General features: G+C 67.8%; 113 protein-coding genes, 2 tRNA genes, 2 pseudogenes and 1 riboswitch (1 of these 118 cut by a window edge). Of the genes and pseudogenes, 58 read left to right on the top strand and 59 right to left on the bottom strand.

Going from position 1 to position 112,498, the window contains the following annotated elements; genetic code table 11:
- The first annotated feature begins 157 nt into the window (after positions 1-157).
- The 11 genes from NYP18_RS06950 to xerD all read left to right on the top strand — a co-directional run bounded on the left by NYP18_RS06950 (position 158) and on the right by xerD (position 11,243).
- Positions 158-1,075, top strand: a complete 918-nt coding sequence (locus NYP18_RS06950; RefSeq protein ID WP_259427457.1) for a hypothetical protein — start codon at positions 158-160, stop codon at positions 1,073-1,075.
- 30 nt (positions 1,076-1,105) lie between these two features.
- Positions 1,106-2,089 carry an HAD-IIA family hydrolase gene (locus tag NYP18_RS06955; protein ID WP_259427459.1) on the top strand — a complete coding sequence of 328 codons (984 nt, stop codon included), beginning with the start codon at positions 1,106-1,108 and terminating at the stop codon, positions 2,087-2,089.
- Positions 2,083-2,217 carry a hypothetical protein gene (locus NYP18_RS06960; protein WP_259427460.1) on the top strand — a complete coding sequence of 45 codons (135 nt, stop codon included), beginning with the start codon at positions 2,083-2,085 and terminating at the stop codon, positions 2,215-2,217. Before NYP18_RS06955 ends, NYP18_RS06960 begins: the two co-directional genes overlap by 7 nt.
- A 13-nt stretch (positions 2,218-2,230) precedes the next feature.
- Positions 2,231-3,055 carry a TlyA family RNA methyltransferase gene (locus NYP18_RS06965; RefSeq protein ID WP_259427461.1) on the top strand — a complete coding sequence of 275 codons (825 nt, stop codon included), beginning with the start codon at positions 2,231-2,233 and terminating at the stop codon, positions 3,053-3,055.
- Positions 3,056-3,078: 23 nt separating this feature from the next.
- Positions 3,079-4,005 (top strand): NAD kinase, encoded by a 927-nt coding sequence (locus tag NYP18_RS06970; protein WP_439648070.1) that lies wholly within the window; start codon positions 3,079-3,081, stop codon positions 4,003-4,005.
- Positions 4,006-4,051: 46 nt separating this feature from the next.
- Positions 4,052-5,779 carry a DNA repair protein RecN gene (recN, locus tag NYP18_RS06975; protein WP_259427462.1) on the top strand — a complete coding sequence of 576 codons (1,728 nt, stop codon included), beginning with the start codon at positions 4,052-4,054 and terminating at the stop codon, positions 5,777-5,779.
- Positions 5,780-5,821: 42 nt separating this feature from the next.
- Positions 5,822-7,015, top strand: a complete 1,194-nt coding sequence (gene steA, locus NYP18_RS06980) for a putative cytokinetic ring protein SteA (protein ID WP_259427648.1) — start codon at positions 5,822-5,824, stop codon at positions 7,013-7,015.
- Between the two features lie 17 nt (positions 7,016-7,032).
- Positions 7,033-7,971, top strand: a complete 939-nt coding sequence (locus tag NYP18_RS06985; protein WP_259427463.1) for a copper transporter — start codon at positions 7,033-7,035, stop codon at positions 7,969-7,971.
- Between the two features lie 82 nt (positions 7,972-8,053).
- Positions 8,054-9,673 (top strand): CTP synthase, encoded by a 1,620-nt coding sequence (gene pyrG / locus NYP18_RS06990; RefSeq protein ID WP_259427464.1) that lies wholly within the window; start codon positions 8,054-8,056, stop codon positions 9,671-9,673.
- 5 nt (positions 9,674-9,678) lie between these two features.
- Positions 9,679-10,341, top strand: a complete 663-nt coding sequence (locus NYP18_RS06995) for an NUDIX domain-containing protein (RefSeq protein WP_259427465.1) — start codon at positions 9,679-9,681, stop codon at positions 10,339-10,341.
- Complete coding sequence (gene xerD, locus NYP18_RS07000) at positions 10,341-11,243, top strand: site-specific tyrosine recombinase XerD (RefSeq protein WP_259427466.1); 903 nt, start codon at positions 10,341-10,343, stop codon at positions 11,241-11,243. The genes NYP18_RS06995 and xerD overlap by 1 nt, the downstream gene beginning before the upstream one ends.
- On the opposite strand, the pseudogene NYP18_RS07005 reads toward xerD, so the two are convergent.
- Positions 11,191-12,661 (bottom strand): annotated as a pseudogene (locus tag NYP18_RS07005) (ATP-binding cassette domain-containing protein). The gene xerD and the pseudogene NYP18_RS07005 overlap by 53 nt on opposite strands.
- A gap of 223 nt (positions 12,662-12,884) precedes the next feature.
- Between NYP18_RS07005 and NYP18_RS07010 the strand changes: the two are divergent.
- From NYP18_RS07010 to bioD, 4 genes are all read left to right on the top strand, one after another.
- The gene (locus NYP18_RS07010) at positions 12,885-13,799 is read left to right on the top strand and encodes a hypothetical protein (RefSeq protein WP_259427662.1); all 915 of its coding nucleotides are present in this window, start codon (positions 12,885-12,887) and stop codon (positions 13,797-13,799) included.
- A gap of 152 nt (positions 13,800-13,951) precedes the next feature.
- Complete coding sequence (locus NYP18_RS07015) at positions 13,952-14,833, top strand: ParA family protein (RefSeq protein ID WP_304503690.1); 882 nt, start codon at positions 13,952-13,954, stop codon at positions 14,831-14,833.
- Positions 14,830-15,642 (top strand): segregation and condensation protein A, encoded by an 813-nt coding sequence (locus tag NYP18_RS07020; protein ID WP_259427467.1) that lies wholly within the window; start codon positions 14,830-14,832, stop codon positions 15,640-15,642. Before NYP18_RS07015 ends, NYP18_RS07020 begins: the two co-directional genes overlap by 4 nt.
- A 228-nt stretch (positions 15,643-15,870) precedes the next feature.
- A complete protein-coding gene (gene bioD, locus NYP18_RS07025; RefSeq protein ID WP_259427468.1) occupies positions 15,871-16,557 on the top strand; it encodes a dethiobiotin synthase in 687 nt (228 codons plus the stop codon).
- Positions 16,558-16,564: 7 nt separating this feature from the next.
- Here bioD and NYP18_RS07030 read toward each other — a convergent pair whose 3' ends face one another.
- A complete protein-coding gene (locus NYP18_RS07030) occupies positions 16,565-17,128 on the bottom strand; it encodes a GNAT family N-acetyltransferase (RefSeq protein WP_259427469.1) in 564 nt (187 codons plus the stop codon).
- A 224-nt stretch (positions 17,129-17,352) separates the two neighbouring features.
- Between NYP18_RS07030 and scpB the strand changes: the two genes are divergently transcribed.
- The 5 genes from scpB (at position 17,353) to NYP18_RS07055 (ending at position 21,716) form a co-directional block, all read left to right on the top strand.
- On the top strand, positions 17,353-17,907 hold the full coding sequence (scpB, locus tag NYP18_RS07035; protein ID WP_259427470.1) for an SMC-Scp complex subunit ScpB: 555 nt from the start codon (positions 17,353-17,355) through the stop codon (positions 17,905-17,907).
- Between the two features lie 63 nt (positions 17,908-17,970).
- Positions 17,971-18,909: a pseudouridine synthase gene (locus tag NYP18_RS07040; protein ID WP_259427471.1), complete on the top strand. Its 939-nt coding sequence runs from the start codon at positions 17,971-17,973 to the stop codon at positions 18,907-18,909.
- Between the two features lie 11 nt (positions 18,910-18,920).
- A complete protein-coding gene (gene cmk, locus NYP18_RS07045; protein ID WP_259427650.1) occupies positions 18,921-19,601 on the top strand; it encodes a (d)CMP kinase in 681 nt (226 codons plus the stop codon).
- A complete protein-coding gene (der, locus tag NYP18_RS07050) occupies positions 19,598-21,154 on the top strand; it encodes a ribosome biogenesis GTPase Der (RefSeq protein WP_259427472.1) in 1,557 nt (518 codons plus the stop codon). The genes cmk and der overlap by 4 nt, the downstream gene beginning before the upstream one ends.
- A 7-nt stretch (positions 21,155-21,161) precedes the next feature.
- The gene (locus NYP18_RS07055; protein WP_259427473.1) at positions 21,162-21,716 is read left to right on the top strand and encodes a hypothetical protein; all 555 of its coding nucleotides are present in this window, start codon (positions 21,162-21,164) and stop codon (positions 21,714-21,716) included.
- A gap of 19 nt (positions 21,717-21,735) precedes the next feature.
- Here NYP18_RS07055 and NYP18_RS07060 read toward each other — a convergent pair whose 3' ends face one another.
- Positions 21,736-22,518 (bottom strand): class I SAM-dependent methyltransferase, encoded by a 783-nt coding sequence (locus tag NYP18_RS07060; RefSeq protein WP_259427474.1) that lies wholly within the window; start codon positions 22,516-22,518, stop codon positions 21,736-21,738.
- A gap of 42 nt (positions 22,519-22,560) precedes the next feature.
- On the opposite strand from NYP18_RS07060, the gene NYP18_RS07065 reads away from it, so the two are divergent.
- The 7 genes from NYP18_RS07065 (at position 22,561) to NYP18_RS07095 (ending at position 30,426) form a co-directional block, all read left to right on the top strand.
- Complete coding sequence (locus NYP18_RS07065; RefSeq protein WP_259427475.1) at positions 22,561-24,021, top strand: ABC transporter transmembrane domain-containing protein; 1,461 nt, start codon at positions 22,561-22,563, stop codon at positions 24,019-24,021.
- A gap of 5 nt (positions 24,022-24,026) precedes the next feature.
- Positions 24,027-25,763 carry an ABC transporter ATP-binding protein gene (locus NYP18_RS07070; RefSeq protein WP_259427651.1) on the top strand — a complete coding sequence of 579 codons (1,737 nt, stop codon included), beginning with the start codon at positions 24,027-24,029 and terminating at the stop codon, positions 25,761-25,763.
- Positions 25,760-26,605 carry a CE1 family esterase gene (locus NYP18_RS07075; RefSeq protein ID WP_259427476.1) on the top strand — a complete coding sequence of 282 codons (846 nt, stop codon included), beginning with the start codon at positions 25,760-25,762 and terminating at the stop codon, positions 26,603-26,605. Before NYP18_RS07070 ends, NYP18_RS07075 begins: the two co-directional genes overlap by 4 nt.
- Before the next feature lie 27 nt (positions 26,606-26,632).
- Positions 26,633-27,613, top strand: a complete 981-nt coding sequence (locus NYP18_RS07080) for a diacylglycerol/lipid kinase family protein (RefSeq protein ID WP_259427477.1) — start codon at positions 26,633-26,635, stop codon at positions 27,611-27,613.
- Positions 27,614-27,696: 83 nt separating this feature from the next.
- A complete protein-coding gene (locus NYP18_RS07085; RefSeq protein WP_259427479.1) occupies positions 27,697-28,677 on the top strand; it encodes an ABC transporter substrate-binding protein in 981 nt (326 codons plus the stop codon).
- Positions 28,674-29,630 carry an ABC transporter permease gene (locus NYP18_RS07090; protein WP_259427480.1) on the top strand — a complete coding sequence of 319 codons (957 nt, stop codon included), beginning with the start codon at positions 28,674-28,676 and terminating at the stop codon, positions 29,628-29,630. The genes NYP18_RS07085 and NYP18_RS07090 overlap by 4 nt, the downstream gene beginning before the upstream one ends.
- Positions 29,631-29,634: 4 nt before the next feature.
- Positions 29,635-30,426, top strand: a complete 792-nt coding sequence (locus NYP18_RS07095) for an ABC transporter ATP-binding protein (RefSeq protein WP_259427481.1) — start codon at positions 29,635-29,637, stop codon at positions 30,424-30,426.
- A 6-nt stretch (positions 30,427-30,432) separates the two neighbouring features.
- Here NYP18_RS07095 and NYP18_RS07100 read toward each other — a convergent pair whose 3' ends face one another.
- The 5 genes from NYP18_RS07100 to NYP18_RS07120 all read right to left on the bottom strand — a co-directional run bounded on the left by NYP18_RS07100 (position 30,433) and on the right by NYP18_RS07120 (position 33,367).
- A complete protein-coding gene (locus tag NYP18_RS07100; RefSeq protein ID WP_259427482.1) occupies positions 30,433-31,017 on the bottom strand; it encodes a protoglobin domain-containing protein in 585 nt (194 codons plus the stop codon).
- A gap of 99 nt (positions 31,018-31,116) precedes the next feature.
- A complete protein-coding gene (locus NYP18_RS07105) occupies positions 31,117-31,488 on the bottom strand; it encodes a thioredoxin family protein (RefSeq protein WP_259427483.1) in 372 nt (123 codons plus the stop codon).
- Between the two features lie 188 nt (positions 31,489-31,676).
- A tRNA-Pro gene (locus tag NYP18_RS07110) sits at positions 31,677-31,750 on the bottom strand.
- A 67-nt stretch (positions 31,751-31,817) separates the two neighbouring features.
- Entirely contained in the window at positions 31,818-32,210 is a 393-nt protein-coding gene (locus tag NYP18_RS07115) for a YchJ family protein (RefSeq protein WP_259427484.1), read from the bottom strand.
- Positions 32,207-33,367, bottom strand: a complete 1,161-nt coding sequence (locus NYP18_RS07120; RefSeq protein WP_259427485.1) for a bifunctional alpha/beta hydrolase/OsmC family protein — start codon at positions 33,365-33,367, stop codon at positions 32,207-32,209. The genes NYP18_RS07115 and NYP18_RS07120 overlap by 4 nt, the downstream gene beginning before the upstream one ends.
- Positions 33,368-33,438: 71 nt before the next feature.
- Here NYP18_RS07120 and secA2 point away from each other — a divergent pair, with 71 nt between their 5' ends.
- The 6 genes from secA2 (at position 33,439) to NYP18_RS07150 (ending at position 39,556) form a co-directional block, all read left to right on the top strand.
- Positions 33,439-35,727 carry an accessory Sec system translocase SecA2 gene (gene secA2 / locus NYP18_RS07125; RefSeq protein WP_259427486.1) on the top strand — a complete coding sequence of 763 codons (2,289 nt, stop codon included), beginning with the start codon at positions 33,439-33,441 and terminating at the stop codon, positions 35,725-35,727.
- Between the two features lie 120 nt (positions 35,728-35,847).
- Positions 35,848-36,282 (top strand): oxoglutarate dehydrogenase inhibitor Odhl, encoded by a 435-nt coding sequence (gene odhI / locus NYP18_RS07130; protein WP_259427487.1) that lies wholly within the window; start codon positions 35,848-35,850, stop codon positions 36,280-36,282.
- Positions 36,283-36,302: 20 nt separating this feature from the next.
- Positions 36,303-37,061: a transcriptional regulator FtsR gene (gene ftsR / locus NYP18_RS07135; protein WP_439648064.1), complete on the top strand. Its 759-nt coding sequence runs from the start codon at positions 36,303-36,305 to the stop codon at positions 37,059-37,061.
- Positions 37,058-37,684 (top strand): bifunctional nuclease family protein, encoded by a 627-nt coding sequence (locus NYP18_RS07140; protein WP_259427488.1) that lies wholly within the window; start codon positions 37,058-37,060, stop codon positions 37,682-37,684. Before ftsR ends, NYP18_RS07140 begins: the two co-directional genes overlap by 4 nt.
- 122 nt (positions 37,685-37,806) lie before the next feature.
- Entirely contained in the window at positions 37,807-38,352 is a 546-nt protein-coding gene (locus NYP18_RS07145) for a MerR family transcriptional regulator (RefSeq protein ID WP_126120633.1), read from the top strand.
- 271 nt (positions 38,353-38,623) lie between these two features.
- Positions 38,624-39,556 carry an LLM class flavin-dependent oxidoreductase gene (locus NYP18_RS07150; RefSeq protein WP_259427489.1) on the top strand — a complete coding sequence of 311 codons (933 nt, stop codon included), beginning with the start codon at positions 38,624-38,626 and terminating at the stop codon, positions 39,554-39,556.
- Positions 39,557-39,678: 122 nt separating this feature from the next.
- Here NYP18_RS07150 and NYP18_RS07155 read toward each other — a convergent pair whose 3' ends face one another.
- From NYP18_RS07155 to gnd, 8 genes are all read right to left on the bottom strand, one after another.
- Positions 39,679-41,073, bottom strand: a complete 1,395-nt coding sequence (locus NYP18_RS07155) for a hypothetical protein (protein WP_259427490.1) — start codon at positions 41,071-41,073, stop codon at positions 39,679-39,681.
- A 27-nt stretch (positions 41,074-41,100) separates the two neighbouring features.
- A complete protein-coding gene (locus NYP18_RS07160) occupies positions 41,101-41,973 on the bottom strand; it encodes a 3-methyladenine DNA glycosylase (protein WP_259427491.1) in 873 nt (290 codons plus the stop codon).
- Complete coding sequence (locus tag NYP18_RS07165; protein ID WP_304503700.1) at positions 41,960-42,988, bottom strand: hemolysin family protein; 1,029 nt, start codon at positions 42,986-42,988, stop codon at positions 41,960-41,962. Before NYP18_RS07165 ends, NYP18_RS07160 begins: the two co-directional genes overlap by 14 nt.
- A 20-nt stretch (positions 42,989-43,008) precedes the next feature.
- Positions 43,009-44,391, bottom strand: coding sequence for a hemolysin family protein (locus tag NYP18_RS07170; protein WP_259427493.1), 1,383 nt, complete (start codon positions 44,389-44,391; stop codon positions 43,009-43,011).
- Positions 44,392-44,601: 210 nt separating this feature from the next.
- On the bottom strand, positions 44,602-45,954 hold the full coding sequence (locus tag NYP18_RS07175; protein WP_259427494.1) for a DEAD/DEAH box helicase: 1,353 nt from the start codon (positions 45,952-45,954) through the stop codon (positions 44,602-44,604).
- Positions 45,955-46,012: 58 nt separating this feature from the next.
- Entirely contained in the window at positions 46,013-46,405 is a 393-nt protein-coding gene (locus NYP18_RS07180) for a DUF2335 domain-containing protein (protein ID WP_259427495.1), read from the bottom strand.
- A gap of 53 nt (positions 46,406-46,458) precedes the next feature.
- Positions 46,459-46,641, bottom strand: coding sequence for a hypothetical protein (locus NYP18_RS07185; protein ID WP_259427496.1), 183 nt, complete (start codon positions 46,639-46,641; stop codon positions 46,459-46,461).
- A gap of 151 nt (positions 46,642-46,792) precedes the next feature.
- Positions 46,793-48,247, bottom strand: a complete 1,455-nt coding sequence (gene gnd, locus NYP18_RS07190; protein ID WP_259427497.1) for an NADP-dependent phosphogluconate dehydrogenase — start codon at positions 48,245-48,247, stop codon at positions 46,793-46,795.
- Between the two features lie 101 nt (positions 48,248-48,348).
- Here gnd and NYP18_RS07195 point away from each other — a divergent pair, with 101 nt between their 5' ends.
- On the top strand, positions 48,349-48,801 hold the full coding sequence (locus NYP18_RS07195) for a PaaI family thioesterase (RefSeq protein ID WP_259427498.1): 453 nt from the start codon (positions 48,349-48,351) through the stop codon (positions 48,799-48,801).
- Between the two features lie 211 nt (positions 48,802-49,012).
- On the opposite strand, the gene NYP18_RS07200 is transcribed toward NYP18_RS07195, so the two are convergent.
- Positions 49,013-49,534, bottom strand: coding sequence for a hypothetical protein (locus NYP18_RS07200; protein ID WP_259427499.1), 522 nt, complete (start codon positions 49,532-49,534; stop codon positions 49,013-49,015).
- Between the two features lie 82 nt (positions 49,535-49,616).
- On the opposite strand from NYP18_RS07200, the gene NYP18_RS07205 reads away from it, so the two are divergent.
- Positions 49,617-49,991, top strand: coding sequence for a helix-turn-helix domain-containing protein (locus NYP18_RS07205; RefSeq protein WP_259427500.1), 375 nt, complete (start codon positions 49,617-49,619; stop codon positions 49,989-49,991).
- 136 nt (positions 49,992-50,127) lie between these two features.
- Here NYP18_RS07205 and NYP18_RS07210 read toward each other — a convergent pair whose 3' ends face one another.
- Together NYP18_RS07210 and NYP18_RS07215 are read right to left on the bottom strand one after the other, a co-directional pair.
- Positions 50,128-50,262 carry a putative transporter small subunit gene (locus tag NYP18_RS07210; protein WP_241228335.1) on the bottom strand — a complete coding sequence of 45 codons (135 nt, stop codon included), beginning with the start codon at positions 50,260-50,262 and terminating at the stop codon, positions 50,128-50,130.
- Positions 50,259-51,998, bottom strand: coding sequence for a sodium:solute symporter family transporter (locus NYP18_RS07215; RefSeq protein WP_259427501.1), 1,740 nt, complete (start codon positions 51,996-51,998; stop codon positions 50,259-50,261). Before NYP18_RS07215 ends, NYP18_RS07210 begins: the two co-directional genes overlap by 4 nt.
- Before the next feature lie 422 nt (positions 51,999-52,420).
- On the opposite strand from NYP18_RS07215, the gene NYP18_RS07220 reads away from it, so the two are divergent.
- The 3 genes from NYP18_RS07220 to NYP18_RS07230 are packed head-to-tail and all read left to right on the top strand — an operon-like array spanning position 52,421 to position 56,141.
- The gene (locus NYP18_RS07220; RefSeq protein ID WP_259427502.1) at positions 52,421-52,954 is read left to right on the top strand and encodes a PadR family transcriptional regulator; all 534 of its coding nucleotides are present in this window, start codon (positions 52,421-52,423) and stop codon (positions 52,952-52,954) included.
- Positions 52,951-53,688 (top strand): ABC transporter ATP-binding protein, encoded by a 738-nt coding sequence (locus NYP18_RS07225; RefSeq protein WP_259427503.1) that lies wholly within the window; start codon positions 52,951-52,953, stop codon positions 53,686-53,688. Before NYP18_RS07220 ends, NYP18_RS07225 begins: the two co-directional genes overlap by 4 nt.
- Entirely contained in the window at positions 53,685-56,141 is a 2,457-nt protein-coding gene (locus tag NYP18_RS07230) for an FtsX-like permease family protein (RefSeq protein WP_259427504.1), read from the top strand. Before NYP18_RS07225 ends, NYP18_RS07230 begins: the two co-directional genes overlap by 4 nt.
- Here the strand turns inward: NYP18_RS07230 and corA are convergent.
- Positions 56,066-57,154 carry a magnesium/cobalt transporter CorA gene (corA, locus tag NYP18_RS07235; RefSeq protein WP_439648065.1) on the bottom strand — a complete coding sequence of 363 codons (1,089 nt, stop codon included), beginning with the start codon at positions 57,152-57,154 and terminating at the stop codon, positions 56,066-56,068. The two genes, NYP18_RS07230 and corA, sit on opposite strands and share 76 nt — an antisense overlap.
- Before the next feature lie 39 nt (positions 57,155-57,193).
- Between corA and NYP18_RS07240 the strand changes: the two genes are divergently transcribed.
- Positions 57,194-57,787, top strand: a complete 594-nt coding sequence (locus tag NYP18_RS07240) for a class I SAM-dependent methyltransferase (protein ID WP_259427505.1) — start codon at positions 57,194-57,196, stop codon at positions 57,785-57,787.
- A 4-nt stretch (positions 57,788-57,791) separates the two neighbouring features.
- Positions 57,792-58,691 carry a TIGR01777 family oxidoreductase gene (locus NYP18_RS07245; protein WP_259427506.1) on the top strand — a complete coding sequence of 300 codons (900 nt, stop codon included), beginning with the start codon at positions 57,792-57,794 and terminating at the stop codon, positions 58,689-58,691.
- Between the two features lie 13 nt (positions 58,692-58,704).
- On the opposite strand, the pseudogene NYP18_RS07250 reads toward NYP18_RS07245, so the two are convergent.
- Positions 58,705-60,231: pseudogene (locus tag NYP18_RS07250) on the bottom strand (bifunctional hydroxymethylpyrimidine kinase/phosphomethylpyrimidine kinase); the annotation flags it as partial.
- A riboswitch (TPP riboswitch) is annotated at positions 60,220-60,320 on the bottom strand. It overlaps the preceding pseudogene by 12 nt.
- A 124-nt stretch (positions 60,321-60,444) precedes the next feature.
- The gene (locus NYP18_RS07255) at positions 60,445-61,866 is read right to left on the bottom strand and encodes an NAD(P)/FAD-dependent oxidoreductase (protein ID WP_259427507.1); all 1,422 of its coding nucleotides are present in this window, start codon (positions 61,864-61,866) and stop codon (positions 60,445-60,447) included.
- A 171-nt stretch (positions 61,867-62,037) separates the two neighbouring features.
- Between NYP18_RS07255 and NYP18_RS07260 the strand changes: the two genes are divergently transcribed.
- Both NYP18_RS07260 and NYP18_RS07265 read left to right on the top strand, forming a co-directional pair.
- Positions 62,038-63,342 (top strand): SAM-dependent methyltransferase, encoded by a 1,305-nt coding sequence (locus tag NYP18_RS07260; protein WP_259427508.1) that lies wholly within the window; start codon positions 62,038-62,040, stop codon positions 63,340-63,342.
- On the top strand, positions 63,339-63,815 hold the full coding sequence (locus NYP18_RS07265) for an SRPBCC domain-containing protein (protein WP_259427509.1): 477 nt from the start codon (positions 63,339-63,341) through the stop codon (positions 63,813-63,815). The genes NYP18_RS07260 and NYP18_RS07265 overlap by 4 nt, the downstream gene beginning before the upstream one ends.
- Positions 63,816-63,818: 3 nt before the next feature.
- On the opposite strand, the gene NYP18_RS07270 is transcribed toward NYP18_RS07265, so the two are convergent.
- Positions 63,819-64,250, bottom strand: coding sequence for a VOC family protein (locus NYP18_RS07270; protein WP_259427510.1), 432 nt, complete (start codon positions 64,248-64,250; stop codon positions 63,819-63,821).
- A gap of 107 nt (positions 64,251-64,357) precedes the next feature.
- Here NYP18_RS07270 and NYP18_RS07275 point away from each other — a divergent pair, with 107 nt between their 5' ends.
- The gene (locus NYP18_RS07275; RefSeq protein ID WP_259427511.1) at positions 64,358-65,593 is read left to right on the top strand and encodes an NAD(P)/FAD-dependent oxidoreductase; all 1,236 of its coding nucleotides are present in this window, start codon (positions 64,358-64,360) and stop codon (positions 65,591-65,593) included.
- Positions 65,594-65,605: 12 nt separating this feature from the next.
- Complete coding sequence (locus tag NYP18_RS07280; RefSeq protein ID WP_259427512.1) at positions 65,606-66,196, top strand: hypothetical protein; 591 nt, start codon at positions 65,606-65,608, stop codon at positions 66,194-66,196.
- A gap of 247 nt (positions 66,197-66,443) precedes the next feature.
- Here the strand turns inward: NYP18_RS07280 and NYP18_RS07285 are convergent, their stop codons facing one another.
- Complete coding sequence (locus NYP18_RS07285) at positions 66,444-67,859, bottom strand: SPFH domain-containing protein (RefSeq protein ID WP_259427513.1); 1,416 nt, start codon at positions 67,857-67,859, stop codon at positions 66,444-66,446.
- Between the two features lie 255 nt (positions 67,860-68,114).
- Between NYP18_RS07285 and NYP18_RS07290 the strand changes: the two genes are divergently transcribed.
- The gene (locus tag NYP18_RS07290; RefSeq protein ID WP_259427515.1) at positions 68,115-68,489 is read left to right on the top strand and encodes a Cif family virulence factor; all 375 of its coding nucleotides are present in this window, start codon (positions 68,115-68,117) and stop codon (positions 68,487-68,489) included.
- Positions 68,490-68,932: 443 nt separating this feature from the next.
- Here NYP18_RS07290 and NYP18_RS07295 read toward each other — a convergent pair whose 3' ends face one another.
- The 3 genes from NYP18_RS07295 to NYP18_RS07305 are packed head-to-tail and all read right to left on the bottom strand — an operon-like array spanning position 68,933 to position 70,162.
- Positions 68,933-69,106 (bottom strand): hypothetical protein, encoded by a 174-nt coding sequence (locus NYP18_RS07295; RefSeq protein ID WP_259427516.1) that lies wholly within the window; start codon positions 69,104-69,106, stop codon positions 68,933-68,935.
- On the bottom strand, positions 69,106-69,807 hold the full coding sequence (locus NYP18_RS07300; protein ID WP_259427517.1) for a YceI family protein: 702 nt from the start codon (positions 69,805-69,807) through the stop codon (positions 69,106-69,108). Before NYP18_RS07300 ends, NYP18_RS07295 begins: the two co-directional genes overlap by 1 nt.
- Before the next feature lie 7 nt (positions 69,808-69,814).
- A complete protein-coding gene (locus NYP18_RS07305) occupies positions 69,815-70,162 on the bottom strand; it encodes a hypothetical protein (protein ID WP_259427518.1) in 348 nt (115 codons plus the stop codon).
- A gap of 131 nt (positions 70,163-70,293) precedes the next feature.
- On the opposite strand from NYP18_RS07305, the gene NYP18_RS07310 reads away from it, so the two are divergent.
- Positions 70,294-70,671: an RNA polymerase-binding protein RbpA gene (locus NYP18_RS07310; protein WP_126120659.1), complete on the top strand. Its 378-nt coding sequence runs from the start codon at positions 70,294-70,296 to the stop codon at positions 70,669-70,671.
- Positions 70,672-70,778: 107 nt separating this feature from the next.
- Here the strand turns inward: NYP18_RS07310 and NYP18_RS07315 are convergent, their stop codons facing one another.
- The 3 genes from NYP18_RS07315 to NYP18_RS07325 all read right to left on the bottom strand — a co-directional run bounded on the left by NYP18_RS07315 (position 70,779) and on the right by NYP18_RS07325 (position 73,755).
- A complete protein-coding gene (locus tag NYP18_RS07315) occupies positions 70,779-71,582 on the bottom strand; it encodes a polyprenol monophosphomannose synthase (RefSeq protein WP_259427519.1) in 804 nt (267 codons plus the stop codon).
- On the bottom strand, positions 71,579-73,108 hold the full coding sequence (gene lnt, locus NYP18_RS07320) for an apolipoprotein N-acyltransferase (RefSeq protein WP_259427654.1): 1,530 nt from the start codon (positions 73,106-73,108) through the stop codon (positions 71,579-71,581). The genes NYP18_RS07315 and lnt overlap by 4 nt, the downstream gene beginning before the upstream one ends.
- Before the next feature lie 71 nt (positions 73,109-73,179).
- Positions 73,180-73,755: an FxsA family protein gene (locus NYP18_RS07325; RefSeq protein WP_259427520.1), complete on the bottom strand. Its 576-nt coding sequence runs from the start codon at positions 73,753-73,755 to the stop codon at positions 73,180-73,182.
- A 60-nt stretch (positions 73,756-73,815) separates the two neighbouring features.
- Between NYP18_RS07325 and NYP18_RS07330 the strand changes: the two genes are divergently transcribed.
- Entirely contained in the window at positions 73,816-74,484 is a 669-nt protein-coding gene (locus tag NYP18_RS07330; protein ID WP_259427521.1) for a hypothetical protein, read from the top strand.
- Between the two features lie 730 nt (positions 74,485-75,214).
- A complete protein-coding gene (locus NYP18_RS07335) occupies positions 75,215-75,649 on the top strand; it encodes a hypothetical protein (protein WP_259427522.1) in 435 nt (144 codons plus the stop codon).
- A 143-nt stretch (positions 75,650-75,792) separates the two neighbouring features.
- Here NYP18_RS07335 and NYP18_RS07340 read toward each other — a convergent pair whose 3' ends face one another.
- From NYP18_RS07340 to NYP18_RS07350, 3 genes are read right to left on the bottom strand one after another with little or no spacing between them, the layout of a single operon-like run.
- Entirely contained in the window at positions 75,793-76,524 is a 732-nt protein-coding gene (locus tag NYP18_RS07340; RefSeq protein WP_259427523.1) for an SDR family oxidoreductase, read from the bottom strand.
- Positions 76,525-76,529: 5 nt separating this feature from the next.
- The gene (gene ygiD / locus NYP18_RS07345; protein WP_259427524.1) at positions 76,530-77,315 is read right to left on the bottom strand and encodes a 4,5-DOPA-extradiol-dioxygenase; all 786 of its coding nucleotides are present in this window, start codon (positions 77,313-77,315) and stop codon (positions 76,530-76,532) included.
- Between the two features lie 9 nt (positions 77,316-77,324).
- Positions 77,325-78,440 (bottom strand): M24 family metallopeptidase, encoded by a 1,116-nt coding sequence (locus tag NYP18_RS07350; protein ID WP_259427525.1) that lies wholly within the window; start codon positions 78,438-78,440, stop codon positions 77,325-77,327.
- Between the two features lie 35 nt (positions 78,441-78,475).
- Between NYP18_RS07350 and NYP18_RS07355 the strand changes: the two genes are divergently transcribed.
- Positions 78,476-79,075, top strand: coding sequence for a S1 family peptidase (locus NYP18_RS07355; protein ID WP_259427526.1), 600 nt, complete (start codon positions 78,476-78,478; stop codon positions 79,073-79,075).
- On the opposite strand, the gene NYP18_RS07360 is transcribed toward NYP18_RS07355, so the two are convergent.
- The 13 genes from NYP18_RS07360 to NYP18_RS07420 all read right to left on the bottom strand — a co-directional run bounded on the left by NYP18_RS07360 (position 79,069) and on the right by NYP18_RS07420 (position 93,850).
- On the bottom strand, positions 79,069-79,587 hold the full coding sequence (locus NYP18_RS07360) for a DnaB-like helicase N-terminal domain-containing protein (RefSeq protein WP_259427527.1): 519 nt from the start codon (positions 79,585-79,587) through the stop codon (positions 79,069-79,071). The genes NYP18_RS07355 and NYP18_RS07360 overlap by 7 nt on opposite strands.
- A gap of 10 nt (positions 79,588-79,597) precedes the next feature.
- Positions 79,598-82,390, bottom strand: coding sequence for a DEAD/DEAH box helicase (locus NYP18_RS07365; RefSeq protein ID WP_259427528.1), 2,793 nt, complete (start codon positions 82,388-82,390; stop codon positions 79,598-79,600).
- Between the two features lie 194 nt (positions 82,391-82,584).
- Complete coding sequence (locus tag NYP18_RS07370) at positions 82,585-83,322, bottom strand: slipin family protein (RefSeq protein ID WP_259427529.1); 738 nt, start codon at positions 83,320-83,322, stop codon at positions 82,585-82,587.
- Positions 83,323-83,631: 309 nt separating this feature from the next.
- Positions 83,632-84,621: a twin-arginine translocase subunit TatC gene (gene tatC, locus NYP18_RS07375; protein WP_439648066.1), complete on the bottom strand. Its 990-nt coding sequence runs from the start codon at positions 84,619-84,621 to the stop codon at positions 83,632-83,634.
- Positions 84,622-84,639: 18 nt separating this feature from the next.
- A complete protein-coding gene (tatA, locus tag NYP18_RS07380) occupies positions 84,640-84,939 on the bottom strand; it encodes a Sec-independent protein translocase subunit TatA (protein WP_259427530.1) in 300 nt (99 codons plus the stop codon).
- A 67-nt stretch (positions 84,940-85,006) separates the two neighbouring features.
- On the bottom strand, positions 85,007-85,969 hold the full coding sequence (locus tag NYP18_RS07385; RefSeq protein ID WP_259427531.1) for a helix-turn-helix transcriptional regulator: 963 nt from the start codon (positions 85,967-85,969) through the stop codon (positions 85,007-85,009).
- Between the two features lies 1 nt (position 85,970).
- A complete protein-coding gene (locus NYP18_RS07390; protein WP_259427532.1) occupies positions 85,971-86,924 on the bottom strand; it encodes a helix-turn-helix transcriptional regulator in 954 nt (317 codons plus the stop codon).
- Positions 86,925-88,361, bottom strand: coding sequence for a Pup--protein ligase (gene pafA, locus NYP18_RS07395; protein WP_259427533.1), 1,437 nt, complete (start codon positions 88,359-88,361; stop codon positions 86,925-86,927). It abuts the gene before it with no gap.
- A gap of 6 nt (positions 88,362-88,367) precedes the next feature.
- Entirely contained in the window at positions 88,368-88,556 is a 189-nt protein-coding gene (locus NYP18_RS07400; protein WP_259427534.1) for a ubiquitin-like protein Pup, read from the bottom strand.
- Positions 88,557-88,569: 13 nt separating this feature from the next.
- Positions 88,570-90,132, bottom strand: coding sequence for a depupylase/deamidase Dop (gene dop, locus NYP18_RS07405; protein ID WP_259427535.1), 1,563 nt, complete (start codon positions 90,130-90,132; stop codon positions 88,570-88,572).
- Between the two features lie 11 nt (positions 90,133-90,143).
- A complete protein-coding gene (arc, locus tag NYP18_RS07410) occupies positions 90,144-91,652 on the bottom strand; it encodes a proteasome ATPase (RefSeq protein ID WP_259427536.1) in 1,509 nt (502 codons plus the stop codon).
- 75 nt (positions 91,653-91,727) lie between these two features.
- A complete protein-coding gene (locus NYP18_RS07415; RefSeq protein WP_259427537.1) occupies positions 91,728-92,564 on the bottom strand; it encodes a tRNA (adenine-N1)-methyltransferase in 837 nt (278 codons plus the stop codon).
- Positions 92,565-92,587: 23 nt separating this feature from the next.
- Complete coding sequence (locus NYP18_RS07420; protein ID WP_259427538.1) at positions 92,588-93,850, bottom strand: M18 family aminopeptidase; 1,263 nt, start codon at positions 93,848-93,850, stop codon at positions 92,588-92,590.
- Between the two features lie 36 nt (positions 93,851-93,886).
- Between NYP18_RS07420 and NYP18_RS07425 the strand changes: the two genes are divergently transcribed.
- Positions 93,887-94,708 (top strand): RecB family exonuclease, encoded by an 822-nt coding sequence (locus NYP18_RS07425; protein WP_259427539.1) that lies wholly within the window; start codon positions 93,887-93,889, stop codon positions 94,706-94,708.
- A gap of 129 nt (positions 94,709-94,837) precedes the next feature.
- Here NYP18_RS07425 and NYP18_RS07430 read toward each other — a convergent pair whose 3' ends face one another.
- The 8 genes from NYP18_RS07430 to NYP18_RS07465 all read right to left on the bottom strand — a co-directional run bounded on the left by NYP18_RS07430 (position 94,838) and on the right by NYP18_RS07465 (position 102,542).
- Entirely contained in the window at positions 94,838-96,502 is a 1,665-nt protein-coding gene (locus NYP18_RS07430; RefSeq protein ID WP_259427540.1) for a formate--tetrahydrofolate ligase, read from the bottom strand.
- 90 nt (positions 96,503-96,592) lie between these two features.
- Positions 96,593-98,092, bottom strand: coding sequence for an aspartate ammonia-lyase (gene aspA, locus NYP18_RS07435; RefSeq protein ID WP_259427541.1), 1,500 nt, complete (start codon positions 98,090-98,092; stop codon positions 96,593-96,595).
- Positions 98,093-98,181: 89 nt separating this feature from the next.
- Positions 98,182-99,027: an ATP phosphoribosyltransferase gene (gene hisG / locus NYP18_RS07440; RefSeq protein ID WP_259427542.1), complete on the bottom strand. Its 846-nt coding sequence runs from the start codon at positions 99,025-99,027 to the stop codon at positions 98,182-98,184.
- 9 nt (positions 99,028-99,036) lie between these two features.
- A complete protein-coding gene (locus NYP18_RS07445) occupies positions 99,037-99,300 on the bottom strand; it encodes a phosphoribosyl-ATP diphosphatase (protein ID WP_259427543.1) in 264 nt (87 codons plus the stop codon).
- Between the two features lie 28 nt (positions 99,301-99,328).
- Positions 99,329-99,988, bottom strand: coding sequence for an HAD family hydrolase (locus tag NYP18_RS07450; RefSeq protein WP_439648067.1), 660 nt, complete (start codon positions 99,986-99,988; stop codon positions 99,329-99,331).
- Between the two features lie 40 nt (positions 99,989-100,028).
- Complete coding sequence (locus tag NYP18_RS07455) at positions 100,029-100,409, bottom strand: hypothetical protein (protein ID WP_259427545.1); 381 nt, start codon at positions 100,407-100,409, stop codon at positions 100,029-100,031.
- Between the two features lie 21 nt (positions 100,410-100,430).
- Entirely contained in the window at positions 100,431-101,669 is a 1,239-nt protein-coding gene (mshC, locus tag NYP18_RS07460; RefSeq protein ID WP_259427546.1) for a cysteine--1-D-myo-inosityl 2-amino-2-deoxy-alpha-D-glucopyranoside ligase, read from the bottom strand.
- A 45-nt stretch (positions 101,670-101,714) separates the two neighbouring features.
- Positions 101,715-102,542: an undecaprenyl-diphosphate phosphatase gene (locus NYP18_RS07465; RefSeq protein WP_126120786.1), complete on the bottom strand. Its 828-nt coding sequence runs from the start codon at positions 102,540-102,542 to the stop codon at positions 101,715-101,717.
- Between the two features lie 102 nt (positions 102,543-102,644).
- Here NYP18_RS07465 and NYP18_RS07470 point away from each other — a divergent pair, with 102 nt between their 5' ends.
- Genes NYP18_RS07470 through NYP18_RS07480 form a run of 3 tightly spaced genes read left to right on the top strand, consistent with a single transcriptional unit; the run spans position 102,645 to position 105,723 of the window.
- Positions 102,645-103,550 carry an aldo/keto reductase gene (locus NYP18_RS07470; RefSeq protein ID WP_259427656.1) on the top strand — a complete coding sequence of 302 codons (906 nt, stop codon included), beginning with the start codon at positions 102,645-102,647 and terminating at the stop codon, positions 103,548-103,550.
- A 14-nt stretch (positions 103,551-103,564) separates the two neighbouring features.
- The gene (locus tag NYP18_RS07475; protein ID WP_259427547.1) at positions 103,565-104,605 is read left to right on the top strand and encodes an NHL repeat-containing protein; all 1,041 of its coding nucleotides are present in this window, start codon (positions 103,565-103,567) and stop codon (positions 104,603-104,605) included.
- A gap of 11 nt (positions 104,606-104,616) precedes the next feature.
- On the top strand, positions 104,617-105,723 hold the full coding sequence (locus NYP18_RS07480) for a quinone-dependent dihydroorotate dehydrogenase (protein WP_259427548.1): 1,107 nt from the start codon (positions 104,617-104,619) through the stop codon (positions 105,721-105,723).
- An 86-nt stretch (positions 105,724-105,809) separates the two neighbouring features.
- Here NYP18_RS07480 and NYP18_RS07485 read toward each other — a convergent pair whose 3' ends face one another.
- Together NYP18_RS07485 and NYP18_RS07490 are read right to left on the bottom strand one after the other, a co-directional pair.
- On the bottom strand, positions 105,810-106,205 hold the full coding sequence (locus NYP18_RS07485) for a hypothetical protein (RefSeq protein WP_259427549.1): 396 nt from the start codon (positions 106,203-106,205) through the stop codon (positions 105,810-105,812).
- Between the two features lie 12 nt (positions 106,206-106,217).
- The gene (locus tag NYP18_RS07490) at positions 106,218-106,757 is read right to left on the bottom strand and encodes a YbhB/YbcL family Raf kinase inhibitor-like protein (RefSeq protein ID WP_259427550.1); all 540 of its coding nucleotides are present in this window, start codon (positions 106,755-106,757) and stop codon (positions 106,218-106,220) included.
- Between the two features lie 185 nt (positions 106,758-106,942).
- Here NYP18_RS07490 and NYP18_RS07495 point away from each other — a divergent pair.
- The 4 genes from NYP18_RS07495 (at position 106,943) to NYP18_RS07510 (ending at position 109,310) form a co-directional block, all read left to right on the top strand.
- Positions 106,943-107,028 (top strand) — tRNA-Leu (locus NYP18_RS07495).
- A gap of 287 nt (positions 107,029-107,315) precedes the next feature.
- Positions 107,316-107,981, top strand: a complete 666-nt coding sequence (locus tag NYP18_RS07500; RefSeq protein ID WP_259427551.1) for a response regulator transcription factor — start codon at positions 107,316-107,318, stop codon at positions 107,979-107,981.
- 56 nt (positions 107,982-108,037) lie between these two features.
- Positions 108,038-108,694: a TVP38/TMEM64 family protein gene (locus NYP18_RS07505; protein ID WP_259427657.1), complete on the top strand. Its 657-nt coding sequence runs from the start codon at positions 108,038-108,040 to the stop codon at positions 108,692-108,694.
- A gap of 37 nt (positions 108,695-108,731) precedes the next feature.
- Entirely contained in the window at positions 108,732-109,310 is a 579-nt protein-coding gene (locus NYP18_RS07510) for a MarR family transcriptional regulator (protein ID WP_259427552.1), read from the top strand.
- Here the strand turns inward: NYP18_RS07510 and NYP18_RS07515 are convergent.
- Genes NYP18_RS07515 through NYP18_RS07525 form a run of 3 tightly spaced genes read right to left on the bottom strand, consistent with a single transcriptional unit; the run spans position 109,307 to position 111,819 of the window.
- Positions 109,307-110,515 (bottom strand): SPFH domain-containing protein, encoded by a 1,209-nt coding sequence (locus tag NYP18_RS07515; protein WP_259427553.1) that lies wholly within the window; start codon positions 110,513-110,515, stop codon positions 109,307-109,309. The genes NYP18_RS07510 and NYP18_RS07515 overlap by 4 nt on opposite strands.
- 3 nt (positions 110,516-110,518) lie before the next feature.
- On the bottom strand, positions 110,519-110,947 hold the full coding sequence (locus tag NYP18_RS07520; protein ID WP_259427554.1) for an NfeD family protein: 429 nt from the start codon (positions 110,945-110,947) through the stop codon (positions 110,519-110,521).
- Between the two features lie 23 nt (positions 110,948-110,970).
- The gene (locus NYP18_RS07525; RefSeq protein WP_259427555.1) at positions 110,971-111,819 is read right to left on the bottom strand and encodes a DUF3097 domain-containing protein; all 849 of its coding nucleotides are present in this window, start codon (positions 111,817-111,819) and stop codon (positions 110,971-110,973) included.
- A 33-nt stretch (positions 111,820-111,852) separates the two neighbouring features.
- Between NYP18_RS07525 and NYP18_RS07530 the strand changes: the two genes are divergently transcribed.
- A protein-coding gene (locus NYP18_RS07530) for an Rv1486c family protein (RefSeq protein WP_259427556.1) crosses the window boundary here: on the top strand, positions 111,853-112,498 show its 5' portion. The gene runs 92 nt beyond the window's last position; 646 of the gene's 738 nt are visible here — the first part of the coding sequence; its start codon is at positions 111,853-111,855; the stop codon falls past the right edge of the window.

The following is a 112,498-nucleotide window of genomic DNA, read 5'->3' on the forward strand; positions in this document are numbered from 1 at the left end:
GCACCCGGGAGGGTGTGGGAGAGTAGGTTACCGCCGACGCTAAAATTTAACAGAGGAATGAAAGGCGCGGCCTGTCGAGTTGAGAGTCTTCTCCTCGACAGGCCGCGCTTTTCGCGTATCTGCCGTCAATGCAGAGAATATGGGAGAAAATAGTCACATGTCCGATCGCCCGTACCGTGACCGTCAGAATGATTCCCGCGGAGGACGTCCGCAGCGCCCTGGTGGCCCCCGCCGCGATGATGCGCGCGGTGACTACCGCGACCGTCGTGAAGGTAGCGGCGACCGGGACAACCGTGACCGCCGTCCGGGTGGGGAGCGTCGTCACGCACAGCGGGCCGGTTCGGACCGCTCCCAGCAGGTGCGCTCGGGCCCGCAGCGTTCCGGCTTCCGTGAGGAGCGCCTGAACAAGCGGCTGACGGAGCCGGATCTGCCGGATGACATCGAGATCACCGACCTGGATCCGATGGTGCTGCAGGACCTGAAGGTCCTGTCCAAGGACAATGCGGATGCCGTCGCCCGCCACATGATCATGGCAGCCACCCTCATGCAGGATGACCCGAAGCTGGCCCTGCGCCACGCCCGTGCGGCCAAGGACCGAGCCGGACGTGTGGCCGTCGCCCGTGAGACCAACGGCATTGCCGCCTACCACGCCGGGGAGTGGAAGGAAGCCCTCTCCGAGCTGCGTGCGGCCCGCCGCATGTCCGGCGGCCCGGGCCTCATGGCCGTCATGGCCGACTGCGAACGCGGTCTGGGCCGCCCGGAAAAGGCCGTTGAACTGGGCCGTTCCGAGGAAGCCCGTCTGCTCGACAGGGAAGGTGCCGTGGAGCTCGGCATCGTCATCGCCGGGGCACGTCTGGACATGAGCCAGCCGGAGGCCGCGGTGGTCACCCTGCAGCGGCTCAACCCGGACCAGAACGCCACCGGTGCGGTCAACGCCCGGTTGTTTTATGCCTACGCGGACGCCCTGGCCGCCGCCGGCCGCACCGCAGAGGCCGTGGAGTGGTTCCAGCATGCGGACAAGATCGACGAAGAGGAAATGCTCGATGCGGCCGATCGCATCGCCGAACTGTCCTGACCCGTCGCCGCCTGACTAAGCTGGGAAACCATGAGCCTTCTCGCCACCCACGATGCCCTGTTGCTTGATCTGGACGGAACCGTCTGGGAGGGGGGTCGAGCGATCCCGGGAGCGGTGGAGGCCATCAACGCCTCCCCGGTCCCGGGTATCTACATCACCAATAACGCGATGCGTTCCCCGGCGGATGTCGCGGAGAAACTGCGGGCCATCGGCCTGCAGGCGGCGGAGCAGGACGTGGTGACCTCAGCGCAGGCCGCCATTGACCTGGCCGCCGAGCACCTGTCACCGGGGGATGCGGTCTTCGTCATCGGCACCGCCTCCTTCAGGGAACTGGCCGGCCGGGCCGGCTATGTCGTCGTCGATTCGGCGGACGACAAGCCCCGGGCGGTGCTGCAGGGCCTGGATCCGGAGGTGACCTGGGCGCAGCTCTCGGAGGCGGCGCTGGCCATCCGGGGTGGGGCCCTGTTCTTCGCCTCCAACCTGGACACCACCCTGCCCACGGAGCGGGGCCTGATGGTGGGCAACGGCTCCATGGTCGCGGCGCTGGTCTCCGCCACGGGGGTGACCCCGACCTCAGCGGGCAAGCCCCTGCCCGCGATGATGCTCAACGCCGCACGCCGCATGGGTGCGCAGAATCCGCTGGTGGTGGGCGACCGCCTGGACACCGACATCGAGGGCGGCAACGCCGCCGGCATGCCCACCTTCCAGGTGCTCACCGGGGTCTCCGGGCACATTGCCCTGCTGGAGGCGGTCAAGGAGCAGCGCCCTACCTACATCGCGGAATCCCTCAGCGAACTGACCTCCCCGGCAACAGATCTGTGCCCCGGCCCGCAGGGTGGTTTCACCGCCCGGGTCGACGGCAACGACATCCTGCTCGAGCGCGGTACCGCTGACTCCACCTCGATCCAGGCGCTGCGCACGGTACTCCAGGTGGCGTGGGCGCTGCCGAAACCGGCGGATCTGATCCGCCCGATGAGCGATGACGCCTACCGTGCGGTGGCGGACTGGTGGTGAACCCGGGGGACGTCGAGAAGCAGGTGGCGGAGATCCTCGCGGAGACACCCGCTGGCCTGGCGGAGGAGACGGAACAACTCACCCGGGCGCACGCGGTGCTGCACCGCGCACTGCAGGACAACGGATAGATAGGGGACAGGCATGGCTGTCGCACGCAGGCGGCTGGACGCCGAACTGGTCCGCCGGAAGATCGCACGCTCCCGCGAGCAGGCGGTGGAGATGATCAAGGCGGGCCGGGTCTACGTCGGTGGTTTCCAGGCGCTGAAGCCGGCCACCGTCGTTGAACCCGAGGTGTCCATCCGGGTGGAGGAGGCCGGGGATGATGACTGGGCGTCGAGAGGTGCCCATAAACTCCTCGGCGCGCTCGAGGTCTTCGAGCCGCAGGGGCTGAGGGTCGCCGGCCGGAAGGTCCTCGATGCGGGCGCCTCGACGGGTGGTTTCACGGATGTGCTGCTGCGTCGCGACGCCGCCGAGGTTGTCGCCGTCGACGTGGGCTACGGCCAGCTGATCTGGCGGCTGCAGAATGACCCGCGCGTGCGCGTGCTCGACCGCACCAACATCCGGCACCTGACGCCGGAGATGTGCGGCGGGCCCTGCGACATGATGGTCGGCGACCTGTCCTTCATCTCCCTGCGCCTGACCCTGCCGGCGATCGCCGCCGCCCTGAGCGAGGGTGCGGACCTGCTGCCCATGGTCAAGCCCCAGTTCGAGGTGGGCAAGGACCGGCTCGGCTCCGGCGGCGTGGTGCGCAGCCCGCAGCTGCGTGCGGAGGTCACCCGCGAGGTCGCGGAATTCGCCCTCACCCTGGGGCTGAGCTGCCGTGGGGTGGTGGCCTCGCCGCTGCCGGGACCCAGTGGGAACGTAGAATATTTTCTGTGGCTGATCAAGGACGGCGGCGCATCCGCGCCCGCGCCGGAGCAGCTGGACACAATGATTGACCAGGCCGTGCAGGAGGGACCCCGTTGAGTGAGCACCTGACCGAAGAATCCGTGGCTGCGGAGCAGCGCCACATCCTGCTCGTGCCGCACACCGGCCGCAGCAAGAACATTGACGCGGCGGAGCGTACCGCCGAACTCCTCGATTCGGCGGGCATCACCGTCCGTGTCCTCGTCCACCAGGACGGCCGCCCCCTGGAAGGCAGCCCGGTGCTCTCCCGGCTGTCGCGGGTCACGCACACCGCGGACGCCGCCGAGGGTTGCGAGCTCGTGCTCGTCCTCGGTGGTGACGGCACCTTCTTGCGCGCCGCCGACCTGGCGCATTCCGTTGACGTGCCGGTGCTCGGTATCAACCTCGGGCACGTCGGCTTCCTCGCCGAATGGGAGGTCGAGTCCCTCGATGTGGCCATCCAACGGGTCATCGACCGCAGCTACCGTGTCGAGGACCGCATGACCGTCGACGTCACCGTCCTGGACAATGACCTCGAGGTCATCGGACGTGGCTGGGCGCTCAACGAGGTCAGCGTGGAGAACCTCAACCGCCGCGGCGTGCTCGACGCGATCCTGGAGGTTGATGGCCGGCCGGTGTCCTCCTTCGGTTGCGACGGCGTGCTCATCTCCACGCCGACGGGTTCCACGGCCTACGCCTTCTCCGCGGGTGGGCCGGTGCTGTGGCCGGAGCTCGATGCCATCCTGGTGGTGCCGAATAACGCACACGCGCTGTTCACCAAGCCGCTGGTGGTCTCCCCGCATTCCACGGTGGCGGTGGAATCCAACCCGGAGTCCTCACCGGCGATGGCGGTCATGGACGGTTTCCGGCCGATCCCCATGCCTCCGGGTTCGCGCGTGGAGGTCGTGCGCGGCGCGCGTCCGGTACGGTGGGTACGTCTGGATGATTCGACCTTCACCGACCGTCTGGTGACGAAGCTGCGGCTGCCGATCTCCGGTTGGCGCGGTCCCCGGACGCAGAAAAATCCCTGAGTCCCAATACCGGGAGTAGTACACGTGTTCGCGTAGGGTGGGCCGCATGCTTGCTGACATCGCCATCGAGAACCTCGGTGTCATCCCCGCCGCCTCCGCTGAGCTGGCCGCGGGGCTGACGGTGCTCACCGGTGAGACCGGCGCCGGAAAAACCATGGTGGTCACCGGTCTCCGGCTGCTGGCCGGCGGCCGCGCCGACGCCTCGCGGGTGCGCAACGGTGCTGGCCAGGCAGTGGTCGAGGGCCGTTTCCTCACCTCCTCAATGGCTGCGGACGCCGCCGCTCAGGTCGCCGAGCTTGTCGACGCCGCCGGGGGCACCCCCGACGAGAACGGCGAGTTCATCGCCTCCCGCACCGTCAACGCCAACGGCCGTTCCCGCGCGCACCTGGGCGGGCGTTCCGTCCCGGCGGCCACCCTCGCCGAGTTCGCCGCCCCGCTGCTGACCATCCACGGCCAGAACGACCAGCTGCGCCTCCTGGCCCCGGACCAGCAGCTGGCAGCACTCGACCGCTTCGACCCGGCGATCGGCCCGCTGCTGGAGAATTACCGGAAGGTGTGGCGGAAGTGGCGCGACCTGGAGAAGGACCTGCGCCAGCGCACCGAGTCCCGCCGGGAGCTGGCCCAGGAGATCGACCGGCTCCAGTTCGCCCTCGACGAGATCGATGCCGTCGAGCCGGAGCCGGGGGAGGACGTCGAACTGCTCACCCGCATCCGGCGTCTCCAGGACGTGGACACCCTCCGGGAGGAGGCTTCGACGGCGCTGGGCTCCATTGACGGGCCGGAGGCCTTCGGCGGCTGGTCCGAGGAGGACCCCGCCTCCACGCTGCTGGGCCGGGCCGAGGCCGCACTCAGCGGCTCCGAGGACACGCAGCTGAAGGAACTGGGGGGCCGGCTCACGGAGATCACCGCCCAGCTCGGCGAGATCGCCGCGGAGCTCGGTGGTTTCCTGGCGGACCTGCCGGCGGATCCCGAGCAGCTGGAGGAGCTCCTCCAACGCCAGCAGCAGCTGAAGCTGCTCACCCGCAAATACGCCCCCGACATCGACGGCGTGCTCACCTGGCGGGACAAGGCGCGCACGAGGCTGGGGAGGATCGACATCTCCTCCGAGGCGCTCGATGAGCTGAAGAAGCAGGTCGCGTCCGCGAAGAAGACGATGACGGCCGCGGCGAAGAAGCTGAGCGCCGCCCGGCAGCAGGCCGCCGGGCACCTGGCCGACCAGGTCACCGCGGAACTGCAGGGCCTGGCCATGGCCAAGGCCCGCCTCGTTGTGGAGGTCCGTCCCGTGACCCCGGGCCGCGAGGGTGCCGACGAGGTCGAGCTCATGCTCGCACCCAACGCATCGACCCCGGCACGTCCGCTGGCCTCCTCGGCCTCCGGTGGTGAGCTCTCGCGCGTCATGCTCGCGCTCGAGGTGATCCTCTCCGCCGGCACGCAGGGAGCGACGCTGGTCTTCGACGAGGTGGACGCCGGTGTCGGTGGGCGTGCGGCCGTGGAGATCGGTCGGCGCCTGGCCCGCCTGGCCACCCGCAACCAGGTCATCGTGGTCACCCACCTCCCGCAGGTCGCCGCCTACGCGGACACCCACCTGCACGTGGCCAAGGACGTCGGCGATGAGGCCGTGACCTCCGGGGTGCTCACCCTCGATGCGGAACAGCGGGTGGAGGAACTCGCGCGCATGCTTGCGGGCCTGGATGACACCGACACCGGCCGGGCGCACGCCGCCGAACTGCTGGAACGGGCGGGTACCGAGCGTGGGGAGTTTCGGCGCGGCTGAGCCCCGCGCGCCTTCACCATTCCGGTGGCCGTGGCCGCCACAATGGGCGCCATGAGTCTGTTCTCCCGCACCGCCGACCTGCCCGGGCTGCAGGGCACCCTGCGCGACTGCACGACCGCGGGCAGGGGTTACTCCCGCCTGCGCGCCGGCGACATCGCCGTCATCAACACGCCGGACATCTCCCGCCAGGATGCGCAGCGCCTCCTCGAATCCAAACCTGCCGCCGTGCTCAACCTCTCGCAGTTCTCCACGGGTGCGGTCCCCAACTTCGGCCCCCACATGCTGCTGGACGCCGGTGTCCTGCTCGTGGAGAGTATCGGTGCGGAGGCAGGCACCGCCCTGAAGAACGGCAAGAAGGCCCGGATCACCGAGGAGGGGGAGATCCACGTCGGGGAGAAGCTGGCCGGCACCGGCCGGGTGCTCACCCCGCAGGCTGTGGAGGCCACCTTCACGGATGCCCAGCAGTCGCTGGTCGACCGCATGGAGGCCTTCTTCGGCAACACCATTCAGTTCATCCACTCCGAGGGCCCCCTGCTCATCGACGGCCTGGGTATCCCGGATACCGGCACCGAGATCCGTGACCGGAAGGTGCTCGTGGTCAGCCCGGGTGCGGAACACCGCAATGAGGTGAAGCTGCTGCGCAACTTCATCCGGGAGTACTCACCCGTGATCGTGGGCGTGGATTCCGCCGCGGACACCCTGCTGGAGCTGGGCTACAAGCCTGACCTGATCGTGGGCAACCCGGCCGGCATCGGCGCGGACACGCTGCGCAGCGGGGCGCGCGTGGTCCTGCCGGCGGACCCGGACGGCCACGCCGCCGGGCTCGAGCGGATCCAGGACCTCGGGGTCGGGGCGATGACCTTCCCGGCCGCCACCGATTCCGCCACGGATCTCGCGCTCCTGCTCGCCGACTACCACGGTGCGGAGCTGGTCGTGCTGGCCGGCAGCCCCTTCGACCTCAACGACGTCTTCGCCGATGAAGCGGGTGCGACCCCGGCGGCCCTGCTCACCCGTTCCAAGCTCGGCCCCCGTCTGGTCGACGCCAACGCCATCGCCGGGCTCTACCACGTCAGCGGCGGCCGGAGCATGGCCTGGCTGTGGGCGCTGCTGGGCGTCCTCGTCGGGCTGGCCGCGATTGTGCTGGTGGTGGGTCTGACCGGCCCGTCCTCCTTCACCGACAACCTCGTCGACACCTGGAACAGCATCGCGCTGACCTTCCAGGGCTGGTTCCGCTGAGAAGGGGGTTTCAGGACATGGCACGACGTGGACAGGGCAGGGCCGGCTGGCTGGTCGGTGGACTTGGTTTCGGGGTGGCGGCGGGTGTGCTGCTGGGCACGCTGGTGCTCGCCCCCAACATGCCGGAGGGCTCAAACCTGGGCAGCGGTGCGGCCCAGCAGGAGCTGGCGGCCGCGGAGACCCGCGCCGACATCGCCGAGGCCCAGGCCGCCTCGGCGGACAGCGTCGTCGGTGAGCTGGCGGGCCCGGCGGTGGCGGGCACGCTCGCGGACCGGCCGGTCCTGCTCATCCGCACCGCGGATGCGCAGGAGGAGGATGTCACAGGTGTCCGGCTCCTGCTTGCCGAGGCCGCCGCCGTCAGCGCCGGCACCATCACCCTGGGTGAGCAGTTCCTCGCCGCGGAGGGTGCGGACCAGCTGAAGTCCATCGTGGCGAACACACTGCCCGCGGGGGCGCAGCTCTCGGAGGAGCGGCTGGACCCGGGGCTGCACGCCGGTGAGGCGCTCGGTTCCGCACTGCTGCTTGATCCGGGGACGGGCGAGGAGCAGGCCACCTCGGAGGAGCGCGGTCTGCTGCTGCGTTCCCTGCGGGAGGCCGGCTTCCTCGATTACGAGGACGGCACCATCCTGCCGGCGCAGGTCATCGTGGTGGTCACCGGTGATTCAGCCGGGGGCGGTGAGGCAGCTCTGGCGGCCCGGAACCTGGCGGACTTCGTCGCCGCCCTCGACTCGCGCGGTAACGGTACCGTCCTGGCGGGACGGATCCACACCGCGGCGGAGACCGGTGCCGTGGGCCTGCTGCGGACGAACCCGGACAACGGGGTCTCCACGGTTGATTCCGTCGGCCGCGCGGTGGGCCGTATGGCCACCGTGCTGGCCGTGCGGGAGCAGCTGGCGGGGGAGACCGGATCCTACGGTTCGGCCGGTTCCGCGGAGGCGGTGAGCCCGGCCCCCTGATATCAAGGGGTTCCTATCTGTCGGTGGACAGGTTATTCTGAGGTCCCGTAGTGCTCCACACCACGGACCCCGGGAGACCCGCATGCCCCACACCACCCGCCACATCATCGTCACAGGAGGGGTCGTCTCCTCCCTGGGCAAGGGCCTGACGGCCGCCAGCCTGGGACAACTGCTCAGCGCCCGCGGCCTGCGGGTGACCATGCAGAAACTCGACCCCTACCTCAACGTCGACCCCGGCACGATGAACCCCTTCGAGCACGGCGAGGTCTTCGTCACCGAGGACGGCGCGGAAACCGACCTCGATCTCGGCCACTATGAGCGCTTCCTTGACCGTGACCTCGACCGCACGGCCAACATCACCATGGGGGCGGTGTACTCGGAGGTCATCGCCAAGGAACGCCGCGGCGACTACCTGGGCAGGACGGTCCAGGTCATTCCGCACGTCACCGACGAGATCCGCGACCGCCTGCGCGCCCCGGCGGACGTCGACGTCATCATCACCGAGATCGGCGGCACCGTCGGCGACATTGAATCCCTGCCCTTCCTGGAGGCGGTCCGGCAGCTGCGCCGCACGGTCGGCCGGGAGAACATCGCCTTCATCCACGTCTCCCTGGTGCCCTGGCTGGCACCCTCCGGGGAGCTGAAGACCAAACCCACCCAGCATTCGGTGGCGCAGCTGCGTTCCCTGGGCATCCAGCCCGATGCCGTGGTCCTGCGCTGCGACCGGGAGGTCCCGGCCAATCTGCGCCGCAAGATCGCGATGATGTGCGATGTCGAGGACGCAGGTGTCATCTCCTGTGAGGATGCCGCCTCCATCTACGACATCCCCGGCATCCTCCACACCCGGGGCCTGGACACCTTCCTGCTCGGGCGTCTGCAGCTGCCCGCCGGGGAACCGGACTGGCGGAGCTGGGATGACCTGCTCGAACGGGTCCATCACCCGCGGGGGAAGGTGACCGTGGGCATCGTGGGCAAATACACCCGGCTGCCCGACGCCTACCTCTCCGTCGTCGAGGCCGTCCGCGCCGCCGGTTTCCACCACCGGGTGGAAGCCGAGGTGGTGTGGATCAGCGCCGAGGACTGCACCCGCCCGGCAGCTGCCGCGGAGGCGCTCGCCGAAGTGGACGCCGTGATCATCCCCGGCGGCTTCGGCCCCCGCGGCATCGAGGGCATGATCGGGGCCGTGCGCCACTGCCGCATCAACCGCGTGCCGCTGCTGGGCATCTGCCTGGGCCTGCAGACCGTGGTCATCGAGGCCGCCCGCACCGCCGGGATGAGCCGTGCGACCTCCACGGAGTCCGATCCCGAAACTGACACCCCGGTCATCGCCACCATGGCCGAGCAGCAGGCGGCCGTCGCCGGGGAAGCGGACCTGGGGGGCACGATGCGCCTGGGCGCCTGGCCGGCCACCCTCCAGGAGGACTCGCTCATCGCACAGCTCTACGGTGAGGTCTCCGTCTCTGAGCGCCACCGCCACCGCTACGAGGTCAACAACGCCTACCGCGAGCAGATCACCGCCGGCTCCGGTCTGCAGTTTTCCGGCACCTCCCCGGACGGGGGCCTGGTCGAGTTCGTCGAATACCCCCGGCAGCAGCACCCCTATCTGGTGGCCACGCAGGCCCACCCCGAGTACCGCTCCCGCCCGACGCGGGCACACCCGCTGTTCACCGGACTGCTGGCCGCCGCGCTGCCGGTAGATTGATCGGCATGACCCCACCCGGCACCCACGATTTCCGTGTCCTGGACACCGAGCTGCTGCTCGAGTCCCCGATCCTCGCCGTACGCCGAGACACCCTCGCCATGCCCGGCGAAGGCACCGGCCGCCGCGAGATCGTCGAGCACTTCGGGGCCGTCGCCGTTGTCGCGGTCCGCGACAGCGGGGAGATCGCCCTGGTCCGCCAGTACCGCCACAGTGTCCGAGCCCGGCTCTGGGAACTGCCCGCCGGGCTTCTCGACGTCGACGGCGAGGACGAACTCACCACCGCCCGGCGCGAGCTCGCCGAGGAGGCAGGCCTGGCCGCTGACCGCTGGGACGTCCTGTGCGACCTGGTGACCTCACCCGGTTTCTGCGACGAGACCGTCCGTGTCTTCCTCGCCCGCGACCTGCATGACTGCGAACGCGGGGAGGTGGAGCACGAGGAGGCCGACATGATCCTCGAGTGGACACCGCTGGACACCGCCCGCGGAATGATCATGGCCGGGGAGATCATCAACGCCATCGCCATCTCCGGGATCATGACCGCCGCCGAGGTGCTCGCCGGGCGCGCCACCCCACGGCCGGTCGACGCACCCAACCCGTGGCGGCCCACGGCGCTGCCACGGCGGCGTCGTGAAGCAGGGGTGGGGCCGGACCTGAAGAGGCTGCCCTAGTGGCGGGCACACGCGAGATCGCCGCGACCTGGCTCGACCACCTCGCCGTGGAACGCGGACTGTCCGCGAACACGCTGAGTAACTACCGCCGCGACCTCGACCGCTACCTCGACTGGCTGGAGGCCGCCGGCCGCACCGACCTGGCCGAGGTCGCCACCACCGACGTCGAGGCCTACGTCGCGGACCTGCGCCGCTCCGGACTCGCAGCCAGCTCCGCCGGCCGGGCCCTCGTCGTCGCCCGCGGCCTGCACAAATTCGCCGTGCGCGAAGGAGCCGTCGGTGTCGACGTCGCCGCCGAGGTCTCCCCGCCAGCCACCGGACGCCACCTGCCGGACACCCTCAGCATCGCCGAGGTGGCCACGCTTCTCGACGCCGTGCCCACCGATGACCTGGCCACCCCCGTCGACCTGCGCGACAAGGCGTTGCTGGAACTGCTCTACGGCACCGGTGCCCGCATCTCCGAGGTCACCGGCCTGCTCGTCGACGATGTCACCGACAGCGACGGCATCCTGCGCATCACCGGCAAGGGCGGCAAACAACGCCTCGTCCCCGTCGGCTCCAAGGCACTCGAGGCGGTCGAGGCCTACCTGGTCCGCGCCCGCCCCGCCTTCGCCCGCGGCCGCAGCCACGCACTGCTGCTCAACACCCGCGGCGGGGCGCTGTCCCGGCAGAGCGCCTGGGCGGCCCTGAAGACGGCGACGCAGCGCGCCGGGCTGGACAAGGAGATCTCCCCGCACACCCTGCGCCACTCCTACGCCACCCACCTGCTGGAGGGTGGGGCGGATGTCCGCGTCGTCCAGGAGCTGCTCGGCCATTCCTCGGTGACCACCACCCAGATCTACACGCACGTCACCGCGGAGAATCTCCGGCAGGTGTGGCGGGAGGCGCATCCGCGGGCCTGAGTTCCAGGCGCGGCCAGTGGGCCGTGTCGGCGAGCAGCTGCCGGTCGTGGGTGACCAGGATGACCGCCGCCTCCGTCTCCGCCAGGGCCCTGGTCAACTGGTCGACGGCGTTGATGGACAGGTGGTTGGTGGGTTCATCCAGCAGCAGGACCGCGGGTCCGGTACCGAGCATGCGGGCGAGGTCGCGGCGCCGGCGCTGGCCCATTGACAGCGTGCCGGCATCCTCCCCGGATTCCTGGTGGAGACGCCCGATCCGGGCGGGATCGGACACGGACACACTGCCGGTGGTGGGGGAGAGCGCCCCGGTGAGCACGTCGAGGAGGGTGGATTTCCCGGCGCCGTTGGGGCCGGTGACCACGAGACGGTCACCACCGCGCACCGCCAGGTTGACGGGCCCGGTCAGCCGCCCGGCCACGGTGATGCCCTCCGCCCGCAGGTAGGTGCGGGTGGGGCGGGCGTGCAGGCGGGGGAAGGTGAAAGCCGGCGGGGGTGGCGGGACTGTCACCGCGGCGGCGTCGAGGGCCTGCTGCCGGCGTTTCACCGCCTGCACTACAGCGGGTGTGTGGGACTGGCGGGTGTGTTTTCCCGTGCCCTTGGGCGGGCGCCAGCCGGTGGACAGGCGGGTCTGCGCCTGCTGCAGATCGGAACGCAGCTGCGCGTGGCGGGTGGTGTGGGCGGCGTAGTCATCGGCCCAGGCCTGTTCCAGGGCGGCGCGTCCGGCACGGTAGCCCTCGTAGCCGTTGCCCCAGGTCCGCGGCAGTCCGTCCGGGGTGGGATCGAGATCGAGGACGGTGGTGGCCAGATCGGCCAGCAGTGCCCGGTCGTGGGAGACGGTGAGCACCGAGCCCCGCCGCTGGCGCAGCTGCGCGGTCAGGTAGGTCAGGCCCGCGTGGTCGAGGTGGTTGGTGGGTTCGTCGAGGAGCAGATGGTCGTGGTGGGTGCCCAGGAGGCAGGCCAGCCGCACCCGGTAGCGCTGGCCGACGGAGAGATCCGCGAGGGGGACATCGGCGCCGAAGTCGGCGTCGAGGGCGGCCAGTGCGGCGGTGACCCGGCGGCGGGCGTCCCAGGCGTCGAGGAGTTCAGCCGCGGCCAGCGCCGCCTCGTACTCCCCGGGGTCGGTTTCGATGGTGTCCAGGGCAGCGTCGAGACGCTCGAGCGCCTGCTCGGCGGGCCGGATTACCTCGCGGACGGCATCGCCCACGGTACGGCCGTCGCCGGCCGGAATCCGGGAGGAGACGGCCGGTGAGGGTGTGGAGCAGGGTGGTTTTGCCGCGGCCGTTCTCGCCGACAATGAAGAGCCGGTCGCCGGGGGAGAGCGCGAGCGAGAGATGGGTGAAGATGGGGCGGGTGCCGAGGGTCACGGAGATGTTCTCCGCGACGAGCTGGGCACGACGGTGTGCCGGAAGAGGGGAGTTCATGGAGGAGCTTTCTGTACCGGAAGGTCTGCAGGAACACGAAGGCGCGCCAGCAACACGGCAGCCGCCTGAGAAAGGGCGGGGCCGGTGGGCGCGCGGGGGTGGTTCCTACAGGAAGTACAGATGCATGAAAATGAGTGTATCTCTTCCGGTCCGGCGGGTGAATCCCCGGCCGGGCGCGTAAGGTGAGCGGTCGATTCCTCACATCGCCGACGAAAGGACATCCGTGCGCCGCGCCATAGCTCTTGCTGCACTGACCGCCATGCTGGGTCTGGCACCCGCCACCGCCGCCGCACAGCCGGCACTCCCACCGGGGGTGAGCGTCCAGGACATCATCAGCGGACCGATCGCGGTTCCCGCCGGGCAGACCACCACCGTGGACCTCGGCGTCCCCGTGAGCGTCAGCCACCACGCCGGCGGCTGGTCGGTAGTCTCCGCCGGTACGAGCGTCTCGGTGACCGCCCCTGCCGAGGGCGGGGCCAGCACCGTCGTGCCCGTCTCCGCTGCCGGTTACAGCGCCAGCCTCACCCTCGTGGCGGAGGGAGCCCCGGCCCCGGCCCCCGCACCGGCAGCTGATCCGGCCCCGGCCCCCGCCGCGGAGCCGGCCGATGTCCCGGCCACGGATCCGACGGCTGACCCTGAGGAAGCAGCCTCCCCGGTGGCACAGGTTGACCGGGGGGCTGCCGAGCACATCCAGCTTGAGTCCGCCGTCGAAGGCAACCGCATCACCGCCACCCTCGGGATGGTCCAGGCGTTGAAACTCTTCAACCAGTTCAAGGACGTCTCCCGCGAGGGCCTGGGACTGCGCTACCTCGACGCCGCGGGACGTCCCGTCGAGGGTGTCACCCGCGAGATCGACGAGGTCTCCCGGACCCTCACCCTGACCTACCCGGAGGGGCAGACCCCGGACAACCCCTTCATCATGGAGGTCGTCCGCGATGGCACAGCCGTCGCCGTGGTCACCTTCACCGACCCGGCGGCACCGGTGGCACCGGGTGCCGAGGCTGTTGACATGGCGGCGGTGACGGCCACGGATGCCGGTGCGCGCACCGGCACGATCGTCGTGGCCGGGGTGGTCGGTCTCGTCCTGCTGGTGGGCGGCGGGCTGCTGCTCGGCCGACGCCGCCGGGCCGACGCCTGAGGTTCTTCCCCCGGAAAGCATCTCTGAATCAAGTCTGAAATCTTGACTGAAATCAGTTCCGCCGTGTCACCCGGGTGCGGCGGGAACACAAGGTACCCTGTGGAAAGGCAAGGGCGCACGACGCCATAATTGATTCAGTCAAGGAAGAGGGTATGACTGTGAGCCGAGAGGGGATGTACGAGGACCCCGCTGGCGAGCTCGGTCTGACCGGACGGCCGCTGCGGGTACTCCCGCAGCCCGGCCCGCTGGACGAACACGGGCCCGCAACGATCATCGCCATGTGCAACCAGAAGGGCGGCGTCGGCAAGACCACGTCCACCATCAACCTGGGTGCCTGTCTCGCGGAACTCGGCCGCAAGGTCCTGCTCGTCGACCTCGACCCCCAGGGCGCACTGTCCGCGGGGCTGGGCATGCGCCACGACGAGCTCGACGTCACCGTCTACGATCTCCTCCTGGACAACCACACCTCCATCCACTCGGCCGTCCACCACACGGACCTGCCGAACCTGGACCTGGTGCCCGCCAACATCGACCTTTCGGCCGCTGAGATCCAGCTGGTCAATGAGGTCGGCCGGGAGCAGACGCTGGCGCGGGCACTGCGCCCGGTGCTCAAGGACTACGACTTCATCATCCTCGACTGCCAGCCCTCCCTCGGCCTGCTCACGGTCAACGCCCTGGCGTGTGCCCACGGCGTGATCATCCCCATGGAGTGCGAGTACTTCTCCCTCCGCGGGCTGGCGCTGCTCACCGACACCGTGGAGAAGGTTGCCGACCGGCTCAACTTCGATCTGGAGATCATGGGCATCCTGGTCACCATGTTCGACCGGCGCACCGGCCATGCCCGTGAGGTGATGTCCCGGGTGGTCGAGGTTTTCGGGGACCGGGTCTTCGACTCGGTGATCACCCGGACCGTCCGCTTCCCGGAGACCTCCGTCGCCGGCGAGCCGATCATCACCTGGGCGCCCAACTCCCAGGGCGCGGAGCAGTACCGCCACCTGGCCCTCGAGGTGCTGGAACGGACCGCACGCCGGTGACGGCCAGCCCGGCTGCGGAGGACAGGCAACCGGGTTTCCGCGTCGCCCTGGACAACTTCGAGGGTCCTTTCGACCTGCTGCTCCAACTGATCGGCTCCCGCAAACTCGACGTCACTGAGGTGGCCCTGGCCGAGGTCACCGATGACTTCATCGCCTACACCCGGACACTGGGGGCGACCTCCGACCTGGATGAGACCACTGAATTCCTCGTGGTGGCCGCCACCCTGCTCGACCTCAAGGCTGCCCGCCTGCTGCCCCGCGGCGATGTCGACGATGTCGAGGACCTCGCCCTGCTGGAGACCCGCGACCTGCTTTTCGCCCGCCTGCTGCAGTACCGCGCCTACAAGAAGGTCGCGGACATGTTCGCCCGTTGGCAGCAAAACGCCCGCCGCCGCTACCCCCGTGCCGTGGGGCCGGAGGAGCGGTTCGCCGATCTGCTCCCGTCTGTCGATCTCGGGCACACCCCCGCCAGTTTCGCGGAACTGGCGGCCGGGGTCTTCCGGCCCCGGCCCCCGGAGTCGGTCGGCGTGTCCCACCTGCATCAGGTCGCCGTCTCGGTGCCGGAACAGGCCGGGCGGATCCTGGATACCCTCCGGTTCATCGGCGCAGGTCAGTGGCTGAACTTCCGGACTCTCACCCGTGACTGCACCGCCTCCATGGAGGTGGTGGGCCGCTTCCTCGCGCTGCTCGAACTCTACAAGGCGCAGGCCGTGGACACCCTGCAGGAGGAGGCCCTGGGGGAGCTGTCGGTGGCCTGGACCGGCCTGGAGGTGGACCCGGCGGTGGTGGCTGCCGTGAACTGGGACTAGGGGACCCCGGCCACACCCCTCTGAATGTTGTTCAGCACCAGATGCTGCACGCGTCAACTGATCGTGCTTGAATAACGTTCAGCTAATGCTGTCGTCACTTCAGAGGAGTTTTGTGTCCCAGGTCAAGATTGTCCGTACCGGTCAGCCCCCTCACGGCTCCGGACGTGCGCCGGCGCCGGTCCTGCTTCTCTCCCGTCCCTTCCCCGGCTCAGTAGGGGAGGTGGTTGCATGAGCATCATCGTCGTGACAGGTACCGGCCCGGGCGTGGGAAAGACGATCACCACCGCGGCCATCGTCTCGGTCCTCAGTGAGCGGGGCATGAAGGTCATCCCGGTCAAGCCGGTCCAGACCGGGGTGTCCGCACACGGCACCGGCGATGCGGCGAACATCCGGCGGCTCACCGGGGTCGGGGCGCTGGAATTCGTCCGTTACCCGGAGCCCCTGGTCCCCGTCCTCGCGGCCCGGCGTGCCGGGTTGCCCTCGGTGGACCGGGCGAAGATGGTCTCCCGGATCCGGGCACTTGACGGCCCGGACCGGGTCGTGGTCGTGGAGGGGGACGGTGGTCTCCTGGTTCGCCTGGCCGGCAGCCTCACCATCGCGGACCTCGCCTCGGATCTTGGGGCGCCACTGATCGTGGTCACCCCGCTGGGGGTGGGCAGCCTCAACGCAGCTGAGCTGACGGTGACCGCCGCCCATGCCCGGGGGCTGCACGTCCGGGGGTTGGTCGGCGGCAGCCTGCCGGCGGATCCCGACCTGGCCACCAGGGAGAACCTGGCTGAACTTCCCTGGGTGACCGGTGTGCCGATGCTGGGCTGCCTGCCTGAGGGGGCCGGCAGCCTCGACCCCGTGGAGTTCCGCAGCATGGCCCGGCAGTCCCTCGACCTGGATCTGGGTGAGGCACTCCAGCTGGCCTGACGTGCGCTCAGGGGCGGGCCTTGAGGAACTCCAGGAGCTCCGGTGACAGTTCCCGGTCCGCGTAGATGCGCACATCCGGTTCCTCCGGGAGTTCGTCAGTGCCGGCGCGACGTCCCTCCCAGACGGAATGGAGACCGATCTTCTCCAGGATGCGCGCCGAGGCCGGGTGGTTGGTGGTCACGCGTGCGGTGACGGGGGTGTCCGGGTCCATCCGGCGCACGGCCTTGAGGGCGGCCTCGGAGACCTCGGTGGCGTAACCGTTGCCCCATTTGTCGGGGCGGAACCGGTACTTGAGGTCCCAGACGCGGCCGTCGACCAGCTCGAGACCGCCCACGCCGATGAATTCGGAGGGCTGGTCACGCAGGTAGATGCCCCAGGGGCCGAGGTCCTTCGCGGCCCAGGAGGCCTGCGTGCGGCCGATGAGCTGGTGGGTTTCCCGGACGTCGTCGTGACGGGCGTGCGGGCGGTGGGTCCAGATGCGCTTGTCGCTGTAGACCTTGTAGGCCTCCTCGTCATGCCTGGTGCTGAGCGGCATGAGGATGAGGCGATCGGTGCGTGTGATGGTAGCCATACGGAAATGTTACACACATCACACCTGTGCGCAAGAGAAGTTGGCAGGAAAATCTTCGCGGGGGTGCACGCGGCCTAGACTGACGGGCATGAATCCGCTGATCCCCGCCACCGCCCGGGCGGAACTTCCCATGACGGCAATGGTTGGCAGGCCACCTTCTCCCGCAAAAAACAAGGGTGCAGGCTTGACCTTTGCCTGTTTCCCTGGTGTGAGAGGCATGAGCTGTGACTGAGCTGCCCCTGATCGGTCAGCTGCGCTCCCGTCTGGAATCGGTGCTGCTGGTCCTCGATGCCCCGGCGACCGCGACCGCCCTGGCCCGGGTCCTCGGGGTGGAGGAGGACACCGTCACCAGCCTGCTACGGGCCACGGCGACCGAATTCAACCACCGGGGCTCCGGTTTCGACCTGCGGGAGACAGGGGAGGGGTGGCGGCTGTACACCCGTCCCGCCAATGCGCCGGTGGTGGAGCAGTTCCTGCTCGACGGCTCCCAGGCCCGACTCTCCCGTGCGGCGCTGGAGACCCTGGCTGTGGTGGCCTACCGCCAGCCGGCCACCCGCTCCCAGGTCGCCGCGGTCCGCGGCGTCAACGTCGACGGCGTCATGCGCACCCTGCAGCTGCGCGGGCTGATCCGGGAGGTCGACACCGGAGAATCCTCCGGGGCCCACCGCTACGCCACCACGGAGCTGTTCCTGGAGCTGCTGGGAATTGATTCGCTCGATCGGCTACCCGATCTGGCGCCGCTGCTGCCCGAGGTCGATTCCATCGACGAGGAGTTTTGAGGGTCCATCCGGTAGGGTTGAGCGGAAGTAAATCCATAACCGAATGAGAAGGACACGATCTCCGTGACTCCACCCGCTCGCCGTGACGGCACACCGGAAAACCAGGGCAGAAAGCCCCGTGCATCCGAGATTCCGCTGTCCCAGGCCCGCCCCGCCCGCCGCCAGAACGTCTCCTCCGAGGAGCGCCGCAAGAAGGCCGCCTCCGCCCGCTCCGTCGCCGAGAGCCTGGGCGCCGACTGGCTCTACGAAGGCGAGACCGCCCCCGCCGCCGAGGGCATCCGCCTGCAGAAGGTGCTCGCCCAGGCCGGCGTCGCCTCCCGCCGCCATGCCGAGGTCCTCATCGACAAGGGCCGTGTCGAGGTCAACGGCAAGGTCGTCAAGGTCCAGGGCACGCGCGTCAACCCGAACGTGGATGTCATCCGCGTCGACGGGGTGCGCATCAACGTCAACGAGGAACACCAGTACTTCCTCCTCAACAAGCCCCGCGGCGTGCTGTCGACCATGTCGGACGATGAGGGCCGTCCCTGCGTCGGTGACTACGTCGCCGAGAAGCTCGCCTCCGGGCGGCGCCTGTTCCATGTCGGCCGTCTCGACGCCGACACCGAGGGCCTGCTGCTGCTGACCAACGACGGCGAGCTGGCCAACCGCCTCATGCACCCCAGATACGAGGTGTCCAAGACCTACCTGGCCACCGTGCTGGGTGAGGCCGACCGGAAGCTCATCCGCACCCTGAAGAACGGCATCGAACTCGATGACGGCCCCGCCAAGGTCGACTACGTCCAGATCGTGGACACCCACGAGGGCCAGTCCCTGCTGCGCATCGAGCTGCACGAGGGCCGCAAGCACATCGTCCGCCGCATGCTCAAGGCGGCCGGTTACCCGGTCCAGCGCCTCGTGCGCACCAAGCTCCACACGGTCCAGCTCGGCGAGCAGAAGCCGGGCCACCTGCGTGCCCTCAACCAGTCCGAGCTGACCTCGCTGTACAAGGCGGTGGGAATGTGAGCTGCTCCAACATGCCGGGAGGCGGGTTGATCCTGGCGGTGGACGGCCCCTCCGGCACCGGCAAGTCCACCACCTGCCGCGCCCTGGCCAAGCGCCTGGACGCCTGCTACATCGACACCGGTGCCATGTACCGCGTGGCCACCCTCGCTGTGCTGCGCGCGGGCGTGGACCCGACGGACGTCAACAAGGTCATTGAGGCCACCCGCGACCTGCCGCTGGGTGTGAACAACGACCCCGATTCCACCGAGGTGCTGCTCGCCGGGGAGAACGTCGCCGGGGAGATCCGGGGCCCCGAGGTCACCCGCAACGTCTCCGCGGTCTCCGCCGTGCCGGAGGTGCGCGAGAACCTCGTCGCCCTGCAGCGCCGCCTGGCCACCGAGGCACACCGCGCCATCGTCGAGGGCCGCGACATCGGCACCGTCGTGCTTGCCGACGCCCCCGCCAAGGCCTACCTCACCGCCTCCGCGGAGGTCCGCGCCCGCCGCCGCTACCAGCAGGACCGCTCCGCCGGCCGCGAGGCCGATTTCGGCACCGTGCTGGCCGATGTCATCCGCCGTGACGAGATGGACTCTTCCCGTGACACCTCGCCCCTGCGTCCCGCCGAGGACGCCACCATCATCGACACCTCCGAGATGACCCTCGACCAGGTGCTCGAGAACCTCATCGAGCTAGTGAAGGAGTCCTCCCGATGACCGAGCAGAACACCCCCGGCCCCGACGAGAACGAGACCGAATTCGTCTTCCACACCCCCGGCGGCGGCGAGATGGACGCCGAGGGCGTCTTCATCGAGGAGGAGGAACCCGCCCCCGGTGACGGCTGGGCCCCGGAGGACTTCGACCCCGCGGACTTCAACTTCGACGAGATGACCGAGGAACAGTGGGCCGACCTCGAGGAGAGCCTGGGCTTTGAGACCCAGGAGCACCTCGAGGAGGAACTGTGCACCGTCGCCATCGTCGGCCGCCCCAACGTGGGCAAGTCAACCCTGGTCAACCGCTTCCTCGGCCGCCGTGAGGCCGTCGTCGAGGACTTCCCCGGCGTCACCCGCGACCGCATCTCCTACCTCGCCGAGTGGAACGGCCGCCGCTACCTGGTGCAGGACACCGGCGGCTGGGACCCCAACGTCAAGGGCATCCACGCCGCCATCGCCCGCCAGGCCGAGGTCGCCATGGAGACCGCCGACGTCATCGTCATGGTCGTCGACACCAAGGTCGGTATCACCGAGACCGATTCCGTCATGGCCAAGCGCCTGCAGAAGGCCGAGGTCCCGGTCCTGCTCGTGGCCAACAAATTCGACTCCGACAGCCTCTACGCCGACATGGCCGAGTTCTACGCCCTGGGCCTGGGGGACCCGTGGCCGGTCTCCGCACTCCACGGCCGCGGCGGCGCCGACGTCCTCGACGAGGTCCTGGCGAAATTCCCCGAGACCCCGCGCAAATCCTCCATCGTCGAGGGCCCACGCCGCGTCGCACTCGTGGGCAAGCCCAACGTGGGCAAGTCCTCGCTGCTGAACAAGGTGGCCAGGGAGGAACGCTCGGTCGTCGACAACGTGCCGGGCACCACCGTCGACCCCGTCGACTCGCTTGTCCAGCTCGACCAGAAGCTGTGGAAGTTCGTCGACACCGCCGGCCTGCGCAAGAAGGTCCGCACGGCCCAGGGCCATGAGTACTACGCCTCCCTGCGCACCCACGCGGCCATCGACGCCGCCGAGGTCTGCGTCATGCTCATCGACGCCGCCGAACCCATCTCCGAGCAGGACCAGCGCGTCCTGAACATGGTGCTGGAATCGGGCAAGGCCCTGGTCATCGCCTTCAACAAGTGGGACCTCATGGACGAGGACCGCCGCTACGACCTCGACCGGGAGATCGACCAGCAGCTCAACCACCTGCCGTGGGTGACCCGCATCAACGTCTCCGCCCAGACCGGCCGCGCCCTGCAGCGCCTCGAACCGGCCATGCTCCAGGCCCTGGAGAGCTGGGACCGGCGCATCTCCACCGGCCAGCTCAACAACTGGCTGCGTGAGGCGATTGCCGCGAACCCTCCGCCGATGAAGGCCGGCCGTCTGCCGCGCGTGCTCTTCGCCACCCAGGCCTCGACACGTCCGCCGGTGATCGTCCTGTTCACCACCGGTTTCCTCGATGCCGGTTACCGCCGCTACCTGGAGCGCAAGTTCCGCGAGCGGTTCGGCTTCCACGGTTCCCCCGTCCGTATCGCGGTGCGCGTGCGCGAACGTCGCACCCGGAAGTAGCGTCCCCGTGGTACGTCGTGCCACGGCCCTGCTCACCGCGGGACTGCTGCTCGTCGGCTGCGCCACCCCGACCGACCCGACCGACAACGCCCAGCTGGTCACCCCCTCCGGCTCCACCTCCGTCACTGAAACGGTGACGCAGCTCGAGTACACGGAGGTGCCCGCCGGGCGTTTCCGGCTGCCGGGTCAGGACGGGCACGCCTTCGCCTCCTCCGACGGCGTCACCGAATGCCGCATCCGGGTCACCGGCTCCGGCACCTCCGGGGAATGCGTCTCCGCGGCGACGTCGCAGGAGGAGTCCGCACTCATCGTCTTCGACGAGCAGCAGCACCACAACGGGGAATTCTCCGCCGATATCGGGGCAGCAGCCCCGGGACAGACGGCCGGCGTGCCGGCGCAGCGCCTGGCTCCCGGCGAGATGATCCGCCTGGGCACCGTCACCTGCCTGAGCCCCGCGGAGGGCTCCCTCGCCTGCCTCAGCGAGGAGACCGGCGACGGCTTCCGCCTCACCGGCCACCGCTACGACACCTTCCACCGCGGCGGGGAACGCTTCGGCCTCTGATACCGCCCCCTGATACCCCTCAGCGCTCCAGGATGAAGGCATCCGTGCGGTAGGGGATGGCCAGCAGCTCACCCTCCTGGAAACCCAACCGCTCATGCAGGTACCAGTTGAGGTTGCGGGTCATCCGCGCCCGGACCTTCTCATCCGAGCGCAGCCAGTAGGAACGCGAGGCCATCAGATCATGGACCTGTCCGGTGCGCAGGTGCTGGACCCAGCCCGTGCGCAGCTCCCCGGTGACCGACCACGGCGCGTGCACCTCCGGGACGAAACCCGGACGCTGCACATCACCCGAGTGCATGATGCGCGTCAGGCGCAGCACCCAGGGATGAGCGACATCGAGGTTGTTCCACACCAGCACCACCCGGCCACCCGGGCGCACCACCCGGTCCAGCTCCGTACAGGCCGCGGCCGCGTCGACCCAGTGCCACGTCTGCGCGCAGGTGACGGCGTCCACGGCGGCGTCGGCAAGCGAGGTCGCCTCAGCCGTCGCCCGCCACACCGGCACCTGAGGCAACCGCTCATGCAGGACCCGCACCATGTCCGGGCTGGGATCACCGGCCAGAACCTCATGGCCCGCACCCACCAGCGCGGCCGTCAGCTTGCCCGTCCCGGCACCCAGATCAGCGACCACCCGGTGACCGGCGAGCAGACCGACCACCTCCGGCGGATAACCTGGGCGGACATCATCGTAGGTCTGCGCCCCGGTCCGGAAAGCCCACGCGGAGCGCTGCCGGTGGGAATCGTCGGTGAAACCGGGGGTGTCCTTCCCGGAGGCGGGACGGAAGGTGGGGGAGGAGGTCATGGGTGCCTGGCTGGGAAATCGGGTTCAGTTAGGATACCCATCATGTCACGAATTCCGGCGGCGGATGACCCGCGGTGGTTGCTCCGGACCGTCTTCTCCAGGTGGCGGCACACCGGGGCCGCAGCGGTCCTCATGTCCGTCGCCTTCCTGTGCAACGGCCTGACCCCGCTGATCATCGGCCGGGCCATCGACGAGGCCATCGCGCCGGGCGACCTCCAGCGCCTGCTGCTGTGGCTCGGGGTGCTCGCCTCCGTATTCGTCCTCAATGCCGTGACCAGCTGGTTCGCCCGCCTCCTGCTCATCCGTTCCGCCCTGCTCATCGGCCACCACCTGCGCATGGCGGTGACCGACCGGATCCAGGAGCCGCGCGGGATGGCGGGCCGGCCGCGCACCGCCGGTGAGCTGTTGTCGATCGCCTCCTCCGACACCCAGCGTGTCTCCGATGCGGTGATGATGACGGTCTTCCCCGTCGCCGAGATCGTCTCCGTCATCTACGTCGGCGTGGTCATGCTCTCGATCAACCCGTGGCTGGGGATCTCGGTACTCATCGGCGGCCCGCTGGTGGTGTGGATGGCGTTGCAGGCCTCCATCCCGCTGCGCAGGCGCTCCACCCGGCGGCAGCGTGCCCTGGCCCGGACCGCCGCGATGGCCACCGACGTGGTGCAGGGGCTGCGCATCCTCAAGGGCCTCGGCGCAGTCAACACCGTCCGCGGCCGCTACGCGGCGGTCTCCGACGAGGCCTACCACCGCACCGTGGAGGCCAACGCCGCCCAGGCCCGCCTCAACGCCGTCACCGAATCCACCGGCGCCGTCTACGTCATCGGCGTGGGCGTGGCGGCGGGCGCACTCGCCGTCACCGGGCAGATCAGCGTCGGTGAACTGATCACCGTCGTCGGCCTGACCCAGTTCATCATCCAGCCGATGACCATGCTGGGCAAGAACATCGCCTCCCGCTGGGCGGCGGCCCAGGCCTCCGGCAAACGCATCGTGGAGATCCTCGGCGCCGGCCCGGCCCTGCCCGAGGAACACACCGAGGTCCCCGAGCTGCCCGCCGGCCTCACCGTGGTCACCGACCGCGCCCCGGACGACCTGGTGCTCCTGCCGCGCCACCGCGTGGTCGTCGCCCCCTACTCGGCGGATCTTTTCGACGGCCGCGTCATCGACAACATCCACCCCGACCGCGACGTCGCCTGCGCGGCACTGCACAGCGCCAGCGCCGAGGACATCCCCGGCGGCCCCGACCGGGAGGTCGGCGAGAACGGTCGCAATCTCTCGGGTGGTCAACGCCAGCGCGTGGCCCTGGCCCGTGCCCTGGCCACCGACGCGGAGGTGCTCATCCTCCAGGAACCGACCACCGCAGTGGATTCCGTGACCGAGCAGGCCATCGCCGGCCGCGTCGCCGACCTGCGCCGCAACCGGGTCACGCTCGTTTACACCAGCGCCCCCGCCTGGCTCGCCGTCGCCGACCGCGTGCTGGACGCATCCGAGGAGATTGTCCTGTGAGTGAACTGCGTTTCCCCCTCGCGGACCTCGGCCAGGTCCGTCGTGAGGTGGCCCGCCAGATCAGCGCGGTCCCCGGCGCGGCACCCCGGTTCTGGGCGGCGATCGCACTGCTGAGCCTGGGCTCAGGTGCGAATGTACTGGTCCCGATCCTGCTGGGCCGGATCGTCGACATCGTCCTCGACGGCGGGGACCTGCCCACCACCGGGCTGCTGCTGGTGGTGGCGGCCCTGACCGCCGCCGTACTCTCGGCGACCGGTTTCTACCTGCTCTCGCGGATCAGTGAGCGGGTCATCGCGAACCTGCGCGATGACATGGTCGGCACGGCCCTCGGGCTGCCCGTCCACCGCGTGGAGGATGCCGGCACCGGTGACCTGGTCTCCCGTTCCACCGATGACGTGGCCGAGCTGTCCACCGCCGTCACCGAGACCCTGCCGATCCTGGCCAGCTCGGTGTTCATGATCGCGGCGACCACCATCGCCCTGTTCAGCCTCGACTGGCAGTTCCTGCTGGTGCCGCTGGTCGTCGCCCCCATCTACTTCCTCGCTGCCCGCGCCTACCTCAAGGTCGCCCCGGAGCGCTACGCCGGGGAGCGGGCGGCCATGGCCGAACGCGCCCGCCGTGTGCTGGAGGCCATCCGCGGCCGGGCGACGGTGCGCGCCTACCGTATGGAGGAGCAGATGCACCGCAGTATCGACGCCTCCTCCACGGATGTGGTGGACAAGGGCGTCCGGGCACGCATGACCATGATGGTCCTGCAGATGTGGATCGTGGTCACCGAATTCATCATGCTCTCCGTCGCCCTGCTGGTCGGCTACCGCCTGGCCACCACGGGCGCGCTCAGCGTCGGGGCGGTCACCGGTGCCGCGCTGATGCTCATCCGTCTGCGTGGCCCGCTGATGATGATCATGCGGGTGCTCGACATGGTCCAGTCCGGTTATGCCTCCCTGACACGTATCGTCGGCGTGGTCGCCGACCCGCCGGCGCCCGTCCCCGATACCGGGGCGCCGGCCAAGGTCGGCCGCGTGGTCATGGACAACGTCAGCTTCAGTTACGGCTCCGGCTGGGCGGTGCGCGATGTCTCCCTGGACATCCGGCCCGGCGAGACCGTGGCCCTGGTGGGTGCCTCGGGTGCCGGCAAGACCACCGTCGCCGCCCTGCTCGCCGGGTTGCGCGTGCCCGACGAGGGCACCGTGCGCATCGACGGGGTGGAGGTCTCCTCCCTCTCCGATGCCGAACGCGTGGCCCGGCTGGCCATGATCTCCCAGGACGTCCACGTCTTCTCCGGCACCCTGCGCGAGGACCTCACCCTCGCCCGCCCGGAGGCCACCGACGCCGAACTCCTCGAGGCACTCGCCCGGGTGCGTGCCGACTGGTTCGACGAACTCCCCGAGGGGCTGGACACCGAGGTCGGTGCCCGCGGCCACCAGCTCGACCCCGTGGCCGCCCAGCAGCTGGCCCTGGCACGCATCCTTCTGCTCGACCCCAGGGTGGTGGTCATGGACGAGGCCACGGCCGAATCCGGCTCCGTCGGTGCGGGCAACCTCGAGGCCGCCGCAGAGGAGGTCACCCGCGACCGCGCGGCACTTGTCGTCGCCCACCGCCTCGACCAGGCCGCCCGCGCGGACCAGGTCCTGGTCATGGCGGAGGGCAAGGTCGTGGAACACGGCACCCACGAGGAGCTCGTCGCCCGCGGCGGACGCTACACCGAACTGTGGTCGGCCTGGTCCAGGGGGCGGGTGTGAGAGCCGCACTGACCGCCCTGCTGGCGGCGTCGACGCTGCTCACCGGGTGCACCATCCCCACCGGGAAACAACCTGCGGGGGAGGGGACGGTGGCACCGCGCGCCGGGGCCCCGCAGAAGACCACCCGCGGCACCCTGACCGTCAACGACCGGGAACGCCACTTCCGGCTGTCCACCCCCGACGGTTTCTACCGCGGCCGGCAGTGGCCGGTGATCTTCGCCTTCCACGGCTGGGAGGAGACCGCCGAGGAACTGGCCGCGAACACCGGGCTCGACGAGGCCCCCGCCATCGTCATCTACCCCGACGGCGTCGACAAGGCCTGGGCCCCGGCCCCCTACGCGGAGACCGCCGGGAAGGAGGACCTCGCCTTCGTGCAGACCCTGCTCGACGAGGTCGTGTCCACCTTCCCCGTCGACCGCAACCGCATCTTCGCCACCGGCTTCTCCAACGGCGGCGGATTCGCCGCCTACCTCAGCTGCCACATGCCCGAGACCTTCCACGCCGTCGCCCCCGTCGGCGCCGCCTACTACGAGACCATCCACCAGGACTGCAGCGAACGCCCCGTCGCCATGCTGGACATCCACGGCACCCACGACGACGTCATCTACTACAACGGCGGCCGCCGCCACGGCACCGACTACGAACCCGTCCAGGAGGTCCTCGACGACTTCGCCGAGCGCAACCGCTGCGACGGCGTGGCCCTGACCCGCAACAGCCCGGAGATCGTCGAACAGCACTGGCTGGGCTGCCGCCTGCCCGTCGTCCACCTCCGCATCGGCGGCGGCACCCATGTCTGGCCCGAGGGTGCGACCTCCGAGGTCCGCAACTTCTTCGGTATGTGATCCGGCCACGGTGTAGTTTGGGCGCACATGAGCCCCCACGACACCGGTCGCAGCCCCCGCGTTGCCGTCATCCACAACCCCACCAAGATCGCGGTCTCCGACCTGGAACACCTGGTGACCACCGCCGCCACCAGGCACGGCTGGCAGACACCCCTCCTGCTGGAGACCTCCGGGAACGACCCCGGCTTCGGCCCCGCCCAGCAGGCCGTGGCCGACGGCCACACCCTCGTGCTCGCCGCCGGCGGCGACGGCACCGTCCGGGCCGTGGCCGCCGCCCTGCGCGGCACCGGGACAGCACTCGGCATCCTGCCGCTGGGCACCGGCAACCTGCTCGCCCGCAACCTCCGGCTCCCACTCGACCTCCCCACAGCCATCGACACCGCCTTCACCGGCCACGACCGGCCCATCGACGTCTGCACCGCCCTGCTCACCCGCCCCGACGGCGAATCCGAGGAACTCGACTTCCTCGTCATGGCCGGCATCGGCATCGACGCCGGCATGATCATCAACACCGATGACGACCTGAAAAAACGCGCCCGCGTCCTGGCCTACATCGTCGGCATCGCCAAATCGCTGGCCGGCGGCCGCCGCGTCCGGCTCACCTGGCGCCTCGACGGCGGTCGGGCACGCCGCACCCGCGTCCACTCCCTCATCGTGGGCAACTGCGGCGAACTCGTCGGCCGCATCCCACTGCTGCCTGAGGCCGCCGCCGACGACGGCCACTTCGACGTCGTCAGTCTCCGCCCCCGCGGACTGCCCGGCTGGCTGCAGATCGCGGGAGAACTCGCCCGCCACAGCCTCCGCCGCCTGGCGCGCCGGGCGGGGCCGGGTACCCCCACGGATTCGGAGCTGCTGCGCTATGCCACGGGCACCCGACTGGAGGTCCGCCTGGACCGACCGGAGGTCTTCGAGGTCGACGGGGATGTGGTGGGGGAGGTCTCCGCCTTCACCGTGACCATTGAGCCGGGTTGTCTGGTGGTGCGGGAGGCGGGGTCCGGCACCGTCTGAGGCGGGTCATCGCCTGTGTGATGGGCTGTGCAAGTACATTGAAATGCGTAACAGATCACACAGGGTCCAGGAAGGAACCACTCATGTTCTCCTCACGCACCAAGGTACTGGCCGGTCTCACCGCCGCCGCGCTCTTTCTGACCGCGTGCACCTCCGACTCCGACTCCACCTCGGATGCCACGGGGGATGACGCCTACGCCGTCGGCATCAACCAGCTCGTCCAGCACCCGGCACTCGACGCCGCCACCGCCGGCTTCAAGGAGGCCTTCGAGGAGGCCGGTGTCGACGTCAGCTTCGACGAGCAGAACGCCAACGGTGAGCAGTCCACCGCACTGACCATCGCCCAGCAGTTCGCCGGCAAGGACCTGGACATGGTGCTGGCCGTGGCCACCCCCGCGGCGCAGGCCACCGCCCAGAACATCACCGACATCCCGGTGCTGTTCACCGCCGTGACCGACCCGGTCTCCGCTGAGCTGGTCGACTCCGAGGAGAACCCGGGCGGCAACGTCACCGGCACCTCTGACGTCGCCCCCATTGAGGATCAGCTCGACCTGCTCAAGGAACTCGTGCCGGACGCCCGCACCGTGGGCATCGTCTACGCCTCCGGTGAGGTCAACTCCCAGGTGCAGGTGGAGGCCGCCCGGGAGGCCGCCGGCCCGCGTGACCTGGAGATCGTCACCCAGACCGTGACCACCGCCAACGACATCCAGCAGGCCGTGGAGGCCCTCGGCGACGTCGACGCCATCTACGTGCCCACCGACAACATGGTCGTCTCCGGCATCGCCTCCCTGATCCAGGTCGCCGAGCAGAAGCAGATCCCGGTGATCGGCGCGGAGTCCGGCACCGTCGAGGGTGGCGCCGTGGCCACCCTGGGCATCGACTACACCGAGCTGGGCCGCCAGACCGGTGAGATGGCCCTGCGCGTGCTCCGCGACGGCGAGGACACCGCCACCATGCCGGTGGAGAAGGCCACCGAGTTCACCTACGTCATCAACGAGGAGGCCGCCGAGCGCCAGGGCGTGACCATCCCGCAGGCGATCCTCGACGAGGCCGAAACCGTATGATCGGCGCCGTCGAGGTCGGCCTCATCTACGGGGTGATGGCCCTGGGCGTCTTCCTGACGTTCCGGGTCCTCAACTTCCCGGATCTGACGGTCGACGGCAGCTTCACCACCGGGGCCGCCACCGCCGCGGTGGGCATCCTCCGTGGCTGGGACCCGGTGTGGGCCACCCTGGCCGGCTTCGTCACCGGCTTCATCGCCGGTGGCGTCACCGGTCTGCTGCACACCAAGGGCCGGATCGACGGCCTGCTGGCCGGCATCCTCACGATGATCGCCCTGTGGTCGATCAACCTGCGGATCATGGGCGGGGCGAACATCCCCCTGCTGCGCCAGGAGACCGTGTTCACCCCCATGCGGGAGGCCGGCGTCCTGGGCACCTGGGCCGGCGCCGGCATGCTGGCTGTCATGGTCGCCGCCCTGGGGCTGCTCGTGGTGTGGTTCCTCACCACCAACCTCGGCCTCTCGCTGCGGGCCACCGGTGACAACGGGCCGATGATCACCTCCTTCGGCGTGTCCACCGACTACACCAAGATCCTCACGCTGTCGCTGTCCAACGGTTTCGTGGGCATGTGCGGGGCCCTGGTCGGCCAGTACCAGGGCTTCGCGGACATCTCCATGGGCATCGGCCTGATCCTGGTGGGTCTGGCCTCGGTGATCATGGGCCAGGCGATCCTGGGCCAGCGCTGGCTGTGGGTGGCGGTCTTCGCCGTCATCGTCGGTGCCGTGCTCTACCGCATCATCATCTTCCTGGCGCTGCAGGTCGGCCTCGACCCCAACGACATGAAGCTGATCACCGCGCTGCTGGTCATCGTGGCGCTGCTGGTGCCGCGCTTCAAGGAGCTGTGGCAGCGGGTCAAACGCTGGTACCTCAACCGGCGCGGCGTTGCCCCGGCGGCCACCGGGATCGCGGCGGGCGCAGTTGCCGCTGCGGCGCTGACCACGGCCGGATCGGAGTAGGGACATGCTGAGAATCGAGAATGTGTCCAAGACCTTCTTCCCCGGCACCGTCAACGAGCGCGTGGCGCTGGACAGCCTCAACCTGACCATGGCCCAGGGTGATTTCGTCACCGTCATCGGCTCCAACGGCGCGGGCAAGTCCACCCTGCTCAACATCGTCGCCGGCAGGTTGTCCGTGGACACCGGCAACGTGCTTATCGACGGCCGCCGCGTCAACCGCCTCCGCGAGCACCGCCGGGCACGTTTCGTGGGCCGGGTCTTCCAGGACCCGTTGGCGGGCACAGCTCCCCACCTCACCATCGAGGAGAACCTCTCCCTGGCGCTCATGCGCGGCAGGTTCCGGGGCATCGGGCCGAGCCTGACCCGTAGGCGCCGGGAAGAGTTCGTGGAGAAGCTCGCCACCCTGGAACTCGGACTGGAGAACCGCCTGTCCGCCAGGGTCGGGCTGCTCTCCGGTGGGCAGCGCCAGGCACTGTCACTGCTCATGGCTGGTTTCACCAACCCGCGGATCATGCTTCTCGACGAGCACACCGCCGCACTTGACCCCCAGCGGGCCGAGCTGGTGACCGGCCTGACCGAGAAGATCGTCTCCGAGGGCAGGCTGACCACCCTCATGGTCACCCACAACATGGAGCAGGCCCTCCGGTTGGGCAACCGCCTGATCCTCATGCACGAGGGCCGGATCGTCTACGAGGCGGATGCCGCCACGAAGTCGCAGCTGACCGTCCGGGACCTGCTGGGCGAGTTCAGCCGGATCAAGGGCGCGACCCTGTCCGACAAGACGCTCCTGAGTTGAGGGGCTCTACCAGAGCTCACCGGCGTAGGGGCGGGTCCACAGCACCAGGGAGACCGTCACGGCCTTGAACCACGCCTGGTGCATGGCCTCGACATCGTCCCCCTCGGTGGCGCCCTCCTCCAGGAAGCGGCGCACCGAGAGGGTGACCGGCACGACGAGCCCGAAGATGTGGCTCATCGGCACATGGTCGGCTGGTGAGTCCACATCATCGGTCTTATTCTTCTTCGACGTGTGGTGCCGCAGCGCGATCTCCTCCTGGTAGGCCAGCCACTGCCCGTCGAAATCCCGGGTGCACAGATCCACCACCCAGCGCTCGAAACGGCCGCGCACCGCAGCCAGGTAGGCATCATCCGGTTCGCCGTCCGGACCGGCGAACACGGCCACCAGGTGGGAGGTGGAGCCGATGAATTTGTACCAGACGTCCATGAGCTCGGTGACACGCGGCGTGAGGATCTCCCCGGCGCGCCGGATGGCCGGGACATCGGCTTCCGACCACATGACGTCGGTGAGCAGCTTCTGGAGCTGTTCCTCGGTGACGGGGGAATCGGGCAGTTTCTGGTCGTAGGTGTAGCCCGTGGGGGTGGTGGTCATGATGGCACTCCTGTGGTGGTTGATTTCGCAGGGGAAATTAACTCTGTGATCTCGACCATAGGACGCGGGTGTGAGCACCGCAACGGTTTCGCCGAATGCTCACAGGGAACGGACGAAGTTGAGGAACTCCTCCTGCCGGTACATCACGTCCAGGGAGCGTGGGGCGTCCGGGATGGTGCTGAAGGTGCCGGACTCCGGCCGGGGAGTGGGGTCGCGGTAGATGAGCTCGCCGTCGCGGTGGATGAGCAGCGTCGGGATGGTGGTGACCGCCAGGTCCTTGACGAGCAGTTGCTGCATCTCCACCTCCGCCTCGCCGAATGCGGCCTCCGGGATCTCCCGTGCGGCGGCCTGGTAGATCCTGCGGAAGCGCAGGCACGGACCGCAGGAGGTGGACCAGAAATTGGCCAGCACCAGGCCCGGGCCTGCGGTGAACTTGTCGTAGGTGGCGTGGGTGAGTGGGGTGATGGTCATAAGGACCCATTTTTGCCGAAAGCCTGCCGCATCGCAGGCCTTGACGTCGGCTTCTTCTGATCAACTCTGCGGAAAATCACTGCGTTCTGGACCCGAGTTGATCAGATAAATTTCCCGTTCCCACAGATCCCGCCCGGAAAATGAAACAGGCCAGAAGGTGGAATACCTTCTGGCCTTGAGTCTGGTTGTCGGACTGACAGGATTTGAACCTGCGACCCCTACACCCCCAGTGTAGTGCGCTACCAAGCTGCGCCACAGTCCGCCGTCGCACCCGAAGTGCAACGTGGTTCAGGTTACAACAATGTGATCCGCTAAGTCGAATCGCCTGGTCAGTCCATGTCTCCGGCGGTGTAGAACCAGGCTCCGTCGATGCGGCTGAAGATGGACCGTTCGCGTTGGGAACCGGGCGGGTCGCCGCGGTAGAAGGCCTCGAATTCGACCATGCCCTCGGTGTCGAAGGGACCCCCTTCGAAGACGTCGAGGATGTCGAGGCGGTAGAACTGCACGGGCAGGTCGACGAGCGTCAGCTCATAGGGGCGGGTGTCCGGATCCCAGGTGCGCATCAGGTATTCGGCGTCGCGGACGACGAAGGCCGTGAAGCGGGAACGCATGAGCGTTTCCGCGGTGGGTGCCATGGCGCCGGCGTGGTAGCGGCCGCAGCACTCCTCATATTTCAGGCCGGTGTTGCAGGGGCAGCGCCGGCCCTCCCAGTCGCCGCTCATGCCGGGACATCCATGATCTTGGCGCCGGCGAGCATGGCCTCGACGGGGGAGGTGCGGGCGGCGTCGAGAAGCTGGCGGCGCTGGACGTCGTTGAGCTGTCCGTGCAGGACGATCTTGCGCTCGAAGACGTTGCGGGAGGCGTTGGTGATGGAGACCTCGACGTCGTCAAGCTTCATGCCGGTGGCGGCCTCGCGGATGGCGTGGGTGGAGGCGGTGGCCAGGGCCGACATGAGCAGGTCGACGGGGGAGTGTCCCTGCCCCTTGCCGCCGCTGGTCTTCGGCAGATCGGTCTTGAGCTCCCCGGTGCGGGTGTTGAGGACCACACCGTACTTTGTGCCCGCGGCCACCTGGGACTTCACCTGGTCGGTGTTCACGGCCGGCGCCGCATAGGCGGGCTGCAGGTAGGGCTTCGCCCACTTGGCGATGGTGTGCCCGGCATCCACAGCGGAGGTGCCGCGGGTGAACAGGTGGTCGGCCCGGTCCACCGACACCATGGACTTGGGGTAGCGGGTGACGCGGAAGATCTTGCCGGCGTTGTCCACCCCGACGGTCTGGTCGGTGGGGGAGTGCAGCAGCAGCAGTGGCTTACGCAGGGTGGGCAGGTAGATCTCGGGGTTGTTGTCGGCGAGGTCCTCGAGGAATTCCCGCGAGATGTTGATGTCGCGGCCGGCGAGGGTGACGGTGACGGAGCCGTCCTCCTCGGCATCGCGGATGTGGTCGGCGAAGTGGAGGACCGCATGCGCCGGATCGAAGGGGGCGGCGAGGGTGGCCACTGCCGCGATGGCGGACATCTCCGGGCGGGTCGCGGCCTTGAGCGCCGCAGCCCCGCCGAGGGAGTGACCGATGAGCAGCTGCGGCGCCTCGTGATTCTCGGCGAGCCACCGGCTGGCGGCGATGATGTCGTCGACGTTGGTGGTGAACGTGGTGTCGCCGAAATCACCCTCGGACTGGCCCAGGCCGGGGAAGTCGAAACGCAGCGCGGCGATCCCGTGCTCCGCGAGCGTCTTGCACACGCGCGAAGCGGCGGGGACGAAGCGGTTGCAGGTGAAACAGTGCGCGAATACCGCATAGGCGATGGGCGGGGTATCGGGGTAGTCGATGGTGCCGGCCATCATCGTCCCTCGCGCCGAGGGAATTTTCACGCTCACAGAATGCATGTCAACAAGAATAGCCATGACCCTCAACTAGGGTGGTGACCAGTACTTGCAGGCCCACAGGAAGGTTCACCGTGGCATTCGACTGGTTCTGGCGGGCGATGGGGGCTCAATCGACCCGTAATCAGAAGCGCAGCCGTGCGATCGTCAAAGACGCCGGCGCACAGACATCCGGGATGGCGCAGCTTGATGACGCCACCCTCGCCCACCGCGCGCGCGAGCTCGCCGCCGGGGGCTCCATCTCCGACCCCGCAGCATTCCTCGGCGTGCTGTGCGTGGCCTCCGAACGGACCCTGGGACTGTCCCCCTTCCCGGTCCAGTCCCAGGCCGTGCTGCGCCTGGTGGAGGGGGATGTCATCCAGATGGCCACCGGCGAGGGCAAGACACTGGTCGGCGCAATGGCCGCGACCGGTTTCGCGCTGACCGGCAAGCGGGTGCACGTGATCACGGTCAACGACTACCTCGCCGAGCGCGACGCCGAATGGATGCGCCCCCTCGTCGAGTTCTTCGGCCTGAGCGTGGCCGCCGTGACCGAGAAACTCAGTCCCGAGCAACGCCGCACCGCCTACGCCTGCGACGTGGTCTACGGACCGGTCAACGAGATCGGTTTCGACGTCCTGCGCGACCAGCAGATCACCCGCCGCGCCGACGCCGTGCAGGCACCGGCCGATGTCGCACTCGTCGATGAGGCCGACAGCGTGCTTGTCGACGAAGCCCTCGTCCCCCTCGTCCTCGCCGGCAGCCAACCCGGACTCGAGACCGCCGGGCAGATCACCGACGTCGTGCGTCACCTGCGCGAACGCGAGCACTACACCATCGACGACGACCACCGGAACGTCTTCCTCACCGACGCCGGCGCCGACCGCGTCGAAGGTGCCCTGGGCATCGATTCGCTCTACGACGACGAACACGTCGGCACCACCCTGGTCAAGGTCAACCTCGCCCTGCACGCCAAGGCCCTGCTCATCCGCGACATCCACTACATCATCGCCGACGGCAAGGTCGCACTCATCGACGCCTCCCGCGGCCGTGTCGCCGACCTGCAGCGCTGGCCCGACGGCCTCCAGGCCGCCGTGGAGGCCAAGGAAGGCCTCGACGTCACCGAGGGCGGCCGCATCCTCGACACCGTCACACTCCAGGCACTCATGCGCCGCTACCCGATGGTCTGCGGCATGACCGGCACCGCCGTGGAGGCCACCGACCAGCTCCGCCAGTTCTACGACCTGCACGTCTCCGTCATCGACCGCAACAAGGAACTGCAGCGTTTCGACGAGGCCGACCGCATCTACGCCACCCTCGCCGAGAAGAACCGCGCCATCGTCGAGGAGATCGCCCGCATCCACACCACCGGCCAACCGGTGCTGGTGGGCACCCAGGACGTCGCGGAATCCGAGGCACTCGCCGAAGCACTGGCCGACCACAACATCGAGGTCAACGTCCTCAACGCCAAGAACCACGCAGAGGAGGCCCGCATCATCGCCGAGGCCGGCGACCTCGGCCGGGTCACCGTCTCCACCCAGATGGCCGGCCGCGGCACCGACATCCGCCTCGGCGGCGCCGACCAGGCCGACCACGAGGCCGTCGCCGCCCTCGGCGGGCTCGCCGTCATCGGCACCGCCCGCCACCGCACCGCCCGCCTGGACAATCAGCTGCGCGGGCGCGCCGGGCGCCAGGGGGACCCGGGACTGTCACTGTTCTTCGTCTCCCTGCAGGACGACGTCGTCGTCTCCGGTGGGGCGGGCGACAACGTCACCGCCCACCCGGACCCGAGCGGGCTGATTGATTCACCGCGTATCCGGGACTGGGTCGGCCACTGCCAGCGCGTCACCGAGGGCCAGCTGCTGGAGATCCACTCCCAGACGTGGAAGTACAACCAGCTGCTCGCCGACCAGCGCGTGACCGTCGATGAGCGGCGTTCCCGTCTGCTGGACACGGACCTGGCCTGGCAGGAGCTCGCCGAGCGCAACCCGTGGCGTTCCTCGCAACTGGCACACCTGGATGAGGGGGTGCGGGTGCAGGCGGCCCGGGACATCATGCTCTTCCACCTCGACGATGAATGGGCCGAGCACCTGGCCGTCATGGATGACGTGCGGGAATCCATCCATCTGCGGGCCATCGCCCGGGAGATCCCCATCGACGAGTACCACCGCATCGCGGTGCGTGAGTTCAAGGATCTGGCGCAACGGGCCGTCGATAAGGCGGTGGAGACCTTCGCGGAGATCAAGATCGACGAGGACGGCGCCCACCTGCTCGATGGCGGCCTCGCGCGCCCCTCGGCGACATGGACCTACATGGTCTCCGACAACCCGCTGGCGGGGTCGGGTAATTCAGTGATCTCCGGAATTGGTAATCTATTCCGCTGATCGACCTACCCCGGGGGCTCCCCCTGGGTGCGACATCCGGCCACTGACGCACTCATGTGGCCGTTGCAGTCGCTATGATGGCTAACAGTCACAGTTCCGACAAAAGCGGAGGTTTAGAAAATGAGCGAGAACACCGGTACTCCTGAGGCCCAGGTGGAGACCACTTCGGTCTTCCGGGCCGATCTTCTCAAGGAAATGGAGTCCGGCGCAGGCTCCGCTCCTGCCGCCTCCGGGGCAGACAACCTCCCTGAGGGTGCAGGTCTCCTCGTGGTCAAGCGCGGCCCCAACGCCGGCGCACGTTTCCTGCTGGACCAGGCGATCACCACCGCCGGCCGACACCCTGAGTCGGACATCTTCCTCGATGACGTCACGGTTTCGCGCCGTCACGCGGAGTTCCGCATCAACGACGGTGAGTTCGAGGTCTTCGACGTCGGTTCCCTCAACGGCACCTACGTCAACCGCGAGCCGCGCAACTCCCAGGTACTGACCACCGGCGATGAGATCCAGATCGGCAAATTCCGTCTGGTCTTCCTCGCCGGTCCGAAGAAGGATTAGGAACGGGCGAGTAATTCACAGTGAGTGCTGTTCGAAAGTCGGCGGACGTCCGTCCGACCTCGGTGCACGGCGCCACCGGGGGCGCACCCCGGGCAGTGAGGACACTGTCCATCGGTAAGGTCCTCGAGGCGTTGCGTGGCGAGTTCCCGGACGTGACCGTCTCCAAGATCCGGTTCCTCGAGTCCGAGGGGCTCATCACTCCCCAGCGCACCGCCTCCGGCTACCGTCGCTTCACCGGGGACGATGTCAAGCGGCTGCGCTACATCCTGCTCACCCAGCGCGACAACTATCTGCCGCTCAAGGTGATCCGGGAGCAGCTTGACGCCATGGACTCCGGTTCCGTCACCGCGCTGCTCACCGCAGTCGAGGCCGAGCCGATCGTCTCGCCGGAGAGCTTCCGCGCGCCGGCGGCCACACGCCTGACGGACACGGATGTCGCCGCGCAGGCGGGCGCCTCGGTCGACGATGTCCTCGTGCTTCTCGACGCCGGGCTGATCCGACCCGACGACGCCGGCTTCTTCACCGCCGACGACGTCCGCATCGTCACCACCGCCCAGGCGCTCAAAGGCTTCGGTTTCGACGAGCGCCACCTGCGGTCGCTGCGCAACACCGCCAGCCGGCAGGCCGACCTCATCGGTCAGGTCGCCGGGCCGGTCGCCCGCTCCAACGGTGACACCGCGCGCCAGCGTGCGCAGGAGATGGGGCAGCAGATGAGCGCCCTGGTGGTCTCCCTGCACGCGAGCCTGGTCAAGAACGCACTGCGGGATGAGCTGTCTTGACACTGATCCCCGTTGAATACCACGGTGTGCACACCGCCGGACCGGAACAGTTCACCTGCGTGCTCCTGCGCTGGGCCGAGCAGAACCGGATCCTCCCGATCTGGATGTCACCGCTGGCCGCCGCTGAACTGGACATCCGCCAGGGTGGGTACACCCCGCGCCGTCCCGGCACCATCGACCTGCTGCTCGACCTGCTCAACCGGAGCACCGGGGGAGTCACCGCCGTCAGCATCATCAGCCACTATGAGGGCGTGTTCATCGCCTCACTGGTGCTGGCCGACGGTGAGCAGCTCGACGCCCGCCCCTCCGACGCGCTGCTCATCGCCCGCGCCCTGGAACTGGAGATCCACGTGGAGGAGGATGTGCTCAACCAGGCCTCCTTCTTCGTCTCCGATGATGTGCTCGAGGAATACTTCGGCCTGCGTTTCGATTCCGCCCCCACCACCAGCGGCGAGGAACTCTCCGCCTCCGGGGACGCAGAGGCGGACGCCGACTTCGAGCAGATGATGCGTTCACTCGGCATGTCAGAATCGGATTTCTTCGAAGGCGGCGGCCCCGCCGGTGCTGACCCCGAGTCCGATTCCGGGCCCGATGACGAGGGAGAAAACACCGAAAAGGACTGACCCGGACACGGTTTAGGTAGCTCATGTTTTCGGCGTGGCTTCGCGCTACCCCTTGACGTTCGTCTAACCTTGGATTTTAATGGCGCATAAGGCGCCTTTAAAAACCCCATGGGAGTAATTACGTGAGCACGAACAATCAACCCGTCCAGGAGTCCCTCTTCGACCTCGGTCCAGGGGAGGAGGTCGGTTACCGTGTGCCCATCGCATGTCAGGTCGCCGGCATCACCTACCGCCAGCTTGACTACTGGGCACGCACCAAACTGGTCGTGCCCTCCATCCGTGGTGCGCGCGGCTCCGGTTCCCAGCGACTCTATTCCTTCCGCGACATCCTCGTGCTGAAGATCGTCAAGCGTCTGCTGGACACCGGCATCTCCCTGCAGAACATCCGCCTCGCCGTGGAGAAGCTCCGCGACCGCGGCGTCAACGACATCGCCGAGATCACCCTGGTCTCCGACGGCACCACCGTCTACGAGTGCCGCTCCAATGATGAGGTCATCGATTTACTCGGCGGTGGCCAGGGTGTGTTCGGTATCGCCGTGCCCGGAATCATGAAGGAGCTGACCGGAACCATCGCCGCCTTCCCCTCCGAGCGGGTGGAAGAGGTCACCGATCCCACCGTCATCGGGTTAGATGAACTGGCTGCCCGGCGCAGCCGCAAGAGCAGCTAGCTCTCAGTTCCCGCGACGCCGCCCACCTCCCCGCCCAGCTCACGTGCGGTCGGAGGTGGGCGGCGTCCGTCTTTTTCCCGGTAGGCACCAGGTCCGGGAGAGTTACGTACCGTGACTAAACGGGCAGAAAAAAGGGGAGAAGCCCGATCGTCCTGGACGAGGACAATGGCCATTGCCCATCTGAGCGGTGATTCCTTCCGGTAATCTTGACGATCTGCCCCGGACGCGGGGTGCCGGAGGAGTGGCCGACATCAGGAACTAGCCTGGACCCATGTCCCAAACACTCCCACTGTCCATCATCGACTTCGCCACCATCTACCCCGGGCAGAGTGCCCACGAGGCGATCGGCACCTCGACGCGGCTGGCCCAGCGCGCGGAGGAGCTCGGCTTCTCCCGGATCTGGTACGCGGAACACCACAACGCACCGGCCCGCGCCTCCTCGGTGCCCTCCCTGCTCATCGCGCACATCGGCGCGCAGACCAGCACCATCCGCCTCGGCTCCGGTGGGGTGATGCTGCCCAACCACGCGCCCTATTCCATCGCCGAACAGTACGGCACCCTCGCCGAGATGTACCCGGGACGCATCGACCTCGGACTGGGCCGGGCCCCGGGCACCGACGGGCAGACCGTCGGCCGCGCCCTACGACGCCCCTTCGATGCCTCCGACAGGTTCCCCGAGGACGTCATCGAACTGGACCACTATCTCAAGGGCACCTCCCAGATCCCCGGGGTCCAGGCCATCCCGGGGGCCGGCACCAACGTTCCGCTCTACATCCTCGGATCCTCCATGTACGGCGCATCGCTTGCCGCCCAGCTGGGACTGCCCTACGCCTTCGCCTCCCACTTCGCCCCCGACTACCTCGAATCGGCGGTGTCCCACTACCGGGAGAACTTCCGGCCCTCGGAGGACCTGGCGGAACCCCATGTCCTGGCCGGCGTCAACATCATCGCCGCAGAGACAGGGCAGGCCGCGGCGGAGAAATTTGATCAGGTGCTGGCCAAGCGTGCCCAGCGCCACGGCCCCCGGGCCCGCCTCATGCTGCGTTTCGCAGGTGTGGGTACCGGCGAGCAGGCGGCCGCCTGGCTGGAGAAGTTCGCTGTTTTCGCGCAGGCGGATGAGCTGCTCATCAACTTCGAGGGTGCCAGCCCTGAGCAGGCCCGGGAGTCGATGGACGTCTTCGCCCCGGCCTGGCAGCTGGGCTGACGATGAGGTAGGTCCCGTGCTCTAGATACCGCCACGTATCTCGCGGGTGGCCCAGACTGCCGGTGCTCCGGCCACCTGGGAGATACCTTTCCGGACCTAACGGACCAGACCTACGTCAACGCCTACAGCCCGGCTGCTGCCCGCAACCCGGCATCGAGCTGGGCCGGGTCGGTGATGTGGGTGAGCGTGCTCTGCTCCGCCAGCACCCCGTCGACCCCGCCGCCACCGACGTGGATGGTCTCGACCCGGACGTCTGCATCGCCCCGGGCCTGGTTGAGGGCATCGGTGAAGGCGGCGTCGTCCATGTCCTGCTCGGTGCCCGTGGTCACCAGCAGCACGCGGGTGGTCTCTCCGGTCTCACGTGATTTGTCGGCGGCGGTGGCCACGGCTGCGACCAGCGCGGAACGGGTCTGGGGGACCCCGCCGGTGCCGAAGCGCAGGACCGCCTCAGCGGCGCGGGTGCCGTCGGAGAAGCCGACGTTGCGTCGCCAGCCCTGGGTCACGCCGGGGTTGATGGGGGAGGAGTAGTTCCACAGGGCGACCTGCCGGCCACCGCCACCGAGGTCGAGGGCGATCTGGCGCAGGGAGTTGGCGGTTTCGGAGTGGATGGATCCACCGCCGAAATCCGTGGCGGTGCCGGCGGAGGTGTCGAAGAGCAGCAGCGTGTCGGCGGGCAGGATCGCCTCAGGTTCCGGAGCCGCGGTCTCCTCCGCGGGGGCCTCCTCGACGGGGTCCGCGGTCACGGCCGCCCAGGCTGCGGTGCGGTCCGGAAGATCAGCGGGGATCTGCTCGCTGACGTTGTGGAAGCGGGTGAATTCGGCCGCGGCGCGGGTCTGTTCCTCGGTGATCCCGCCAGCGGGGTTGAGGACATGGGCGAGGATGACCACTTCGGCGCCCTCGACGTCGCGGGTGGTGCCCATGCCCTTGTGGATTCCGGCCGCAGGGCCCACGGCGAGGATCTCCGCCTCGGTATCGACGGTGACCTCCCGGTCGCGGGCGATCAGCTCGGGGGCCCGGTCACCGGCGAGGGCCACGGCCACGGCAACAGCCGTGTCCGGGTCGGTGGCCACGGGGTAGGTCACGGCGGCCGGGTCGACGCCGTCAAGCTCGGCCTCGCCGTTGGTCCACAGCTGCCCGGCCCACATATCGACCGGGACCACGGAGGAGGCGGTGCGCTCGCCGAGCTGACTGTCCGCCTCCGGGTTGTCGTGGGTGATCAGGACGGCGGCGTCATCGACAGAGGAGACCCGCTCGGCGGTCACGCAGTGGTCGCGGACAATCGGCTCAGTCGCGTTCCACTGGTTGATCAGTCCCGCCTCCAGGCCGGGGGAGGCCTCGGCGACCGGCAGGATGAGTTCCCCCTGGATGCACTCGGGGGCCTGGGCCTGTTCCTCGGTGGTGCCGCGGAAGCTGACCCACCACACGGTGGCTGCGATGAGGGCGAGAACCACCACGCCGGCGATGATGACGGTGCCGGAGACGGCGTAGTTGTTCTTGCCACTGCGATGACGGGCCACAGGCATGCCTTCCTGACGCGACGGATACTAGCCCTGAAGTGTAGTGGTCTCCGCCTGGTCAATGAGGGAGACAAGCCGGTCACGCAGCGGTTTTCCCCGTTCGGCGAGGCCGCGTTGGCGTTCGACGTACTCGGCCTTGCCCTCGGGGGTCTCGATGGCCACAACCCCGAAACCGTGGGCGCGGCAGTCGTAGGGGGAGGCCTCCATGTCGAGCACCCGGGCGTCGACGGCCAGTTCGAAGCAGTCGAGGAAGAGTTCACCGGGCACCAGGGGCCCGAGTTTGGCGGCCCATTTGTATAGATCCATCGTGGCGTGGACGCAGCCGGCCTGGTCGTTGGCGGGCTGGTCGGCACGTTCCAGGACGGTGAGGTTGAGTGGCCGGGCGGGTGGGGTGAAGAAGCGGTAGGCGTCGAAGTGGGTGCAGCGGATCCGGTGCTTCTCGACGACCGCGTCACTGCCCGCCGCACCCAGCCGCAGAGGCAGGTCGTGGCGCGGGTTGCCGCTGCGGTAGACCATGGCCCACTCGTGCAGGCCGAAGCAGTCGAAATGCGCGGGGTTGAGGTTGGTGCGCACCAGCAGCTCCCGGATGTAGGTCAGGGCCTTTCCGCGGCGGGCCCAGAAGGCGGGCAGGTCGAGGGTGGTGCGGCCGTCGGCAAGCAGGTAGTCGCGCCACTGCGCCTGCGGGGCCCGCCCTTCCAGGTCGACGCCGACGCCGGGGTGCCAGCGGCGCAGCTGGGAAGCACGCACAGGGTAGTACTCGAAGAGAAAGTCGTAGACCGGGTGCTTCTCCTGGCGTTTTCGCCGGGCCAGATGGTCCCGGGTGAGGTTGTCGGCGCGTTGCTGGTGGGCGGTGAGACGGGCGTGCCAGGTGGCGGCGTCGAGAAGCTCAGACATCCTCATGCGTCCAGTCGTTGACGGTGCCGACATACTCCTCAATGAGGTCCTCCAGGGTGAGCACGCCGATCAGTTCGCCGCGGTCACGGACCTGGGCCATGTGCGCGGAACGGCGGTGCAGCTTACGCAGCGCCTCATCCATGGTGCCGGAACCGTCGACGATGGTCAGTGGACGCAGGTCGGTGCGCGGGATGTACTCCTCACCGCTGGCGGTGGCCAACCGGTCGAGGACGTCCTTGACGTGGATGTAACCGAGGTAGGAACCGTCGGTGCCGGTGACCGGGAACCGGGAGAAACCGGTCTCCACGACCGCGGTCTCCAGATCCCCGAGCGTCGGGCCGCGGCGGCCGAAGTCCAGGGTACGGACCTTGCCCAGCGGGATCATGACCTCCTTGAGGGAACGTTTCTCCGAACGCAGGGCCTGGGACAGACGCAGGGTCTCCTCGGCGTCGAGAAGCCCCTCCTCGCGGGACTCCTTGATCATGAAGGCCAGCTGCGCCTGGTCCACGGTGGAATCCAGCTCGTCCTTCTGCTCGATGCCGAAGGCCCGCAGCGTGATGCGCGCGATCCAGTTCATGAACTCGATGAGCGGGCGGGTGATCTTCACCCACCAGATCATCGCCGGGGTCAGCCACATCGCCAGGGTCTCAGGCCCTGCGATGGCGATGTTCTTGGGCACCATCTCACCGAAGAGGATGTGCAGGAAGGTGATGAGGGCCAGGGCGATGATGAACGACAGGGGGTGCAGCAGGTTCTCCGGCACCCCCAGGGCAGTGAAAGGGGCCTCGAGGAAATGGGCGATCGCCGGTTCCGCGACCTTGCCCAGGATCAGCGAGGCGATGGTGATGCCGAACTGGGCGCCGGCGAGCATGATCGACAGGTGCTCGGTGGCGTAGAGGACCTTGCGGGCCCCTTTGCGGCCCTGCGCGATCAGCGACTCGATGCGGTCCTTGCGCGAGGAGATCAGCGCGAACTCGGCGGCCACGAAGAAGGCGTTGGCCGCCAGCAGCGCGACGACCATGACGGTGGTGGCGAAGACATTCACGGCTGGTACTCCTGTGCTTCCTCATCGGTGACCGGGGTGAGGATCACCTTGTCCACCCGGCGGTCCTCCATGACGGTGACCCGGGCGATCCATCTGCCCGAAATGCCGGACTCGAACTCGGCGTGGCCCGGACGGTCCGCCTCCGGGAGCAGGAGCACATCCTTGACGCTCGGGATCCGGCCGAGGGTGGTCATGATCAGCCCGCCGAGGGTCTCATAGGGACCGGAGGGGGCGGTGTAACCCACACGGGCGGTGAGCTCATCGATGCGCACCAGGCCGGAGACCTCCCAGGAGGAGCCGAACTTCTGGAAGTCCTGCTCCGCGGTGGCGTCATCGTGCTCGTCGTAGACCTCACCGAGGATCTCCTCGACGACGTCCTCGATGGTCACCAGGCCGGCGGTCCCGCCGTACTCGTCAGCGACGAGCACCACCTGGGAACCGGCGGAACGCACCGTGCCCAGCACCGCATCCCCGTCGAGGGTGTCCGGCACGACCGGCACCTTCTTCGCCAGCCGCCCCAGGGAGGTGGTGGACCGGGCCTCCCGGGGCACGGAGAAGGCGTCCTTGATGTGGACGACACCGACCGTCTCATCCAGGTCCCCGCGCACCACCGGGAACCGCGAGTGGCCGGTCTCCAGGGCACGCGCAATGAGGTCATCGACGGTGTCGTCGACCCCCAGGTAGGAGATCGTGGCGCGCGGGGTCATGAACTCATTGGCGGTGGCGTCACCGAACTGCAGGGAACGGTCGATGACCCGCGCGGTGTTGACATCCAGGCCGCCCTGCTCCGCGGAGCTGCGCACCAGGCTGCCCAGCTCCTGGCTGGAGCGGGCGGAGGCCAGCTCATCGGCCGGTTCGATGCCGAGCCTGCGGACGATGAAGTTCGCCGAACGGTTCATCGCGCGGATGAACCACTTGAAGACCATGTTGAAGACATGCACCGGGTGGACCACCACCCGCGCCGTCTGCAGCGGCATCGTGATGGCCATGTTCTTGGGCACCAGCTCACCGAAGACCATCGACAAAAACGTCGCGACGATCAGCGCCAGCACCAGGGCGACCGCTCCGGAAGCCTGCTCCGTCAACCCGATCAGCTCCAGCAGCGGCGTGAAATAACCCGCCAGGATCGGCTCCGCGAGGAAACCGGTGGCCAGGGTGGTCACGGTGATACCCAGTTGGGCACCGGAGAGCACGAAGGAGAGATGCTGGTGGTCACGCTGCACCGCGTGGGCGCTGCGGTCACCCTTGTCGCGGACATGGTTGTCCACGGTGGAACGCTCCAGACCGGTGAGCGCGAACTCAATCGCGACAAACAGCCCGGTGGAACCGGTGAGGGCGATGAAACCGAGGAGGGAGAGGATACTTAAGAATATGTCCATGAGTGGCGCGGTGAGCTGTCTGGCCTTAAAGGGTGGTGACGGATACGGCGGAGGACAGTGGCGACCGTCCTGCCGCAGCAGCTGGCCCCGTGGCGGAGGCCGGGTACCGGACGGCACCCTGTACCAGTGATCTTAGACAAGATCGTGCCGTGCCAGTGAGCCGGACCGGTGGACCGGCGGGCAGGCCCTGCGTGACGACGCCGCGTCAGCTCAGGAGGTGCGGCGGCCCCGGCGCTGACCGGAGCCCCCGGAGCCCCCGGCCCGGCCCTGTCGTCCCCCGGAACGCCCCGGACGGCCACCCTGCCGGGAGGCGGAACCGCCCCGGCGTGGGTTGCGTGACTGCTGGCCCTGGCCCTGCTTCTGGTTCTGCTGCTGGCCCGGCAGCGGAAGCGGGGTGCCGGAAGGTACCCGGGCACCGGTGATCCTGGCCAGGACGTCGGAATCGGCGGTCACCCGCGTCTCCGGGGCGTCCACACCGGCCTTGCGCATGAGGTCCTGGACCTCCTTGCGCTGCTGGTCCATGACGAGGGTGACCACCGTGCCGGAGGTCCCGGCGCGCGCGGTACGTCCCGCGCGGTGCAGGTAGGCCTTGTGCTCAGCGGGGGGATCGACGTGGACGACCAGGGAGACGTCGTTGATGTCGATGCCGCGGGCCGCGATGTCGGTGGCCACCAGCACCGGCACGGAACCGTCGGCGAAACCGGCCAGCGCGTTGGTGCGCGTGGTCTGGCCCTTGTCACCGTGCAGGCCGGCGGCCTCGATGCCGACGCGGCGCAGCTTCTTCACCTGGCGGTCCACGCCGTGCTTGGTGCGCATGAACATGATCGTCTTGCCCTCACGGGCCCCGATGCGCAGGACAACGTCGTTGCGGTCATCCCGGTCACTGACGAGCAGACGGTGGTGGTCCATCGTGTCCACCGAGGCCTGCACCGGTGCCGTGGAGTGGGTCACCGGGTCCGTGAGGTACCGGGTGATGAGTTTCTGGACATCCCCGTCCAGGGTGGCGGAGAACAGCAGACGCTGCCCCGTCTTCGGGGTGCGGTCCATCAGGCGGCGGACCTGCGGGAGGAAGCCCATGTCGGCCATCTGGTCGGCCTCGTCCAGGGCGGTGACGACGACCTCGTCGAAGAAGAGCTTGCCCTGGTCCAGCAGATCCTGGGCCCGGCCCGGGGTGGCCACCAGCAAGTCCACCGGGGAGGCCAGGGAACGGATGTGGCGGTTGATGTTCACGCCGCCGACGACGTCGAGCACCCGCAACCCCATGGCGGCCGCCGGATCAGCCAGGCGTTCACACACCTGGGAGGCCAGCTCACGGGTCGGGGTGAGCACCAGCGCCCGCGGATGCCCGGGGCGGGTGACACCGGACTCTGCCAGACGGGCCAGCATCGGCAGACCGAAGGTGAAGGTCTTGCCGGAACCGGTCGGGCCGCGGCCCAGCACATCGCGTCCCGCGAGGGCGTCCGGGATGGCCGCCTCCTGGATGGGGAAAGGTTCGGTGATGCCCTGCCGCTGGAGTTCACGCACGATGGGCAGGGGAAGGCCGAGATCCTTGAAAGTGGTCATTAGGGAGAGTCTACGCTGCAGATGGTCAAAAACCCGCCCCAGGCCAGCCAGCGGACGGCTACTCGACCTCGCCAGGCGTCTCGTCCCTGCTTCCCGGACGCCAACGGGCGCTGTTCACGGGCCGAACGAGAGCACCGAAGACACTCAGACACCCAAGAACGCCCATCGCAATGGCGAAAGGCGTGTTTCCGATCACCGCGAGACTGAATGCCGCAGCCAGGAACAGGACCGCGAGGGCCGTGACCATCCACTGTCCCCGCCGAACTGCCCTGCCGTCCTCTCTGATGGAAGCGGCAATAGCGAAGTTAACCTCGGCGTTCGATCTGGTGGCAGCGTTGGCTGCCTCAGCCGATCCCTCGGCCATCCGGACGATTCTATCGGCGAGACCGGGCGTGATCTGGTCGTACTGTGCGAGTTCACGGGGCTCGGGAAGTGGGGCGATGCGTGTCACCTGCATCAGTTCATGGGCGACACGCTCGGAGACCTGATCGACGAGTTCGGCCTCTAGTGCTTCGTCGTGTTGTAGGTGTCGATCGCCTCGCGGAGGGACCTCCCCGTCTGGGACCATGCCTTCCTGACGTTCTCCATCGGGTCGTGTACCCGGGCCGCGTAGATCACCCGACCGTCGATTGAGTGGGCGATCACTCGTCGCTCCGAGGTCTTCCCCGGTTTCATGGGTGTGCTCATCGGTCATCCCTCCTCCTGTGCGAATAGTGCCGTAACGACATCCCCATTATGGCACCGACCCCGCCGAAATCACCACACCGCCAGATCCGGCAAAGGGAAAACGCGGCAGGAGACGAATGCCTCCTGCCGCGTGTCAGTCCTTGGGCGGGCTCTAGGATTCAACCTCGGAGCGGTCACCGGACCACAGGGTGTGGAAGGTGCCCTCCTTGTCGATGCGTTTGTAGGTGTGCGCACCGAAGAAGTCACGCTGGCCCTGGATGATGGCGGCCGGCAGGCGCTCGGCACGCAGGGAGTCGTAGTAGGACAGCGAGGAGGCGAAGACCGGCACCGGCAGACCCAGCTGGGTGGCGACGATGACGACCTTGCGCCAGGAGTCGATCAGTCCCTCGAGCTCGCCCTTGAAATACGGGTCCAGCAGCAGGGCCGGCAGTGCCGGGTTGGTGTCGTAGGCCTCGACGATACGGTTGAGGAACTTCGCGCGGATGATGCAGCCGCCCCGCCAGATGGTGGCCAGGTCGCGGGGGTCGACGTTCCAGTCGTGCTCGTCGGAGCCGGCCTTGATCTCGTCGAAGCCCTGGGAGTAGGCCACCAGCTTGGAGGCGTACAGCGCGCGGCGGACATCCTCAACGAAGCTCTCCTTGTCCAGGCCGAGCCCGGCGAAATCGGCCAGCTTACCGGTGGGCAGGTTGCCCTGGGCGGCCTTGCGCTGGTCCAGGGAGGAGGACAGTGCCCGGGCGAAGACGGCCTCGCCGATGGCGGTGACCGGCACGCCCAGGTCGAGGGCCTCCTTGACGGTCCAGCGACCGGTGCCCTTCTGGCCGGCGGCGTCGAGGATGACGTCGACAAGCGGCTTGCCCGTCTCGGCGTCCACCTGGCGCAGCACCTCGGCGGTGATCTCGATGAGGTAGGAGTCCAGATCACCCTTGTTCCACTCGGCGAAGACCTCGGCGATCTCCGCCGGGGTCATGCCCGCGCCGAAGCGCAGTAGCTGGTAGGCCTCGCCGATGACCTGCATGTCGGCGTACTCGATTCCGTTGTGGACCATCTTGACGAAGTGGCCCGCCCCGTCCGGGCCGATATGGGTCACGCACGGGGTGCCGTCCACATCGGCGGCGATGGACTCCAGCAGCGGGCCCAGGGTCGCCCAGGACTCCTTCGGACCACCCGGCATGATCGACGGGCCGTTGAGCGCACCCTCCTCACCACCGGAGATACCGGCACCGACGAAGTGGCGGTTACGCGCGGACATCTCCTGCTCACGGCGCACCGTGTCGGTGTAGAGCGCGTTACCGCCGTCGATGATGATGTCACCGTCCTCCATGGCATCCGCCAGCTGGTTGATCACCGCGTCGGTGGCCGGGCCCGCCTGGACCATGATGATCGCCTTACGGGGACGCTCCAGGGAGGCCACGAAATCCGCGATGGTCTCCGACGGGATGAAGGAACCCTCGGAACCGTGCTCCGCGATCAGGTCCCGGGTCTTCTCCGGGGAACGGTTGTAGACGGCGACGGTGTGGCCGCGGGAGGCGAAGTTACGGGCGAGGTTGGATCCCATGACGGCAAGTCCGACGACACCGATCTGGGCGAGATTATCTGGGGTGGTCATACCCGAGGATTCTACGCATGCGACCTGTCTCCGGCACTCACCCCGCCAGGAAGGTCCTATCTTTCCGATAGTTGCAGAGAGGGCCGGTAGGATCGTCCGGCATGAGCGACAACCCCCTGCAGGAACTGATCGACATCGTCCAGGCCGACGGCCCCCTCCCCGTGGCGCTGCCCGCATGGTTCAACACCGCCAACCGGGGCCTCGACCCCCACCTGGGCATCCGCTACACAGCCATCACCCGGGAGAAGATCGTCGCCGAACTGCCGGTGGCCGAGCATCTGCTCCAACCGGCCGGTCTGGTCAACGGCGGGGTGTTCTCGGCCCTGGCGGAATCGGTGGGCAGCCTCGCCGGGGTCATCGCCGCCGGGGCCCCCGTCGTGGGGGTCAACAACTCGACCGACTTCATCGCCGGGGTCAGCCAGGGCGTCATCGAGGCGGTGTCCACCCCGGTGCAGACCGGCCGGCGCACCCAGCTCTGGGAGATCACCATGCGCAACGAAGGACGCCTGGTAGCACGCACCACGCTGCGGACCATGGTGATGGACAGGCCGTAGGGGAGCGGTTGAGGCGGTGGGGGACGTCACGGTCCGGACACCGTGCGCAATATCTGACCTTGACGCGTCAAGTCTGGGGCCCCGAACAGCGACGATGCGCGCCGGGCCCTCCCGGAGCTGTGAGATGTTGCGCACCGCCACAGCGTGCCAGACAGTCACTCGAACTCCGCGGAACTCCCCGGGTTTTCATCGGTGCTGTCCTGGGTCATCTTCACATCGAGCGTGAGTTCCACCCTTGCGCCTTGGGTAACCAGCTGCTTGTAGTGGAAGAGATCCCATCATCGATACGCATGAACAGGCTTGGTGCCGTCTCCAGAGGGAGGGGAAAGTGCCGTAGTAGTTGGCGGCGGTTTTTGCTGGTTACACCTTGCCACCTTCTCCCTGTCCCCATCGTCATCGTCAACGGACCCGCCGCCATTGCCGGAACCACCTCACTCATCGGATCATGGAGCCCGGCAGTGCGGATCCCCAACGCCTCTGCAGCGACACGGAACTCGCGGGGGTCACCGGTGAAGGGCGTGGACAGGGCAGGGTCGCTGACACTGAGTCCCTCAAGGTCCTCCGGAAACAGAAACACCTCGCTGAGGATGTTGTCCTGGCGCCCGTAGGTGATCGTGGCTCCGCCTGCGCTTTGCTCCACCTGAACGATGGTGGCAGGAGCATCCTCTGATTCGGTGTGCATCCTCCCGGCGGACAGATTCCCGATCACTGTGGAGGAGGAGTCGGTGGCCATTAGGTCTCCCGGTGCTCAGCTATAGGGCGAGGCATAATTTATTGTGCGGTCAATAGTCTATCGGCGGGGCACATTCTTTTGTATGCAACCACCGCCACCCGATCTTGAATGGGCAACCTATGGGGCGGCGCTGACACATAGGGCACGGGAACTACGTAGACGTCTTAAGCTCACCCAGGAGGAGCTGTCTGAACGTTCCGGGGTCAGTCGCAACATGATCCAGAACATCGAGCGCGGACATGCCACGGGAAAGCCTGGTGATCCGACAAATCCGACCATGAAGACGCTTTACTCCCTCAGCTATGCACTTGAGGCCCCACCGGCGGTCCTCCTTCCGGACCTGGCGAGCAAAGTTCGGCAGCGTAGCCCCTCAGTAGCCACTTCGCCGGGTATCGAGGAGATCCTCCGCGTGGACATCGCATGGCCAGCAGATCTGGATGTGGAACTGCCGGAATAGCGATGTGCGTCCCCAGGCGTGGCTTTTCCTCAACTCGGTACGAGTTCACCTGCTGATGTCTGATACAGCACTGCCGCTGCTCATAGGCTGAACTTTCAGCACATGAACAGCGGCAGGAGCGGTCGGGATGGCCAAATCAGACAACCGACCGGTTCTCGCGCCGGGCGTCTGCGTAATCCTTGATCACGCCGACGGTGAGTGCGATCAGCACGAGCGCGGCCAGCACCGGCCACATGAGGATGTAGATGGTCATCAGCACCGTGGTCGTCATCGGGTACCTCCCTCCGGGTCGCTGTCAGCCGTCCCGCCGGTGGCCGCCTCCGTGGCCTCCATTGCCGAGGTCTCGGGGCTGTGGATGGTGGTGGTGCGGGTCTTGCCACCCTGGAAGGAGAGCACGCGTTCGTCGATGAGCTCGAAATCGAAACGCTCGTTGCCGCGCAGGCTGATGAGCACGCACAGCAGGGCGCTGACGCCGTAGGCGAGCAGGGCACTGAGCAGGACCGGGTAGTCGCGGAGGAGTCCCACGAAGATCGGCACCATAGCCACGAACATGATCGCTGCGGCGGTGAAACCGGTCCGACGGCCAAAGGTGCCGAAGGCCAGCAGGCCCACCGCGGTCGCGGCACCCAGGGCGGCAAGCAGCTCGAAGAGGACGGCGTGGATCCCGAACAGGGGGATTGTCTCGAAGCGGGTCAGCAGGAAGAAGACCACTGCGACGACCACGGAGATGGTGAAGGCCTTGCTGGTGATCCGGTTCCAGTAGAAGCTGGCGATCACCGGGAAGACCAGCGCCCCCCACAGTCCACCCACGAAGACCAGCAGGTCGAGGATATTGAAGTTGGCGAAGGCCAGGATCACACCACAGGCGGTGGCACCGATCATGGTCATCCGGCCGACCAGCAGCATCGTCTTGGCCTTGACGCGGCCGCGGGCGATGTTCTTGCCGTAGATGTCGGTCATGGCGATCGAGGCCAGTGCCGAGAGGTCGGAATCCGCGGTGGAGGACAGTGAGCCGATGACCATGATGAACAGCGCCACGATCAGGGCGGCCGGCAGGAACTCCACGCCCATCTGCGGGATGAGGTTGTTGGTGCTGCCGTCCACCGGCTGCATACCGATCATCGCGGCCAGCACGCCGAGCATGCCCAGACCGATGACGGTACCGGCGTAGCCGAGGGTTGCCGTGACAAAGGTTGCCTTGATGCGGTCGACCCGCACTGCGAACAGCCGCTGCATGATGGTCTGGTTGCCGATGGCGTAGGCCAGTACAGCCACCATGTAGGGCGCACCCTGGTAGAGGAAGGCGTCCTTCGACCAGAAGTCGGCCTTCTGCGGATCCTGGGCGCGCAGCGTGTCCATGCCGGTCTCGATCATGTCGGGGCCACCTGCGGCGAAGAAGATCACCGGGATGATGATGACCGCGGCACCCATCATGGCCACGAGCTGGACATAGTCGGTGAGTACCGAGGCCCGGAAGCCGGACCAGATGGTGTAGGCGAGCACGCCGACCGCAACCGCGACCACACCGGTGCCGAAGCTGAACGGGGTCAGCATGTACACCAGGGCGCCGGCGGCGGTGAAGTTCGCGGTGAGGCTGATGAGGCTGCCGGCGATGTTCGATACCGCGAGCAACATCTGGCTGGATGAGCCGTGCCGGGCATGGACCATCTCGGCGAGGGTGTGCGCATGGGGTGCGAGCTGGCGGAACCGTTTTCCGAACGGATAGATGCACAGGATCATCAGTGCACCCCACAGTCCGTAGTGGATCGGGCCGGAGATGCCGTAGATGTAGCCGGCCTCGGCGGCGGCGTAGAAGGACGCGGCCCACACCCAGGTCGCGGTCATGGATGAGGCGGAGAAGCCGTATCCGATTTCTCCGGTCGAGACCATGAAGCCGTCGACGTTCTCCTTGCGCTCCCGGATGCTCAAGGTGAGCAGGTAGGTGAAGCCGAAAAAGCCGACCAGCATCACGATGGTGGCGAAGGCGCTGAACTGAAAGCCTTCCAAATCTTCCTCCAGACTTCGGGACCGAAGAATGACGGACCCGCAGGCGCGTGCTGCCGGACGAAATGCCTGGGCTTTCCGGTCCCGAATTCACAGAAATTGCACGTGGTACTGCCTGCGGGTGATTTGAATGCTGCGCCACCATAACAATTTTTGATCCAGACAGCGAATTAAGAATGCAAAACCTATGAATATGGGTGGTGCATGATATGATCACGGATTTCATGTGACCACCGTCTCTGGGCCCCCGGCCTTCCCTCCGAGGTCAGGGGAGCGGCCCTGCGGGTCGCGCGGGTGCCGGCTTCGCAAATTTCGGGGGATGCAGAGGCTTCCTGCCCTGACAACCCTTGCCTGGCCCCGCTCTGCACGATAGGTTACTCAGTAACTTACTCAGTAAGTTTCGGTTTCCGACGAATTGAGTCCTCTTGTCCATCAAATTCTCGCTCCTCAGCCTGCTGGAGGAACAACCTCGCGCGGTAGGCCAGCTCCGAACCGTCTTCGAGGCGCGCACCTCCGCGACCTGGCCGATCAACGTCGGGCAGGTCTACCAGACCGTCCAGCGCCTCCACCGCGACGGCCTGATCACCCATCACGGCACCGACACCTCCGGTTCCGGACGCAGCGCCGAGGTCTACGCCGTCACCGACACCGGCCGGGAGGTCTTGGCCGAGTGGTGGTCCACCCCCGTGCTGCCACCGAAAGACGCCCGCCAGGAACTGGTGATCAAGATCGCGATGGCCGTCACCAACCCCGCCATCAACACCCCAGCACTGATTCTGCGGCAGCGGCAGGCCCTGATGGCTGCACTCCGGGAAGCCACCCGTCAGAAGGCCGCCCTTCCTGCCGCGGCCACGGCCGACCGGCTGCTGCTGGAACACCGCATCTTCGAGCTGGAGGCCCAGGGCCGCTGGCTCGACCACATTGAGACACTTCCCGCCCCTGACCAGGAGACACCATGAGATACCCGCTGTCCACCGACTCTTCCCGGGCACACACCCCGACCAGCACCACTGCCCTTGAACTCCAGGAGGTCACCCGCACCCACCAGGACGGGCCCGCCACAGTCACAGCACTTGACGGCATCTCCCTGGTCCTGGAGCCGGGTGAACTCGTCGCCGTGATGGGACCCTCCGGATCCGGGAAATCCACCCTGCTCAACATCGCCGGCACCCTGGATTCGCCGACCTCAGGGCGGGTGCTGATCAACGGCGTCGACGTCTCGGACCTGTCCCCGGCCGCGGCAGCCGAGATCCGCCGCAGCCACGTCGGATTCGTCTTCCAGGACTTCAACCTCGTCCCGACCCTGACCGCCGCGGAGAACATCGCCCTCCCCCTGGAACTGGGCAGGACCTCCCGCAGACAGGCCCGCACGAAAGCCCTCGAGGTGCTGGAGACACTGGACCTGGCCCAGCTGGCCGACCGTTTCCCCGCCGAGATCTCCGGCGGCCAGGCCCAGCGCGTGGCCATCGGCCGGGCCCTGATCGGCGAGCGCCGACTCCTGCTGGCCGATGAACCCACCGGCGCGCTGGACACCACAACCGGTGAAGGGGTGATGAACCTGCTGCGCCAGCAGATCGACGCCGGTGGTTCCGGTCTGCTGGTCACCCACGAACCACGCTTCGCCGCCTGGGCGGACCGCACCATCTACCTGCGGGACGGCCGCCTCATCGAGGACGAGGAGATCTTCCTGTGAGCCTGACCTTCCGTCTCGCGTGGCGGGACCTGAACACCCACCGGACCACAGCGATCCTCGCCATGGCGCTCTTCGCCCTGCCCCTGACCGCCATCCTGGCACTCGCCGCCGCGGGCAGCAGCGCCACAACCCAGGCCACGGATCCACTGCACCGGTACTCCTCCGCCTTCCTCAGCTACGGCACCTGCTCCGGGATCCCGGGACCCTCCAGCCTCTGCCTGGACCCCGACCACGTGCACTTCCAGGACCTGCCCGGCCATGAACGCCTCACCCAGCAACTGGGCGAGGACCTCACCTTCCACCCCCTGTACCAGACCGGCAGCGACATCACGCTGAGCTCTGGGACCAACACGACCGCAACCCCCGTGACGGCCTTCGACGCCCCGGACCCTGACCGGGAGAGCTTCCCGGCACCGGGTGAGATCCACCTGACCTTCCCGACCGCCTTCATCCTCGACGTCCGGGAGGGGGACGCCGTCCGCATGGGGGAGAGGTCACTGACCGTCGCTTCCGTCTCGGACGCGGATGCCGCCAGGGTGCAGGTCAACCCTCTCGACTTTCCGGGAGGTGACATGCAGCGGGTGCAGCAGTGGTTCAGCCCCGCCCCGCACCTGCCGGAGGCCCAACCCGGCACCGGTATCCGGACCACCGATTCCCCTGTCGGGCGCACGGACCCGCGCATGCTCACCACCTTCAACCGCCTACCTAGCGACATGGTCCTCCCGGTGATCCTCATGGGGCTGATGGCGCTGCTGCTCATGGTCGCCATCATCGGACCCATCTTCGCGGTCGCCGGCCGCCGCCAGCGCCGCACCATGGGCCTGCTCTCCGCCTCCGGGGGCAGCCCCCGCACCCTGCGACGCATCCTGCTGTGGCAGGCCGTGATCGTCGCGGCCCTGGGCGGCGCCCTCGGGGTTACCGCATCCCTTCCGCTCGGCTGGCTCGTGCTCCGGATACTCGGGGTGGAGGCCACCCGGTTCCTCTGGCCCTGGGACCTCGCCCTGGCCGGCTGGCTCTTCGCGCTCGCCTGTGCTGTGGTCGCCGCCATCCAACCGGCCCTCGCCGCTGGACGGGAGGACCCGGTCGTGGCACTGGCCGGCGGTTCCACACAACGCCGTCCCCGGCTCCGGCCCCTCCTGCTGATCGGGCCGGCCGTCATGGCCATCGGGATCATCGGCTCCGCCACCGGCCCCGGGCTGTTCATGCTCATCACCGGCATCGGTGTCCTCCTCTCAGGTGGGGCCACGGTGTGGGCACTGTCGAGGGCCGGAGGCCACCTGCCCCTGCCGGCGCGCCTGGCCGCCCGTGACATCATCCGCCAGGCAACCCGGTCCGCACCGGGAGTCGCCGCAGTCGCCGGCGTGGTCTTCGTCGCCGCGATGGCCGCGGCATTTCCCGCCACGACCTCCACGCTCGGCTCCACAGCCAATCTCGTGATGGTCTCCGCCACCCAGCAGTTGACCAGCATCGGCCGCCACACCGACAACATCACCCAGGTAGGAGAGCAGCTCGGTAACGGGCACATCACCCGGCACGATCTCTTCATCCCGGCCCCCGACCAGATCCACGTCACCGGAGCACACCCGCTGCCCTCCGCCTGGCAGCAGGCCGGCATCTTCAGCGACATCATCATCGCCGGCCCCGAACTGCTCCACACCCTTGCCGACCTCAGCGAGGAGGACCACACCCGCGCCGCAGCAGCCCTGCAGGAAGGCACCGGAATACTCGGTGTCCCCACCCCGGACCAGAAACTGACCTTCTCCGACGGACAGACCCTCGAAACGGTCACCGTCCCCAGCGACCCGGAATTCGGCCTGCTGATCACCCCGGAGACCGCCACCGCCCTGGGGATCACCACCACCTACGTGGCCAGCGCCCTCATACCGGAACAGCCCATGTCAGAACTGCTCAAAGCCCGGCTCGCGGTGACCAACGGCGGACTCGACCACACCCTCGCCACCGTGCACATCCCCGGCGTGGACCCCAACGTCATAGTCTTCACCCTGGCGCCGGTCCTGCTCTCCCTTATCACCGCCTTCGCCGTGGCCGCACTGATCATCTACCTCTCCGCAGCTGAATCCCGACGCGATCTGCACACCCTCTGGTCCGTCGGCGCCCAACCCGGCATCCTGCGCCACTTCACCGCCGCACAGGGCACGATGATCGCCACCGCAGGCATGCTCCTCGGCCTTGCCGCAGGACTCCTCACCGCCATTGCCACGGCCATCGACTCCGGCAGCGGCCCCGCCATCACCACCCACTGGCTCAACACCCCGTTACTGGTCCTCACCATCGGCCTCCCCGTCACCGGCTGGCTCACCGGCACCCTCTTCGGGGCACTGATCAACCGGCGCGCCGGGTCAGCGCCACCCCAGGCTCACAGCCAGTTGTTGCGGCGGAACCACCAGAACATCAGGATCACCACGACGATGATGAAGCCCAGGACCAGGTAGTAGCCGTAGGGGTGGTGCAGCTCGGGCATGTTGGTGAAGTTCATGCCGTAGATCCCGGCGATCAGCGTCGGCGCGGCGGCCATGCCCACCACCGCGGAGATGGTGCGCATGTCGGTGTTCTGCTGCATGGTGATCTTCGCCACCGAGGCGTCGATAAGCGCGGTCAGACGCTCGTCGTAACCGGCGATCTGGTCCTTGACGGCCATCTCATGGTCGAGGACGTCACGGAAATAACTGCGCAGCTGCTTGCCCAGGATGTCCCGGTTCTCCGTGATCAGGGCACGCAGGGCGGGGGCCAGGGGATCGGTGGAGTGCCGCATCTCCAGGATCTCGCGTTTGTACATGTAGATCTGCTCGATGTTGAAGCGCGAACCGGGGGTGAAGACCTCCTCCTCCAGGTCGTCGACCTCCTGCTCCAGCTGCTCGGCGATGCGGCTGTAGTCATCCACCAGGTGGTCGGCCACCCGCCAGGCCAGTGCCGCCGGACCCAGGGCCACCAGCTCCGGGTTGTGCTCCACCGCCTCGGACAGTTCCGGAAGATCGGCGCCGTGGCGCACCGTGATGATGAAATCCGGGCCGATGAGCATCTGCACCTCACCGGTGGTGATGATCTCCCGGGAATCCCCCTCGGAGGCCTCGGCATGGAAGTTCACCGAACGCACGACCATGAACAGCTGATCGTCATAACGCTCCACCTTCGGCCGCTGATGCGCGGTCACCGCATCCTCCACGATCAGGGGGTGGATACCGAACTCCGCAGCGACCCGCTCCATCTGGTGGTCATCCGGCTCCTGCAGACCCAGCCACACGAAACCGCTGCCATGCTCACGGACCTCCTGCAAGGCCGAGCTGACGATGTACTCACCCGGCAACCGCCGACCGTCCATGAACACCCGGCAGTGATCGATCGCCCGCTCCAGCGGCACCCGCAGACGCCGGTACTCCGCCACAGACCGGGAGGTGCCGTTGCGGCGGACGCGGGGAGGCAGGGCTCTCTCGAAAGGACTGGGCACCCGACCAGCTTAACCCCCATCGTTTCTATACTGGGGGCCATGCCCACCTGGAATGACGTGACCACGCAGAACCCCGACCACTCGGAGAACTACGCCCGCCGCTGGCAGCTGATGATCGAACGCGGCGAAGACATCGACGGCGAAGCCCGGCTTGTCGACGCCCTCGCACCCCGCCAAGCCCGCATCCTCGACGCCGGCTGCGGTCAAGGCCGTGTCGGCGGCTACCTCGCCGCCCGGGGCCACGAGGTCACCGGCACCGACCTCGATCCGATCCTCATCGAACACGCCCGCACCCTCTACCCGGACGCCACCTGGCTGGTCGGGGACTTGAGCACCGACGAGATCCCCGCCGGCAACTTCGACCTGGTCGTCTCCGCCGGCAACGTCATGGGCTTCCTCGCCGAGGACGGCCGCCTACCCGCCCTACGCAACATCACGCAGACACTCAATCCCGGCGGGCGCTTCATCGTCGGCTTCGGCGCCGGCCGCGGCTGGGGCTTCGACGACTTCATGGCCACCACCACCCAGGCCGGCCTCGAACCCGAGAACGTCTTCGAGTCCTGGGACCTGAAACCCTTCACCGAACGATCCGACTTCCTCGTCGCCATCTTCACCCGACCGGCAGGGGAGTAGAACCATGACACCCACCAGAATCATCATCTCCGGAGCCTCCGGCCTCATCGGCACCGCCCTGCGCACCTCCCTGCAAGCAGACGGCATCCAGGTCACCACCCTCGTCCGCCGACCACCCCGCACCAGCAACGAAATCTCCTGGGACCCCGGCCACACCCCCCTCAACCCGGACGTCCTCGCCGGAGCCGAAGCCGTGGTCAACCTCAACGGAGCCAGCATCGGCAAGCTCCCCTGGACAGCCAAATACCGGGAGATCCTGCGCAGCTCCCGCCTGGACCCCACCCGCACCCTCGCCGACGCCCTCCACCACCTCGGACCAGACGCCCCCATGCTCATCTCCGCCTCCGCCACCGGCATCTACGGCAACCGACCCGGCGAAACCCTCACCGAAACCAGCCCCCCAGGCGACGGCTTCCTCGCCCAGCTCTGCACCGACTGGGAAGCCGAGGCACTCACAGCCGGCCCGGAGGTGAAGGTCGCCCTGCTACGCACCGCCTCCCTCCTGCACCCCGAGGCAGTACTCAAACCCCTGATCCCGCTGACCCGCTTCGGCGTGAGCGGCCCACTGGGCAACGGCCGGCAGATCTGGCCCTGGTTCTCCCTGGAAGACGAGGTCAGCGCCATCCGCCACATCATCGACAACCACATCACCGGCCCCGTCAACCTCACCGGCCCCACCCCCGCAAGCGCACAGGCAATCGGACACCACCTCGCCAAACGCCTGCACCGCCCCTACCTGCTACCCGCCCCCAGGTGGGCCCTGCGCCGGGCCATCGGCCGCGAAGCCGCCAACTCCCTCCTCCTGGCGGACGCGAAGATCATCCCGGAGGTACTCACCCGGACCGGCTTCCAGTTCACCGCCCACACCGCACGCCAGGCCATCGACACCGCCCTCCAGCAGTAGGCGCGCCGGGCTGTTACCAGGCGCGGTCGGCCTGGGCGAAGAACTCCCGTTCGTAGGTGCATGCGTTGAGGTAGGCGGCCATCGCCTGTTCCCGCTCCTCCTCGGAGGCGGCGGCCAGGGCCCGTTCGGTGCGCGCGATGGCCGCACGCGCCCCGGCGGTGAACTCCTCCCCGCCGTAGGTGTCCAGCCACACCTGATAGGGGTGACCGTCGTGGTTGTCGCGCATCAGCTCGAAACCGATCTCGGCGTAGAGCCAGAAACACGGCAGCACCGTGGCGGCACCGACCGCATAGGGCTCCACGGCACAGGAGGCGACGAGGAAGCTGGTGTAGGCCAGGGTGACGGGGGAGGGGGCGGTGACCGTGATGTCTTTGGTACCCAGCCAGTCACGGTGCAGCTGCGCCTCTCCCTCGAGGACCTCCCGGGCGCTTTCCGCCCAGCCGATCTGGCCCTCCTGGTCCGGTGCACCGGCCGAGAGCAGTGCCAGGGCGCGGGAGTAACGGTTGAGGTACTGGGCGTCCTGATCAAGGTAGAAGGAGAAATCCCCCTGGCGTAGCGTGCCCTCACGCAATTCGCGGATGAAGGCCAGATCCATGATCTCCGCCCAGACCTGCCCCGTGGCCGCCCACAGGGCACGGGTGTGCGGGCCGGCCGGCGCCAGATGTGGCACCGGTGCGGGTGCCGTGGGCAGGGAACCGCTCAGGTGCGGCCACGGGATGGCATCGGCCGCGGCCGTCAGCCGGTGGGTGCGGTGGAAGTGGTCCACCGGTCCGTGCCCGCCCCCGACCTCCAGGTCATCGGCGTGGCGGATCGCCTCGTGCAGCCAGCGGGTCGACCACTCCAGTGCGTCGGCGACCGGCTCCCCGGCGGCCAGGCGGGTGGCCAGCGCCGCGGAGAGCGAGCAGCCGGTGCCATGGGTGTTCTTCGTGTCCACCCGGCGGGTGGGTACGTGGTGGACCGAGCCGTCCGGGTGCACGACGGCGTTGTCGGCCGCCACACCGGTCAGGTGTCCGCCCTTGACGATGACCACGGTTTCCGTCTCCGCCGCAAGACCCGTGGCCTGGATGATCGCCACATCGAGGTCGGTGGCCATCTCTGTATCGCAGAGCACCGCCAGCTCCCGCAGGTTCGGGGTGACCACATCCACCCGGCGCACCAGCTCCCGTACAGCGGCCTCAGCATGAGGTTCCAGCAGCCGGTCCCCGGAACTGGCGACCATCACCGGGTCCAGCACCACCTGGCCCACCTCGCGGGTTGCCAGCGCCTCGGCGACGACGGCGACGGTGGCGGCGTCGCCAAGCATGCCGATCTTCACCGCATCCACCATCACATCGTCGAAGACGGCGGCCAGCTGCTCACGGAGGAAGTCATGGGGCGGGGTGTGCACCGAACGCACCCCGTGGGTGTTCTGGGCGACCAGGGCTGTGACCGCCGCCATGCCGAATCCCCCGGCCGCGGCGATGGACTTCAGGTCCGCCTGGATGCCTGCACCTCCCGTCGGGTCGGTGCCGGCGATGGACAGAACGCGTGGTTGAGTCACGACAATCCCTCCGCTAGTTCTAGCTAGATCAGGTTCCATGGGTGTGTTCTCAGCACGGCCCTGCAAGCCGTGCACCCCAATGTCGTGGACGAGCCTATCAGGACCCCGCGGGGCCTCCGCGTGCCCCGGCGCAGGCATCAATTTCCGCAGGACGAAAAAGGGCCCGGCAGGAAAACTCTCCTGCCGGGCCCCGGAATGGGCGCGGGCGAACCGTCAGCGCAGCTGCTTTTTGCCGGTGAACTTGGTGGTGTCCCGCAGCTCGATCGGGGTGTCTCCCTCGATCTCGGAGGTGAACTCCTGGAGCTTCATCAGGGCGGTGCGCGAGTGCAGCTGCTGGCGGGTGGTGGCCAGGTTGTAGCGCTTCGGCGCGACGCTGTTGAGACCCCAGTTGAGCATGGAGATCATGCGGTTACGGAAGCCGACGAGGAAGAGCACGTGCACGGCCAGCCACAGCATCCAGCCGATGACGCCGGTCACCTCGACCTTGCCCATCTTCACCACGGCGCTGAAGCGGGAGACGATGGCCATGGAACCCTTGTCGAAGTACTCGAAAGGCTCGCGCTGCTCGACGGTGCTGCGGCCGGAGAGCTCATCGGAGATCAGCTCGGATGCGTACTGGCCGCCCTGGATGGCGACCTGGGCCACGCCCGGCAGGTTCTGGTAGTTCATCATGTCGCCGACGACGAAGACGTTCTTGTGCCTGCCCACGGTCAGGTCGTCGTTGACGACGACACGCCCGGCGCGGTCGACCTCGGCACCGGACTGTTCAGCCACGAGCTGACCCAGCGGGGAGGCTGCCACACCGGCGGACCAGATCTTGGTGAAGGTGTCGATGGTCGTCTCGGTGCCGTCGACGGTGCTCTTGTAGGTGACGGAGTTGTCGTCGACGTCGGTGACCATGGCGTTGAGTCGGACGTCCACACCCAGTTTCTCCAGCTGGCGCTGGGCGTTGCGACCCAGGCGCTTGCCGAAGGGCGGCAGCACCTGCGGGGCGCCGTCCAGGAGGATGATCTTCGCGGCGGCCGGGGAGAAGTTGGAGTACTCGCCGGTCAGGGTGCGGTGGGAGAGCTCGGCCAGCTGGCCGGCCAGCTCCACACCGGTGGGACCGGCGCCGACGATGACGAAGGTGAGGAGGCGCTCCCGCTGCGCCGGGTCCTTGGCCAGTTCGGCGCGTTCGAAGGCGCCGATGACGCGGGCCCGGATCTCCAGGGCATCATCGATCGTCTTCATGCCCGGGGCGTACTGGGCGAAGTGGTCGTTGCCGAAATAGGACTGGGAGGCGCCTGCGGCGACGATGAGGGAGTCGTATTCGAAGGTGCGGGTGTAGGTACCCAGGGAGGTGGTGACCACCTGCTTCTCCAGGTTGATGTCGGTGACCTCACCCTTGACCACGTTGGCGTTCTCCTGGCCCTTGAGCACCTGTCGGGTCGAGGGGGCGATCTCGCCGGAGGAGAGGATGCCGGTGGCCACCTGGTAGAGCAGCGGCTGGAACAGGTGATGGTTCGTCCGGTCGATGATGGTGACATCGACGTCGGCGTTCTTCAGGTCCTGGGCGGCGAAGAGGCCGCCGAATCCGGACCCGATGATGACCACATGGTGGCGGCCGCCTTCAGGACGGGAGGGGGTGTTCGTCATTGAAGATCAGTTCCTCATCTACTAGCGGGAAGCAACGGCACCCATCGTATCCCGTTCCCGGGTGCCGGCGGGACCGGGGAGCCGAGAAATCCGTGGCTAACCCCGATTCCGGACATCGGAATGGTGGGGCATTCGTGTTTCGGGGCGCTGCGGGGGTTAGGATCGTCGGTTGTGAGGCATCCCCATCTGGCGGCCATCGACGCCGCGGCGTGGCCCGGTCTGGCTGACGTCCCGACCGGACGGCTCATCAGCATGCGCGCCCGCATGGCGGAGGCCGCCTTCGCCCGGGCCTGCGCGCAGGCCGGGCTGGACCCGGATCCGGCCGGGAAGGCTGACCTCGTCGTCGAATACGACACCCTCTTCCACCGCGTGGCGGTCTCGGGCTGGCTGGGACTCGCGGAGGGATACATGGCCGGGGAATGGCACTCGGAGCGTCTCACGGATATTCTGGAGGCCTTCATCCGCGTCGGATACCGGCCCCGTCCGGGCAGACCCGGCAAGGTCCTGCCCGCCGGGCGCTACGGCGGGGGGGAGCTGCCCACCGAACTGGTCCGTCTGAGCTCCGGTGACGGACTGAGCGCTTTCGCCGGGGTTTTCGCCTCCGGGGTGCCCACGACGGTGCGCACCGCTGTGTCCAGCCACGTCCCGGGCCATTCCCGCGACCGCGGCCGGGCCACCTACTTCGTGGACAAGACGACGTTCTCCGCACCCGTGGATGTGGACCGGGGCGATCTCGGTGATGCGCAGGAACGCACCGTCATGCGGCTTCTCGACGCCGCGCGGGTCACCGGCGGCACCCATCTCCTGGAATACCCGGGTTCCGGCGGCGCGGTGGCGATTGCTGCGGCGCACCGGCGGGCGACCGTCGATACGCTCACCGCAGACCCGGAGCATGCCCGGGCGGTCGGGGAGCAGCTCATGCTCGCGGGTGTCGACGCCTCGGTGCACACCGCCATCATTGAGCGTCCGGTGCCCGGTCCGCGGGACTGGCGGGGCAGCTACGACGCGATCGTGTCGGTGGAGCGCCTCGAGGTCCTCGATGAACATGACCGGGTGCCTTATATCCGGGCCCTGGACCGGTTGCTGACCATCGGCGGTTTCATCGCGATGCAGTCGGCGGTGGCCACCGAGACCATGACCCCCACCGCCAGGGCCGCCCTCGACCCGCTGCGGGCCTATGTCTGGCCGGGGCTGGACTACCCGACGATCACGGACATCCATAAGCTGGTCGACCGCGAATCGGGCCTGCGCATCACCGGGGAGACGCACCTGGGCAGCCACCAGCAGCGTTCCCTGGCGATGCAGCGCTCGCTGTTCGACGGACAGATGCGTGAGGCCGCCGCCGCCGGCTTCGACATCGCGTTCCGACGCCTGTGGGCCTACCAGTTCGCCCTCCGCGAGGCCCTGTACCGCCTGGGCATGCTCGACACCGTCCAGTTCACGCTCACCCACCGCGACCGGAGGGGACGTCGATGACTGTCCGACCTTCCGGCCATGCCGTCCGCATCGGCGACACCGTCCGCGTGGATGTGGTCCGCGTTTTCCCGCACGATCAGGCCACGGTCTTTTCCTTCCTCACCGAATCAGCACGTCTGGGGCGCTGGTACGGCACCTGGGCCGGGGACCCGGCCACCGGTACCGTGCTCCTGAACTTCGTGGAGAACCCCGCTGAACCGGCCGAGGTCCGCATCCTGACCTGCGAGCGACCCGACCGCCTTGCCGTGGGTCTGCCCATGGGCTGGGAGGTTGACCTCAGCCTCGCGCCGACCCCCGGTGGCACGCACCTCGTGCTCACCCAGCTTCTCGACGCCGCCACCCCGCCCGGCGACATCGGCGCCGGCTGGGAGTACTACCTCGACCGCCTGGGCCGGGTGTTGGCCGGGGAGGACGCGGACAGTGTCGACTGGGCCGACTACCATCCGGGCCTGGTGGCGCACTACACGCCCTGACCGCTACTGCGCGGCGATGTTGAACATCCAGATCGTGCCGAAACGGTCGGTGATCTGGCCGAAGGTCGCTCCCCACGGGGCCTGCTCCAGCGGCAGGGTGATGGTGCCGCCCTCTGCGAGCTGCTCCCAGTGCTCCCGGATCTGCTCCGCCTGAGCGGGGCCACCGGTGATCGACAGGGGAGTGTCATCGCCCTTCTGCGGCAGCTGCCCGCCCGGGGCATCCGCAGCGAAGAGGACATTACGGTCGTTGATGAGCAGCTCGGAGTGCATGACCTTGTCTCCCAGGTCACCGAGTTCCTCGTCGGTGTGGACGGAAGAGTAGGACATGATCTGCAGCTCGCCACCGAAGATCCGCTGGTAGGTCTCCATGGCCTCCCGGGCGGTACCCGGGAAACGCCGGTAGGGGGTGATGTCTGCCTGCGTGTGGGTCGTCATGGCCCCGACGGTACGCCTTCCGAAGCGCTCCTGTGGGGTGGGACACAGGACTAGTGTGGGATATAGCACATAAACCCATCCGATTCCCTGAGGACGGTGCAGGCAGCATGTCAAACCCCAACGAAGTGAAATCAACTCTGGAACCCGCCTATGACCACGTGATCGTCGGCGGGGGCGTGGCCGCTGACAAAGCGGCCCGGGCGATCCGGGAGGTGGCCCCGGACACCTCCGTGCTGATCATCTCCGATATCAGCGATGGCCCGCTCTACCGGCCCGGTCTGTCCAAGGACCTGTGGCTCAAACCCAATGCGGAGCTGGACAGCATCGACCTGGCCACCAAGGAGAACACCGGCGCCGAACTCCTGCTGGGCACCCGGGTGACCGCCATCGACCCGGAGGGGCACACCGTGACCACCGCCGATGGGCAGCAGGTCGGCTACGGGAAGCTGCTACTGGCCACCGGCGCCTCCGCCCGGCACATCGGCACCCCGGACGATGAGCGCATCGTCTACTACCGCAACGCCGATGACTACCGCCACCTGCGCTCCATGGTCTCCGAGGGCACCCGCGTCGCCATCGTCGGCGGCGGCTACATCGCCTCCGAGATGGCCGCCGGGCTGGCAGCCGTGGGCGCCGACGTCAGCGTCCACTTCCCGGGCAAACGCATCCTGGAGCAGATGTTCCCCGACTCGATCACCGGGCATCTGTCCAAGCTCTACGAATCAAAAGGGGTCAGCCTCAACGGCGACTTCTTCCTCGACTCGCTGTCCGCCGGGGAAAAGCTCGTGCTGAAGTCCAGGTCCGGCGACGAGGTGGTCGCGGATGTCGTCGTCCTCGGCCTGGGCGCGGCCCCCAACACCCAGCTCGCCGAGGAAGCCGGCCTGACCCTCGAGATGGGCGGCGTGCTCGTCGACGAGACCCTGGCCACCAGTGCCCCCGACATCTACGCCGCCGGCGACATCGCCACCTACGATGACCCCATCCTCGGCCGTCGCCGCGTCGAGCATATGGCCATGGCGGAGCGCTCCGGCGATGCGGCCGGGCGCACCATGGCCGGAGAACGCACCGAATACCGCTACACCCCGCTGTTCTGGTCCGACCTCTTCGATGACGGCTACGAGGCCGTGGGGGAGACCCGCACCAACCACCGCGTCGAGGAGCACTGGAACGACGAGCACACCGCTGCCGTCCTCTACTACCTCGACGACAACGATGTCGTACGCGGCGTCCTGTTGTGGAACACCTGGGATAGCGTGCCCAGGGCCCGCGAAGTCATGGCCGCTTCCAAGGAGGGCAAGCTGGCCGCCTCCGAGTTGGCCGGGCAGATCACCCCGGGAGGCTGACGGCCCAGGACGATGGCTGACGCGCACGCACTGCTGTGGTGGCTGCCGGTCGGCGCGGGCGGCCATGTGGTCGTCCACACCAGCCGCTGGTGGGAACTATGGAACGCGGTCAGGGCACGGCGGGCACCTGAGCCGCTGTTCCACGCCGTGCTCGAGGTATTCACCGGGCAACACCGTCATGTCATCGAGATGGGGCCCGCCTGGGGGCAGCGCGGTCCCGTCCGGCAGGTAGTGGCCACCGGACCCGTCGGTGCCCAGGCGTTGGGCCGCTGGGTGATGTTCCGTTATGAGGTCCGGTGTTGGGCCGAGGGGGACATCCCGGACCGGGAGTTCGCCGTCGGGCCGCCGCGCCGGATCTCCCTCACCGTCCGAGAAGCCGCGGATTTGGTGGCACGCACCGCGGAGGTGCCCACCCACGTCTGGGGACAAGACATCTTCGGGGTCGGGGACATGTGGAACTCCAACTCCCTGATCTCCTGGCTGCTGCAGTCCAGTGGTATTGACGCCCGGGCGCTGGCCCCTCCCGCGCCGGGCCGTGCACCCGGCTGGAGGTCAGGGATTCTCGCCGCCATGGAGACGGAAAGGGGAGTGCGCTACCTCTGAAAATCTCATACTGTGAGATTTTCCAGGCCGAGGTCGTGGTCTCCGCCCGGGGATCGGGGAGACCAGTGTCCACCAGGTGGGAAAACGGCGGAAAGGGAGGGATCGGCAATTCTCCCGTTCTGTCGGGGGTGCAAGTCTCCGGGAACGACCCTCCGTCGCTCTTTTCCTGCACGGTCAGCCACCGAAAAAGGAGCCCACCCGCCAGCTTCGCGCTGACGAGTGGGTGAGATCGGGGGAGAGGCTGTGATCAGCTCTCGGTGCTGATCTCCTGGGCGGGGCGGTGGTTGATGCCCTCGGGGTCCAGGGCCTTGCTGAGCGCGGCACCCTGGGCAGTGCCCGCGGCCTCGCCTACGGCGCGGCCCTGGATCAGTTCGGCGAGGTTGATGCCGGTGGTCTGATGGACGGTCTGGAAGACCGCCTGCATGCCCGCGGCCTGCTCACCGGCGAAGCGGGAGCCGACGGTGCCCTCGGTGCCTTCGCCGCCGGCGATGACGGTCATGGAGCCGACGTTGCGGTAGCCTTCCGCGAAGGTGCTCATCAGGTCGGGGAGGACCTCCAGGGCACGCTGCGCCAGCAGCGCCTCCTGGTTCTCCTTCAGGGCCTCGGCCTCAGCCTTGAGGGCGTCCGCCTTGGCCTGGCCGGCCAGACGGATGGCGTTGGCCTCCGCCTCGGCACGGACCTCAACAGCCTGGGCGTCAGCCTTGGCGATCTCGGCACGGGCCTGCGCCTGGCGGGTCTGCTCGAAAGCCATGGCCTCCGTCTCCTGCTCGCGGCGGTAACGCTCGGCATCGGCCACGCGTTTGACGTCCGCGTCCAGCTGGGCCTGCCGGTTCTCCGCCTGCTGCAGGAGGACCTGCTGGCGGGCCTTCTCGCCGGCGAGCGCCTCGGCCTGTTCGGCTTCCGCGCGGGCCCGACCCACCTCGCTGGTGGCGTTGGCGGTGTTAGTGTCCAGTGCGGTCTGCTCGACGAGGTTGGCCTCCTCGTTGGTGATGCGCTCCTTGGCGATGGCACGCTCGGCGTTGGTCTGGGAGATCTCGGCAGCCTGGCGCTTGGCCTCGATCTCCGGGGCACCGAGGGACTGGATGTAGCCGACGCCGTCGGTGATGCCGCGGATCTGGAAGGAATCGAGGATCAGGCCCTGCTGTTCCAGTTCGGGGGTGATGGAGCTGGCGATCTCCTCGGAGAAGGCCTTGCGCTCGCGCATCAGGCTGACCACCGACTGTTGGGCGATGACACCGCGCAGGGAGCCTTCCAGCTGGTCCTGGGTGAAGTTCTCGATGGCCTTGTCCTGGGAGGCGAAACGCTCGGCCGCCCGGCGGACGTAGTCGGGGTCGGAGCCGATCTTGACCAGGGCAACAGCCTCGACTGCGAGTGTGACGTTGTCCGCACTCTGGGCCTCGGACTTCATGTTGACCTGACGGGAGCGCAGGGAGATGACCTCATGGCGCTGGTTGATGGGGTTGACCAGGGCCTTGCCGTTGACGACGACGGTGGTGGCGTGCGTGGTGCCGTCCTCATCCTTCTGGCTCTTGCCGGAGATGATGAGGGCCTCATCGGCCCGGGCGACCTTGATCCAGGCCCGTGCGGACAGCAGGAAGAAGAGACCGCCGACGCCGAGTATGACGAGGACGGCAACAGCGATCAACGTGAAAATAGCACCCATAAAATAAGGAGTTCCTCTCAAATAGAAGACGTGAGTTCTCAGAATCGGGAACCCTCCCGGACTGAGGCAGACCTGTTCAGCTCACCATATCTGTCGGTTTCGCGCTGGATCTGGACGGTTCTCCTGCCCCTATAGGGCGGGTATTGGGGATAGGAGACCTGATTCTATATATGTCCCGGCACTGAAAATATACTGAGAACTGGGCCGATGCCGAAGATCCGGCTTTCCGCGACGGGGGAGCGTACCCTAAGTGATATGGGTCACCATGATCAGGTTCCTTCATTCATCCATGATTTTTTCGTCCAGTATGCGGACGCGCTTCTGGATCGCAACGCCGACGCCCTCGCCGAACTGTACTCAGTTCCGGCGCTGATCCTTTTTCCGGGCAACCACATCGCCGTGAATTCTCGGGGCCAGACCCGCGAGTTCTTCGCGTCCGCCTGGGGCCAGTACGAGGGCATCGAATCCCTGAGCAACGACATCGAGATCGTCGGCGAGGCGCCGGCGACGCTCTGGGCGGATGTCGCATGGAGCTGGCAGGGCGAGGTCCGAGAGCGGTTCATTTACCAGCTGGCGCAGGATGCTGACCGGGAGTGGAGCATCGCCGTGCTGACGCCGTTGACGGTGTGAGCGGGTCCGGACGGCCGCACGGGGAGCGGCCCATCCAGATAAAATGACATAATGTACATTATCGGACAATTGCCGATATGGGCCTGAGCGGGTCTCCGCCACCTGCCCGTGCCTCACGGCGCACTCCGTCCCATGCGTCCGCCCGCTTGCCGACGTCCCGTGCATCCCTGACGCCCGGCACTCTCGCCGGCACGCGAACGTGTCGCCACGCGCCGCTGACTGTCGGCCGACGCTTTGTGTCGCCGCAGCGTCCGGGCACCCAGGCTCCGCCCAGCCATGATGGGTCCCGATCCAGCGTCCCGTACCTGGGACGCTGCGCTCAGGCCCTCGCCATGGATCCGCGGGCGTCGATAAGCATGAAAAAGGCCCGGAGGCCGCTTCTTCCCTGCGGCCTCCCGGCCGTCCCAATTACGTAACTGTGACGTTAATGGGGCCCATTCTGTCTACTCGTTGCCACGCTGCCGGTACGCGTACCAGAGCTGTCCGGCTGAAACCAGGACAATCACCCCGGCGATAATTCCGACGAGCCAGTGACCCTGGACCATGACAAAAATACCGAAGGCCAGGATGACGATCAGGCGCAGCCAGATCATCGGGATCATCTGGGACGGTGACATCAGTTCTTCTCCAGAGAGACGCGGATGTTCAGCTCGCCGGTGTCGTCGATCTTCGCGGCGACGAAGTCCGGCGACTCGACGCCGTACTCGTTGCGGTCGATGAGGACGTCACCGGAGACGATGAGGCGGTCGGCGTCGCGAAGCACGTCGAATTCATGGCTGAGCGGGCGCACCTCTCCCCTGATCTCCATCTCGCCGCTCAGCGTCACCCTGCCCGGGGTGCCGTTGCCCGGCAGCTGGGAGACGTCGGCAGGTTCCGTGATGCGGAAGGTCGCCGTCGGGAACTGGTTGGTGTGGAGGATCTTGTTGCGGACGTTGATGTCACGCCGCTCGTTGTCCGTGCTCACCTGGGTCATGTCGACGATGATCTCACCGGCCTGCAGGGTGCCCGCCTCGATGGTGGCGTAACCCTCGACGGCCTGCGTCGAACCGGAGGTCTGGCGGCGATCGGAGGGCAGGATCTCGAAGAAGGTGAAACCCACGGAGGTGGAGTTCGCACCGGTGCCGTGGGTGACCTGCCACTCCCCGTCAACCTCGGTCGTGGCGGGCTGTGCGCTCTGCGCGGAGAGCCCCTCCGTACGCACCCCCGGCCCCATGATGATGTTGTACAGCATGGGAACAACCGCCACCAGGGCAAGTGCCACAATCAGTACGACGAAGATCGCGACGATGATCTTGTTGGCGGATTTCTGCTGGGCCATCCCGTAGTTACCTCAACTTCTCAATTGTCCGTGCGAGCGCAACCAGTTCGGTGCACAGGACGCGCATTTCCTCCGGGTCGGCGCCCTCCGCGGATGCGGTGGCAACGTCCTCGGCCGCGCACCGCAACTCGAAGAGAGAGTCCCGTAGTGCTGCAACGCGGTCCGGATGAATGATAACTGCTTCCGCGGGGATACTGGTACCCGCGACGTTATGGCGCTGCTCATAAGCCCGCTGTTTGCACGATCTGCTGCAGTATTTGCGTGGTCGGCCACGGCCGGTGCTGACCAGCTCCTTGCCGCACCACGTACAGGAAGTCACGAGATTGGTCGAGGATATCGTCACGTGACCCACCATAACTGATCTCATGCGATCCGCAGGGAACAAACCGGTGGCCTGGTCCGTTATACTGGTAGGTCTATAAGTGAACCATGGGGAGTTCTCCTCCCCCGGTTCCCCGGGAATGCAATGAAAAGGATGATGCCGCAATGGCAGATCGCGTACTCCGCGGCAGCCGCATGGGTGCTGTCAGCTACGAAACTGACCGCGACCACGACCTTGCCCCGCGCCAGATGGTGAAGTACCGCACGGAGAACGGTGAGATCTATGAGGTCCCGTTCGCCGAGGATGCGGAGATCCCCGAGGAGTGGATGTGCAAGAACGGTCAGCTGGGCACACTCGTCGAGGGCGAGGGTGTCGAGTCCAAGCCGGTCAAGCCCCCGCGTACCCACTGGGACATGCTGCTTGAACGTCGCAGCATCGAGGAGCTGGATGTGCTCCTGGAGGAACGCATCGAGCTCCTGCGCAAGCGCCGCCGCTCCGCCGCCCGTCTGCTCAAGGAGCAGCAGGCACAGGAAGGCAAGTAACCCCCTGTAGGGTCCACCCACCTCAGATGATGATCCCCTCCCCCACCCGGGAGGGGATTTTTCATGCCGTTCCCCTCCCCGGGCCCCAGTCCCCCGTCCTGGGCTGCCTAGCGGTGACGCATGCGCTGCCAGCGGTTGTACTCATAGCCGATCATGCCCTTGGCCACCTTGGCGAACTCCGTGAGCTGTCCCGCGCGGTGGCTGAGCCCCCAGCGGGTGACCTCGAAGAGGGAGTCCTTGACGAAGCTGCCGTCGAGCTTGGATTCGCCGATCTCACGCTCGGTGAAGGTGATGGGCACCTCGCGGACGTCGAAACCGGCCTGGACCGCCCGCCACGCCAGGTCCACCTGGAAGATGTAGCCGGCGTCCGAGAGTTCCTCCAGATCCATCGTCTCGAGCACCTCCCGGCGGTAGGCACGGTAACCGGCGGTCATGTCGGACAGTCCCCCGCCGAGCATCAGCGAGATGTAGGCGTTGCCGCCCTTCGACAGGACCAGGCGGTTCTTGGGCCAGTTGACCACCCTGCCGCCGGGGACATAACGGGAACCGATGACCAGGTCCGCTCCGTCATCGACCTCGGCGAGCAGCAGGTGCAGCTGCTCGGGGGCGTGGGAGCCGTCGGCGTCCATCTCGCACAGCACGGTGTAGCCGGCCTCCAGGCCCCACCTGAAGCCCGCGACGTAGGCACCGCACAGGCCGCCCTTGCCCTCCCGGTGCAGCACGCTGATGTGGTTGTCCTCCGCGGCGAGCTCGTCGGCCTTCCTCCCCGTCCCGTCGGGGCTGTTGTCGTCGACGATGAGGATGTCGACCTCCGGGGTGGCCGCGCGGACCCGTCCGACGATCAGGGGAAGGTTCTCCAGCTCGTTGTAGGTGGGGATGATCACCAGGGTCGCGTCACTGGGATTGGTCACGAAGGTCTCCTTCTGGTTGTTGTCGACTGCTGCCGGTGGATGAGCACCAGGGCGGCGGCCGAGAGAATGCCTCCCAGGATTATAAGTCCCAGCTCAACGGCCTGGCCGTACCGGGCTGCGAACGTGATCGAATCGCGCAGTGGCAGCGTCTCCACGAGGTGACCGGGGTGGAAGATCCCGGTGTTCTGGCTGACGGTGCCGTCGGGGTGGACGATGGCAGACACCCCGGAGGTCGCGGCCACCACCAGGGCCCGGTCGACCTCGATGGCGCGCAGGCGGCTCATGGCCAGCTGCTGGTAGGTCATGTCGGTGAATCCGAAGGTGGCGTTGTTGGTCGGGGTAGTCAAAAGCTGGGCACCGTCGAGGACGGCCTGCCGGTAGGCGGGGTCGAAGGCCACCTCGTAGCAGGTGGCCACGCCCAGGATGACGTCCCCCATGCGGACGGTGAAATCTGCTGGGCCGGGCTTGAAATCGCCCGCCTGGTCGACGTACGGGGAGAACAGACGGAAGAAATCCCGCATCGGCATGTACTCGCCGAAGGGCTGGAGGAAGTGCTTGTGGTGGTGGTCACCGGCACCGTCCTGCGGGTCCATGACCACCATGGTGTTGCGGTCGCCTACCTCGTCGCGGGTGATGGTGCCCACGAGCACGGGCGTATTGACGGCCGCAACGGCCTGCGCGACCATCTGGCCCGCCTGGACGTCGGCGAAGGGATTGACGTCGGAGGAGTTCTCCGGCCAGATGACCAGGTCGAGTTCCTGCCCGGTCTCCCCCACATGTGCGGCCAGCTCCTCCGTGACGCGCACGTGGTTGGCCAGCACGGCCCGGCGTTGGGCGTTGAAGTCCAGGCCCATGCGCGGCACATTGCCCTGTACCGCGGCGACGGTGGCCTCACCGGTGGTGGCGGAGTCCCGGTTGACCACGGTGGCCCCGGTGAGCAGCCCGGCCAGCAGCGGCAGCACCACGGCGGCCAGGGCGGTCAGCCGGATGCGGCGGTCACGGGTGAACAGTCCCACCAGGCCGGCACCCACCATGACGGCAGCGAGGCTGACCAGGGCCGGGCCGCCCCACACGGCGAGGTTGGCCAGGGGGCCGTTGATCTGGCCCCAGGCCAGCCGCACCCAGGAGAAACCGCCGAAGGGGAAGGAACTGCGGGCCCATTCCACCAGCACGTAGACGAAGGGGAAGGCGAGGAAGCCGTAACGCCAACGGGCGACGGCCACCCCGACCAGGCCGGTGAGCAGCGCGCTGAGCGCGCAGACGACAGCGAGTGCGACATAGGGCAGGGAGCCGACGAACTCGCCGACCCAGGGCAGCATGAGCAGGTAGAGCACCAGGGCATGGACCAGACCGAGCAGCGCTCCGGTGCGTGAGGACGGCCCCGGCCGCCCCCGCCACGGCATCAGCGCGGCGTAGAGACCCGCTATGCCGAGGACACCGGCGATCCACCAGCCCAGCGGCTCGTTGGAGGTGAAGGCGAGGAATCCGGAGGCCGCGGCAAGCACAAACCGCAGCAGCAGGATCACCCGTGGCCTGCCGGTCTCCTGCGGCTGCGGGGGTTTCCGGCGGGTCTGCGGGCGGGTACGCGTGCTGACGCTCACCCCTTCTCCCCTGGCTTGTCCGGATTCTCCGGGTTCTCAGGTCCGGTGAAGTCCTCGGGGCGGATGTTGCGGGTCCACTCGACGATCTCTGATTCGTCGATGACCTCACCGGTGGGCTGGTCCGCCTGCGCACCGGACTGCGGGCCCTGCGGGTTGAAGAAGCTGCCGTAGCTGGTGGCCGCACGGTTGGCGTTGGTGGCCTCGAAGCTGCGCACGCCGAGGTTCTCGATGGATTTGACCAGCCTGGCGGCGAGCACCCGGCGCGCCAGGGCGCGGGTGGGTGGGAAGATGAGGAGGAGGCCGATGATGGAGGAGGCGATTCCGGGGGTGGCGGCGAGGATGGCGCCTGCGGTGAGCAGGCCGTAGTCGCCGGCGAGGCGGCCGGGGCTGATGCGTTTGGCGGCGGCGAGGCGGCTGACGCGTTGCATCTCTACGCCTGTGCTGACCATTCCGAGGCCCATGAGGGCGAAGACAGCGAACAGGGCCCAGCCGAGGCCGAGCCAGGAGGCGGTTGCCCAGAAGGTGAGGGCCTCGATGAGGAGTACGGGGAAAACTGTGAGGATCAACGGCACATCTGTCACTCTACCTGCGTAGTTGGGGGTTGAACCACCCGCTGTCGTTAGACTGCTGGCGTGACTGATCGCGGGCCTGTATTCATCGACATCGACATTCCTGACGGGATCATTGCGCCTGGGGGTTGGGAGCCGTTGGCTGCGCTGGCGGATGCCCATGGGGATTCGTTGCTGCATGTGACGGAGGAGGGTCTGCTGCGTCTGTATGGCTCCGGCTCCGAGGACGTGCTTGTCGACGCCCTCGCTGACGCCGGCTACTCCCCTGCTGAAGCGGGGTCGTCCGCCGGGGAGGGGGAGATCGGGTGGCTGGCGCAGGAGGACGGGTTGGTGCACCTGGGTGCGGGGTTGCCGTTGGGGACGATGGGTACGCAGATGGCGCGGATGCTTGATGTGATTGAGGCGCCGGTGGTGTTGTGCCGGGGGCGGGTGCTGCGGATCGAGGGGTTGAGTGAGTCGATTGCTGAGCAGGTGGTGCGTGTGCTGGCGCCGCAGGGGTTGATCTTCGATGTCAATTCCCCGCTGTTGGCGGTTTCTGCCTGCGTCGGTGCCACCCAGTGCCGGCTGTCGTTGTCGAATGTGCGCGGGGATGCCCTACAGGCGGCGGCCTCCGGTGCCCTGACTGCCGACCACACTCACTTCGTCGGCTGTGGGCACCGGTGTGGTGCCCCGGCGCGCCCGCATACGGAGTATCTGGCGACCGGGGATGGCGAGTACGAGGTGTCCGGGTAGGTCTGCTGCCTGAGGCCCTGCGATCAGGGTCAGGCGTCATGGTCCCGTCACCAGCCGTGTTGTTGGCTGTCAGAGCCAGAAGGCGTCGGCACAAATGCCAGGTGAGCTCACCCATGCTAGAAAAAGATGATCATGACCAGGAGTAAAAGAAGGACCGCGAGGAAAATTACTGGACCGATCCCTTGACCTCGCTTGCCTGCCTCTCCCGGAACCGGGGGTGGCTCAGGCATCCCGGCTATGGGGTTGCCACTGATCCCCGTAAATGTCTGTCCCACCATGGGATCACGATCCTCGTGATGCTCAGCCATCTTGAGCCTCCTTATCTTCCACGCTACCTGCGGGAAGGTGTCCCCGGACAGGAAGGTGCTGACAGTGATGGTGAGCGCGTAGTTAGCGTGGATGCCGCAGGAGAGGTCTCGTGGTGTCCCGTCCAGCTCGAGGGTGCCCGCCAGGCTGCGATTGTGTTCGGCAAGGTCAGCAAGTGGGTCTCCCGGGGCGCGCAACATCCGGCACTCGGGTGAGGAGGTTGCCTGGCCACTGACACTTGAGCCATAAACGACACCAGCTCCGTGTGGTCCGGGCTTTCCCCGCTCACGGACGCAACCATGCCCCTACTGTCGGTGAGGCCACAATGGGGCGGGTGTGAGGAGCTTCCTAGTCGCACCGCCACGGTCTTAAGTCGACACTGCGTGTAGCGGTCAGATCCCCGGGAAAAGGAGAGGACAGGCAGATGTTCGTTTTCGTGGATCCACCTCGTCTCACCCTACTGTTTGTCTCCGAGAAGGAGACCGGGAGAGAATGCTGTGTCGGCCTGCTCAGAGGCACCTCGCGGATCAAGAAACTCTTGAAACCACCCGGCAAGCTCGAACACCATTACCTGGAGTGGGAAGAGATCAGAAGTAAAGAACCCGGTCTGGAAGATGCCGCCGAGGGCACCCTGGTGCACCTTGTCCTCCATAGCGCGCTCCCCGATCCCGGGCCCATCTCATTTGTCTCCCCCGGTCAGGATCTTATCCTCGCCACCCTCGATAAGGAGATGGCCTGCCTGGTCCTCGAGGACGAGCGCAGCAAGATCAGTCCCGAGTTCGTGCAGATGTGGTCCGTGCCCGTCGGGTGGGAGGCTCCCGGGCTGGAGGACTTCCTTGACCGTGCCCGCGGCGGTTGATGACACCCCACCGGATGTGGCTGGAAACGACCGTTTACCGGGTACTTACGCAAAGAGGCTGGAACACTACACTCACTGCGGAAGAAGCCCAGAAGTCCACATAACCAGGCACTGTGTCTGACACAAGCTCTCCGCAGAGTCTGCTAGCGGGGCATGTGGCGCCAGATGGGTCGGGGGACGAGTTTCATCACCCAGGCGAGCAGCTGGAGGCGTCGGGGGATCCAGAGGGTGGTGCTGCCCTTGCCTGTATGGATCTCCTTGGCCACGGCGTCGGCGACCTCGTCGGGGGTGACGGACATGGGGGCGGGTGTCATGCCTTGGGTCATGGCGCCGATGACGAAGCCGGGGCGGGCGGTGATCAGGCGCAGGGGTGTGCCGTGGAGTCGGTCGGCGAGTCCCTGGCAGAAGGCGTCGAGGCCGGCTTTGGTGGAGCCGTAGACGTAGTTGGCGCGGCGTGCCCGCCAGCCGGCGATGGAGGAGAAGGCGATGATCTCACCGTGGTTCATGCGGTCGGCCAGGACGGTGAGCATGCTGACCTGGGCGGTGTAGTCGATGGTGGCGATCTCTGCGGCGTGGGCTTCGTCGGTTTCGGCGCGGTGTTGCTCGCCGAGGATGCCGTAGGCGAGGATGGCGGTGGTCACTCCCCCGGTGAGTTCCTGTGCCCGGGTGACGAGCTTGCGGTGGGCCGCCAGGTCGGTGGCCTCGAAGTCGAGGGTGTGCACTTCGGTGGCACCGGCACTGCGCAGCTGGGCGGCGACGTCGGCAAGCGAGTCGGGTCTGCGGGCGGCGAGCACGACCGGGCGCCCCGGGCAGAGGCGTCGGGTGAGTTCGCCGCCGATGTCGGAGGTGGCGCCGAGCAGGAGGATGCCGTTCATGGCCCCTAGGATGCCACGCGGTATCCGGTCATGGACAGTGAGCCCATGGTGCGCTGCTCGTTGAAGACGTCGACCTCGCCGTCGCCGATGGCTGCGGAGACACCGGCGATGTAGGCCAGGGGCAGGAAGTGGTCCGGGGTGGGCACGGAGCGGGTGTAGCCGGCGTGGTCGCGCAGGGCCTCGAGACGGTCGGGGTCGGTGAGCATGAGGTCGCGGGCGGCCTCATCGAAGGAGTCGGCCCAGTCGAAGCCGGTGTCGCCGGCGTGCCACTGGACCATGGAGAGGTTGTGGACGACGTTGCCGGAACCGACGATGAGGACGTTGTGGTCGGTGGCCAGCTTCGCCAGGCGGGTGCCCAGGGAGACATGCTCGCTCAGCGGCTTGGAGGCGTCGAGGGAGAGCTGGACGACGGGGATGGAGGCCTCGGGGAACATGTGCTTGAGCACGGACCAGGTGCCGTGGTCGAGGCCCCAGTCCTGGTCGTTCTGGACGAGGGTGGGCTTGGCGATGTCGCGGACCAGTTCGGCGATCTCCGGATCCCCCGGCGCATTGTACTGGACGTCGAAGAGTTCCTGGGGGAAGCCCCAGAAGTCGTGGATGGTGCGGGGGTTGGTCATGGCGGTCACGCCCGTGCCGCGGGTGTACCAGTGGGCGGAGACCGAGAGGATGGCCCGCGGGGCCTCCTGGGTGAGCTGTTCGCCCAGTCTGGTCCAGGTGCGGGTGTAGTCGTTGTCCTCGATGGCGTTCATGGGGGTGCCGTGGCCGACGAACAGGGCGCGGGTGGTGCTCATGGGTGGTGTCTACCTCAGATCTCTTTGTTGACGTGTCAGTAATTCTATACCGTTATCTGACACAACAGCAATATCCTCCAGCCGCATTCCCCATTTTCCGGGCAGATAGATCCCCGGCTCGATGGAGAAGCACATCCCCGGCTCCAGCACGAGACCGTTGCCGGCCATGATGTAGGGCTCCTCGTGCGTGGACAGGCCGATGCCGTGGCCGGTGCGGTGGATGAAGTACTCCCCGTACCCGGCGCGGGTGATCACCTCCCGGGCGGCGGCGTCCACGGAGGCGGCCGTGACCCCCGGGCGGGCCTGTGCGACTGCCGCGGCGTGTGCCTGCGCCAGCACCTCGTAGGCGGCGACGGCCTCCGGATCAGCGTGGTCGATACCGCCGACGACGTAGGTGCGGGTGGAATCGGAGTGGTAACCGGGCCCGCGGGTACCTCCGACATCGACGACGACAACGTCACCGGTCTCCAGGACCCGGCCGGAATGGCTGTGGTGGGGGTTGGCGCCGTTGGGGCCGGAGCCGACGATGACGAAATCGACCGCGTCGTGTTCCTTGAGGATCAGCGCGTGCAGGTCGGCAGCCACCTGTGCCTCCGTGCGCCCGGCGCGCAGCAGCTTCGGTACGCGCTCATGGACGCGGTCGATGGCCAGTGCCGCCTTATGGAGTTCTTCGACCTCGGCGAGATCCTTGCGCATGAACAGTTCTTTGAGCGTGGTCGCCGCCGCCACGGTCTCACGCCCGTCGAGGTGGCGCTGGATCGCGAGGACATGCAGGGTGGTGAGCGAAGAGCCGAGGGCTACCGGCCCGGTGGGCGGGAGGAGACCGACGGCCATGCCGTGGGTGTCCTGCCCGTCGTTCCAGCCGCGGACCTCGACGTCGAGTTCGGGCACCGCTGAGTGGGCGATGTCGCCGACATCGGTGCCCGGCACGAGCAGGACGGGTGTGCCCTCGGCGGGGACGACGAGGGCGGTGAGGCGTTCGTGGGAGCTGAGCCAGGAGCCGGTGAGATAGGCCAGCTCCGGGCCCGTGCCGATGATCAGCCCCGCCAGCCCCTGTACCCGGCACAGGCGGGCGGCCTCGTTCAGCCGGCGGGCGTAGACATGCGTGTCGAAGAGTTCAGCCATGCCGTCCATCGTAGGCACCACTACCCTTAGGTGGCGTGTCCTCTGCCATCACTGTCCGCCTGTCCGCCGGTCGTTCCTACTGCTCCGGGGTGCTCATCAGCCCGGACCTGCAGGCCGCCGCTGCCACCCGCACCGATCTCGTGCTCAGCTGCGCGCATTTTCTGCGCGGTCGCACCGGACCGATCAAGGTCGGCCGGGCACACGTGCTCGGTGCGGTGCGCATCCCGCGTACCGATCTCGCGGTGCTGCGTCTGGACACCCCCGCGCCTCCTGCTGATTTGCTGCGTTTATCGACGTCCCGTGCTCCCTGGCTCGCCCCCACCCGCACCGAGGGCTTCGGCGGTGGTTCCCGGCGCGTGCAGCAGCGCCACGGCCGGGTCATCGCCCATCTGCCTTTCGCGCTGGGGCGCAACCTGCGTACCCTGGTCACCTCCGCGACGATTCTGCACAACCGGTCGAAGGCCATCAAGGGGGATTCCGGCGGGCCGGTGATCGTGGACGAGGAGATCGTGGCCGTCCAGGCGCTGATCTCTGATCCCTTCGGCTACAACCTCGGTATCGCCACCGTGGCCCAGGTCGCCGCCCACCGGGAGAAGATCGCCGCGGCGGTGGCTGCCCTGCAGCGCGCCTACTGATCCCCCGGTGCCGGCTCACGCAGGGCCTGACGCCTGTTCCACGCCGCCCGCTGCGCCTTTCCGTGCTCGATCATGATCCGGAACAGCTCGTTCTCTGGGGCGGTCTCCCCCGCATGCACCAGCGCGGCCGCCATGGCCTGGTACTGCCGGCGGTAGGAGGCGCCGAGGACCTGGTCGGCGTAGCTGAGCACCTGCTCCCCGCGCACCCCCAGTGTGGCCAGATCCAGCAGGATGGACTCCGCCGTGCGGTGCGGCAACGCGGCTGCACTGCCCTGGGCGGCGAGTGCCGAGCGCAGGCTCGCCGGATCCGTGGACTGGCCCACCGCCCGGCGCTTGGCGATCAACTCGAACAACCGGCCATGATGGGGATCATAGAAGTCCGCGCCCGCCAGCACCGCGCACACCCGGTCACTGCCCCGGTGCCCCTGTCCTGCCCACATGAGGCCACACAGCAGGAGTGCCTCGGGGTCCAGCAGCAGGGCGGCGCTGACATGCTCGCCGTCGGTGACCACCACTGACCCCTTAGGAGCCGATGGCCACGACACCCCGGCGGATCGCATTGATCGCGCGCCGGGCATTGGCCTGCACATCGTCGGTGTAGGCGGTCTTGCCCACCTGGTCGAGCAGGTCGATGACCTGGCGGCACCAGCGCACGAAATCACCCGGGCTCATCTCCGCCCCGGAATCCGCCGCGGCGGCCAGGCAGTAACCCAGCGGGGCACCGGCGGCCCACTGGTGGATCGCCAGGGCGAAACCGGCCTCCGGTTCCCGGGTGACGGGCAGGTGATGGCGTTTCTCATCGGCGGCCAGCTCCGACCAGATCCGCATGGTGGCATCCATCGCCTCCCCCATCCGGTCGGTGGCCGGCTGCGGTTCCCCGCCGGTGAATTTCCGGTTCTCGAAGGTGCACAGCGAGACCACCCCGGCCAGCTCCGCCGGGTCCAGCTCATTCCAGATCCCACGGCGCAGGCACTGGGCCACCAGCAGATCGGATTCGTTGTGGATCTGGGAGAGCAGCTCACCCTCCGGGGTGATCACCGGTGTGCGCTCCGGGCCGGTGCCCTCGAAGGCGACGTAGCTCATCTCCGAGAGCAGCCCGATGATGCGCTCGAAATGCCTGCCGAGGGTGTCGGTGGCTTTTTCCACGCGTGCCGACAACCGGTCGAGCTCGCGCTCCCGGCGCGCCAGCTTCTCGCCCACCCGGGCCAGCTGCTCCCGGTCGGTCGAGGGCCAGTGGTGCACCGGGTGGCGGCGCAGGGCATCGCGCAGTTCGGTGACCTTCTTCGATTCGCGTACCCGGGCGTGCTGGCGCATCTTCTTCGGCCGGCCGTAGCTGTGGCGGCGGAACTGCTCGGTGACGTACCGGGTGTTGCGGCGCGGTTCCTTGGTCACGTTGCGCGGCAGGCGCATGTGCCCCAGGGTCATGGGTGGGTTGGCGAAGGACTCGGCGTCGATACGCCCCGACCAGCCCTGTTCCGTGGTCACCCAGGGACGCGGGTCGGCGGTCTGGTTGGCGGGGGTGACCACCACCGCCAGGACGGGGTGTTTGCGGCCCGGGATGGCGATGACATCGCCGACCTGCATCCTGCCCAGCAGGGTGACGGTCTCCTGGTGGCGTTGCTCCATGGAGTAGATGCGCGCGGCCTTCTCCTCGTCGGTGATCTCCCGGCGCAGGCGCATGTAGTCCATGAGCAGTTCGGCCGGGTCCTCGCCGTCGCGGGCGGGCGGGGCGAAGGTGGTGATGGCGTCGGTGAGCTGGGTGCGCAGGTCGTTGACGCGGTGTTCGGCGCGTTCGATCTCCCGGACGTCGTCGACGACGGATTCATCGGCCTGGTACTGGGCGAAGGATTTCTCCAGCAGGCGCAGTGAGGGTTCAAAGCCGATCATGTTCAGCAGGTTGACGGCCATGTTGTAGCCCGGCGCGAAGGTGGAGATCAGCGGGTAGGTGCGTGTGGAGGCCAGCCCCGCCACCGCCCGTGGGTCCATGGCCGGTGTCCACTGCACCACCGCATGGCCGATGACGTCGATGCCGCGGCGACCTGCGCGTCCGGTCAGCTGGGTGTACTGGCCCGGGGTGAGGTCGACGTGGCCCTCACCGTCGAATTTGACGAGCTTCTCCAGCACCACCGAGCGTGCCGGCATGTTGATGCCCAGGGCGAGGGTCTCCGTGGCGAAGACCGCGCGCAGCAGGCCCTGGACGAACAAATCCTCGACGATGTGGCGGAAGGCGGGCAGCATGCCGGCGTGGTGGGCGGCGAAACCGCGCTTGAGGGCCGCCTTCCACTGGGAGAACTGCAGGATCTCCAGGTCCTCCTCGGGGATGCCCTCCACCCCGGCGTCGATGATCTCCTCGATCCGGGTGGCCTCCTCCTGGGTGGTGAGGATGAGGTTGGAGCGCAGGCACTGGAACAATGCCCCGTCGCAGCCGGCCCGCGAGAAGATGAACGTGATCGCGGGCAGCATCTTCATGCCCTGCAGCACCCGGATGACATCGGGACGCCCCACCGGCTTCTGCCGGTCCTCGGGGCGTTTGACCCCGGAGCGCCGGCCCTCGGCGCGTGCCCGGAAACCGCGGCCGGATTCCCAGTCGGAACGCCCCTCCTCCGCCTCGGCGGATTCCAGGCGCTCGATACGCCGTTCCAGTTCGCGGTTGACCTGGCCGCCGGTGTCCGGTTCGAACAGGGGGTAGATCTTCCGGCCGACCATCATCCACTGCTCCAGCGGGACCGGACGCAGGTCGGTGACGATGACCTTCGTGTCGCCGCGGACGGTGGACAGCCAGTCGCCGAACTCCTCCGAGTTGGACACCGTGGCCGACAGGCCGATGATGTTGACCCGCTCGTCGAGGTTGAGGATGACCTCCTCCCACACCGCGCCGCGATCCCGGTCGGCCAGGTAGTGGATCTCGTCCATGACCACGTGGCTGAGCCGGTCGAGTGTGTCGGAGCCGGCGTAGATCATGTTGCGCAGCACCTCGGTGGTCATGACGACGACCTCGGCGTTGCCGTTGATGGACACATCGCCGGTGAGCAGGCCCACTGCCTGCTCCCCGTGGACCTCGACGAGGTCGTGGTACTTCTGGTTGCTCAGCGCCTTGATCGGCGTGGTGTAGAAGCACTTCGTGCCCTGGGACAGTGCCAGGGAGACGGCGAACTCGCCGACGATGGTCTTTCCGGCTCCCGTGGGGGCGCAGACGAGCACCCCGTGTCCCTTCTCGACCGCCTGGCAGCCCCGGAGCTGGAAATCATCCAGCGGGAAGCTCAGGCGGGAGGTGAACTCCGCGAGGTGGCTGGCCTGGCTGTCAGTGGCGTTCATGGCTCCCAGGTTACTGAAAACCAGGGCTCATGAGCGGGAGAGCCCCGGGGGTTTGTCCCCGGGGTCCAGCGGGGATGACGGGGTGCGCAATATCTCACCTTGACGCGTCAAGTCCGAGTGCCCGAACAGGGACGATGCGCACCGCTCCCCTGCTCCCCTGTCAGATGTTGCGCACCGCGTCGGGCTGGGCCGGGCTAGAGCTGCTCACCGCGGACCTCGATGGTCGATCCCGGTGGCAACGCCTCCAGCATCCGGATCCGCGCCAGCACGGGGTTCTGTTCCAGCACCTTCGCGCTGGCCAACCGGGCCCGGGTTGTCTTCACCTCGGTACGGGCGCGCTCCAGGTCAGTCTCAGCCTGCACCTTGGCCACCAGCGCCTCCTGCAGCGCGGCAGCGTACTCCTTGGGCAGACTGACATCTTTGAGCAGGACCGTGGTCACCTCCACCCCGACCGTCCCAGCAGCCTGCTGCGCGGCTGTGAGCACCGGGGTGAGGTCGATGCGGGTGCCGACGAAAGCCTCCAGCGGGAGCCCGGCGACGAGTTCACGCAGTGCGATCTGGGCGGCGAGATAGATCTCCTCGTCCGGCCCCTGGGAATTGGTGATGAAGGCGACCGGGTCGGTGGTGCGCGCTGACAGCGCGAGTGTGATCGTCACGGTCAGGGCATCAGCGGTGGGGATCGACTGCGGATGCACCTGGATCAGACGCCGGCGTAGGTCGACGGGCAGGAAGCGGTCGCCCGGCCGGGAAAATTCGCGGGTGTTCAGGCGGGTGGTCTCACCGTCGCGCTGGCGCAGCACCGCGTGCCCGGCCCGCGGAACGGGAGAGCGCAGCGGTGCTGACTGCCACCCTGACTGCCAGCCGGGGCCATCCGACAACGGTGAGTACATGGTCCAGCCACGGTCGAGGGAACGAGAACGGAAAAGACCCATGCAATCACCCGGAGAAGTTTAAGGGGGTTGCCGCCGGCCGGGGCCGATGGCGACGGGGCGCCGGGGCGTCCCCTGTGCCGGAAGCGCACAGGATCGGGCCGGACCACTGGCCACCACCGGAGAAGTTCCGGACGGCGGCAACCCGTTTCATAAGGAGTCAGGGACTCGAACCCTGTGGGCCCCAGGGGGCCGTGCCGTAGCGGTCCGCACCAGTTCAATCGGGAACACCCCGCAAAGACCGGAGGCGCCCAGCAACCACGGTGCGGTGCTGGGCGCCAGACTAGCGCACAGGAGTGCTTACGTGCCGGACTAGAGCACGTCGTCGAAATTATCGAAGCGCCGATCCGCGGCCGGCTGCGCGGCATCCACCGGACGCGCCGGGCCGACCGGGGCCGGTGGATCCACCCCACCGGGGCCGGTGCTCAGCGGCGAGGCATGCTCATCGTCCAGGTCCATCCACTCCGGGCGCTGACGGTCGCGGCGCTTGTCGTTCCAGCGGGCGAACTGCAGCGCCATCTCCACCAGCAGGGTCAGGGCCACCGCGAGCACCACCATGGAGAAAGGGTCCTGGCCCGGGGTGATGAACGCTGCGAAGATGAACAGGATGAGGATGATCATCCGTCGCTTCTCCTTGATCGCCTCATACTCGAGCACACCGATGATGTTGAGCATGACGATGATCAGCGGCACCTCAAAGCTGACACCGAAGATCAACAGGAACGCCAACAGGAAATTAAAGTAGCGTTCACCGGTCAGCGCCGCTGCCTGTGTCTGGTCACCCATGGTGAGCAGGAACTCCAGGCCGAAGTGGACGATGAAGTAGGCCAGCACGGCACCGGCGATGAACAGCAGCACCGCCAAGGTGACGAAGGTGAAGGTCGCGCGGCGTTCCTTCTTGTGCAGACCCGGAACAATGAAGGCCCAGAGCTGGTAGAGCCACACCGGGGATGCCATCACCATGCCGGCCAGCGCGCCGACCTTCAGGCGCAACATGAACATTTCCAGCGGTGCTGTGGCCAGCAGGCGGCACTCGCCGTCCAGGGTGAAAGAGGCGCGGCTCTCGGGGGGCAGCGCACAGTAGGGCCCGCGCAGGATCTCGCCCAAGGGCATGAGCCCGAAAGGAGCGTACTGGTACCACACGAAACCGACCACTGTGCCCGTCAGCAGGGCAAGCAGGGAGATGATCACGCGGCGGCGCAGCTCCTGGAGGTGCTCGACCAGTGACATCTCACCGGCCAGCGACTTCTTTCTCCTCCTCAGGCGGGGGCGCTTCTGCGTGACGTCACCGGACTGGGACATCGTCGACGTGACCCCCGGCTACTGGTTCGGCTGGTTAGGGTACTGCTGCTGACCAGGCTGACCGGTCGGACCCGGCTGCTGCTGGGGCGGGTTCTGCTGCTGATCCCAGTAGCCCTGCTGCGGCGGGGCGATCTGACCCGGCTCCGGCTGCGGGGCAGCCTGGGGCTGGTCGTCGTTGCTCATCTCCTTGACCTCGGACTTGAAGATGCGCATCGAGCGGCCGAGGGAACGGGCCGCATCCGGGAGCTTCTTCGCGCCGAACAGCAGGATCAGGACGACGACGATGATGATGAGCTCGGTGGGACCGATGTTGGGCATGGGGGCCTTTCGGTGGAACTGGAAGGATCAGGGTTACGTTAACACTTCTGCCCTGCACTTCAAGGAATCAATGGTAGGCGGCCAGGGCTGATGCCGCGTAGTCACGTACCTCAGCCGCCAGCTCCGGTGGGCCGGTGACCTTCAGCCGATCGGACTGGCCGAGGGCGAAACGGATCAGCCACTCCTGCGAACCGACCGGCATCCGTGCGCTCACCCAGCCGTCCTCGGCCACTTCCCCGAGGGTGACCGGGAAATAATCGGCCAGCCAGGTGTGCTCGGGGTGGATGAGCAGCTCGGCCTGCTCGGTGATCAGCCGGTAGCCGAAAGGGTCGTCGCTGTCGAAGGGCAGGGAGTCCAGGTGGGGCGCAGAGTCCTCGTCAAGGATGTGCACCTGATTCATCCGGTCGGCCCGGAAGTTCTTGTGCCGGCCCGAGGCCTCCTCCCAGGCGGTGAGATAGGTTTCCCCGCCGGTGACGAAGATCCGCGCCGGGTCGACCACCCGGATACTGGTGCGGTCCGAGGAGCGTGAGCGGTAGGTGAAGCTCACTTTCCGACCAGCCTCCATCGCCTCCCGGAGGATCTCCTGGGCAGTGTGCTCGGCCGGGTCATCGGCGGCGAAGGAGTCGTAGATGGCCACGGTCTCCTCCCCCAGGATCCCGCGCAGTTTCGCGGCGGCCGAGATCACAGCCTCCCGGTCGGTGAGCCCCGGCATCGCCTCCAGCGACTCCAGCGTCAGCAGCAGCACACCGGCCTCCGTCGGCGTCAGTCGCAGGGGGCGGTCCATGCCCTGGGAGTTGGTGATCTGCACCTGTTTGTAGGAGGCGGTCAGGTCCACCAACTCCTCCGGCCACATGCCCACCCCGCAGCACGCCAACCGGGTCAGCTCCTCGATGAGCCGGGCAGGGTCCCGACCGAGGTCCCGGGCTGCCTCCAGCACGGTGCGCCCCGGGTGGGCCTGGAAATACGGGATGAGGTTCAGCGCGCGGACCAGGGTGTCCAGTTTCGCGGGGGAATCCACGGGTCGGGACATCTCAGCGGGTCACCTCCTCAAGCAGGGTGATGATCTCGGCGCGCACATCCGCGGGTTCGTGCACGATGACGCCTGGGGCGAAACCGGCCGCGGTGCGCGCCAGCCAGTCGCGGTCGACGTCGATGAGCTCGACGCGGCCGTCGTCCCGGCGGGTGCCCGCCGCGGCGAGTTCGAGCGCGGTGTTCTCGGGGATGGTGAGGACGGCGTCGACACGCACGCGCCCGGCGCGCAGGGAGTCCTCGACGAGTGTCTGCAGGTCCCCTGGCGGTTCGGTGTGGGTGGCCGGGGTGCGTGAGGCCTTCACCCCGCGGATGCGGCGGAGGCGGAAGACGCGTGGCTGGTCGCGGTCGATGTCGTGGCCGACGAGGTAGAGCCTGTCATGCAGTGTCACCAGGCCCCACGGGTCCATGACCCGGCGCACCGGCGCGGCGGTGGGGGTGGCCACGTAGTCAAACGACATGCGCAGTCCCTGGCGGATGATGGTGAGCAGGTCCTTGAGCAGTGCCGGGGGCAGGCGGTGCAGGTCGCTGACGGTGGTGAACACCGGTGCCTGGGAGAGGTCCCGGCGTACCCCTGCGGCGGCGAGTTTGGTCCAGCCCGAGCGGGCGAAGGCGCCGAGTTCGCTGCTGCGCCCCATCTCGCCGGCCAGGCCGAGCACGGCTGCCTCCGCGGCGGTGAAGTTCACCTCGGGGAGGTTGTACTGGTCAGAGAGCAGGCGGTAGGTGGTCACCCCGTCCGTACCGATGGCCGATTCCAGCGGCACTCCGGCGCGGGCCAGGGTGTCGATGTCGCGGCGCAGCTTGGTGAGGAAGGCCTCCCGGCCCAGGTCCTGGTAGCCGTCGACGTGGTCGCGGATCCAGGCCGGGGTGAGCATGCGGCCGCCGTTGCGGTCGGCGTCGAGAAGCGCGAAGGCCAGGTTGGTCAGCCGCGTGACCGCCTCCGTCTGTTTGACCATCTAGACCCTCCCGTAGACACCTGCGTTGTCCTCAAGATAGGCCAGGAGGTCGTCGATGCGCTCGTCAACCGCCGCGAAGGGGTCGGCCAGTTCCACCACACGCGGTTCCGGCTCGTTGACCTTCAGGTTGACCCAGTCGACGGTCACCGGGGCGCCGAGGTCTTCGGCGCGGGTGATGAACTGGCCGCGCAGGCGGGCACGGGTGGTCTGCGGGGGCGTGTGCACGGCCGCGTCAATCGCCGCGTCATCGGTCCACCGCTGCACCAGTCCCCTGCCCTCCAGCATGGGGAACAGGCCACGACCGGGGCGGATGTCGTGGTAGGCGAGGTCGACCTGGGCGAGCTTGGGATGCGTCCAGTCCTCGCCGAGGCGTTCCCGGTAGCGGTTGAGCAGGTTGAGTTTGATCACCCAGTCGATCTCGCGGTCGACGTGTGAGAAGTCCTGGGTGCGGATCGCCTCGAGCTGGCGGGTCCACAGGTCCACCACCTGCCGCAGTTCCGCGGTGGGGGTGCCCTCGTCGGGGCGATTGTCCAGCCAGGCGGTGGCGGCGGCCAGGGTGGCCTCCTGGACCTCGAGCGCGGTGACGGTGCCTCCGGCCTTGAGTCCCAGCTGCGTGGCGCCGGTCAGGTCGCGGGCGATGTCGCGGATGTGCCCGATGGGGTTGTCCATCTCGAAGTCCGGCAACCCCACGCCGGCCTCGATCATCTCGAGCACCAGCAGGGTGGAGCCGATCTTCAGGGCGAAGGTCGTCTCGGACATGTTGGAGTCGCCGACGATGACGTGCATGCGGCGGAAACGTTCGGCGTCGCCGTGGGGTTCATCGCGGGTGTTGATGATGGGCCGGGCCCGGGTGGTGGCCGAGGAGATGCCCTCCCAGACCTGGTCGGCGCGCTGGGAGAGGAGAAAACCGGCCGGGAAACCGCCGCCGGCACGGCCCACCATGCCCGCCCCGCAGATGAGCTGGCGGGTGATCATGAAGGGCAGGAGCTGCTTGCCCAGGCTGCGCAGCGGCAGGCGGCGGCCGACGAGGTAGTTCTCGTGGCAGCCGTAGGAGTTGCCCACCGAGTCGACGTTGTTCTTGAACAGGTAGACCCGCCCGTCGATCCCGTCCGCGGCCAGTGCGGCCTCCGCCTGCACCGCCAGGTCATTGACCACCCGGTCCCCGGCCTGCTCGTGGTTGAGCAGCTGGGTGAGGCTGTCGCACTCGGCGGTGGCGATCTCCGGGTGGGAGCCGACATCCAGGTAGAGGCGGGAGCCGTTGGGGGTGAAGATGTTCGAGCTGGCGTGCCGGGAGATGATCGGCCGGAACAGGTAGCGGGCGATCTCATCGGGGCTCAGGGTGCGGCCGCCGTCGCCGGTGACCGCGGTGATGCCGTACTCGGTCTCCACGCCGACGATGCGGCGGGCGAACACGGGTGACTCAGTGGGGGTGGTCATGGGGGCCTACTGACCGCCCTTCTGAACATAGGAACGGACGAACTCCTCGGCGTTGGTCTCGAGCAGACCGTCGATCTCATCGAGCAGGTCGTCGGTGCCGGTGGTGTTGAGCTGGGCCTGGCCGGCGGTGAAGGCGTCATCGCCTGCGCCGTCCTTGTCGCCGCCTGAGCTCACCTGGGTCTGGGGTCCGGTCATGATGGTCTCCTTCTTAGTGTTCGTGGGGTTTATTGATGTGGGACTTGTTGTGGTGGGTGATGTAGTGGTCGGGCTCGTAGCCGATCGCAGTCAACCCGGCGAGCAGCTCATCGGTGTTGTCGGCTGAGTTGATGATCTCGCCGACGTGCTCCCGGGTGAGTTTGTCCACCTCACCGGTCTGCAGGCGGGCGGTGCCCTCGCTGTACTTGAGGATCATCGTCTGCCAGCTGGCCGCGATGACGTCCTCGCCGAAGCGGGCGGAGACCGCACCGCGGAACCAGGCGCGGGAATCCGCCGGCGGGGTGGTCGCCGCCTGTTCGATCTCTTCCGGGCTGGCCAGGGTGACCATCCGGCCCTTGCGCACCAGCGCGTGGTACAGCGATTTTGCGGGGTCGATGTCGGAGTACTGCAGGTCGATGAGCTTGAGCTTGGGATCCGCGATGTCCACCCCGCGGTCGACGTAGGCCTTGATCAGGGCGGCCTTGGCAGTCCAGTCCAGCAGGTGGGAGGTTTTCATCGGGTCCTCGGCCAGCAGGTCCATGACCTCCTCCCACAGGGCGATGACCCGCTCGTCGACCTCGTCGACCGGGCGCACCCGGGAGTGGTAGCTCCGCAGGATCTCCAGGGCTGTGAGCTCGCGGCCGTCGACAAGCTTGAGGCGGTGGCGCAGGCTCAGGTCGTGGGAGACGTTCTTGATCTCGGCGACCGGGTCCACCAGGCGCAGATCGGAGAAGTCCACCCCGTCCTCGATGGCGTCGATGACCAGCTTGGTCATGCCGAGTTTGAGGAAGGTCGAGGTCTGCGACATGTTCGCGTCACCGACGATGGTGTGCAGGCGACGGAAGTGCACGGCGTTGGCGTGCGGCTCATCCCGGGTGTTGACGATGCCGCGGTTGAGGGTGGTCTCCAGGGAGATCTCCTGGTGGAAGTAGTCCGCCCGCTGGGAGATCTGGAAACCATCGCGCTCCCCCGCCTCACCGATGCCGATGCGGCCCGCACCGATGATGATGTTGCGGGTGACGAAGAAGGGGATGATCGCCTGGGTCAGTTGCTCAAAATCTGTGTTGCGCGAGTACTGGTAGTTCTCGTGCGCCCCGTAGGACGCCCCTTTGCCGTCGACGTTGTTCTTGTAGAATTTCAGCGGCGGGCACGGCTCGTGGTGTTTGAGGATGGACACCCCCTCCGCGTAGAGCTCGGCGACATCCGCTGCGGCCTTGAGCAGGATGAGATCCCCTGCGGCGTCGTAGACCATCGCGTCATAGGCGTTGGAGACCTCCGGGGAGGAGTACTCCGGATGGGCGTGGTCGACGTAGAACCGTGCCCCGTTCGCAGTGACCACATTGGCGATGCCCACCGCGTCCGGCTCCACCACGGGCACGGTGTGGTAGCGGCGCAGGTCGAAACCGCGGGTGTCCTTCAGCGGCGACTCCTCCTCATAGTCCCAGCGGGAGCGTGCCCCGGTGTTCATCGCCGCGTAGGCAACCACCGCGTGGGTGGAGGTGACGATGGGGCTGAGCTCCGGGTGCCCCGGGGTGGAGATGCCGTACTCGGTTTCGGTACCCATGAATCTGGACATGTTGATCAACCCTAACCAATCACTCGTGCCTGGATGACGCGCTTGCCGTGGCGCCCCGCGATCCGCGACCACTCGTCCGGGTTCGCGGTGTTCGGCAGGTCCTCGCTCTCGCTCTGCTCGGCGGCAACCGCCTGGTGGATGTGCTCGACCGTCACACCCGCCTCGCTGACCTTCGCCAGATGGTCCTTGATGGCCAGCTTCTTCGCCCGGTCGACGATGTTGGCGATCATCGCACCTGAGACGAAGTCCGAGTAGTCGAGGACCTCGATCTCCCCGTCGACGAGCGTGAGCTCGACATAGGGCCGCGGCTCAAAGAGCTTCTCGACACCCGCCTCGATCAGCTCGCCCACCGGCACGGCGTGCGGCACCTCGTTGCTGAGGTAGCGGGTGAAGATGTCGCGGGCACCGTCCCGGGTGGGACGCTGCACCCTGATCTTGACGTCGAGACGCCCCGGGCGCAGCAGCGCCGGATCGATGAGCTCCTCCCGGTTGGTCGCACCGATGATGATGACGTTGGCGAGGTTCTCCACACCGTCGAGCTCGGTGAGCAGCTGCGGGACGATGGTGGTCTCCATGTCGGAGGACACCCCCGACCCGCGGGTGCGGAAGATCGACTCCATCTCGTCGAAGAAGATGATGACCGGTCGGCCGTCCTCCGCCAGCTCCCGGGCACGCTCGAAGATCAACCGGATGCGTCGCTCGGTCTCACCGACGAATTTGTTGAGCAGCTCCGGGCCCTTGACGTTGAGGAAGTAACTGGCCGAACCGTCACCCACGCGTGCAGACAACGAATTGGCCACCGCCTTGGCGATCAGCGTCTTGCCGCAGCCGGGCGGGCCGTAGAGCAGCACGCCCTTGGGCGGGCTGAGCTGGTAGTCGCGGTAGAGCTGCGGGTGGGAGAAGGGCAGTTCCACCGCATCCTGGATCTGGTCGATCTGCTCGTCCAGGCCACCGATGTCGGCGTAGGTGACGTCCGGGACCTCCTCCAGCGAGAGCTGCGCGACCTCCGTCTTGGGGATGCGCTCAAGCGCGACACCTGCCTTCGTGTCCACCAGCAGGGTGTCCCCGGCGCGCGCGGTGCCGCGCAGCGGCTCGGCCAGGCGCACCAGCTGCTCCTCGCCGGTGGAGTTGGCCACCAGGGCGCGGTTGCCGCTGATGCGTTCGGTGAGCATCCCCAACTCGCCGGTCTGGGGGAAACCGCAGGTCTCCACGACGATGGAGCCGTCGCCCAGGCGCACGAGTGTGCCCGGGAGCAGTTCAGCGCGATCGATGTGCGGCGAGACCTTCAGGCGCATGCGGCGGCCGGAGGTGTACACCTCCGCGTCGTGGCTCCCCTCGCGCTCCCCGAGGTAGACGCCGTAGGTGGAGGCGGGCTCCGCGAGGGCGTCGACCTGGGCGGAGAGGTCCTTGAGCCGGTCCCGGGACGCTTTGAGCAGCTGGGACAGCTTGGCGTTGCGGCTGCTCAACGTCTGGACCTCACGCTGCAGGCGAGCAGGGTCGGTGATCTGAGAGCTTTCCATGCCTCAACTGTAACCCCCGCCACCTGAGAGCCTGCCCATCCCCGGGCCATTCCCAGGGAGACCCCTGGCGGGACGCTATTTGCGGGCGCGGCGCTGCGGGCGCGGCGGGGTGACCCCGTCGGCGAGCCGGCGGGCCCAGACGAGGAAGGCGGTGTGCGCGTTCATCCGGTGCTCCGGGCGGGTGGCCAGACCCTCCACCTTCCACTCGCGCACGAGCGATTCCCAGGCCTTCGGCTCCGTGAAGCACTGCTGGGCGCGGATACCCTCCATCACCTTCATCAGCTGCGGGACGGTGGCCACGTACGTCATGAACACCCCGCCCGGGATGAGCACCTCACGCACCACGTCCAGGCACTCCCAGGGCTCGAGCATGTCCAGGATGACCCGGTCCACCGGACCGCCGAGATCCTCGACGCTCACCTGTGTGAGATCGCCCAGGCGCGGATCCCAGGTGGCGGGGCGGCCGCCGAAGAACTCGTCGACGTTGGACTCCGCGAAGTCGAGGTGATCCTCCCGGATCTCATAGGAGATCAGCTTTCCCTCGTGCCCGAGGGCGCGCAGCAGCGCCATGGACAGGGCACCGGAACCGGCACCCGCCTCGAGTACCCGCGCGCCGGGGAAGATGTCGCCCTCGATGAGGATCTGGGCGGAGTCCTTCGGGTAGATCACGGCCGCACCCCGCGGCATGGACAGCACGTGGTCGACCATGAGGTGGCGGAAGAGCAGGTACTCCCCCGCCATGGAGGAACGAATGACCGTGCCCTCCTCCATGCCGATGATGTCATCGTGGAGGATCTCACCCTTGTGGGTGTGGAACTTCTCCCCGGGGCTCAGGACGATGGTGAAGTGCCTGCGTTTGGCGTCGGTGAGCTGGACGCGGTCGCCGGGCTGGAAGGGGCCGGAATTGGCCAATGGGGACTCCTTGAGGGGGTGGATCAACGATTGATCAAGTATGCCTCAAGCGCGTCGACGAACCACAGCTGGTCCGAGACCCCGGCCAGCTCGCGGGCGGAGTGCATGGACAGCAGCGGCACGCCGACGTCGACGGTGGCGATGCCCAGGCGGGTGGCGGTGATCGGGCCGATCGTCGAGCCGCAGGGCATGGAGTTGTTGCCGACGAAGGACTGGGAGGGCACCCCGGCGGCCCGGCAGGCGCGCTGCCACTGGGCGATGGTCTCCGCATTGGAGGCGTAGCGCTGGTTGGCGTTGATCTTGACCACCGGGCCGCCGTTGATCAGGGGGTGGTGGCCGGGGTCGTGCTTGCCTGCGTGGTTGGGGTGCACCGAGTGGGCGGCATCGGCCGACACGCAGCTGGAGCGGGCGTACATGCGCCGCAGGCCCTCCTCGTCGGCGCCCAGTGCCAGGCCGGTGCGGGTGAGCACATCGGCCAGGATGGGGCCGGCCGCCCCGGTGGTGCTGGCGGAGCCGACCTCCTCGTGGTCGAAGGCGGCCAGCACCAGGACGTCCGCGCCGGTGTCGCCGGATTCGACCGCGCGCAGCAGCGCCAGCAGCGAGGCGTGCACGGAGCTGAGGTTGTCCATCCGGCCGGCGGCGATGAGTTCGCCGTCCGCGCCGAAGACCTGCCCCGGCTGGGTGTCTGCGGTGATCAGGTCGAAGCCGTCGATGTCGTTCCTGTCCACCCCCACCGCCGACGCCACCACATCCAGCACCGGGGAGGCACCTTCCCCCGCCAGGCCGAGCACCGGCTGCATGTGCAGCTGTTTGTCCAGGGTCAGTTCCTTGGAGCGGTCGAGGTGGACGGCCAGGTGCGGGATCCGGGCGATGGGGCCGGTGTTGACCAGCCGCACGGAACCGTCACCAAGGACCACCCGGCCGGCGAAGGTGAGCTCCCGGTCCAGCCAGGAAGCCAGGATCGGCCCACCGTAGACCTCCACGCCCGCCTGCACCCAGCCGCAGGTCGCGGACTCCGGTGCCGGCTTGAGGGTGAAACCCGGGGAATCGGTGTGGGAGCCGAGGATCCGGAAACCCGAATCCGGGGAGGCATCCTCCGGCACCCACCACGCCATCACCGCTCCACCGCGGACCATGACGTGGCCGCCCGGGGTGGCATCCCACGGGGAGGTTGCCTGCTGGAGGGTGAAGCCGGCGCTGATAAGCCGGTCGGCGACCACGCGTGCCGCGTGATAGGAGCTGGGTGAGGCCGCGATGAAGTCGAGGAAGTCACGAGTCTGATTCATGCCTCCAAGCTTGCCACGGATATGGTGGGCACCATCATGACGTCGACTGCTCCACGCCCGCTGGCCCTGTCCCCCTCCCGTGCCTCCGACTACAAGCAGTGCCCCCTGCTCTACCGGCTGCGCGCCATTGACCGGCTCCCCGAACCGAAGACGATCCCCCAGGTCAAGGGCAACCTCGTCCACGCCGTTCTCGAGCACATGCACGCCCAGCCCCGGGAGGAACGCACCTACCCGGCCGCCGTGAAACAGCTCAAGCCCCAGTGGGCGGCGATGACCGCCGCCGATGCCGAACTCGATGAGCTGGTGCCCGAGGAGAACCTGCTGGATTTCCTCGTCGAGTGCCGCAGCCTGCTGCGCGGCTACTTCGAGATGGAGAACCCCCAGGGCTTTGACGCCCACGCCGTGGAGATGTACGTCAACACCGTCCTGCCCAACGGCGTGCCGGTGCGCGGCTTCATCGACCGCGTCGACGTCGCCCCCACCGGGGAGGTCCGCGTCGTCGACTACAAGACGGGCAAGAAGCCCATCCCCCGCTACAGCCACGACGCCCAGTTCCAGATGCGCTTCTACGCCCTGGTCTACTGGCGTCTCAACGGCGTGATCCCCCACCAGCTGCGCCTGATGTACCTCAAGGTCCTGGACTCGATGTTCCTGGCGCCGTCGAAGGAGGAGCTCGAGTACTTCGAACGCGACCTGGGTGATCTGTGGGCCAAGATCGAGGGCGACGGCAAGGCCGGGCGGTTCCGGCCGAAGACCTCCAAGCTGTGCGGTTGGTGCTCCTTCCAGGCGCAGTGCCCGGAATTCGGTGGCCAGACACCGGAGTACCCGGGCTGGCCTGGCAGCACGGCTGAGCAATAGCGGCGGCCCGTTCGTCCGGCGCGCAATATCTCACACCGCCGGGTGGGCCCGGTGCGCATTGTTGCTGTTCGAGGGCCCGGGGTTGACGCGTCAAGGTGAGATGTTGCGCACCCCGGTCACCCGTCCCGCTCAGAACAACCCCGAGATCCGTCCGTTCTCGTCAATGTCGATGTGATCGGCGGCCGGGTGGTCCGGCAGCCCCGGCATCGTCATCACTGACCCGGTCAACGCCACGATGAAACCGGCGCCGGTGCGCGGGATGAGTTCGCGCACGTGCAGGGTGTGCCCGCTGGGGGCGCCGAGCCGGGTGGGATCGTCACTGAAGGAGTAGGGCGTCTTGGAGATGCACACGGGCAGCCGGTCCCAGCCGCGCCGTCTGATCACCGCCAGGTCCCGCAGCGCTTTCGGCGTGTACTCCACCCTGGTGGCCCGGTAGATGCGCCGGGCGATGGTCTCGATGGACTTCTCCACCCCCTGGGCCGGATCGTAGAGTCGGGTCGCCCCCTCGGAGAGGTGCGCCAGGACCGTGCGGGCCAGGTCCTCGGCACCCGCCCCACCCTTCGCCCACACCTCTACCTCCGCGAGGGGGACCCGGAAATCCCGCGCCCAGGCCCGCATGAACTCCCGCTCGGCGGGAGTGTCCCTGGTGAACAGGTTGACGGCCACCACCGGTTTCACCCCGAACTGCTGGATGTTGGACAGGTGCCGGGCGAGGTTTTTCACCCCGGCCTGGAGGTGGTGCAGGTCCTCGCGCGTCAGTTCCTCCCGCGGCATGCCGCCGTTGAATTTCAGGGAGCGGATCGTGGCGACGACCACCGCTCCGTGGACGTCGAGGCGGCCGTAGCGGGCGGTGATGTCGAAGAATTTCTCCGCCCCCAGATCAGAACCGAAACCGGCCTCGGTGAGCACGATCTCCGAGTGCTGGAGCGCGATTTTCGTGGCGATCAGGGAGTTGCAGCCGTGCGCGATGTTGGCGAAGGGCCCACCGTGGACGTAAGCCGGGGTGCCGCCGAGGGTCTGCACGAGGTTCGGGTTGATCGCCTGTTTGAGCAGGGCGGCCAGGGCGCCGGTGGCGCCGAGGTCACCGGCGGTGACCGGATCATCGTCGAAGGTGAAGGCCACCGTGAGGCGGCCGAGGCGGTGTTTGAGGTCCGCCAGGTCCGTGGCCAGGCACAGCACCGCCATGATCTCGGAGGCGGCGGTGATGGTGAAACCCGTCTCCCGCGGGGTGCCGTGGGCCGGGCCCCCCAGGCCGGTGACGATGTCGCGCAGGGAACGGTCGCTGACGTCCAGGCAGCGCTGCCACACGATGCGCCGGGAGTCGATGCCCAGGACGTTGCCCTGGTGGACGTGGTTGTCCACCAGGGCAGCCAGGGTGTTGGTGGCGGCGGCGATGGCGTGGAAATCCCCCGTGAAGTGGAGGTTGATCTCCTCCATGGGCACGATCTGGGAGTGCCCTCCCCCGGCCGCCCCGCCCTTGATCCCCATGACCGGGCCCTGGGACGGTTCCCGCAACGCGGCAGCCGACCGGTGGCCCAGCCGGCGCAGGGCATCCGCCAGGCCGATGAGCACGGTGGATTTACCCTCCCCCGCCGGGGTGGGTGAAATGCCGGTGACCAGCACGAGCCGGCCCCGGGATCGACCGGGCGGCAGACGGGTGATGTCCACCTTGGCCTTGTCCGGTCCGTAGGTGATCAGGGCCTGCGGTGGGATGCCCGCCCGGGCGGCGATGTCGGTGATCGGCTCAAGGGTGTGTGCCTGCGCGATGGCGACGTCCGTCAGTGGTGTGCCCATGAGGCCAGATTACTGCCGTCGGGCCCACCCCGGACGGGAAAGCGCCCGGCACGAGCGAACGTGCCGGGCGGTCACCGGGATGGTGGGGTGCTACTCCTCGCCATCCAGGTAGAGCTTGCCGCGGAACACCGGGTGCATGAGGTTCTCCTTGCTCAGCACACGGTCCAGGACGTCGGACTCCATGAGCCCGCGCTCCAGGACGATCTCCTTGACGGAACGGCCCGTCTCGGCGGCCTCGCGGGCCACCAGGTCACCGTTGTGGTGGCCGATGAACGGGTTGAGGTAGGTGACGATGCCGATGGAGTTCTCCACGTAGTAGCGGCAGACCTCCGGGTTGGCGGTGATGCCCTCGATGCACTTCTCCCGCAGGGCGGTGGCGGCGTTGCCCAGGAAACGGATCGACTGGAACAGGGACTCGGCGATGACCGGCTCCATGACGTTGAGCTGCAGCTGGCCGGCCTCGGCGGCCATGGTCACGGTGAGGTCGTTTCCGAAGACCTTGAAGCAGACCTGGTTGACCATCTCCGGGATGACGGGGTTGACCTTGCCCGGCATGATCGAGGAACCGGCCTGGCGCGGCGGGAGGTTGATCTCGTTGAGTCCGGTACGCGGGCCGGAGGAGAGCAGGCGCAGGTCGTTGCAGATCTTCGACAGTTTCATCGCCGCGCGCTTGACCCCGGAGTGGGCGTGGACGTAGGCGCCGGTGTCGCTGGTCGCCTCGACGAGGTCGAGGGCGGACTTGATCTCCAGGCCGGTGACCTCCGCGAGGGTTGCGGTGACCTGGTGGCGGTAACCGGGCGGGGTGTTCACGCCGGTGCCCACGGCGGTGGCACCGAGGTTGATCTCGAGGAGGCGGTCCGCGGCGTTGCGCAGGACGGCCTGCTCCTCTGCCAGGTTGTGGGCGAAACCGTTGAACTCATCCCCCAGAGTCATCGGAACGGCGTCCTGCAGCTGGGTGCGGCCCATCTTCAGGATGTCCTGGAACTCACGTCCCTTCGCACGGAAGGCCTTCTGCAGGTCCTCCATCTGCTGGATGAGGACGTTCAGGGCGGCGTGCAGGCCGAGCCGGAAACCCGTCGGGTAGGCGTCGTTGGTGGACTGGGACATGTTGACGTCATCGTTGGGGTTGATGACGTCGTAGCTGCCCTTCTCCTCCCCCAGATACTCCAGCGCCAGGTTGGCGATGACCTCGTTGACGTTCATGTTCACGGAGGTGCCGGCACCACCCTGGAACACGTCGAGGGGAAACTGGTCCATGCACCGGCCCTCGTTGAGAATCTGGTCGCAGGCCCACACGATGGCCTCGTACTTCTTCGCCGGCAGGGTGTGCAGCTGGCGGTTGGCCATGGCGGCGGCCTTCTTCACCTGCACCAGGCCGTGGATGAACTCGGGCACGTGGTTGATCGTGGTGCGCGAGATCTGGAAGTTGTGCAGCGCGCGCATGGTGTGGATGCCGTAGTAGGCGGTGGCCGGGACCTCGAGCTGACCGAGGAGATCCTCCTCGGTCCGGGTCTTGCGGACGACCGTCGTGGTGGTCTCAAGCGATGCGTCGTCAGCGACGTCCACAGACTGCTCCGGGGGGTTCGCCATGGTGGTGGGGGTTCCTCTCAGTGATCAAGCTCTCAGAAGTGAAATCGTGGAGATTCACCCACCCATAGTAGCCGGAGCCTTTCCGACCCCTATATCCGGGCGATACGCAGCTCGGTGGCGAGGATCGCCTCCGCACCGAGCTCAGAGAGCTCGTCCATGATGGCGTTGGCGTCCTTGCGCGGCATGAGGGCGCGCACGGCGACCATGTCCTCCCGCGCCAGCGGGGAGACCGTCGGGCCGGACAGTCCCGGGGTGATCTTCGTGGCCTCGATCAGCTGTTCACGGGAGACGTTGTAGTCGAGCATGAGGTAGTTCTGGGCGCGGAGGATGCCCTCGATGCGGCGCAGCACCACCTTCTGCTCAGCGGTGACCTCAACGTCCCTGCGGCCGACGATGACCGCCTCCGAGGAGACCAGCGGCTCACCGAAGGGGGCCAGACCCTGCTGGCGCAGGGTGTTACCGGTGGACACGACATCGGCGATGGCGTCGGCGACACCGAGCTTGATGGAGATCTCCACCGCGCCGTCGAGACGGATGACCTCGGCCTCCAGGCCACGGGCGGCGAGGTCGTCGCGCACGAGGTTCGGATAGGAGGTGGCGATGCGCTTGCCGGACAGGTCCTCGACGGTCCAGATCTCATCGGCGGGTGCGGCATAACGGAAGGTGGAGCCACCGAAGCCGAGGCAGAGCACCTCGGTGACCTCAGCGCGGGAGTCACGGGCCAGGTCGCGGCCGGTGATACCCAGGTCGAGCTTGCCGTTGGCCACGTAGATGGCGATGTCCTTCGGGCGCAGGAAGAAGAACTCGACGTCGTTGACCTTGTCGAAGACGTTGAGTGCCTTGGTGTCCCGGCGACCCTTGTAGCCGGCCTCGCGGAGGATCTCCACGGCCGCCTCGGACAGGGAACCCTTGTTGGGGACTGCGATCTTGATCATGGTGGTCTCCTAGAGGTTCTTGTAGATGTCTTCGGGGGTCAGCCCGCGGGCGACCATCATGACCTGGGTCCAGTAGATGAGCTGGCTCATCTCCTCGGCCAGTTCCTCGTCGGACTGGTACTCGGATGCGATCCAGACCTCCCCGGCCTCCTCGATGATCTTCTTGCCGATATGGTGCACGCCCTTGTCCAGGGCTTCCACCGTCCCGGAGCCCTCGGGGCGGGACGTGGCACGTTCGGTGAGTTCGGCAAACAGGGAGTCAAAGTTCTTCACGGGGGGACATTATTCCATGCCCCGCCGCTCACCGCTCCAGTTGGTGGAACCAGGCGAAGACCGTGTCGGCGTCCACACCCTCGAAATCGTTGCGTTCATGCAGTGATTCCAGCGTGACCACGCCCTCCGGCACCACCGTGTCCGCGTACCAGGGCAGGCCGATGACCCGGCAGCCCGCTGCCACAGCGGCAGTCATGCCGGTGAAGGAATCCTCGAAGACAAGGCAGTCGGCGGGGTCCGCGCCCACCTGCTGTGCTGCGCGCAGGTACATGTCCGGGGCGGGTTTGGGGCTGGGCACCTCATCACCGGCGACGGAGCCGCTGAAGAAATGCGTGCCGACGGCCGCGATCGACAGGTCCGCCAGCACCCGCTCCGTGTTGGTGGTCACCAGCATGGGCAGATCCCGGGCGGCCAGGTCCGCGAGCAGCCGGGTCACCCCCGGATTCGGGGCGAGCTCGGCGTGCATCAGCTCCGCCATCCGCTCGTACATGAAGGCGCGGTAGCGCGGATGGTCGTCCTCGGTGACGCTGAGACCGGCGTGGTTGGCGCACACCTGGACGGTGTGGCCGAAACTGCCGCCGATGGTCGTCTCCCGCAGCGCCGGCGTCAGCCGCCGGCCCATGCGTTCGCTGAGTTCATAGGTGAACCGTTCCCACAGGGGTTCGGTGTCGACGAGGGTGCCGTCCATGTCCCAGAAGATGGCGGCGGGGGCGGGGGTGGTGGAAGGGTTAATCGATCTCCGGCAGCTCGGCGAGTGCCTCATCGTCCGCGCCGGTGGCGGCGGAGGCGTCATGGATGAGTTCGTTGAGCTCGGCCGTCTCCTCCGGCTCGAGCACAGCGTCGTGGTTGCGCTCGTTGAAGGCCACGAGAGCGTCGACGGTGACCTGGACGACCTTGACCAGCGTGTCCGCGGTCGGGTCGGCGGGGAGGACATCGAGGGCATCGAGGAACTTCTCGAGGATCCCCCGCAGCTCCGGCAGGACCGCCGGGTCGAAGGGCTGCTCCCAGAACTCCTTCTCGTCCGGCTTGAGGTAATCACCGGTGGCGAAGGAGTGGAGGTTGGAGAGGAATTCGTCGACGGTCGGCTGGAATTCGGCGCGGATGGTCATGAGCGTCATTGTCCCCGAAATCTAGCGGACCTGCACGCCAAGAAGAGCGTCGAGTGCGTCACGCACCAACTGCGCGGCGCCCTGTTCGCTGACCCCGCGGTCGGCGGCCGCCCAGGCGTCCACGGCAGCCAGGGCCCCCGGGGTGTCCAGATCATCTGACAGACGGGCCCGCAGCTGCTGGACGAGTTCGCGGGCGGCGGCCAGGGAACCGGCGTCCGCCACGGCCCGGCACCAGGTGTCCAGGCGCGTCTCAGCCTCGGTGAGGATCTCATCGGACCAGTCCCGGTCCGCGCGGTAGTGGGAGGCGAACACCCCCAGCCGGATCGCGTCGGGGCTGTGACCTGCGGCCGTGAGCCTGTGCACGAAGACCAGGTTGCCCAGGGACTTGCTCATTTTGACGCCGTCGAGACCGATCATGCCGGCGTGCACGTAGTGGCCCGCCATGCGGTCGACACCGTGACCGGCCTCCGCGTGGGCGGCGGAGAACTCGTGGTGCGGGAAGATGAGGTCGCTGCCGCCGCCCTGGATGGCGAAGGAACCACCGAGACGGTTGGTGGCGATGGCGGAGCACTCGATGTGCCAGCCGGGTCGGCCCGGGCCGAAGGGGGATTCCCAGGCGGGCTCCCCTTCCCGGTTGGCCCGCCACAGCAGGGCGTCCAGCGGGTCGCGCTTGCCGGGGCGCTCCGGGTCGCCGCCGCGCTCGGCGAACAACTCCGTCATGGTGGCGCGGTCGTAGTTGGACTCGTAGCCGAAGTTCGCGGTGGCGTCGACGGAGGCGTAGACGTCCGGGTACTCCGGGTCGTCGACGACGTAGGCGGCGCCGGCGTCGAGAAGCTTCTGCACCAGGTCGATGACCTCATCGATGGTCTCGATCGCCCCGATGTAGTCGCGCGGTGGGATCACCCGCAGCTGCTCCATGTCGGTGCGGAAGAGATCGATCTGGCTGTCCCCCAGCTCACGCCAGTCCACACCGTCGCGGGCGGCGCGCTCGAACAACGGGTCATCCACGTCGGTGATGTTCTGCACGTAGTGGACGTCGTGGCCCTGGTCGAGCAGCACGCGGTGGACCACATCAAAGGTGAGGTAGGTGGCCGCGTGGCCGAGGTGGGTGGAGTCGTACGGGGTGATGCCGCAGACATACATCCCGGCGGTGCCGTCCACCTCCACCGGGCGGATGACCTCATCCGCCGTGTCGTACAGGGAGAGGGGGACGGGTGTACCGCTGATCTGCGGTACCTCAGGTTGTGGCCATGAACGCATGAACCACACTCTAACGGACGACCATTGGCTCCCCCAGCCGGGAGGCTACATCGGCTGCAGGACCCCGAAGGCCAGCAGCGCCATGACCAGCAGGCCGACCGGGATGCGGTAGACGGCGAACCAGGCGAAGGAGTGGCTTGCGACGAACTTCAGCAGCCAGGCGATCGAGATGTAACCCAGCACGAAGGTGATCAGGGAGCCGATGCCCAGCTGCAGCGCGCTGGCGGCCTGCCCGGACTGGGGCGCGAAGGCGTCGGGGAGCGAGAACAATCCGGAGGCGAGGACCGCCGGGATCGCCAGCAGGAAGCTGAAGCGGGTGGCCACCTGGCGGTCGAGGTTCATGAACAGGCCCGCGGCGACGGTACCGCCGGAGCGGGAGACGCCCGGGATCAGGGCCAGGCACTGGGCCAGGCCCATCACGATGGCGTCCTTCATGGTCAACTCGTCGTAGTTGCGCTGCTTCTTGCCCATCTTCTCCGCGAGGATGAACACGAAGGAGAACAGCACCAGCACGGTGGCGGTGATCCACAGGTTGCGCAGGCCCTCGCGGATGAGGTCACGGCCGAAGAAGCCGATGACGGCGACCGGGATCGTGCCGACGATGACCATCCAGCCCATGCGGTAGTGGAAGCCACGCAGGTCCTTGTTGAACAGGCCCTGGAACCAGCCGGTGAGGATCTGCCAGATGTCCTTGGCGAAGTAGACCAGGACAGCCGCTTCGGTGCCCAGCTGGACCACCGCAGTGAAGGAGGCACCGGCGTCGGCCCCGAAGAAGAGCTCGGAGACGATCCGCAGGTGGCCGGAGGAGCTGACCGGGAGGAACTCGGTCAGTCCCTGGACGATGGAGAGCACGACGACCTGCAGCCAGGACATCTGCTCGGGGGCGGTGGCGGCCGCGTCGGTGGCCGCGGCGAGGATGGACACGTCATTCACCCGGACCACCGTACTACTACTGTGGAGGGGGTGAAGCAGCGAATGGTGGGGGTCAGCGGCCTCCGGGTCTCGGACATCGGGCTGGGGACGGCGACGTGGGGTGAGTCAACGTCGATGGATGAGGCACGTCTCATCCTGCGGGAATTCCTCGACGCGGGCGGCACCCTCGTCGACTCCTCCACCAGCTACGCGCAGGGTCAGGCGCAGCAGGTTCTGGGCGAGGTGCTCGCCGACGCGGACGTGCCCCGCGAGCGCCTCGTGCTCTCCTCCTCCGCCGGCATCGCCCCCCGCTCACCGGTGGGCCGGCGGGTGGACTGCTCCCGCCGGGCACTCATGCAGCAGCTCGACGCGACGCTGCGGACCCTGGGCACCGACCACCTCGACCTGTGGTCGGTGGGCTACTGGGACGAGAAGACCCCGCCCGCGGAGGTCGCCGACACTCTTGACTGGGCGGTGCGCACCGGCCGGACCCGCTATGCCGGGGCGCGTGACTACGCGGGCTGGCAGCTGGCGGTGACCGCGGCGCGCAACCCCTCCCCCGGGATCGTCGCCACGCAGCACGAGTACTCCCTGCTCACCCGGGAGATCGAGGAGGAGCTCATCCCCGCCGCCCGCCACCTGGGGGTGGGCGTCATCGCCGCGGCACCCCTGGCGCAGGGTGTGCTCACCGGCCGGTACCGCAGCATCCTGCCCCACGGTGTGCGGGCGGAGGTCCACGCCCGGCTCGGCGGCCGGGCCCACACCATCGTCGATGCGCTGACCACCGCCGCCGACGGACTGGGCCTGCCGCCCGGCGTCGTCGCGCTGGCCTGGGCCCGGGACCGGGCCGGGGTCTCCTCCGCCGTGGTGGGCGCCGGCAGCGCCGCGCAGCTCCGGCAGCTGCTGCAGGTCACTGACACGGTGCTGCCCAGAGCCATCGTCAAGGCGCTGGACGACGTGTCGCGCTGATAGGCTCATGGATCGTGAAAGCCGGACGTCTGACAGCCCTGGCGGCCTTGACCGCCTCGACCCTTCTCCTCACAGCCTGCGGTGGTGGGCCCGCGGAGGACGTGCCCGACATGGGCAACGCCGTAGCCGAGGTCTCTCCCCCCGCCACCGACCCCACCGGCCGGATCATTGAACTCGCGGCCGGCCACGCCGAGGTCACCGACATGGAGGCCGCCGGTGACGTCATCGGCCTGCGCTCCGGCGGCACCCTCGCGCTGGGTACCCTCGGCCAGTTCGAGATCGGCGCGGTCACCGAGGTGACCATCCCCGAGAACTGCGGTGACCTCACCGCCTCCGCCGACACCTTCGTCCTCGCCTGCCGTGAGGAGGTCCTGCTTGTCGACGCCGCCTCCGGCGACCTCGAGCGCCGCAGCATCGCCGACACCGACGCCGCGCCCTCCATCGCCGCGACCCTGACCTCCACCGGTGAGCTGATCGTGGCCAACGCCGAGGACGACCGGGTCCTCGTCTTCGGGGAAGACTCCGGGGAGCCGGTGGAGACCATCACCGTGGCCGGTCAGACCAGCCAACTCATCGCCGTGCCCCGCGAAGGCCAGGACGACGCCGTCGTCCGCACCAACCACGTCAACACCACCATCCAGGACATCCACTGGCGCGACGGCGAGCAGGGCGGCACCCTGCGTATCGGCCTCGGTGTCGGCCGGATCGCCGCCGGTGAGAACGGCCTGGTTGTCGCCTCCGACAACATGGGCTCCCAACTGGCGATCTACACCGCCAACGACGTCGTCCGGCTCCATCAGGCCGCCCCCGTCGATCCCAGCCCCTGGGCTGTGGCCTGGGACACCGGCCGGGACCTCGCCTGGATCGCCTCCACCGCAGAGAACACCCTGGCCGCCTACGACGTGTCCAGTGGTGTGCCTGAACGTCGGGCATCGCTCGACACGGTCGCCGACGCCCAGAGCCTGCTCGTGCTCGAGGACGGCACCCTCGTCCTGGCCTCCGCCACCGGTGACGGCCTGCAGATCATCGACAACCCCGACATCACCTCCCAGTAAGGACCCCAGCCTTGTCTCTGCGCCACTCCGCCTATCAGCTGGCCCTGAAGGCCATGTTCAACCTCCCGCCGGAGCGCATCCACGGGATCATCAACGACGGCCTCGGTCTCCTCCAGACCGCCGGTCCCGTCAACCGGGTGCTGGGCAGGGTCGTCCCCGTCAACGACCCCGTGCTCGCGCAGGAGGTCTTCGGCCGCACTGTCCCGCGTCCACTGGGCCTGGCCGCCGGCTTCGACAAGAACGCCGCCGCCGCCGACACCTGGACCGCCCTGGGTTTCGGCTACTCCGAGCTGGGCACCGTCACCGCCTCCCCGCAGGACGGCAACCCCACCCCGCGCCTGTTCCGCCTGCCGGCGGACAAGGCGATCCTCAACCGCATGGGCTTCAACAATGACGGTGCGGCCGCCGCCGCGGAGAACCTGCGCCGCCGTCGCTCCGCCGACGTGATCGGCATCAACATCGGAAAGACCAAGGTTGCCCCGGCCGACCAGGCCGTCGACGATTACCGCCGCTCCGCCTCCCTGCTCGGCGACCTCGCCGACTACCTGGTGGTCAACGTCTCCTCCCCCAACACCCCGGGCCTGCGCGACCTGCAGGCCGTGGAATCCCTGCGCCCCATCCTCGCGGCCGTCCAGGAGTCCACCGGCACCCCCGTGCTGGTGAAGATCGCCCCCGACCTCTCCGACGAGGATGTCGACGCCGTCGCGGACCTCGCCCTGGACCTGGGTCTGGCCGGCATCGTCGCCACCAACACCACCATCTCCCGCCAGGGTCTGACTACCCCGGCCGAGGAAGTGGCCGCCATGGGTGCGGGTGGGATCTCGGGCCCGCCGGTCGCCGAGCGCGCCCTCGAGGTCCTGCGCCGTCTCCGTGCCCGCGTAGGCGACAAACTGGTCCTCATCTCCGTCGGCGGTATCTCCACCCCGCAGCAGGCCTGGGAGCGCATCACCGCCGGCGCCACCCTCTTGCAGGGCTACACCGGCTTCATCTACGGCGGCCCGCTGTGGATCAGCGACATCCACCGCGGCATCGCCAACCAGATCCACCGCCACGGCCTGGACAGCATCACCGATGCCATCGGGTCCGAACTGGAGTGGCTGGCCAACCCGGCCCGCTGACAGAGGACGAAAAGGGCCGGCAGCACCTTCCCGTGAGGAGGTGCTGCCGGCCCTTTTTATGCGGGCTCCGATGGCGGCCCCGCCACTCAGTCCTTCGGGATCAGCGAACGGCGGATGACCAGACCCGCCAGCAGCGCCGCCACCGCGTACATGGCCAGCCAGTACTGTCCCATCACGTACAGGGCCACGTTCGGTATGAAACGGCTGAAGATCACCAGGGCCACCGCCACGATCAGCGCGATGACCTGGGCGCGGCTGGCAGCCTGATCCCGGCGGACGGTGGCGAAGGCGCCGAAGATGATCACGGCGACGATGATGACGAGGAAACCCGGTGTCACCACGAACGGGGCCATCCAGCCGTCAGTGAACACCGAGACGACGGTGAACACCAGCAGGGCGACGGCCAGCGCCATGAAGGCGCCGCCCACACGCAGCGCCACAGGCACGCGGAAAGTCCGTTCAGGGGAATCGTTTTCGCTCATGGTCTCCAGAGACTACTTGGTCTCGTACCAGCCCCACAGGATGGCGCGGCCGATGGAGTGGAAATGAAGGTTGAAGCCCAGCACCGTGGGGGTGGCGGAGGGGTCGACATCGAGCTTCTCGACGTCCACCGCATGCACCGTGAACAGGTAGCGGTGCGGCGCGTGGTCCGAGGGCGGGTTGGCGCCGTAGTAGGTGCGCTGTCCGGAGTCATTGACCAGGCTGACCACACCCTCGATGCCGAGGTCCTCCGTTGAGCCCGCCCCGGTCGACAGCTCGGTCACCGAGACCGGGATGTTGAAGGCCGCCCAGTGCCAGAAACCCGCCCCTGTCGGTGCGTCCGGATCGAGGCAGGTAATTGCCAGGGACTTCGTCCCCTCCGGCAGATCGGACCAGGACAGCTGCGGGGAGATGTTGGCGGGGGCGCGCTGCGCCTCATCAAGCTCATCGCCATTGTTGAGGTCCGTGGAGGTCAACGTGAAGGAGGGGAGGTCCTTCAGCGGGGCGTACGGGTCGGGTCCGGGGCAACGGGTGTCTTCTGCGTAATTGCTCATGCTTACGTTGTACCCGAGAAAAGAGGTCGTGTCCCCGACTTCGCCCACCACTCCCCTTCCATGGTGTCGATTACACCCCTGTAACTCGCCTTGACCTGGCGATTTGTGCGTTTCCAGCGAGTGGGGCTACAGTAATGCAGGTGCCCAGCCGAGAGCATGGACACAGAGAAGTAGAAGATCACCCTGCCCGGGTGGCGGAATGGCAGACGCGCTAGCTTGAGGTGCTAGTGTCCTATTAACGGACGTGGGGGTTCAAGTCCCCCTCCGGGCACAAAATCTGAAGACAGCCCCGGTTCCTGACAGCAGGAGCCGGGGTTGTTTCGTCGTGCGGGGTCCCGCCGGTCGACGGGGTGGGGAGTGCAGAGTTCACCGGTTATTGACTGCCCAGGTCCGGGTCTGCCCCGGCCCCCTTTCGGGTGCCGCCGGTTCTGGGGGCACTCAGGCATGATTTTTCTGAAACGCCAGCTCAGGGGCTCATTTTTCACTCAGAAACTCCCTAGGTATGACTAATGCGGTTCTTTGGCAGGTTTCTTTCAGGAACGCTGTTAGATTCAGTTCATGCATGTCAATGTGGTGGCGATCGACGACCATGAGGTGGCACTCCTCGGGCTGGAACAGATGCTCCGGGCGTCCGGGGAGTGCACCCTGGTGGGTACCTACCACTCGGTCCCCAGGGCCCTCGCCCACATGAGAGCCCCGGATGCCCCCACCGTCCATGTGGCACTGCTGGATCTGCGTCTCGCCGACGGAAGTGACCCCCTGATCAACGCCGAGGCACTCCACGGGGCCGGGATGACCGTCCTCGTCTACAGCTCACTGGAGAGCCCCTTCCTGTTGCGCAGGGCCCTGCAGGCGGGAGTGGCGGGTGCCGTAGAGAAGACCGCCAGCCGGGAGAACCTCATCCACGCGATCACCCTGGCCGCCCAGGGCAAGACCTACGCCACGGCCGACTGGGCCGGCGCCATCGACTCCGACCCCCTCCTCCACGCCGCCGACCTCTCCCCGCGTCAACGTGAGGTCCTCGAGCTCTACGCCATGGGCGAATCAGCCAAGGGGGTGGCTTCCATCACCGGATTGTCCCAGGACACCGTGCAGGACTACCTCGGCCGGATCCGCACCAAGTACTCCATGGTCGGACGCCCTGCCAACACCAAGATCGACCTGCTGATCCGGGCACAGGAGGACGGCTACCTGCCGGGCCCCTCCGACATCGTGGGAGCGTAAACTTTCTTTCCGTGAAACAAGTCAGGAAGTCCATCGCGGGTCTGTTCCGCGACGGCATGGCCGGCATCGCGGAATGGTCCTGGTCCCGCCGCCTGGCGGTCGCGGCGGCGCTGCTGTCCTGCATCGCGGTGACGGTACTGGTGGAGATCCCCTCCGTCGCAACCCTGCAGGACTGGGCCAGTGCCGCCGGCAGCCCCTTCATCGTACTGTTCTGGGGTGGCTATGTGGCACTCACGCAGTTCCCCGTTCCCCGCACCATCCTCACGCTGGCCAGCGGTGTTCTCTTCGGCCCGTGGCAGGGCGTTCTCATCGCACTGAGCGCCACCACAGCCTCCGCCGCTCTCAGCCTGCTGGTGGTGCGCGGTCTCCTCGGGGACTGGATGTCCACCCGGCTCACCCACCCGGCGGTCGCGGGCGTTAACACGCGTCTGGAGGAACGTGGCTGGCTGGCGGTGACCAGCCTCCGGATGATCGCGGGAGTACCTTTCTCCGTCCTCAACTACGCGGCGGCCCTGACGAGCGTGCCGCTGGGGATGTTCACCCTCGCCACCTTCATCGGTTCCGCCCCCGGCACGGCGGTCACCGTCCTGCTGGGCGATACCCTTGCGGGTGAGCCCGATCCCGTGGTCATCGGCTTCACCGTCCTGCTGGCGGCGGTGGGTGTGGTGGGGCTCGCAGTGGACCAGCGACTCCCGGTCAAGTCTGTGACGTAGACTTATCTCAACGTCGCCAGTTGAAGGAGTCCACGTCATGCTTGCTGTCCACGCCCGGTACCGGGGGAAAGAGGCCCGCCGCGCCCTGCTGGTGAAGCGGTCCGCGGAGGCCCTGTCCACCCTGGAGGGTGTCGGGGAATTCCAGCTCCTGGGTGTGGAGGACATCTGCGCCGTGGTCGACTCCCCCGCCGCCCTGTGCGACACCGTGATGGCACTGCTCTCCGACGGGAGTTGGGCCGTGGGCATCGGCGTGGTCCCGGGTACCACGGATGAGGACCTCACCCGTTCCACCGCCTCCGGTGCGCTGCGGGGCGGGGCCCGGGCCGGGACGGTGAAGGTTGCCAGTCTGCCCAAGGGCACCTCATCCCTCGCCGAGGACATCGCCGCCGTCTTCGCGTTGGTGGGGCATGTGCTGAGCAAACGCACCCTGGAGGGCCGGGAGGCCACGTCGCTGGTGCGCTCGGGTCTGAATCAGAATGAGGCCGCCGAGGAGCTGGGCATCTCCAAGCAAGCGATGTCCCAGCGCCTGCAGGCGGCCGGGTGGCAGGCGGAGTCCGCCGGCTGGCGGCTGGCGGTCAACCTGCTGGCCCGCGCGGAGGCGGGCCGGTACGACTAACGTTCCTCGGGCTCAGGCCCCGGCTCCGGCAACTCGGCGCCCAGCTGGCCGATCTCCAGGGCGGAGTTGTCGGTGCGCCGCGGGCGGGCGAGCTCGTGCGGTTCCGGATCGACGGGCTTGTTGGCCACGGCGGTGGCGGCGGCGACGGCCGCAGCGATCTCCGGGTCGGTGGCCGTGTTGAACCAGTCCTCGGTGTCCTCTTCCCCGGCCATCTCCCGGGTCTCCTGGTCGACGTGGGAGGGTTCGTAGCGGAAGATACCCTCCTCGTCCTTCTTGGCGAAGGCCTTCGCGAACTGCTCGAGGGAGTCCCCGAACTGGGAGGGGATCATCCACATCGTGGACGCCTCGCCCTGGGCCAGCTCCGGCAGCTTCTCCAGATACTGGTAGGCCAGCACCTCGGGAGTGACCTTGGAGGATTTGATGGCGGCGTTGACCTTCTGGATGGCGCGGGCCTCACCCTGCGCCTGGAGGAAACGGGCGGCGCGCTCACCCTCGGCCTTGAGGATCATGGCCTGGCGCTCGGCCTCGGCCTGCAGGATGGCGGCGTGCTTCTCGCCCTCCGCGGAGAGGATGCGGGCCTGCTTCTCGCCTTCGGCGGTCTTGATGTCGGATTCGCGGCGGCCCTCGGCGGTGAGGATCATGGCGCGTTTCTCACGGTCCGCCTTCATCTGCATCTCCATCGACTGCTGGATCGACGGCGGCGGGTCAATAGCCTTGAGCTCCACGCGGCTGATGCGCAGCCCCCACTTGGAGGTGGCGGCATCCAGCTCACCGCGCAGACGGCGGTTGATGGTGTCGCGTGAGGTCAGCGTCTCCTCCAGGGTCATTCCGCCGACAACGTCGCGGAGGGTGGCCACGGAAATCTGCTCGACACCGACGATGTAGTTGTCCACACCGTAGATCGCCTTGGCGGGATCGTTGATCTGGAAGGTGACCACGATGTCGATGGCGACCGTCAGGTTGTCCTGGGTGATGACGGCCTGCGGCGGGAAGGAGACCACGCGCTCACGGGTGTCGATGCGGGTACGTACCCGGTCGATGAACGGGACCAGCAGAGTCAGCCCACCGGACACGGTGCGGGTGTAGCTGCCCAGGCGTTCGATGACGGCAGCCTCCCCCTGCGGGATCAGGGCGATGGATTTGATGACGACGAACGCCACGAAGGCGAGCGCCACCACCAAGAGAATCAGGCCGATGGCTTCCATGGTCTAGTGCTCCTTCCACACGACGGCGGTGGCGCCGTCGATGTCAACGACGGTGACGCGCTCACCCTCGGCGAATGTCAGTTCGGGGTCCAGGGGGCGGGCTGACCAGATGGAGCCGTCGAGCCGCACCTGGCCGGTGCTGCCGTGGACCTGGGAGATCACCTCTGCGGTGGTGCCGACCAGCGCCCGGACGGAAGTGTCCAGCGCTTTCGGGGCCTGCAGGTGGCGACGCAGGAACGGCCGCAGGAAGACCAGCAGGCCGAAGGCGGTGATGGCGAAGGCCACCACTGAACCCCAGAGCGGGGCCCCCGCCAGCGACACCCCGGCCGCGGCCAGGGCCGCACCGGCGAGCATGAGCAGGGTGAATTCGCCCACGGCGAGCTCCAGTCCCGCCAGGACGAGTGCCGCGATCAACCAGATGATTGCTCCCACGTCCCCCAACGTACCAACGGGAGCTAGATCAGGTCGGACTTCTTCAGCTCGGGTGTGGTGACGAAATCAACGAGTCTTTCCACGGCACCGATGAGGGTGGAGTCCAGGTCCCGGAAGCTGGAGACGGCGGAGTAGACGCGGCGCCAACCCTCCCGGGGATCCGACCAGCCGAGACGCTCACACACCCCGGTCTTCCAGTCCTCCCCGTAGGGCACCTCCGGCCAGGCGCGGATACCGACTGCCGCCGGTTTCACTGCCGCCCAGATATCGATGTACGGGTGGCCGGTGACCAGCACGTGCTCCCCCACCGTCTGCGTCATCCGGGTCTCCTTGGAACCCTCCACGAGGTGATCGGCGAGCACCCCCACCCGCCGGCCCTGACCCGGGCCGAACTCCGCTAGGCGGGACTCGAGATTGTCCAGGCCTTCCAGGTACTCGACAACCACACCCTCTACGCGCAGGTCGTGGCCCCACACCTTCTCCACGATCGCGGCATCATGGATGCCCTCGACCCAGATGCGGGAGGGGGCCGCCACCTTCGCCTCGAGGTTCTCCACCTTGCGGGAACCGGAGTTCGAGTGGCGGGGAACCTCCTGCTTCTTCGGGATGTGTCGGATGAGTGTGACCGGTTGGCCGTCGATGAGGAAGCCACCACTGAGCAGCTGGAACAGCCGCTGCACACCGCGACGGTCCTCGAGGCGGACGAATTCCCCGTCGTAGGTCCGCTCCCAGCCGACCACCGCCCCGACATAATCCTCACCGGTGACCTCGACCACCAGGCCGGGTGTGGCCTCCACTTTCGGGTACTCGCGGGGGCGGGAACGGGCATGTCCGGCGAAGATGTCGCCGCGATATGGATCACGGAAGCTCATGTCGGGCCAGTCTATCGGCTACACTCCCCCGCCATGGATATCCGCACCGAAGTCTGGTCCCCGTTGCAGAACACCGCCGTCTGGCTCGGTGCCTGGCTGCACGGGCTGACCCCCACCGACAATCTCGTCGGGGCGTTGACGGATCTGGGTGGGGAGGGCCTCGTGGGGGTGCTGGGTGACATCCGCCGGACAGCCACCGGGGTGGCCGCCGACGGGGAGCCGGTGCTCCGCCTGGTGCTCTCGGGCCCCGGGGAGGCACCCGCCCTGCCGGCGGGCGGGGCGGCGGCTGAGGCTGCGTCGGCAGGCGGGCTCGGTGCCCTCGTCCTCCGCGACGCCGATCCGCTCACCTCCCACATTCTCGTCCCCGATGCGGCGGGCGACTGGCAGTGGTTCGTGAAGGACAATCCCCTGCCCGCCCCGGCGTGGCTGAGCCCCGGCGAGGCGGACCAGTTGCTCACGCAGGCCACCACGGAGGCGGCCCGCCTCGTGACGGCCTCCGGCTACCGCACCGATGCGCTGAACTCCCCGCGTCTGACGGTGGGCACCCTCGCCGATTTCTACGACACCCCCGGTCTGCCGGCGGCGGTGCCCGGCCGTGCGGCGAAGCTCTTCGCCCGGGCGGACCGGGTGGCCGCGATCATCGAGACGGTCACCGCCCGCATGAACGACCATCGCATCG

It is taken from the genome of Corynebacterium lemuris (assembly GCF_024919295.1).
Lineage (GTDB): Bacteria > Actinomycetota > Actinomycetes > Mycobacteriales > Mycobacteriaceae > Corynebacterium > Corynebacterium lemuris.

What these genes read in the sequence shown, in the direction of transcription:
- ygiD (WP_259427524.1), bottom strand. Translation starts at nt 77,315, where the DNA reads ATGAGCACCACCCGCGCCCTGTTCGTCGGCCACGGCACCCCCATGAAC.
- NYP18_RS06950 (WP_259427457.1), top strand. Translation starts at nt 158, where the DNA reads ATGTCCGATCGCCCGTACCGTGACCGTCAGAATGATTCCCGCGGAGGA.
- NYP18_RS07515 (WP_259427553.1), bottom strand. Translation starts at nt 110,515, where the DNA reads ATGGAAGCCATCGGCCTGATTCTCTTGGTGGTGGCGCTCGCCTTCGTG.
- recN (WP_259427462.1), top strand. Translation starts at nt 4,052, where the DNA reads ATGCTTGCTGACATCGCCATCGAGAACCTCGGTGTCATCCCCGCCGCC.
- NYP18_RS07350 (WP_259427525.1), bottom strand. Translation starts at nt 78,440, where the DNA reads ATGGCTGAACTCTTCGACACGCATGTCTACGCCCGCCGGCTGAACGAG.
- NYP18_RS07160 (WP_259427491.1), bottom strand. Translation starts at nt 41,973, where the DNA reads ATGAGGATGTCTGAGCTTCTCGACGCCGCCACCTGGCACGCCCGTCTC.
- NYP18_RS07420 (WP_259427538.1), bottom strand. Translation starts at nt 93,850, where the DNA reads ATGAATCAGACTCGTGACTTCCTCGACTTCATCGCGGCCTCACCCAGC.
- arc (WP_259427536.1), bottom strand. Translation starts at nt 91,652, where the DNA reads ATGGAAAGCTCTCAGATCACCGACCCTGCTCGCCTGCAGCGTGAGGTC.
- NYP18_RS07015 (WP_304503690.1), top strand. Translation starts at nt 13,952, where the DNA reads ATGACTGTGAGCCGAGAGGGGATGTACGAGGACCCCGCTGGCGAGCTC.
- NYP18_RS07385 (WP_259427531.1), bottom strand. Translation starts at nt 85,969, where the DNA reads ATGTCCCGACCCGTGGATTCCCCCGCGAAACTGGACACCCTGGTCCGC.
- NYP18_RS07105 (WP_259427483.1), bottom strand. Translation starts at nt 31,488, where the DNA reads ATGACCATCACCCCACTCACCCACGCCACCTACGACAAGTTCACCGCA.
- NYP18_RS06995 (WP_259427465.1), top strand. Translation starts at nt 9,679, where the DNA reads ATGACCCCACCCGGCACCCACGATTTCCGTGTCCTGGACACCGAGCTG.
- NYP18_RS07195 (WP_259427498.1), top strand. Translation starts at nt 48,349, where the DNA reads ATGAGCGACAACCCCCTGCAGGAACTGATCGACATCGTCCAGGCCGAC.
- NYP18_RS07185 (WP_259427496.1), bottom strand. Translation starts at nt 46,641, where the DNA reads ATGAGCACACCCATGAAACCGGGGAAGACCTCGGAGCGACGAGTGATC.
- NYP18_RS07290 (WP_259427515.1), top strand. Translation starts at nt 68,115, where the DNA reads ATGGGTCACCATGATCAGGTTCCTTCATTCATCCATGATTTTTTCGTC.
- NYP18_RS07310 (WP_126120659.1), top strand. Translation starts at nt 70,294, where the DNA reads ATGGCAGATCGCGTACTCCGCGGCAGCCGCATGGGTGCTGTCAGCTAC.
- NYP18_RS07295 (WP_259427516.1), bottom strand. Translation starts at nt 69,106, where the DNA reads ATGTCACCGTCCCAGATGATCCCGATGATCTGGCTGCGCCTGATCGTC.
- NYP18_RS07100 (WP_259427482.1), bottom strand. Translation starts at nt 31,017, where the DNA reads ATGACCACCACCCCCACGGGCTACACCTACGACCAGAAACTGCCCGAT.
- bioD (WP_259427468.1), top strand. Translation starts at nt 15,871, where the DNA reads ATGAGCATCATCGTCGTGACAGGTACCGGCCCGGGCGTGGGAAAGACG.
- steA (WP_259427648.1), top strand. Translation starts at nt 5,822, where the DNA reads ATGGGCGCCATGAGTCTGTTCTCCCGCACCGCCGACCTGCCCGGGCTG.
- NYP18_RS07225 (WP_259427503.1), top strand. Translation starts at nt 52,951, where the DNA reads ATGAGATACCCGCTGTCCACCGACTCTTCCCGGGCACACACCCCGACC.
- pyrG (WP_259427464.1), top strand. Translation starts at nt 8,054, where the DNA reads ATGCCCCACACCACCCGCCACATCATCGTCACAGGAGGGGTCGTCTCC.
- NYP18_RS07200 (WP_259427499.1), bottom strand. Translation starts at nt 49,534, where the DNA reads ATGGCCACCGACTCCTCCTCCACAGTGATCGGGAATCTGTCCGCCGGG.
- pafA (WP_259427533.1), bottom strand. Translation starts at nt 88,361, where the DNA reads ATGACCACCCCCACTGAGTCACCCGTGTTCGCCCGCCGCATCGTCGGC.
- NYP18_RS06965 (WP_259427461.1), top strand. Translation starts at nt 2,231, where the DNA reads ATGGCTGTCGCACGCAGGCGGCTGGACGCCGAACTGGTCCGCCGGAAG.
- NYP18_RS07090 (WP_259427480.1), top strand. Translation starts at nt 28,674, where the DNA reads ATGATCGGCGCCGTCGAGGTCGGCCTCATCTACGGGGTGATGGCCCTG.
- NYP18_RS07060 (WP_259427474.1), bottom strand. Translation starts at nt 22,518, where the DNA reads ATGACCTCCTCCCCCACCTTCCGTCCCGCCTCCGGGAAGGACACCCCC.
- NYP18_RS07500 (WP_259427551.1), top strand. Translation starts at nt 107,316, where the DNA reads ATGCATGTCAATGTGGTGGCGATCGACGACCATGAGGTGGCACTCCTC.
- NYP18_RS07120 (WP_259427485.1), bottom strand. Translation starts at nt 33,367, where the DNA reads ATGCATTCTGTGAGCGTGAAAATTCCCTCGGCGCGAGGGACGATGATG.
- NYP18_RS07170 (WP_259427493.1), bottom strand. Translation starts at nt 44,391, where the DNA reads ATGGACATATTCTTAAGTATCCTCTCCCTCCTCGGTTTCATCGCCCTC.
- NYP18_RS06955 (WP_259427459.1), top strand. Translation starts at nt 1,106, where the DNA reads ATGAGCCTTCTCGCCACCCACGATGCCCTGTTGCTTGATCTGGACGGA.
- NYP18_RS07115 (WP_259427484.1), bottom strand. Translation starts at nt 32,210, where the DNA reads ATGAGCGGCGACTGGGAGGGCCGGCGCTGCCCCTGCAACACCGGCCTG.
- NYP18_RS07505 (WP_259427657.1), top strand. Translation starts at nt 108,038, where the DNA reads ATGGCCGGCATCGCGGAATGGTCCTGGTCCCGCCGCCTGGCGGTCGCG.
- NYP18_RS07525 (WP_259427555.1), bottom strand. Translation starts at nt 111,819, where the DNA reads ATGAGCTTCCGTGATCCATATCGCGGCGACATCTTCGCCGGACATGCC.
- NYP18_RS07425 (WP_259427539.1), top strand. Translation starts at nt 93,887, where the DNA reads ATGACGTCGACTGCTCCACGCCCGCTGGCCCTGTCCCCCTCCCGTGCC.
- NYP18_RS07470 (WP_259427656.1), top strand. Translation starts at nt 102,645, where the DNA reads ATGGTGGGGGTCAGCGGCCTCCGGGTCTCGGACATCGGGCTGGGGACG.
- NYP18_RS07340 (WP_259427523.1), bottom strand. Translation starts at nt 76,524, where the DNA reads ATGAACGGCATCCTCCTGCTCGGCGCCACCTCCGACATCGGCGGCGAA.
- hisG (WP_259427542.1), bottom strand. Translation starts at nt 99,027, where the DNA reads ATGATCAAGATCGCAGTCCCCAACAAGGGTTCCCTGTCCGAGGCGGCC.
- dop (WP_259427535.1), bottom strand. Translation starts at nt 90,132, where the DNA reads ATGTCCAGATTCATGGGTACCGAAACCGAGTACGGCATCTCCACCCCG.
- NYP18_RS07080 (WP_259427477.1), top strand. Translation starts at nt 26,633, where the DNA reads ATGAGCCCCCACGACACCGGTCGCAGCCCCCGCGTTGCCGTCATCCAC.
- NYP18_RS07390 (WP_259427532.1), bottom strand. Translation starts at nt 86,924, where the DNA reads ATGGTCAAACAGACGGAGGCGGTCACGCGGCTGACCAACCTGGCCTTC.
- mshC (WP_259427546.1), bottom strand. Translation starts at nt 101,669, where the DNA reads ATGCGTTCATGGCCACAACCTGAGGTACCGCAGATCAGCGGTACACCC.
- aspA (WP_259427541.1), bottom strand. Translation starts at nt 98,092, where the DNA reads ATGGCGAACCCCCCGGAGCAGTCTGTGGACGTCGCTGACGACGCATCG.
- NYP18_RS07450 (WP_439648067.1), bottom strand. Translation starts at nt 99,988, where the DNA reads ATGGACGGCACCCTCGTCGACACCGAACCCCTGTGGGAACGGTTCACC.
- NYP18_RS07095 (WP_259427481.1), top strand. Translation starts at nt 29,635, where the DNA reads ATGCTGAGAATCGAGAATGTGTCCAAGACCTTCTTCCCCGGCACCGTC.
- NYP18_RS07490 (WP_259427550.1), bottom strand. Translation starts at nt 106,757, where the DNA reads ATGAGCAATTACGCAGAAGACACCCGTTGCCCCGGACCCGACCCGTAC.
- tatA (WP_259427530.1), bottom strand. Translation starts at nt 84,939, where the DNA reads ATGCCCAACATCGGTCCCACCGAGCTCATCATCATCGTCGTCGTCCTG.
- NYP18_RS07150 (WP_259427489.1), top strand. Translation starts at nt 38,624, where the DNA reads ATGTCCCAAACACTCCCACTGTCCATCATCGACTTCGCCACCATCTAC.
- odhI (WP_259427487.1), top strand. Translation starts at nt 35,848, where the DNA reads ATGAGCGAGAACACCGGTACTCCTGAGGCCCAGGTGGAGACCACTTCG.
- NYP18_RS07485 (WP_259427549.1), bottom strand. Translation starts at nt 106,205, where the DNA reads ATGAGCGAAAACGATTCCCCTGAACGGACTTTCCGCGTGCCTGTGGCG.
- NYP18_RS07255 (WP_259427507.1), bottom strand. Translation starts at nt 61,866, where the DNA reads ATGACGAACACCCCCTCCCGTCCTGAAGGCGGCCGCCACCATGTGGTC.
- NYP18_RS07365 (WP_259427528.1), bottom strand. Translation starts at nt 82,390, where the DNA reads ATGAACGCCACTGACAGCCAGGCCAGCCACCTCGCGGAGTTCACCTCC.
- NYP18_RS07370 (WP_259427529.1), bottom strand. Translation starts at nt 83,322, where the DNA reads ATGGGTCTTTTCCGTTCTCGTTCCCTCGACCGTGGCTGGACCATGTAC.
- NYP18_RS07030 (WP_259427469.1), bottom strand. Translation starts at nt 17,128, where the DNA reads ATGGCTACCATCACACGCACCGATCGCCTCATCCTCATGCCGCTCAGC.
- NYP18_RS07270 (WP_259427510.1), bottom strand. Translation starts at nt 64,250, where the DNA reads ATGACGACCCACACGCAGGCAGACATCACCCCCTACCGGCGTTTCCCG.
- NYP18_RS07165 (WP_304503700.1), bottom strand. Translation starts at nt 42,988, where the DNA reads ATGGTCGTCGCGCTGCTGGCGGCCAACGCCTTCTTCGTGGCCGCCGAG.
- cmk (WP_259427650.1), top strand. Translation starts at nt 18,921, where the DNA reads ATGCCGGGAGGCGGGTTGATCCTGGCGGTGGACGGCCCCTCCGGCACC.
- NYP18_RS07305 (WP_259427518.1), bottom strand. Translation starts at nt 70,162, where the DNA reads ATGGTGGGTCACGTGACGATATCCTCGACCAATCTCGTGACTTCCTGT.
- NYP18_RS07265 (WP_259427509.1), top strand. Translation starts at nt 63,339, where the DNA reads ATGACTGTCCGACCTTCCGGCCATGCCGTCCGCATCGGCGACACCGTC.
- NYP18_RS07300 (WP_259427517.1), bottom strand. Translation starts at nt 69,807, where the DNA reads ATGGCCCAGCAGAAATCCGCCAACAAGATCATCGTCGCGATCTTCGTC.
- NYP18_RS07205 (WP_259427500.1), top strand. Translation starts at nt 49,617, where the DNA reads ATGCAACCACCGCCACCCGATCTTGAATGGGCAACCTATGGGGCGGCG.
- NYP18_RS07085 (WP_259427479.1), top strand. Translation starts at nt 27,697, where the DNA reads ATGTTCTCCTCACGCACCAAGGTACTGGCCGGTCTCACCGCCGCCGCG.
- NYP18_RS07400 (WP_259427534.1), bottom strand. Translation starts at nt 88,556, where the DNA reads ATGACCGGACCCCAGACCCAGGTGAGCTCAGGCGGCGACAAGGACGGC.
- NYP18_RS07455 (WP_259427545.1), bottom strand. Translation starts at nt 100,409, where the DNA reads ATGACCATCCGCGCCGAATTCCAGCCGACCGTCGACGAATTCCTCTCC.
- NYP18_RS07285 (WP_259427513.1), bottom strand. Translation starts at nt 67,859, where the DNA reads ATGGGTGCTATTTTCACGTTGATCGCTGTTGCCGTCCTCGTCATACTC.
- NYP18_RS07245 (WP_259427506.1), top strand. Translation starts at nt 57,792, where the DNA reads ATGACACCCACCAGAATCATCATCTCCGGAGCCTCCGGCCTCATCGGC.
- NYP18_RS06985 (WP_259427463.1), top strand. Translation starts at nt 7,033, where the DNA reads ATGGCACGACGTGGACAGGGCAGGGCCGGCTGGCTGGTCGGTGGACTT.
- der (WP_259427472.1), top strand. Translation starts at nt 19,598, where the DNA reads ATGACCGAGCAGAACACCCCCGGCCCCGACGAGAACGAGACCGAATTC.
- NYP18_RS07175 (WP_259427494.1), bottom strand. Translation starts at nt 45,954, where the DNA reads ATGACCACTTTCAAGGATCTCGGCCTTCCCCTGCCCATCGTGCGTGAA.
- NYP18_RS07335 (WP_259427522.1), top strand. Translation starts at nt 75,215, where the DNA reads ATGTTCGTTTTCGTGGATCCACCTCGTCTCACCCTACTGTTTGTCTCC.
- NYP18_RS07280 (WP_259427512.1), top strand. Translation starts at nt 65,606, where the DNA reads ATGGCTGACGCGCACGCACTGCTGTGGTGGCTGCCGGTCGGCGCGGGC.
- NYP18_RS07240 (WP_259427505.1), top strand. Translation starts at nt 57,194, where the DNA reads ATGCCCACCTGGAATGACGTGACCACGCAGAACCCCGACCACTCGGAG.
- NYP18_RS07465 (WP_126120786.1), bottom strand. Translation starts at nt 102,542, where the DNA reads ATGTCCTGGCTGCAGGTCGTCGTGCTCTCCATCGTCCAGGGACTGACC.
- NYP18_RS07065 (WP_259427475.1), top strand. Translation starts at nt 22,561, where the DNA reads ATGTCACGAATTCCGGCGGCGGATGACCCGCGGTGGTTGCTCCGGACC.
- NYP18_RS07275 (WP_259427511.1), top strand. Translation starts at nt 64,358, where the DNA reads ATGTCAAACCCCAACGAAGTGAAATCAACTCTGGAACCCGCCTATGAC.
- NYP18_RS07210 (WP_241228335.1), bottom strand. Translation starts at nt 50,262, where the DNA reads ATGACGACCACGGTGCTGATGACCATCTACATCCTCATGTGGCCGGTG.
- NYP18_RS07510 (WP_259427552.1), top strand. Translation starts at nt 108,732, where the DNA reads ATGCTTGCTGTCCACGCCCGGTACCGGGGGAAAGAGGCCCGCCGCGCC.
- gnd (WP_259427497.1), bottom strand. Translation starts at nt 48,247, where the DNA reads ATGACCACCCCAGATAATCTCGCCCAGATCGGTGTCGTCGGACTTGCC.
- tatC (WP_439648066.1), bottom strand. Translation starts at nt 84,621, where the DNA reads ATGTCCCAGTCCGGTGACGTCACGCAGAAGCGCCCCCGCCTGAGGAGG.
- NYP18_RS07430 (WP_259427540.1), bottom strand. Translation starts at nt 96,502, where the DNA reads ATGGGCACACCACTGACGGACGTCGCCATCGCGCAGGCACACACCCTT.